At 71.6% G+C, this 113195-nt stretch carries 106 protein-coding genes, 3 tRNA genes and 1 pseudogene (2 of these 110 cut by a window edge); 75 read left to right on the top strand and 35 right to left on the bottom strand.

Annotated elements, in window-relative coordinates:
* From mrdA to P3T35_RS03525, 3 genes are all read left to right on the top strand, one after another.
* A protein-coding gene (gene mrdA, locus P3T35_RS03515; protein ID WP_101380295.1) for a penicillin-binding protein 2 crosses the window boundary here: on the top strand, positions 1–1524 show its 3' portion. It extends 711 nt beyond the left edge of the window; 1524 of the gene's 2235 nt are visible here — the last part of the coding sequence; the start codon falls outside the window, past its left edge; the stop codon is at positions 1522–1524.
* Between the two features lie 26 nt (positions 1525–1550).
* A complete protein-coding gene (rodA, locus tag P3T35_RS03520; protein WP_280704454.1) occupies positions 1551–2723 on the top strand; it encodes a rod shape-determining protein RodA in 1173 nt (390 codons plus the stop codon).
* Positions 2724–2788: 65 nt separating this feature from the next.
* Entirely contained in the window at positions 2789–4732 is a 1944-nt protein-coding gene (locus tag P3T35_RS03525; protein ID WP_101380293.1) for a TIGR03960 family B12-binding radical SAM protein, read from the top strand.
* A gap of 80 nt (positions 4733–4812) precedes the next feature.
* Here the strand turns inward: P3T35_RS03525 and P3T35_RS03530 are convergent, their stop codons facing one another.
* Positions 4813–5262, bottom strand: coding sequence for a serine/threonine protein kinase (locus P3T35_RS03530; RefSeq protein WP_101380292.1), 450 nt, complete (start codon positions 5260–5262; stop codon positions 4813–4815).
* A gap of 220 nt (positions 5263–5482) precedes the next feature.
* Between P3T35_RS03530 and P3T35_RS03535 the strand changes: the two genes are divergently transcribed.
* The 10 genes from P3T35_RS03535 (at position 5483) to P3T35_RS03580 (ending at position 17481) form a co-directional block, all read left to right on the top strand.
* Positions 5483–6286, top strand: coding sequence for a TIGR03936 family radical SAM-associated protein (locus tag P3T35_RS03535; RefSeq protein WP_101380291.1), 804 nt, complete (start codon positions 5483–5485; stop codon positions 6284–6286).
* Between the two features lie 420 nt (positions 6287–6706).
* Positions 6707–10177 (top strand): Rne/Rng family ribonuclease, encoded by a 3471-nt coding sequence (locus tag P3T35_RS03540; protein ID WP_101380290.1) that lies wholly within the window; start codon positions 6707–6709, stop codon positions 10175–10177.
* Between the two features lie 231 nt (positions 10178–10408).
* Entirely contained in the window at positions 10409–10723 is a 315-nt protein-coding gene (rplU, locus tag P3T35_RS03545) for a 50S ribosomal protein L21 (protein WP_101380289.1), read from the top strand.
* Positions 10724–10739: 16 nt separating this feature from the next.
* Complete coding sequence (rpmA, locus tag P3T35_RS03550; protein WP_030058248.1) at positions 10740–10997, top strand: 50S ribosomal protein L27; 258 nt, start codon at positions 10740–10742, stop codon at positions 10995–10997.
* Between the two features lie 114 nt (positions 10998–11111).
* Positions 11112–12584 carry a GTPase ObgE gene (gene obgE / locus P3T35_RS03555; RefSeq protein WP_101380288.1) on the top strand — a complete coding sequence of 491 codons (1473 nt, stop codon included), beginning with the start codon at positions 11112–11114 and terminating at the stop codon, positions 12582–12584.
* A 96-nt stretch (positions 12585–12680) separates the two neighbouring features.
* Positions 12681–13817 (top strand): glutamate 5-kinase, encoded by a 1137-nt coding sequence (proB, locus tag P3T35_RS03560; RefSeq protein WP_101380287.1) that lies wholly within the window; start codon positions 12681–12683, stop codon positions 13815–13817.
* 118 nt (positions 13818–13935) lie between these two features.
* Complete coding sequence (locus P3T35_RS03565) at positions 13936–14325, top strand: hypothetical protein (RefSeq protein ID WP_280704456.1); 390 nt, start codon at positions 13936–13938, stop codon at positions 14323–14325.
* 63 nt (positions 14326–14388) lie between these two features.
* On the top strand, positions 14389–15681 hold the full coding sequence (locus P3T35_RS03570; protein WP_101380285.1) for a glutamate-5-semialdehyde dehydrogenase: 1293 nt from the start codon (positions 14389–14391) through the stop codon (positions 15679–15681).
* A 72-nt stretch (positions 15682–15753) separates the two neighbouring features.
* Positions 15754–16335: a hypothetical protein gene (locus tag P3T35_RS03575; RefSeq protein WP_101380284.1), complete on the top strand. Its 582-nt coding sequence runs from the start codon at positions 15754–15756 to the stop codon at positions 16333–16335.
* 72 nt (positions 16336–16407) lie between these two features.
* Positions 16408–17481, top strand: a complete 1074-nt coding sequence (locus P3T35_RS03580) for a hypothetical protein (RefSeq protein WP_101380283.1) — start codon at positions 16408–16410, stop codon at positions 17479–17481.
* Between the two features lie 131 nt (positions 17482–17612).
* Here the strand turns inward: P3T35_RS03580 and P3T35_RS03585 are convergent, their stop codons facing one another.
* Positions 17613–18680 carry a M48 family metallopeptidase gene (locus P3T35_RS03585; RefSeq protein ID WP_101380282.1) on the bottom strand — a complete coding sequence of 356 codons (1068 nt, stop codon included), beginning with the start codon at positions 18678–18680 and terminating at the stop codon, positions 17613–17615.
* Positions 18681–18826: 146 nt separating this feature from the next.
* On the opposite strand from P3T35_RS03585, the gene P3T35_RS03590 reads away from it, so the two are divergent.
* The 8 genes from P3T35_RS03590 to P3T35_RS03625 all read left to right on the top strand — a co-directional run bounded on the left by P3T35_RS03590 (position 18827) and on the right by P3T35_RS03625 (position 23322).
* Positions 18827–18973, top strand: a complete 147-nt coding sequence (locus tag P3T35_RS03590) for a hypothetical protein (RefSeq protein WP_180356443.1) — start codon at positions 18827–18829, stop codon at positions 18971–18973.
* Between the two features lie 135 nt (positions 18974–19108).
* Complete coding sequence (locus P3T35_RS03595) at positions 19109–19255, top strand: hypothetical protein (protein ID WP_180356442.1); 147 nt, start codon at positions 19109–19111, stop codon at positions 19253–19255.
* An 89-nt stretch (positions 19256–19344) separates the two neighbouring features.
* On the top strand, positions 19345–19962 hold the full coding sequence (gene nadD / locus P3T35_RS03600; protein WP_101380281.1) for a nicotinate-nucleotide adenylyltransferase: 618 nt from the start codon (positions 19345–19347) through the stop codon (positions 19960–19962).
* Positions 19963–20011: 49 nt separating this feature from the next.
* Entirely contained in the window at positions 20012–21823 is a 1812-nt protein-coding gene (locus P3T35_RS03605) for an LCP family protein (protein ID WP_101380280.1), read from the top strand.
* A gap of 112 nt (positions 21824–21935) precedes the next feature.
* Positions 21936–22379, top strand: coding sequence for a ribosome silencing factor (gene rsfS / locus P3T35_RS03610; protein ID WP_101380279.1), 444 nt, complete (start codon positions 21936–21938; stop codon positions 22377–22379).
* Positions 22376–23026, top strand: a complete 651-nt coding sequence (locus tag P3T35_RS03615) for a histidine phosphatase family protein (protein ID WP_101380278.1) — start codon at positions 22376–22378, stop codon at positions 23024–23026. The genes rsfS and P3T35_RS03615 overlap by 4 nt, the downstream gene beginning before the upstream one ends.
* A 112-nt stretch (positions 23027–23138) precedes the next feature.
* Positions 23139–23211: transfer RNA gene (locus P3T35_RS03620), tRNA-Ala, on the top strand.
* Between the two features lie 38 nt (positions 23212–23249).
* Positions 23250–23322 (top strand) — tRNA-Ala (locus tag P3T35_RS03625).
* Positions 23323–23369: 47 nt separating this feature from the next.
* Here P3T35_RS03625 and P3T35_RS03630 read toward each other — a convergent pair.
* A complete protein-coding gene (locus P3T35_RS03630; protein ID WP_101380277.1) occupies positions 23370–24275 on the bottom strand; it encodes a helix-turn-helix transcriptional regulator in 906 nt (301 codons plus the stop codon).
* 102 nt (positions 24276–24377) lie between these two features.
* Between P3T35_RS03630 and P3T35_RS03635 the strand changes: the two genes are divergently transcribed.
* Complete coding sequence (locus P3T35_RS03635; protein ID WP_101380276.1) at positions 24378–25838, top strand: MFS transporter; 1461 nt, start codon at positions 24378–24380, stop codon at positions 25836–25838.
* Between the two features lie 146 nt (positions 25839–25984).
* A tRNA-Ala gene (locus tag P3T35_RS03640) sits at positions 25985–26057 on the top strand.
* A gap of 58 nt (positions 26058–26115) precedes the next feature.
* On the opposite strand, the gene P3T35_RS03645 is transcribed toward P3T35_RS03640, so the two are convergent.
* Complete coding sequence (locus P3T35_RS03645; RefSeq protein ID WP_180356441.1) at positions 26116–27393, bottom strand: MFS transporter; 1278 nt, start codon at positions 27391–27393, stop codon at positions 26116–26118.
* A 210-nt stretch (positions 27394–27603) separates the two neighbouring features.
* Here P3T35_RS03645 and P3T35_RS03650 point away from each other — a divergent pair, with 210 nt between their 5' ends.
* The 9 genes from P3T35_RS03650 (at position 27604) to P3T35_RS03690 (ending at position 41695) form a co-directional block, all read left to right on the top strand.
* Complete coding sequence (locus P3T35_RS03650; RefSeq protein ID WP_101380274.1) at positions 27604–28896, top strand: hypothetical protein; 1293 nt, start codon at positions 27604–27606, stop codon at positions 28894–28896.
* Positions 28897–29237: 341 nt separating this feature from the next.
* The gene (locus P3T35_RS03655) at positions 29238–29387 is read left to right on the top strand and encodes a hypothetical protein (protein ID WP_180356440.1); all 150 of its coding nucleotides are present in this window, start codon (positions 29238–29240) and stop codon (positions 29385–29387) included.
* Between the two features lie 43 nt (positions 29388–29430).
* Complete coding sequence (locus P3T35_RS03660; RefSeq protein ID WP_101380273.1) at positions 29431–30153, top strand: hypothetical protein; 723 nt, start codon at positions 29431–29433, stop codon at positions 30151–30153.
* A 38-nt stretch (positions 30154–30191) separates the two neighbouring features.
* A complete protein-coding gene (gene galE, locus P3T35_RS03665; RefSeq protein WP_101380272.1) occupies positions 30192–31181 on the top strand; it encodes a UDP-glucose 4-epimerase GalE in 990 nt (329 codons plus the stop codon).
* A gap of 266 nt (positions 31182–31447) precedes the next feature.
* Positions 31448–34354: a leucine--tRNA ligase gene (leuS, locus tag P3T35_RS03670; RefSeq protein ID WP_101380271.1), complete on the top strand. Its 2907-nt coding sequence runs from the start codon at positions 31448–31450 to the stop codon at positions 34352–34354.
* A 263-nt stretch (positions 34355–34617) separates the two neighbouring features.
* Complete coding sequence (locus tag P3T35_RS03675) at positions 34618–35433, top strand: hypothetical protein (RefSeq protein WP_101380270.1); 816 nt, start codon at positions 34618–34620, stop codon at positions 35431–35433.
* Positions 35434–35523: 90 nt separating this feature from the next.
* Complete coding sequence (locus tag P3T35_RS03680) at positions 35524–36369, top strand: DegV family protein (protein WP_101380269.1); 846 nt, start codon at positions 35524–35526, stop codon at positions 36367–36369.
* 1444 nt (positions 36370–37813) lie between these two features.
* Positions 37814–38452: a ComEA family DNA-binding protein gene (locus tag P3T35_RS03685; RefSeq protein WP_280704178.1), complete on the top strand. Its 639-nt coding sequence runs from the start codon at positions 37814–37816 to the stop codon at positions 38450–38452.
* A gap of 438 nt (positions 38453–38890) precedes the next feature.
* Positions 38891–41695: a ComEC/Rec2 family competence protein gene (locus P3T35_RS03690; protein WP_280704180.1), complete on the top strand. Its 2805-nt coding sequence runs from the start codon at positions 38891–38893 to the stop codon at positions 41693–41695.
* Between the two features lie 44 nt (positions 41696–41739).
* Here P3T35_RS03690 and P3T35_RS03695 read toward each other — a convergent pair whose 3' ends face one another.
* Positions 41740–42024, bottom strand: a complete 285-nt coding sequence (locus P3T35_RS03695; protein WP_101380267.1) for a DUF2087 domain-containing protein — start codon at positions 42022–42024, stop codon at positions 41740–41742.
* A 211-nt stretch (positions 42025–42235) separates the two neighbouring features.
* Here P3T35_RS03695 and P3T35_RS03700 point away from each other — a divergent pair, with 211 nt between their 5' ends.
* Positions 42236–43957 (top strand): NAD(P)/FAD-dependent oxidoreductase, encoded by a 1722-nt coding sequence (locus tag P3T35_RS03700; protein ID WP_101380266.1) that lies wholly within the window; start codon positions 42236–42238, stop codon positions 43955–43957.
* A gap of 104 nt (positions 43958–44061) precedes the next feature.
* Here the strand turns inward: P3T35_RS03700 and P3T35_RS03705 are convergent, their stop codons facing one another.
* Positions 44062–44331, bottom strand: coding sequence for a hypothetical protein (locus tag P3T35_RS03705; RefSeq protein ID WP_101380265.1), 270 nt, complete (start codon positions 44329–44331; stop codon positions 44062–44064).
* A gap of 62 nt (positions 44332–44393) precedes the next feature.
* Between P3T35_RS03705 and holA the strand changes: the two genes are divergently transcribed.
* The gene (gene holA / locus P3T35_RS03710; RefSeq protein ID WP_101380264.1) at positions 44394–45389 is read left to right on the top strand and encodes a DNA polymerase III subunit delta; all 996 of its coding nucleotides are present in this window, start codon (positions 44394–44396) and stop codon (positions 45387–45389) included.
* 407 nt (positions 45390–45796) lie between these two features.
* Here holA and rpsT read toward each other — a convergent pair whose 3' ends face one another.
* The gene (gene rpsT, locus P3T35_RS03715; protein WP_101380263.1) at positions 45797–46054 is read right to left on the bottom strand and encodes a 30S ribosomal protein S20; all 258 of its coding nucleotides are present in this window, start codon (positions 46052–46054) and stop codon (positions 45797–45799) included.
* Between the two features lie 249 nt (positions 46055–46303).
* Here rpsT and lepA point away from each other — a divergent pair, with 249 nt between their 5' ends.
* Complete coding sequence (lepA, locus tag P3T35_RS03720) at positions 46304–48175, top strand: translation elongation factor 4 (protein WP_101380262.1); 1872 nt, start codon at positions 46304–46306, stop codon at positions 48173–48175.
* Positions 48176–48254: 79 nt separating this feature from the next.
* On the opposite strand, the gene P3T35_RS03725 is transcribed toward lepA, so the two are convergent.
* Together P3T35_RS03725 and P3T35_RS03730 are read right to left on the bottom strand one after the other, a co-directional pair.
* Positions 48255–50132: an ABC transporter ATP-binding protein gene (locus tag P3T35_RS03725; RefSeq protein WP_101384995.1), complete on the bottom strand. Its 1878-nt coding sequence runs from the start codon at positions 50130–50132 to the stop codon at positions 48255–48257.
* 71 nt (positions 50133–50203) lie between these two features.
* Positions 50204–51937, bottom strand: a complete 1734-nt coding sequence (locus tag P3T35_RS03730) for an ABC transporter ATP-binding protein (protein WP_101380261.1) — start codon at positions 51935–51937, stop codon at positions 50204–50206.
* A gap of 306 nt (positions 51938–52243) precedes the next feature.
* On the opposite strand from P3T35_RS03730, the gene P3T35_RS03735 reads away from it, so the two are divergent.
* From P3T35_RS03735 to P3T35_RS03745, 3 genes are all read left to right on the top strand, one after another.
* The gene (locus P3T35_RS03735; RefSeq protein ID WP_101380260.1) at positions 52244–54157 is read left to right on the top strand and encodes a long-chain fatty acid--CoA ligase; all 1914 of its coding nucleotides are present in this window, start codon (positions 52244–52246) and stop codon (positions 54155–54157) included.
* Positions 54158–54224: 67 nt separating this feature from the next.
* The gene (gene hemW / locus P3T35_RS03740; RefSeq protein ID WP_101380259.1) at positions 54225–55454 is read left to right on the top strand and encodes a radical SAM family heme chaperone HemW; all 1230 of its coding nucleotides are present in this window, start codon (positions 54225–54227) and stop codon (positions 55452–55454) included.
* 17 nt (positions 55455–55471) lie between these two features.
* On the top strand, positions 55472–56020 hold the full coding sequence (locus P3T35_RS03745) for a Uma2 family endonuclease (RefSeq protein WP_101380258.1): 549 nt from the start codon (positions 55472–55474) through the stop codon (positions 56018–56020).
* A gap of 7 nt (positions 56021–56027) precedes the next feature.
* Here the strand turns inward: P3T35_RS03745 and P3T35_RS03750 are convergent, their stop codons facing one another.
* From P3T35_RS03750 to htpX, 3 genes are read right to left on the bottom strand one after another with little or no spacing between them, the layout of a single operon-like run.
* Positions 56028–56852 carry a DUF3097 domain-containing protein gene (locus P3T35_RS03750; protein ID WP_101380257.1) on the bottom strand — a complete coding sequence of 275 codons (825 nt, stop codon included), beginning with the start codon at positions 56850–56852 and terminating at the stop codon, positions 56028–56030.
* 35 nt (positions 56853–56887) lie between these two features.
* Positions 56888–57472 (bottom strand): hypothetical protein, encoded by a 585-nt coding sequence (locus P3T35_RS03755; protein ID WP_101380256.1) that lies wholly within the window; start codon positions 57470–57472, stop codon positions 56888–56890.
* A gap of 46 nt (positions 57473–57518) precedes the next feature.
* Entirely contained in the window at positions 57519–58448 is a 930-nt protein-coding gene (htpX, locus tag P3T35_RS03760) for a zinc metalloprotease HtpX (RefSeq protein WP_101380255.1), read from the bottom strand.
* 250 nt (positions 58449–58698) lie between these two features.
* Here htpX and hrcA point away from each other — a divergent pair, with 250 nt between their 5' ends.
* The 9 genes from hrcA (at position 58699) to P3T35_RS03805 (ending at position 69746) form a co-directional block, all read left to right on the top strand.
* Positions 58699–59886: a heat-inducible transcriptional repressor HrcA gene (hrcA, locus tag P3T35_RS03765; protein WP_101380254.1), complete on the top strand. Its 1188-nt coding sequence runs from the start codon at positions 58699–58701 to the stop codon at positions 59884–59886.
* Between the two features lie 64 nt (positions 59887–59950).
* Complete coding sequence (gene dnaJ, locus P3T35_RS03770) at positions 59951–61090, top strand: molecular chaperone DnaJ (protein ID WP_101380253.1); 1140 nt, start codon at positions 59951–59953, stop codon at positions 61088–61090.
* A gap of 79 nt (positions 61091–61169) precedes the next feature.
* Entirely contained in the window at positions 61170–61919 is a 750-nt protein-coding gene (locus P3T35_RS03775; protein ID WP_101380252.1) for a 16S rRNA (uracil(1498)-N(3))-methyltransferase, read from the top strand.
* Positions 61920–61993: 74 nt separating this feature from the next.
* A complete protein-coding gene (locus P3T35_RS03780; protein ID WP_101380251.1) occupies positions 61994–65266 on the top strand; it encodes a S41 family peptidase in 3273 nt (1090 codons plus the stop codon).
* Between the two features lie 69 nt (positions 65267–65335).
* Positions 65336–65695, top strand: a complete 360-nt coding sequence (locus P3T35_RS03785) for a histidine triad nucleotide-binding protein (RefSeq protein ID WP_101380250.1) — start codon at positions 65336–65338, stop codon at positions 65693–65695.
* 2 nt (positions 65696–65697) lie between these two features.
* Entirely contained in the window at positions 65698–66618 is a 921-nt protein-coding gene (locus P3T35_RS03790; protein ID WP_101380249.1) for a ribonuclease Z, read from the top strand.
* A 193-nt stretch (positions 66619–66811) separates the two neighbouring features.
* The gene (locus P3T35_RS03795) at positions 66812–67909 is read left to right on the top strand and encodes a PhoH family protein (protein ID WP_101380248.1); all 1098 of its coding nucleotides are present in this window, start codon (positions 66812–66814) and stop codon (positions 67907–67909) included.
* 13 nt (positions 67910–67922) lie between these two features.
* Positions 67923–68417 (top strand): rRNA maturation RNase YbeY, encoded by a 495-nt coding sequence (gene ybeY / locus P3T35_RS03800; protein ID WP_101380247.1) that lies wholly within the window; start codon positions 67923–67925, stop codon positions 68415–68417.
* 6 nt (positions 68418–68423) lie between these two features.
* On the top strand, positions 68424–69746 hold the full coding sequence (locus P3T35_RS03805) for a hemolysin family protein (RefSeq protein WP_101380246.1): 1323 nt from the start codon (positions 68424–68426) through the stop codon (positions 69744–69746).
* A 7-nt stretch (positions 69747–69753) separates the two neighbouring features.
* On the opposite strand, the gene P3T35_RS03810 is transcribed toward P3T35_RS03805, so the two are convergent.
* Complete coding sequence (locus P3T35_RS03810; protein WP_101380245.1) at positions 69754–70014, bottom strand: hypothetical protein; 261 nt, start codon at positions 70012–70014, stop codon at positions 69754–69756.
* Between the two features lie 26 nt (positions 70015–70040).
* On the opposite strand from P3T35_RS03810, the gene P3T35_RS03815 reads away from it, so the two are divergent.
* Genes P3T35_RS03815 through era form a run of 3 tightly spaced genes read left to right on the top strand, consistent with a single transcriptional unit; the run spans position 70041 to position 71595 of the window.
* The gene (locus P3T35_RS03815; RefSeq protein ID WP_101380244.1) at positions 70041–70394 is read left to right on the top strand and encodes a cytidine deaminase; all 354 of its coding nucleotides are present in this window, start codon (positions 70041–70043) and stop codon (positions 70392–70394) included.
* Between the two features lie 54 nt (positions 70395–70448).
* Positions 70449–70595, top strand: coding sequence for a hypothetical protein (locus P3T35_RS03820; protein WP_180356439.1), 147 nt, complete (start codon positions 70449–70451; stop codon positions 70593–70595).
* Positions 70596–70653: 58 nt separating this feature from the next.
* Positions 70654–71595 carry a GTPase Era gene (era, locus tag P3T35_RS03825; protein WP_101380243.1) on the top strand — a complete coding sequence of 314 codons (942 nt, stop codon included), beginning with the start codon at positions 70654–70656 and terminating at the stop codon, positions 71593–71595.
* Positions 71596–71614: 19 nt separating this feature from the next.
* On the opposite strand, the gene P3T35_RS03830 is transcribed toward era, so the two are convergent.
* Both P3T35_RS03830 and P3T35_RS03835 read right to left on the bottom strand, forming a co-directional pair.
* The gene (locus P3T35_RS03830; RefSeq protein WP_101380242.1) at positions 71615–71893 is read right to left on the bottom strand and encodes a protealysin inhibitor emfourin; all 279 of its coding nucleotides are present in this window, start codon (positions 71891–71893) and stop codon (positions 71615–71617) included.
* Between the two features lie 76 nt (positions 71894–71969).
* The gene (locus P3T35_RS03835; RefSeq protein WP_101380241.1) at positions 71970–72977 is read right to left on the bottom strand and encodes a M4 family metallopeptidase; all 1008 of its coding nucleotides are present in this window, start codon (positions 72975–72977) and stop codon (positions 71970–71972) included.
* Between the two features lie 302 nt (positions 72978–73279).
* On the opposite strand from P3T35_RS03835, the gene leuA reads away from it, so the two are divergent.
* The 8 genes from leuA to P3T35_RS03875 all read left to right on the top strand — a co-directional run bounded on the left by leuA (position 73280) and on the right by P3T35_RS03875 (position 80252).
* On the top strand, positions 73280–75061 hold the full coding sequence (gene leuA, locus P3T35_RS03840) for a 2-isopropylmalate synthase (protein ID WP_101380240.1): 1782 nt from the start codon (positions 73280–73282) through the stop codon (positions 75059–75061).
* 225 nt (positions 75062–75286) lie between these two features.
* A complete protein-coding gene (locus tag P3T35_RS03845; protein WP_101380239.1) occupies positions 75287–75958 on the top strand; it encodes a TerB family tellurite resistance protein in 672 nt (223 codons plus the stop codon).
* Positions 75959–76038: 80 nt separating this feature from the next.
* On the top strand, positions 76039–76785 hold the full coding sequence (gene recO, locus P3T35_RS03850; protein WP_101380238.1) for a DNA repair protein RecO: 747 nt from the start codon (positions 76039–76041) through the stop codon (positions 76783–76785).
* A 2-nt stretch (positions 76786–76787) separates the two neighbouring features.
* On the top strand, positions 76788–77633 hold the full coding sequence (locus P3T35_RS03855; protein ID WP_101380237.1) for an isoprenyl transferase: 846 nt from the start codon (positions 76788–76790) through the stop codon (positions 77631–77633).
* Between the two features lie 115 nt (positions 77634–77748).
* Positions 77749–78060, top strand: a complete 312-nt coding sequence (locus P3T35_RS03860) for a type VII secretion target (protein WP_101380236.1) — start codon at positions 77749–77751, stop codon at positions 78058–78060.
* A 2-nt stretch (positions 78061–78062) separates the two neighbouring features.
* A complete protein-coding gene (locus tag P3T35_RS03865; RefSeq protein ID WP_101380235.1) occupies positions 78063–79226 on the top strand; it encodes a WXG100 family type VII secretion target in 1164 nt (387 codons plus the stop codon).
* A 60-nt stretch (positions 79227–79286) separates the two neighbouring features.
* Entirely contained in the window at positions 79287–79907 is a 621-nt protein-coding gene (locus tag P3T35_RS03870) for a hypothetical protein (RefSeq protein ID WP_101380234.1), read from the top strand.
* Between the two features lie 150 nt (positions 79908–80057).
* The gene (locus tag P3T35_RS03875; RefSeq protein ID WP_101380233.1) at positions 80058–80252 is read left to right on the top strand and encodes a hypothetical protein; all 195 of its coding nucleotides are present in this window, start codon (positions 80058–80060) and stop codon (positions 80250–80252) included.
* 3 nt (positions 80253–80255) lie between these two features.
* On the opposite strand, the gene P3T35_RS03880 is transcribed toward P3T35_RS03875, so the two are convergent.
* Genes P3T35_RS03880 through P3T35_RS03895 form a run of 4 tightly spaced genes read right to left on the bottom strand, consistent with a single transcriptional unit; the run spans position 80256 to position 83358 of the window.
* The gene (locus P3T35_RS03880; protein ID WP_101380232.1) at positions 80256–80681 is read right to left on the bottom strand and encodes a Fur family transcriptional regulator; all 426 of its coding nucleotides are present in this window, start codon (positions 80679–80681) and stop codon (positions 80256–80258) included.
* Between the two features lie 35 nt (positions 80682–80716).
* Positions 80717–81619, bottom strand: a complete 903-nt coding sequence (locus P3T35_RS03885; protein ID WP_101380231.1) for a metal ABC transporter permease — start codon at positions 81617–81619, stop codon at positions 80717–80719.
* Complete coding sequence (locus P3T35_RS03890) at positions 81616–82386, bottom strand: ATP-binding cassette domain-containing protein (RefSeq protein ID WP_101380230.1); 771 nt, start codon at positions 82384–82386, stop codon at positions 81616–81618. The genes P3T35_RS03885 and P3T35_RS03890 overlap by 4 nt, the downstream gene beginning before the upstream one ends.
* Before the next feature lie 12 nt (positions 82387–82398).
* On the bottom strand, positions 82399–83358 hold the full coding sequence (locus P3T35_RS03895; RefSeq protein WP_348533394.1) for a zinc ABC transporter substrate-binding protein: 960 nt from the start codon (positions 83356–83358) through the stop codon (positions 82399–82401).
* 197 nt (positions 83359–83555) lie between these two features.
* On the opposite strand from P3T35_RS03895, the gene P3T35_RS03900 reads away from it, so the two are divergent.
* Entirely contained in the window at positions 83556–84938 is a 1383-nt protein-coding gene (locus P3T35_RS03900) for a glycine--tRNA ligase (RefSeq protein ID WP_101380228.1), read from the top strand.
* A 63-nt stretch (positions 84939–85001) separates the two neighbouring features.
* On the opposite strand, the gene P3T35_RS03905 is transcribed toward P3T35_RS03900, so the two are convergent.
* Both P3T35_RS03905 and P3T35_RS03910 read right to left on the bottom strand, forming a co-directional pair.
* Positions 85002–85427: an ATP-binding protein gene (locus tag P3T35_RS03905; RefSeq protein ID WP_143676796.1), complete on the bottom strand. Its 426-nt coding sequence runs from the start codon at positions 85425–85427 to the stop codon at positions 85002–85004.
* Positions 85428–85606: 179 nt separating this feature from the next.
* Complete coding sequence (locus tag P3T35_RS03910; protein WP_101380226.1) at positions 85607–85798, bottom strand: hypothetical protein; 192 nt, start codon at positions 85796–85798, stop codon at positions 85607–85609.
* Between the two features lie 303 nt (positions 85799–86101).
* Between P3T35_RS03910 and P3T35_RS03915 the strand changes: the two genes are divergently transcribed.
* The 3 genes from P3T35_RS03915 to P3T35_RS03925 all read left to right on the top strand — a co-directional run bounded on the left by P3T35_RS03915 (position 86102) and on the right by P3T35_RS03925 (position 87681).
* Positions 86102–86929: a helix-turn-helix transcriptional regulator gene (locus tag P3T35_RS03915; RefSeq protein WP_101380225.1), complete on the top strand. Its 828-nt coding sequence runs from the start codon at positions 86102–86104 to the stop codon at positions 86927–86929.
* Positions 86930–86937: 8 nt separating this feature from the next.
* A complete protein-coding gene (locus tag P3T35_RS03920) occupies positions 86938–87132 on the top strand; it encodes a DUF397 domain-containing protein (protein ID WP_280704204.1) in 195 nt (64 codons plus the stop codon).
* 171 nt (positions 87133–87303) lie between these two features.
* Complete coding sequence (locus P3T35_RS03925; RefSeq protein WP_143676795.1) at positions 87304–87681, top strand: DUF6087 family protein; 378 nt, start codon at positions 87304–87306, stop codon at positions 87679–87681.
* Between the two features lie 309 nt (positions 87682–87990).
* Here the strand turns inward: P3T35_RS03925 and P3T35_RS03930 are convergent, their stop codons facing one another.
* On the bottom strand, positions 87991–88890 hold the full coding sequence (locus P3T35_RS03930) for a hypothetical protein (protein WP_101380222.1): 900 nt from the start codon (positions 88888–88890) through the stop codon (positions 87991–87993).
* A gap of 443 nt (positions 88891–89333) precedes the next feature.
* Between P3T35_RS03930 and P3T35_RS03935 the strand changes: the two genes are divergently transcribed.
* The 3 genes from P3T35_RS03935 (at position 89334) to P3T35_RS03945 (ending at position 91478) form a co-directional block, all read left to right on the top strand.
* Entirely contained in the window at positions 89334–90314 is a 981-nt protein-coding gene (locus P3T35_RS03935) for a helix-turn-helix domain-containing protein (protein WP_280704205.1), read from the top strand.
* A gap of 184 nt (positions 90315–90498) precedes the next feature.
* Positions 90499–90984, top strand: a complete 486-nt coding sequence (locus P3T35_RS03940; RefSeq protein ID WP_101380220.1) for a rhodanese-like domain-containing protein — start codon at positions 90499–90501, stop codon at positions 90982–90984.
* Complete coding sequence (locus P3T35_RS03945) at positions 90978–91478, top strand: GNAT family N-acetyltransferase (protein ID WP_101380219.1); 501 nt, start codon at positions 90978–90980, stop codon at positions 91476–91478. Before P3T35_RS03940 ends, P3T35_RS03945 begins: the two co-directional genes overlap by 7 nt.
* 119 nt (positions 91479–91597) lie before the next feature.
* Here the strand turns inward: P3T35_RS03945 and P3T35_RS03950 are convergent, their stop codons facing one another.
* On the bottom strand, positions 91598–92158 hold the full coding sequence (locus P3T35_RS03950; protein ID WP_101380218.1) for an NADAR family protein: 561 nt from the start codon (positions 92156–92158) through the stop codon (positions 91598–91600).
* 229 nt (positions 92159–92387) lie between these two features.
* Between P3T35_RS03950 and P3T35_RS03955 the strand changes: the two genes are divergently transcribed.
* On the top strand, positions 92388–93593 hold the full coding sequence (locus P3T35_RS03955) for a glycosyltransferase (protein WP_101380217.1): 1206 nt from the start codon (positions 92388–92390) through the stop codon (positions 93591–93593).
* A 79-nt stretch (positions 93594–93672) separates the two neighbouring features.
* Here P3T35_RS03955 and P3T35_RS03960 read toward each other — a convergent pair whose 3' ends face one another.
* A complete protein-coding gene (locus P3T35_RS03960; RefSeq protein ID WP_101380216.1) occupies positions 93673–95286 on the bottom strand; it encodes an MFS transporter in 1614 nt (537 codons plus the stop codon).
* Between P3T35_RS03960 and P3T35_RS03965 the strand changes: the two genes are divergently transcribed.
* Positions 95285–96334 carry a helix-turn-helix transcriptional regulator gene (locus P3T35_RS03965; protein ID WP_101380215.1) on the top strand — a complete coding sequence of 350 codons (1050 nt, stop codon included), beginning with the start codon at positions 95285–95287 and terminating at the stop codon, positions 96332–96334. The two genes, P3T35_RS03960 and P3T35_RS03965, sit on opposite strands and share 2 nt — an antisense overlap.
* 225 nt (positions 96335–96559) lie before the next feature.
* Positions 96560–97609 (top strand): asparaginase, encoded by a 1050-nt coding sequence (locus tag P3T35_RS03970; RefSeq protein ID WP_101380214.1) that lies wholly within the window; start codon positions 96560–96562, stop codon positions 97607–97609.
* Between the two features lie 126 nt (positions 97610–97735).
* Here P3T35_RS03970 and P3T35_RS03975 read toward each other — a convergent pair.
* A pseudogene (locus P3T35_RS03975) lies at positions 97736–98956 on the bottom strand (MATE family efflux transporter); the annotation flags it as partial.
* Positions 98957–99092: 136 nt separating this feature from the next.
* Between P3T35_RS03975 and P3T35_RS03980 the strand changes: the two are divergent.
* Positions 99093–99626 carry a hypothetical protein gene (locus P3T35_RS03980; RefSeq protein WP_101380213.1) on the top strand — a complete coding sequence of 178 codons (534 nt, stop codon included), beginning with the start codon at positions 99093–99095 and terminating at the stop codon, positions 99624–99626.
* A 23-nt stretch (positions 99627–99649) separates the two neighbouring features.
* Positions 99650–100186, top strand: coding sequence for a GNAT family N-acetyltransferase (locus P3T35_RS03985; protein ID WP_101380212.1), 537 nt, complete (start codon positions 99650–99652; stop codon positions 100184–100186).
* On the opposite strand, the gene P3T35_RS03990 is transcribed toward P3T35_RS03985, so the two are convergent.
* The gene (locus P3T35_RS03990; protein ID WP_101380211.1) at positions 100119–100865 is read right to left on the bottom strand and encodes a maleylpyruvate isomerase family mycothiol-dependent enzyme; all 747 of its coding nucleotides are present in this window, start codon (positions 100863–100865) and stop codon (positions 100119–100121) included. The two genes, P3T35_RS03985 and P3T35_RS03990, sit on opposite strands and share 68 nt — an antisense overlap.
* Positions 100866–100993: 128 nt before the next feature.
* Between P3T35_RS03990 and P3T35_RS03995 the strand changes: the two genes are divergently transcribed.
* Positions 100994–101509 (top strand): hypothetical protein, encoded by a 516-nt coding sequence (locus tag P3T35_RS03995; RefSeq protein ID WP_101380210.1) that lies wholly within the window; start codon positions 100994–100996, stop codon positions 101507–101509.
* On the opposite strand, the gene P3T35_RS04000 is transcribed toward P3T35_RS03995, so the two are convergent.
* The 4 genes from P3T35_RS04000 to P3T35_RS04015 form a co-directional block, all read right to left on the bottom strand.
* Positions 101479–104268 carry a tetratricopeptide repeat protein gene (locus P3T35_RS04000; RefSeq protein ID WP_101380209.1) on the bottom strand — a complete coding sequence of 930 codons (2790 nt, stop codon included), beginning with the start codon at positions 104266–104268 and terminating at the stop codon, positions 101479–101481. The genes P3T35_RS03995 and P3T35_RS04000 overlap by 31 nt on opposite strands.
* A complete protein-coding gene (locus tag P3T35_RS04005) occupies positions 104265–104684 on the bottom strand; it encodes a hypothetical protein (RefSeq protein ID WP_101380208.1) in 420 nt (139 codons plus the stop codon). Before P3T35_RS04005 ends, P3T35_RS04000 begins: the two co-directional genes overlap by 4 nt.
* Before the next feature lie 108 nt (positions 104685–104792).
* Entirely contained in the window at positions 104793–105437 is a 645-nt protein-coding gene (locus P3T35_RS04010; protein WP_101380207.1) for a response regulator transcription factor, read from the bottom strand.
* Positions 105425–106579 carry a sensor histidine kinase gene (locus P3T35_RS04015; RefSeq protein ID WP_101380206.1) on the bottom strand — a complete coding sequence of 385 codons (1155 nt, stop codon included), beginning with the start codon at positions 106577–106579 and terminating at the stop codon, positions 105425–105427. The genes P3T35_RS04010 and P3T35_RS04015 overlap by 13 nt, the downstream gene beginning before the upstream one ends.
* Before the next feature lie 188 nt (positions 106580–106767).
* Here P3T35_RS04015 and P3T35_RS04020 point away from each other — a divergent pair, with 188 nt between their 5' ends.
* Positions 106768–107919, top strand: coding sequence for a serine hydrolase domain-containing protein (locus tag P3T35_RS04020; RefSeq protein WP_218976673.1), 1152 nt, complete (start codon positions 106768–106770; stop codon positions 107917–107919).
* A gap of 100 nt (positions 107920–108019) precedes the next feature.
* On the opposite strand, the gene P3T35_RS04025 is transcribed toward P3T35_RS04020, so the two are convergent.
* Both P3T35_RS04025 and P3T35_RS04030 read right to left on the bottom strand, forming a co-directional pair.
* Entirely contained in the window at positions 108020–108226 is a 207-nt protein-coding gene (locus P3T35_RS04025; RefSeq protein ID WP_101380204.1) for a hypothetical protein, read from the bottom strand.
* A gap of 185 nt (positions 108227–108411) precedes the next feature.
* Positions 108412–108855, bottom strand: a complete 444-nt coding sequence (locus tag P3T35_RS04030; protein WP_218976672.1) for a GNAT family N-acetyltransferase — start codon at positions 108853–108855, stop codon at positions 108412–108414.
* 313 nt (positions 108856–109168) lie between these two features.
* Between P3T35_RS04030 and P3T35_RS04035 the strand changes: the two genes are divergently transcribed.
* Positions 109169–110080, top strand: coding sequence for a C1 family peptidase (locus P3T35_RS04035; protein WP_180356437.1), 912 nt, complete (start codon positions 109169–109171; stop codon positions 110078–110080).
* A gap of 178 nt (positions 110081–110258) precedes the next feature.
* Here the strand turns inward: P3T35_RS04035 and P3T35_RS04040 are convergent, their stop codons facing one another.
* The gene (locus P3T35_RS04040; protein ID WP_101380203.1) at positions 110259–110723 is read right to left on the bottom strand and encodes a MarR family transcriptional regulator; all 465 of its coding nucleotides are present in this window, start codon (positions 110721–110723) and stop codon (positions 110259–110261) included.
* Positions 110724–110784: 61 nt separating this feature from the next.
* Here P3T35_RS04040 and P3T35_RS04045 point away from each other — a divergent pair, with 61 nt between their 5' ends.
* Positions 110785–111141 carry a hypothetical protein gene (locus P3T35_RS04045; protein ID WP_101380202.1) on the top strand — a complete coding sequence of 119 codons (357 nt, stop codon included), beginning with the start codon at positions 110785–110787 and terminating at the stop codon, positions 111139–111141.
* A 48-nt stretch (positions 111142–111189) separates the two neighbouring features.
* Entirely contained in the window at positions 111190–111831 is a 642-nt protein-coding gene (locus tag P3T35_RS04050; protein WP_101380201.1) for a hypothetical protein, read from the top strand.
* Here the strand turns inward: P3T35_RS04050 and P3T35_RS04055 are convergent.
* Positions 111812–112522 carry a response regulator transcription factor gene (locus P3T35_RS04055; RefSeq protein WP_280704217.1) on the bottom strand — a complete coding sequence of 237 codons (711 nt, stop codon included), beginning with the start codon at positions 112520–112522 and terminating at the stop codon, positions 111812–111814. The genes P3T35_RS04050 and P3T35_RS04055 overlap by 20 nt on opposite strands.
* Positions 112519–113195: the 3' portion of a histidine kinase gene (locus P3T35_RS04060; protein WP_218976671.1), read on the bottom strand. 175 nt of this gene lie beyond the right edge of the window; the window shows 677 of its 852 coding nt (coding positions 176–852); its start codon lies beyond the right edge, outside the window; it ends in the stop codon at positions 112519–112521. Before P3T35_RS04060 ends, P3T35_RS04055 begins: the two co-directional genes overlap by 4 nt.

The raw sequence follows: 113195 nt of genomic DNA on the forward strand, positions 1-113195 counted from the left end.
CAGGTGGACAACCTCGGCCGGGTGATCGGCAGTGCCGGCACCACCCCGGCCCAGCCCGGCAACAACGTGGTCACCTCGATCGACTCCCGGGTGCAGAAGGTCGTCGAGGACAACCTGGTGCAGGCCATGAACGACGCCCGCAAGCAGTTCGACACCGAGACCAACAAGAACTTCGAGGCCGACTCCGGCGCGGCCCTGGTGATGGACGTGCACACCGGCCGGATCATCGCGATGGCCAGCGCGCCGACCTACGACCCCAACATCTGGGTCGGCGGCATCTCGGCCAAGGACTACGCCAACCTGACCAGCCAGGACTCCAACTACCCGCTGCTGAACCGGGCCATACAGGGTCAGTGGGCACCCGGCTCCACCTTCAAGGTGGTCTCCACCTCGGCCGCCGTCGCGGCCGGCTACTCGCTCGACGGGCACTACGGCTGCCCGCCGAGCATGACCATCGGCGGTCGCGAGTTCAAGAACTTCGAGGGCGAGAGCTTCGGTGACATCTCGCTGGAGAAGGCGCTGGAGATCTCCTGCGACACCGTCTTCTACGGCCTGTCCTACGACCAGTGGATGAAGGACGGCGGGATCCACCCGAAGAACCCCGCCGACTGGTTCTACAAGACCGCGCACCAGTTCGGCCTGGGTGCCAAGACCGGCATCGACCTGCCCGCCGAGGTGCCCGGCCGGGTGCCGGACCGCCAGTGGAAGCAGGACTTCTACGACGCCAACAAGGACGCCTGGTGCAAGCAGGCGCAGAGCGGCGCGACCGACTTCGCCACCCAGATCGCCAGGGAGAACTGCGTCGACGGCAACGTGATGCGCGCCGGTGACTCGGTCAACTACGCGATCGGCCAGGGCGACACCCTGGTCACCCCGCTGCAGATGGCCCGGATCTACTCGGCGCTCTCCAACGGCGGCACGCTCTACCAGCCGTCGGTGGCCAAGGCGATCGTGACCCCGAGCGGCCAGCTGGTCCGCAACATCGCTCCGGTGGTGTCCGGCAAGCTGCCGGACGACCAGAAGACCCTGCAGTACATCAACCAGGCCACCGCCGGCGTCATCACCGAGGGCACCGCGGCCTGGAAGTTCGCCGGCTGGCCGCAGGACAAGATCCAGCTGCACGCCAAGACCGGTACCGCCGAGGTCTACGGCAAGCAGACCACCTCCTGGCTGGCCACCTACAGCAACGACTACGCCGTGGTGATGACGATCAGTCAGGCCGGTACCGGTTCCGGCGGTGCCGGTGACGCGGTCCGCAAGATCTACCAGGCGCTCTACGGCGTGGACGACAAGGGCGGCATCGACAACACCAAGGCGCTGCTGCCGACCCCGCAGACCCAGCTGCCCAAGTTCAACCCGGACGGCACCGCGATCCTCAACCAGGCCGCGTACGCCACCGGTTCCTTCGACTACCCGCCGCTGCCGCAGCCCGCCCAGCCGGCGTTCGCCGCCGACCTGGCCGCCACCGAGCCCACCGGCAACGGCTACGGCAACGGCAACGGCTACGGAAGGAGCCGGGCGTGACCTCCTCCTACAGCTCCTACCGCCCGCTGCGGTTCAGCCCCCAGCGCGGCCGACTGGGCCGGGCGCTGGCCAAGGACGCCCCGCTGCGGCGGATCGACTGGATCATAGTGCTGGCCGCGCTGGCGCTGTCGCTGGGCAGCTCGCTGCTGGTCTGGTCGGCCACCCGGGGACGCGACTCGCTGACCCACGGCGACCCGCAGTACTTCCTCTACCGCCACCTGACCAACCTGCTGATCGGCCTGGTGCTCTTCGGTGCCGTGGTCGCGATAGGGCACCACCGGATCCGCGCCGCCGTGCCGATCCTGTACCTGTCCACCATCGTCCTGCTGCTCGCCACCCTCAGCCCGCTCGGCTCCACCGTCAACGGCGCGCACTCCTGGATCCAGTTCGGCGGCGGCTTCTCCGTCCAGCCCGCCGAGTTCGCCAAGCTCGGCATCGTGCTCGGGATGGCGATGATCCTCTCCTCCCGGATCGACTCCGGCGAGCGTGAACTGCCCAACGACAAGAGCGTGCTGCAGGCACTGGTGCTGGCCGGAGTGCCGATGGGCATCGTGCTGCTCTACCCCGACCTGGGGTCCGTGATGGTGATGGTGGTGACCATCCTGGGCATCCTGCTGGCCGCCGGCGTGCCCAACCGCTGGCTCTTCGGGCTGCTCGCCGCGGGTGGCCTCGGGGCGACCGCGGTCTGGAAGCTCGGGATCCTGAGCAAGTACCAGATCGACCGGTTCGCCGCCTTCGCCAACCCCAAGCTGGACCCGGCCGGCGTCGGCTACAACACCGCCCAGGCCCGGATCGCGATCGGCTCCGGCGGTCTGACCGGCAAGGGCTTGTTCCACGGCAGCCAGACCATAGGGCAGTTCGTCCCCGAGCAGCAGACCGACTTCGTCTTCACGGTGGTCGGCGAGGAGCTCGGTTTCGTCGGCGGCCTGGCGCTGGTCCTGCTGATCGGGGTGATCCTCTGGCGCGGCTGCCGGATCGCCCGGCAGGCCACCGACGTCTTCAGCACCGTGGTGGCCTGCGGCGTGATCACCTGGTTCGCCTTCCAGTCCTTCGAGAACATCGGCATGACGCTCGGCATCATGCCGGTCGCCGGCGTCCCACTACCGTTCGTCAGCTACGGCGGTTCGTCGATGTTCGCCGGCTGGATCGCGATCGGGCTGCTCCAGGCCGTCCGCACCCAGCGGCCGATCGCGGGCTGATCGGTTCGGCCGAGCCGGTACCCTTGAGGGTCATCCCCTGCTCCTCTCACTTAAGGGTTCACCGCATGCCAGTCGAATCGGTCTTCCCACGCCTGGAGGCCCTCCTCCCGCACGTTCAGAAGCCGATCCAGTACGTCGGCGGCGAGCTGAACTCGACCGTCAAGGAGTGGGACGCCTGCGACGTGCACTGGGCACTGATGTACCCGGACGCGTACGAGGTCGGGCTGCCCAACCAGGGCGTCATGATCCTGTACGAGGTGCTGAACGAGCAGGACGGGGTGCTCGCCGAGCGGACCTACAGCGTCTGGCCGGACCTGGAGGCGCTGATGCGCGAGCACGGCGTGCCCCAGTTCACGGTGGACGCGCACCGCCCGGTGAAGGCCTTCGACGTCTTCGGGCTCTCCTTCTCCACCGAGCTCGGCTACACCAACATGCTGACCGCGCTCGACCTGGCCGGCATCCCGCTGAACGCCGCCGACCGGACCGACGAGGACCCGATCGTGCTGGCCGGCGGCCACGCCGCGTTCAACCCCGAGCCGATCGCCGACTTCCTGGATGCCGCCGTGGTCGGCGACGGCGAGCAGGCCGTGCTCGACATCACGAGGATCATCAAGGCCTGGAAGGCCGAGGGCCGCCCCGGCGGCCGCGACGAGCTGCTGCTCCGGCTGGCCCGCACCGGCGGCGTCTACGTGCCGAAGTTCTACGACGTCGAGTACCTGTCGGACGGTCGGATCGGCCGCGTGGTGCCCAACGCCCCCGGCGTGCCGTGGCGGGTCTCCAAGCACACCGTGATGGACCTCGACGAGTGGCCCTACCCCAAGCAGCCGCTGGTCCCGCTCGCCGAGACCGTGCACGAGCGGATGTCCGTGGAGATCTTCCGAGGTTGCACCCGCGGCTGCCGGTTCTGCCAGGCCGGCATGATCACCCGCCCGGTCCGGGAGCGCAGCATCACCGGCATCGGCGAGATGGTCGAGCGCGGCCTCAAGGCCACCGGCTTCGAGGAGGTGGGCCTGCTCTCGCTCTCCAGCGCCGACCACACCGAGATCGGCGACATCGCCAAGGGCCTGGCCGACCGCTACACCGAGGACAAGATCGGCCTCTCGCTGCCCTCCACCCGGGTCGACGCGTTCAACATCGACCTGGCCAACGAGCTGAGCCGCAACGGCCGCCGGTCCGGCCTCACCTTCGCCCCCGAGGGCGGCTCGGAGCGGATTCGCAAGGTGATCAACAAGATGGTGTCCGAGGAGGACCTCATCAACACCGTCGCCACCGCCTACGGCAACGGCTGGCGCCAGGTGAAGCTCTACTTCATGTGCGGTCTGCCCACCGAGACCGACGACGACGTGCTGCAGATCGCCGAGATGGCCAAGAACGTGATCCAGAAGGGTCGCGAGGTCACCGGCCAGAACGACATCCGCTGCACCGTCTCCATCGGCGGTTTCGTCCCCAAGCCGCACACCCCGTTCCAGTGGGCCCCCCAGCTCGGCGCCGCGGAGACCGACGCCCGCCTGGCCAAGCTGCGCGAGGCGATCCGCGGCGACCGCAAGTACGGCAAGAACATCGGCTTCCGCTACCACGACGGCAAGCCCGGCATCGTCGAGGGCCTGCTCTCCCGCGGCGACCGCCGGCTCGGCGCCGTGATCCGCGCCGTCTACGAGGACGGCGGCCGCTTCGACGGCTGGCGCGAGCACTTCTCCTACGACCGCTGGATGGCCTGCGCCGACAAGGCCCTCGCCCCCACCGGCGTCGACGTCGCCTGGTACACCACCCGCGAGCGCTCCTACGAGGAGGTCCTCCCCTGGGACCACCTGGACAGCGGCCTCGACAAGGACTGGCTCTGGGAGGACTGGCAGGACGCCCTCGAGGAGGTCGAGGTCGACGACTGCCGCTGGACGCCCTGCTTCGACTGCGGGGTGTGCCCGCAGATGGACACGAGCATTCAGATCGGCCCCACCGGCAAGAAGCTGCTGCCGCTGACCGTGGTCAACGGGAGCACCGGCCAGGCGTAGCCGACTGGGGGGAATAGAGAAGCGAAACGGCCCGTCGGAGATGGCGAATTCGACGGGCCGGTTCGGTGGGGTGAGGAGGCTCAGCCGCAGTGGTTCGGGCCCTCGCTGTAGTGGCCCCAGTAGTCGCCGCCACCCCAGTAGATGCACTGCCCCGGGGCGTACACCTTGACCGGGCCGGCGTAGTACGAGTAGTCGCCAGAGTCCGACTGCGAGGCCGGCGGGTTGGGCGTGGTGTCCACCCAGGCGCTGGTCTCGGGGGTCGGGTCGCCCCAGGTGCCGCTGTTGTGCATGGTGACCACGCAGTCCCAGGCGCCGTTGTACGAGAGGTAGACGGTCGACGAGTTGAGGACGGTGATCGCGTCGAGCGGCTGGTAGCCGGAGCCGCAGAGCGCGGCGGCGCCGTACTTGTCGTCGGACACGGCGTTGGCGGGGGTGGTGAGGAACGCGGCCGTGACCAGCGAGGTGGCACCGAGCGTGACGGCCGCCCGCTTGATGATGGACTTGCCCTTGAGTATGAGTCTCTCCCACATAAGTTCTGTGTAAAGCCAGGGAGAGGAGACCAAGCCGCCGTATCGCCGCCGTATCGCCGGGGCTTTAGGTGGGCAGACCAGTAGCGCGTACCCTGTGACATTGACGTACGTTCCGAGCGGCCGCGGCAACCGTGCCCAGCTGGTCGGGACCAGGCTTCTCACGAAGGACTGAACGACCCTGGCACGCCGCACCCCAGACGGTCCGCCGCCCGCGCCGACGGTGCAGCGCATCCGTCTGCGCTACACGAAGCGGGGCCGTCTGCGCTTCACAAGCCACCGTGACTTCCAGCGCGCGTTCGAGCGGGCGCTGCGCCGCTCGGCCGTGCCCATGGCGTATTCGGCAGGCTTCACTCCGCACCCCAAGGTCTCCTACGCCAACGCCGCGCCGACCGGGGTGGCCAGCGAGGCCGAGTACCTGGAGATCGGCCTGGCCGAGGTCCGGGACCCGGAGGCGCTCCGGGCGCAGCTGGACGATTCGCTGCCGATCGGCCTGGACATCGTGGACGCGGTCGAGGTCCGCACCCCGAACTTCGCGGAGCGGCTGGAGGCCTCACTCTGGGAGCTGCGGCTGCCGGAGGTCTCCGAGGAGGCGGCCGGGCGGGCGATCGAGCTGTTCCTGGGCGCGGAGAGCGTCGAGGTCGAACGGAAGACCAAGAACGGTGTGCGGGTTTTCGACGCGCGCGGTGCCGTGGCCGGGCTGGAACTGGTCCCGGCGCAGGTCGGACTTGGTCCGGCCGGGGAATCCGCAGTCACCTCCGATGTTCGTACCGGCCGACCCTGTGCGATACTGCGCCTGGTAGTACGACACGCCACACCCGCCGTACGACCAGACGACGTCTTGTCCGGTCTCCGTGCGACGGCCGACCTGGCGCTGCCGGTCCCCGCTGAGGTGACCAGGCTGGCGCAGGGGCCGCTCGATGAGGAGACCGGCACGGTGACCGACCCGCTGGCGCTCGACCGCGCTGCGGCCCCGGCCGTCCCATCGGAGGCGGCCGTCGAGCCGCAGGCCGCAGCGTCCGCCTAGCGGGCGGAGCCGGGGGCCGGAGTAACCAACCGGCCCCGCGCGCTCCGGGCCCCCGCGGCTCCCCAGGGGAGCGAGCGTCGTCGCGCACTGGCCGCTCCTGCGGTGGCCGCTCGACCCAACCACCGGGTCGGAGGCCCCAGGAGAACCACGCCGCCCTCGGGCCGGCGAGGCCCGCCCCGGGAGCCACCCTGGGTTGTGGGGCCGCGCAGCTTGGGAAAACCTGAGAACGCTGGTCGGACCAGAAGACTTTCGACACCCCGCATCGTGCGGGGCGCCGAGCGAGACTACGAGCCCCTGTGCGGCTTCGCGTCCGCATGTCGGCGCCGTGGAGAGTCGGCCCGGGCGCCGAGCGCCCGCGGCCGGCCACCGGTGCCCGTGCCCGGATGTGGAGCCCGGGGGCCTGACGGGAGATCCACCCGCATGCCTGAGAACGAGAACACTGACGCGCAGACTCCGACCGGTGAACCGGTCGGCGATGCCGCTCCGCCGCGCCGGCGCCGCCGCGCGGTGTCCCGCCCGGCCGGCGCCCCGCAGGGCGCGGCCGAGACCGCCGAGACCGTGATTCCGGTCGAGGCTGCCGCCCCGGCCGAGCGCCCCCAGCCTGACGGCCGGGAGGTGCCCCCGGTGGCCGAGGAGAAGCCGGTCCGGGCGCGCCGCACCCGCAAGCGTGCCGAGGCGCCCACCGGTGCTCCGGCTGCCGCTGAGGTTGTCGCCGAGCCCGCTGCCGAGCGCCCCCAGCCTGACGGCCGGGAGGTGCCCCCGGTGGCCGAGGAGAAGCCGGTCCGGGCGCGCCGCACCCGCAAGCGTGCCGAGGCGCCCACCGGTGCTCCGGCTGCCGCTGAGGTTGTCGCCGAGCCCGCCGCCGAGCCCGTTGCCGAGCGCCCCCAGCCTGACGACCGGGAGGTGCCCCCGGTGGCCGAGGAGAAGCCGGTCCGGGCGCGCCGCACCCGCAAGCGTGCCGAGGCACCGCAGACCGCCACCGCGCCGGTCGTGGAGGTCGTCGTCGAGGAGCCCGAGACCGAGGAGCCCGAGGAGGCCGCCGCCGAGGAGGCCGCGCCGGCACCCGCCGCCGAGGCCGCCCCGGCGCAGCCCGCCGCCGAGCCCGAGCAGCCTGCCGCCGAGCCCCACCGCACCCGCCGCCGCGCCGTCCGCCCGGCCACCGCGATCTTCCAGGCCCCGGTCTTCCAGGAGCCCGCCGCCGCCCCCGCCGAGCCGAAGGCCGCTGCCGAGGAGGCCCCGGCCCCGAAGAAGCGCGCCGCCGAGCCGAAGGCCGCCCGCTCGGAGGAGGACGAGTACGAGTACAGCGGTGTCGGCCGCCGTCGCCGGGTCCGCTCCGCGGTCCGGGTGAGCCGTGGGGCCGCTGCCCCGGCGGCCCCGGCCCCGGCCCCGGCGGCCCCGGCCCCGGCCCCGGTCGTCGAAGCGCCGGCCGCCGAGGCGCCCGCCGCTGTCGAGGAGGCGCCCGCCGCCGGCCCCGAGCAGGAGGCCGGCTGGGAGGAGGACCGTCCGTCCTCCCGCCGTCGTCGTCGTGGTGGCCGCCGCCGTCGCCGTGGCGAGGCCGAGGAGATCGAGGCCGAGGCCCCGGTGAGCGAGTCCGCCGAAGCCGAGGCCGAGGCCGAGGAGCTGGCGGAGGACGAGGAGGGCGACGACCTGGCCGGTGGCCTGGCCTCGTCGCGCCGCCGTCGCCGCCGTCGCCGCCGCAGTGGTGAGGCCGTCGCCGAGCCGGCGGAGGGCAGCGAGGACGGTGTCCGCACGGTCGTGAAGGTGCGCGAGCCGCGCCGCCGCTCCACCGAGCCGGCCTTCGACCCGGACGAGGTGCAGTCGATCAAGGGCTCGACCCGCCTGGAGGCCAAGAAGCAGCGCCGCCGCGAGGGCCGCGAGTTGGGCCGCCGCCGGGTGCCGATCATCACCGAGGCTGAGTTCCTGGCCCGCCGGGAGTCGGTCGAGCGGGTCATGGTGGTCCGTCAGAACGGCCAGCGCACCCAGATCGGTGTGCTGGAGGACGGCGTGCTGGTCGAGCACTACGTCAACAAGGAGCAGGCCACCTCGTACGTCGGCAACGTCTACCTGGGCAAGGTCCAGAACGTGCTGCCGTCGATGGAGGCCGCCTTCGTCGACATCGGCAAGGGCCGCAACGCGGTGCTCTACGCCGGTGAGGTGAACTTCGGTCAGCTCGGGCACAGCGGTCCGCGCCGGATCGAGTCGGTGCTGAAGTCGGGCCAGTCCGTGCTGGTGCAGGTCTCCAAGGACCCGATCGGCCACAAGGGCGCTCGCCTGACCAGCCAGATCTCGCTGCCCGGCCGCTACCTGGTCTACGTGCCCGAGGGCTCGATGACCGGCATCAGCCGCAAGCTGCCCGAGAACGAGCGGGCCCGGCTGAAGCAGATCCTCAAGAAGATCGTGCCGGATGACGCGGGCGTGATCGTGCGCACCGCCGCCGAGGGCGCCAGCGAGGAGGAGCTCACCCGCGACGTGCAGCGGCTGCAGTCGCAGTGGGAGGAGATCCAGAAGAAGGCGGCCTCCGGCAACGCGCCGACCCTGCTGTACGGCGAGCCGGACATGACCGTCCGGGTGGTCCGCGACATCTTCAACGAGGACTTCACCAAGGTCATCGTCTCCGGTGCCGAGGCGTGGAACACCATCCACGAGTACGTCAGCTCGGTGGCGCCGGACCTGGCCGAGCGGCTGCAGCGCTGGACCAGCGACGTGGACGTGTTCGCCACCTACCGGATCGACGAGCAGCTGATGAAGGCGCTGGACCGCAAGGTCTGGCTGCCCAGCGGCGGTTCGCTGGTGATCGACCGGACCGAGGCGATGGTCGTCGTCGACGTGAACACCGGCAAGTTCGTCGGCCAGGGCGGCAACCTCGAGGAGACCGTCACCCGCAACAACATCGAGGCGGCCGAGGAGATCGTCCGCCAGCTGCGGCTGCGCGACCTCGGCGGCATCATCGTGATCGACTTCATCGACATGGTGCTGGAGTCCAACCGCGACCTGGTGCTGCGCCGGCTCCTCGAGTGCCTGGGCCGGGACCGCACCAAGCACCAGGTGGCCGAGGTCACCTCGCTGGGCCTGGTGCAGATGACCCGCAAGCGGGTCGGCCAGGGCCTGCTGGAGTCGTTCTCCGAGGCGTGCGTGCACTGCAACGGTCGCGGTGTGATCGTGCACATGGAGCAGCCGACCTCGGTCGGCGGCGGTGGCGGTGCGGTCGGCACCGCGGGCGAGGCCGGTTCCGGCAAGCGCCGCCGCCGTGGCAAGGGCGGGGCCGCCCACGAGGAGGCCGCTGCCGCGGTCGAGCCGATGGTCGAGCACGAGCACGAGGAGCTGGAGATCGTCACCCGCGAGGAGGCTCCGCAGGAGCAGCCCGAGGCCGAGGCCGAGGCGCCCGTGGTCGAGGCGCCCGCCGCAGAGCAGGCCCAGGAGCCCGAGGCCGCCGAGCAGCCCAGCCTGGTCGAGATCGCGCCGGCCCCGGCACCGGCCGGCCGCACCCGCCGCCGCGCGGTGCGCAAGGCCACCGCGCCGGCCGGGGCGCCGTCCAGCGGCGAGATCGTGGTGCTGCAGTCGCGGGCCGAGGCCGTGGTGGAGGCAGCCCTGGCCGCCGCCGCCCCGGTGGTGACCGAGGAGCTGGAGCAGGCCGCCGAGGCCGTCTCCGCCGAGGCTCAGGCTGCCGAGGCTCCGGCCGAGGAGGCCGCTGCCGAGGAGGCTCCGGCCCCGAAGAAGCGCGCCGCCCGCAAGACGGCTGCCAAGAAGACGGTCGCCAAGAAGACCACCGCCGCCAAGAAGACGACGGCAGCGGCGACGAAGAAGACCACCGCCCGCAAGACCGCCACCAAGCGGACCAGCGCGGCGGCCAAGAAGGCGGCCGCCGCCGAAGGTGAGTCGGCGGCCGAGTGACGCCCGTGACCGGGGCGGGCCCGCTGCCCGCCCCGGTTCGCGGACGGTCCGGCGCCCGGTTTGCCCCGGGGGCGGCTGGTCCGTATTCTTGACCCTCGGCGTGTCTACGCCACGCTCCCGAGCATCTCACCTCCCGTTCGTCCGATCGGAAGTGCGGGGGAGGCCCCTGTGTCCGTACCCAGGCGGCTGGCATCGGAGAGTTCCGAACCGAGTATGGAAAGCAGGTACCGCATGTACGCGATCGTTCGCGCCGGCGGCCGCCAGCACAAGGTCGCCGTGGGCGACGTGCTGGAGATCGACCGTGTTGACGTCAAGCCGGGTGACTCGGTGGAGCTCTCGACCATCCTGATCGTGGACGGTGAGGCCGTCACCTCCGACCCGTGGGTCCTCGCCGGCATCAAGGTCCACGCCGAGGTCGTCGACCACACCAAGGGCGAGAAGATCACGATCCTCCGCTACAAGAACAAGACCGGCTACCGTCGGCGCCAGGGTCACCGCCAGCGCCACACCGCCGTCCGCATCACGAGCATCGACTCCGCGAAGTAAGTAAGGGGATAGCGAGATGGCACACAAGAAGGGCGCAAGCTCTACCCGTAACGGCCGCGACTCGAACGCCCAGCGCCTCGGCGTCAAGCGTTTCGGCGGCCAGGTCGTCAGCGCCGGCGAGATCCTGGTCCGCCAGCGTGGCACCCACTTCCACCCGGGCGCGGGCGTCGGTCGCGGTGGCGACGACACCCTGTTCGCGCTGACCGCCGGCGCGGTTCAGTTCGGCAACCGTCGCGGCCGCAAGGTCGTCAACATCGTGGCCGTCGAGGCCTGATCCAGCTCTTCCGCTGGATCCCATGCAGGGTGGATCGGGTTCTCCGGTCCACCCTGCGTGCTTTTTCTCCCACAGTCTGTTCCACAGCCTGTTCGTCAACTGGAGGCACCGCTCATGACCACCTTCGTGGACCGCGTCGAACTGCACGTCGCCGCGGGTAACGGAGGCCACGGCTGCGCCTCCGTGCACCGGGAGAAGTTCAAGCCGCTCGGCGGACCGGACGGCGGCAACGGCGGTGAGGGCGGCAGCGTCACCCTGGTGGTGGACTCCCAGATCACCACGCTGCTGGACTACCACCACTCGCGTTCCCGCAAGGCCGGCAACGGCAAGCCGGGCGCGGGCGCCAACCGGGCCGGCGCCAACGGCGAGGACCTGGTGCTGCCGGTGCCGGACGGCACGGTGGTGCTGGACCGCAAGGGCAACGTGCTGGCCGACCTGGTCGGCCACGGCACCTCCTTCGTCGCCGCGGCGGGCGGCCGCGGCGGCCTGGGCAACGCGGCGCTGGCCTCGGCCCGCCGCAAGGCCCCCGGCTTCGCGCTGCTCGGCGAGCCGGGCGAGGTCAGCGACATCGTCATGGAGCTCAAGTCGGTCGCCGACGTGGCCCTGGTGGGCTACCCCAGCGCCGGCAAGTCCTCGCTGATCTCGGTGCTCTCGGCCGCCAAGCCGAAGATCGCCGACTACCCGTTCACCACCCTGGTCCCGAACCTGGGCGTGGTCACCGCCGGCGAGACCGTCTACACCGTCGCCGACGTGCCGGGCCTGATCCCGGGCGCCAGCCAGGGCAAGGGCCTGGGCCTGGAGTTCCTGCGCCACGTGGAGCGCTGCAGCGTGCTGGTGCACGTGCTGGACTGCGCCACCCTGGAGCCGGGCCGCGACCCGCTCTCCGACCTGGAGACCATCGAGGCCGAGCTGGCCCAGTACGGCGGCCTGGAGGACCGGCCGCGGCTGGTCGCGCTCAACAAGGTGGACGTGCCGGACGGCCAGGACATCGCCGATCTGACCCGAGCCTCGCTGGAGGAGCGCGGCTACCGGGTGTTCGAGGTCTCCGCCGCCTCCCGCAAGGGCCTGCGCGAGCTGAGCTTCGCGATGGCCGGGATCGTCGCCGAGGCGCGCGCCGCCAAGCCGGTGCAGGAGTCCACCCGGATCGTGCTGCGTCCGGTGGCGGTGGACGACGCGGGCTTCACCGTCACCGAGGAGGACGGCGCCTACCGGGTGCGCGGTGTCAAGCCGGAGCGCTGGGTGCGGCAGACCGACTTCAGCAACGACGAGGCGGTCGGCTACCTCGCCGACCGGCTGGCCCGGCTCGGTGTCGAAGAGGGCCTGTGGAAGGTCGGCGCCCACGAGGGTGACACGGTCATCATCGGCCCCGACGAGAGTGCCGTGGTCTTCGACTGGGAGCCGACCATGGCCGCCGGTGCCGAGATGCTCGGCCGCCGCGGCGAGGACCACCGCCTCGAGAGCCAGCGTCCGGCTGTGGACCGCCGCCGCGACCGGCAGAAGGGCCGGGACGCCGCCGAGGCCGAGTACCTCGCCTTCGAGGCGCTCTCCTCCGGCCGCCCGGCCGAGCTCGACGACGACGAGGACTGAAAGTCCCACCCGCTGAAACGCTGTACGGCTCCGCTGGGGTTTTCGCGTAGATTGCCCGCAAACAGCGGAGCCGATCAGTAGCAGCGAGGTAGGGCGATGAGCGAGCAGACACTGCGTCAAGACGTGCTGACGGCCCGTCGGATCGTGGTCAAGGTCGGCTCCTCCTCGCTCACCACCGCGGCCGGCGGCCTGGACGCCGACCGGGTCGACGCGCTGGTCGACGCGCTGGCCCGGCGCCTCGGCGAGCCGGACGCCCCGGAGATCGTGCTGGTCTCCTCCGGGGCGATCGCGGCCGGCCTGGCACCGCTCGGCCTGGCCAAGCGCCCCTCGGACCTGGCCCGCCAGCAGGCCGCCGCCAGCGTCGGCCAGGGCCTGCTGGTGGCCCGCTACACCGCCTCGTTCGCCCGCTACGGCCGCCGGGTCGGCCAGGTGCTGCTGACCGCCGAGGACGCCAGCCGCCGCGCGCACTACCGCAACGCCTACCGCACCCTGGACCAGCTGCTCGCGATGGGCGCGGTGCCGATCGTCAACGAGAACGACACGGTGGCCACCGCCGAGATCAAGTTCGGCGACAACGACCGGCTCGCCGCGCTGGTCGCCCACCTGGTCCGGGCCGACCTGCTGATCCTGCTCTCCGACGTGGACGGCCTCTACGACGGCGACCCGAGCCGCCCCGGCACCCGGCGGCTCGCCGAGGTGCACGGCCCGCAGGACCTGGCGGGCATCGAGATCGGCAGCGCCGGCAAGGCGGGAGTCGGCACCGGCGGCATGGTGACCAAGGTGGAGGCGGCCCGGATCGCCACCGGCGCGGGCATCCCGGTGGTGCTCACCGCCGCCCGGCACGCCGCCGACGCGCTGGTCGGCCGCCCCACCGGGACCCTGTTCACCCGCACCGGCTCGCGCAGTGCCGACCGGCTGCTCTGGCTGGCCCACGCCAGCACCCCGCGCGGCGCGCTGCACCTGGACGAGGGCGCGGTGCGGGCCGTGGTGGAGGGTGGCAAGTCGCTGCTGCCGGCCGGGGTGACCAAGGTGGACGGAGACTTCGCCGCCGGGGATCCGGTGGACCTTCTTGCCGAAAACGGCCACATCGTGGCCCGTGGCCTGGTCAACTTTGATGCGAGGGAGCTGCCGCGCCTGCTCGGACGGTCGACCCGGGACCTGGCTCAGGAGTTGGGCGCCGCCTATGAGCGCGAGGTCATCCACCGGGACGACTTGGTGGTGCTGCGCGGCTGACGGTCCGTCGGCTGACGGCCCGTCCGGGCCGCCGCCGGTCCGGTCCCGGACCAGCGTCGAACAGGAGGCCGCGGTGAGACTCAGGCGCGACCAGGCGCGTGCGCAGGTGCCGGGCGGCATCGTCCGGCAACTGCACCCGCACCACGAGGTGCCGGACCAACCGGAGGCCGGGCGGCTGTGGCACGTGGTGCTGAGTCTTGCCGGTGCCGTGACCCCGCTGACGGAGCTGAAGGCCGGGCTGGAACGGTTGGCGCACGACCACTCGTTCTTCCTGACGGCCCGTTACGCGGCCGACCACGCGGAGATCCGCTACTGGGAGGAGGCCCGCGACCTGCATGACGCGGCGGCCATCGCGCTGCGGCTGTGGGGCGAGCACCGGACCAGTGCCAGGCTGCCGGCCTGGGAGATCGTCGGCCTGGAGGTGGTCGACCGGGCCACCTACCACCAGCGGATCGCCGAGGGCTTCGGTGAGCCCATGCCGCAGCTCGGCGGGGTGCACCCGTACTGACCGGTCGTCTCAACGAGTGGAAAGGCTCCCGGGCGGCCGCGCGGCAGTCGTTAGGCTTCGGGCATGAGCATCGACAGCCCCGTCCTCGCCGCCGCGCGCCGCGCCCGGACCGCCGCGGCCGCACTCGCCCCGCTGCCGCGTTCGGCCAAGGACGCCGCGCTGCTGGCGGTCGCCGAGGCACTCCAGGCGCGCGGCGCGGAGATCACCGCCGCCAACGCCGAGGACGTCGCCCGGGCCCGGGAGGCCGGCACCGCCGAGTCGGTGGTCGACCGGCTCACCCTGACCGAGGAGCGGATCGCCGCGATCGCCGCCGATGTGCGCAGGGTCGCCGGGCTGCCCGATCCGGTCGGCGAGGTGGTGCGCGGCTACACCCTGCCGAACGGGCTGGACGTGCGCCAGGTCCGGGTGCCGCTGGGCGTGGTCGGCATCATCTACGAGGCCCGGCCCAATGTCACCGTGGACGCGGCCGCGCTCTGCCTGAAGTCGGGCAACGCGGTGCTGCTGCGCGGCTCGGCCTCCGCCTACCGCTCCAACACCGCCCTGGTCGCCGTGGTCCGCGAGGCCGTCGAGGCGGCCGGGCTGCCGGCCGACGCGGTGCAGCTGGTGCCGGGGGAGAGCCGGGACTCGGTGACCGAGCTGATGCGGGCCCGCGGCCTGGTGGACGTGCTGATCCCGCGCGGCGGCGCCTCGCTGATCAGGACGGTGGTGGAGGGCTCCACCGTGCCGGTGATCGAGACCGGCACCGGCAACTGCCACGTCTACGTGGACGCGCGGACCGACCTGGCGATGGCGGTCGGCATCCTGCTCAACTCCAAGGCGCAGCGGGTGAGCGTCTGCAACGCCGCCGAGACGCTGCTGGTGCACCAGGACGTGGCCCAGGAGTTCCTGCCGCTCGCGCTGGCCGCGCTGGCCGAGGCCGGGGTGACGGTGCACGGCGACGACGCGGTGCTCAAGCTGGCCGCCGGCTCGCCCGCCACCGTGGTGCCGGCCACCGACGAGGACTGGGGCGCCGAGTACCTCTCCCTGGACCTGGCCGCTGCCGTGGTGCCCTCGCTGGAGGCCGCGGTGGAGCACATCCGCCGGTGGTCCTCCGGGCACACCGAGGCGATCGTCACCACCTCGCAGGCGGCCGCCCGCCGCTTCACCCAGCTGGTGGACTCGACCACCGTCGCGGTCAACGCCTCCACCCGGTTCACCGACGGGGGTGAGTTCGGCTTCGGCGCGGAGATCGGCATCTCCACCCAGAAGCTGCACGCCCGCGGCCCGATGGGGCTGCCGGAGCTGACCTCGACCAAGTACATCGTCACTGGTGACGGACACGTCCGCGGCGAGGCCCGGCAGACCGTCGGCGGCTGACCGGCGGTCCTTGACGAAGCCCAAGTGCCGGGAGCCACAGACAAATCACGCGCCCGGTAATACGCTGAGTCCGTGGCTGAGGACTTGGGGGGCTCGCCGTACTCCGACGGCGCTGACCACGGTGACGCGGACGACGAGTTCGCCACCGTGGTCCTTGACGAGGCTTTCATCCGTTCCGCCGCCGTGCACGAGCCGAGTGCCAGAGAGCGGCAGCTGGCCGCCGCCGAGACCCGCAACGAGGAGCCCGCGGGTGCCGGCCGGGTCCGCGAGCCGGGCGGCGAGCTCTTCGACGGCATGCCGCTGGAGCTGCGCCCGCACCCCGGCAGCGAGGACGACCGGATCTACACCGATCCCTGGGTCGGTTCCGGCCTGCGCCTGGGCCGCCGCCGAGCGGTCCGCTGGCCCGGCTACGGGGCGCGTTCGGCCAGCCGCGGCCAGATAGCCCAGCAGCGCTGGCACCGCCCGCTGGCCTGGGTGCTGGTGATCGTCATGGGGGTCAGCCTGGTGGCGGTCGCGGTGGCCGCCGTGTACCGCGGCGCCGGCAACTCCCCGGGGCGCAGGCCGCTGATCGGCACCAGCGGCCCGGCCACGCCGGCACCGACCGCGGCCCGGGCCGACCCGGTCGGCTCGGCCGCTCCGCAGCCGGCCGGGTGACCAGGCCGATCGACTGCGAAAGGTGCCGCCGGGGCCTCGTTCCGGGGCCGTCGCGCGCTCTACCCTGGATTCATGGGTGACCCGGGTGAGCCTCCGGAGGGTGTGCCCGAGGGCGGTTCCGGAAGCGATGACGAATACCGATCCGTCGTCTTCGACGAGTCGTTCGTCCGGGCTGCCCGGATCACCGAGCTGTCCGCCATGGAGCGCCTGGGCGGCGCCCCGCGCGGGATCCGGCACAAGACGGGATTCGGGCGGCTCGGTTCGCTGCCCCGGCAGGCGCTGATCCTGCTGCTGCTCATCGTGGTGGCCTTCGGAGCGGCCGTGTACTTCGGGCTCACCGCCCCGCACCGCGACACCGCCGGCGCCGGCGGCAGCCAGCTCACCAATCAGCTGACCGCGCTCACCCCGGCCTCCGGCGGCGTGCCGACCGTCGACCCGAGCAGCCCGTTCGCCAACCTCGCGGCCGCGGCGGGCTACGCGGACGGCAGCGCGGGCTTCGGCCTGCCTGCCGCCCGCACCAGCACGGCGGACTTCACCCAGGCCCAGGTGGGCACCGCGGTGGACACCGTGCGCCGCTACCTGGTGGCCTCCGAGCTCTCCCCGGCGGTGCTGGCCCAGGGCGCGACGGCGCCGGTGCGGGCCCTGGTGGCGCCGGGTGAGCAGAGCCAGTTCGACCAGAGCACCGCGAACCCCGGCGACGACCAGCACCACACGCTGACCGGTTGGATGGTCCGGTTCGACCCGATGAAGGTGTCGCTGGCCAGCGACACGGTCAAGGTGGCCGGTACCGTGACGGTGCGTGAGCTGGACGCCTCGACCCTGGAGCTGACCGCCGACCACACCCTGGTCTACGCGCTCCGCCCGGCCGGGGTGACGGTGAACGGCCCGGTGACCCTCTACTCGATCCGCCGCGAGGTCCGCTTCGACCTGGCCCGCACCGATCTGGTGAACGGCCAGCTGCGGGTGGTCGACACGGTCCAGCAGGCCGGCCCGAGTGCCTGCGACGCCGCGCAGTTCGAGTACTTCCAGCCGCTGGCCGCCGGCGGCACCGGCCCGCTCACCGCCCACCCCGGCACGATCGATCCGGGCGACCGCTCGCATCCCGCCTGGCAGAGCTGCGCGGTCATGGGCGGCCCGCTGGGTTGATGCCGGAACCACCCGAATACCGGCTCGCCGTGCGGCCGGGGTGATTCGTCAACGATCTTCGGGCGCGAAGAACGCCGGTTCCGCCGCCTGAAGGAATTGATCCGCAAGGGGCGGAACCGGCATCGGCGCGGCTAGGACTCGTCGGACTTCTGGCCGTTGCCCTTGGCGCCGGTGAAGGTGTCCTTCAGCTTGCTGCCCACCGAGCCCGCGCCGTCGGCGAAGTCGCGGATCAGGGTGAAGAGCGGGTCCTTGCTGTCCTTGAGGGACTTGCCGTAGGAGTCGGCCGCGGCCTTCCACTGGTCGCTGACCTTGGCCTGCGGGTCGTCGGTGCGGCGCGGGTAGGCGCCGGCGAGTATCGAGCGGTACTCGTCGCTGTCCGACCACTGCTTCAGCTTGGCCACCCGGACCACCGCGAACGGGTGGGACTGCGGCAGCACCTGGAGCAGCTTCAGCACGCCGTCGCGCAGGTCGCCGGCCTTCTCGTACTCCTCGGCCTGCTCCAGGAAGGCGTCCACGTTCATCTCGCCCAGGTTGTGGCCGCCGGCCAGCTTCATCAGCCCGCGCATCGAGGCCTGCGGGTCCTGGCCGGCTAGCAAACCGGCCCGGTCGCAAGAGAGTTCGGCCTTGCGGAACCACTCCTTGAGGGCCGTCACCAGGGCCATGATCGCCAGGTTGCCGAGCGGGACCCAGCCGACCCGGGTGGCCAGGTTGGTGAGGATCAGCAGCATGGTCCGGTAGACCGCGTGGCCGGACATCGCGTGCCCGACCTCGTGGCCGATCACGGCCCGCAGCTCCTCCTCGTCCAGCAGCTCCACCAGGCCGGTGGTCACCACGATCACCGGGGCGTCCATCCCGATGCACATCGCGTTGACCTTGGGGTCCTGGGTCACGTAGAGCTCGGGGACCTGCTCCAGGTCCAGCACGTAGGCCGCGTCCCGGACCATGTTGTACAGCTCGGGGTACTGCCGCTCGGAGGTCTTCACCGCGGTGGCCAGGAACATCAGCCGCACGCTGCGCTCGGAGACCAGGCCGGCCAGCTTCTTCAGCACATCGTCGAACCCGGTCAGCTTGCGCAGCGCGACCAGTGCGGACCGGTCGGCGGGGTGTTCCCAGGCGCGGGTGGAGATGCCGGCGAACCGCTGGCGGCGGCGCCCCGGCACGTTGTCGGCCGGGCCCGCGGTTCGGGTGGAATCGGTCATGACTGCTGTGTCCCTCTCGACTCGACTGTGACAACTCTCAACGTCCGACCGTCCGCACTCGTCCCCCATGGGGGTGGTGCGGGCCGCTGGGCGTAAGGCGGCCTAAGCTGGCTTACGAGTCACCATCGTCTCCAAGGAGCCCGCCGATGTCCCCCGCAGCCCTGGCCCACCTGGCCGCGCCGATCTCCAGCGGCCCCGGTCCGGGCCTCTTCCTGCGCCTGATCGTGATCGGCTCGATCGTCGGCGTGCTGGCGCTGGTCTGGATCCTGGCCCGAGCCAACAGCAACAACTGACAGCTCACCTGTAGTCAGACGCGGGGAGGCGCCGCGCGGTTGCGCGAGCACGCCCCGTACGATGAGCGCGCGGGCCGCCCCGGTTGCCGGGACCCGCGTCCTGGCCCCCACCGAGTCGAGAAGGCCCTGCCGATCATGACCTCCAGCGCCCTGCCCGCCCTGACAGCCCTGGCCGAGGGCAGCAACCACAGCACCCTGAACCCGCTGCTGACCGGTGGCAGCGCGCTGTTCATCCTGCTGCTGCTGCTCTTCATCACCACCCGGTTCAACCGGGACCGCTGAGCCGCCGGCCCGCTCGGGAGCACTCCGGCACTCGGGGTGTCCCCGAGCGGTCAGGTGTTCGTTCCACACGTCGCGTAAGGTGTGGCGGCATGACGGGAGAGAGCACGCCGATGCGGCGCAGGCGGCTCGGGGTGATGGGCGGCACTTTCGACCCGATCCACCACGGCCACCTGGTCGCGGCCAGCGAGGTCGCCAGCGCCTTCCACCTGGACGAGGTGATCTTCGTCCCGACCGGGCAGCCCTGGCAGAAGACCGGGCGGCGGTCGGTGTCCGCCGCCGAGGACCGCTACCTGATGACGGTGATCGCCACCGCCGAGAACCCGCAGTTCTCGGTCAGCCGGATCGACATCGACCGCAGTGGCCCCACCTACACCGTCGACACGCTCCGCGAGCTCAGAGAGCTGAACCCGGACGCCGACCTGTTCTTCATCACCGGCGCGGACGCGCTCGCCCAGATCATCTCCTGGCAGGACGCCGAGGAACTCTTCGCGCTGGCCCACTTCATCGGCTGCACCCGCCCGGGCCACACACTCACCGACCCGGGTCTGCCGGTCGGCGGTGTCTCGCTGGTCGAGGTGCCGGCTCTGGCGATCTCCTCCACCGACTGCCGGATGCGGGTGGCCAAGGGCCAGCCGATCTGGTATCTCGTCCCGGACGGGGTGGTGCGCTACATCGACAAGCGCGCGCTCTACCTGGACGCCGGCTGAGCCGGCCGACCGGCTGATCAGGACACCACGGAAGAGCTTGAGGTACGGCGTGACCGGAACGGCAGACCGCACTGGGCCCGAGAACGGCGACTGGAACACGGGGGCTTACCCGCACGGCTACCAGGAGCAGCAGCCCTACGGGCAGCAGTACGAGCAGCCGTACCAGGGTTACCAGGAGCAACTGCCGTACCAGGAACAGCAGTACGCCCAGTACGAGCAGCAGCCCTACCAGGGTTACCAGGAGCAGCAGCCGTACCAGCAGCAGCCGTACGGCTACCAGGAGCAGCAGCCGTACGGGCAGCAGTACGCGCAGCAGCCGTACCAGGGCTACCAGGAGCAGCAGCCCTACCAGCCGCACTACGGGCAGCCCTACCAGCAGCAGCCCTACTACCCGGCCGAGCCCGCCGTCCCGCAGGCGCCCGTGGCCGCAGCGCCCGTCGTCCCGCAGCCGGCGCCGGTCGCCCCGCAGCCGGCGCCCGTCGCCCGTCCCGCGCCCCCGGTGCCGCCGCGCCCGCGCACCGCGCCCGACGAGCCGGCCGGCGCGGTCGGCGAGCCCTCCGAGCAGGTCGGCGGCCGGCGCGCCGTGCCCAAGCCGCGCAGCGACCAGGACCCTTATCCGACCGACGAGTTCACCTTCGTCGACGAGGAGTCGGAGCAGTCCGAGGACGTCATCGACTGGCTGAAGTTCGCCGAGTCGCGCACCGAGCGCCGTGACGAGCGCCGCCGCCGGCTGCGCACCCGGCTGATCGCCGGCGCGGTGGCGCTGCTGCTGGCGGGCGGCGGCACGGTCGGCTACCTCTGGGCCACCGGTGCCCTCGGCGGCACCACCTCGGCGGCCGCGGCCACCGGCGGGCGCAATGTGGTCGTGGTCCACATGCGCGACCTCAACGGCAAGGTGAGCAGCGCGCTGCTGGTCAACGACACCGGCGGCCACAAGGCCTCGGTGTTCCTGCTGCCGGGCACCCTGCAGCTCCCGGCGGCCGGCGACTCCGGCATGACGCAGCTGAGCGGCGCGATGGACTCGATGGGCCCGGCCGCCACCCGGGACGCGCTGGGCACCATGCTCGGCGCCCCGGTGGCCGGCACCTGGCGGTTGGACACCCCCTACCTGCGGCTGCTGGTCTCCCAGATCGGCGGGATCAAGGTCGACACCGACAGCCAGATCACCGGTCCGGACGGCAAGGTGCTGGTGGAGAAGGGCAGCGGGCGGACGCTGATCGGCGACGCGGCCGTCGCCTACGCCACCTACCAGGCGCCGGGCGAGAGCCCGGACGCCCAGCTGCACCGGTTCGGCCAGGTGATGGCCGCGCTGATCACCGCCATGCCCACCACCCTCTCCGACGCCACCGACGACGTGCACCGGATGGGCGCGGTGCTGGACCCCTCGCTGCCCGAGCAGGCGCTGGCCGGCCTGCTGGCGCAGCTCAGCGGGCAGGCCGGGGCCGGGCACCTGCAGACCAGCGAGCTGCCGGTCGCCGCCGACGGCACGGTGGACCAGGCCAAGGCCGCCCCGGTGGTCAAGGACGTGCTCGGCGGCACCCTGCACAGCGCGGCGGCCACCGGCGGCCCGGCCCGGGTCAGTGTGGTCGACGCCACCGGCAGCAGCAGCGACACCACGGCCCAGGCTGCCCAGGCCCAGGTGATCAACTCCGGCCTGACCTTCGTGCCGGGCGGCGGCAAGGCCGCGGCGCAGCCGACCACCGTGATCCGCTACACCGACGACTCCCGGGCCCAGGCCGCCAAGTCGCTGGCCACCAGCCTGGGCCTGCCGGACGGTGCGGCGCAGAAGAGCACCGATGCGCAGACCGCCGACCTGGTGGTGGTGCTGGGCAAGGACTACCAGGCTCCCAAGGGGCAGTAAGGGGCGATAAGCGGCGGTGGGGCGACGCGGCGGCGTGAGATCCTGGAGGCGAAACCCCTCTCCGAGCCTGACGGCCGGGAGGCGCCCCCAGCCGCAGAGCCGAAAGAGCATCGTGACCGCAACCGAATACTCGCAGGAACTCATCACCGTCGCCGCCCAGGCGGCGGCCGACAAGCTGGCGCACAACGTCGTCGCCTTCGACGTCAGCGATGTGCTGTCGATCACCGACGCCTTCCTGATCGCCTCGGCGGCCAACGACCGCCAGGTGAAGTCGATCGCGGAGGAGATCGAGGACCAGCTGCGCGAGAAGCTGGACGTCAAGCCGGTGCGCCGGGAGGGCGAGCGCGAGGGTCGCTGGATCCTGCTCGACTACCTGGACATCGTGGTGCACATCCAGCACTCCGAGGAGCGCTCCTTCTACTCGCTGGACCGGCTCTGGAAGGACTGCCCGGAGCTGCCGCTGCCCGAGGACGCGATGGCCACCCGCAACCGTCCCGAGGACGCCGTCGTGGACGACGCAGGCAATGCCGTCGGCTATCTGCAGGACCTCAGCTGAACGGCCGCGCGGGGGGACCGCGGATCGTCTTCTGGCGGCACGGCCAGACCTCCTGGAACCTGGAATCCCGGTTCCAGGGCACCACGGACATCCCGCTGACCGCCGCCGGCCTGGAGCAGGCCCGGCGGGCCGCCCGGCTGCTCGCGGGGCTGAAGCCCGACCTGCTGATCTCGTCGGACCTGGAACGGGCCGCCGACACCGCCGCCCAGCTGGCCCGGCTGACCGGCCTGGACGTGCAGCACCACGCCGGCCTGCGGGAGACCTACGCGGGCAGCTGGCAGGGCCTGACCCACGCCGAGATCCGCGAGCGCCACCCCGAGGACTACGCGGCCTTCGGGCGCGGTGAGCCGGTCCGGCGCGGCGGCGGCGAGTTGGCCGGCGAGGTGGCCGACCGCGCCGTCCCGGTGGTGCTGGAGGCCGTCGAGAAGCTCCCCGAGGACGGCACCCTGGTGGTGGTCAGCCACGGCGGCACCATCCGCACCGTGCTCGGCCGGATGCTCGGCCTGGCCCCCGAGGTGTGGGAGTGCCTCGGCGGGCTCTCCAACTGCTGCTGGTCGGTGCTCGGCCCGCGGCGGTCCCACGGTTGGCGGCTGCTGGAGCACAACGCGGGCACCCTGCCCGAGCCGGTGATCGGCGACGAGTCCTGAGTTCGCGGGGCCCCGGTTGCCCGGATTTCGTCATTCGGGGCCTGACCAGCTAGAGTCTTCCTCGTTCGCAGGAAAGAACGCGGCCCGCCAGGGCGGCGGATTCCTCGGCCGCGGGGCTATAGCTCAGTTGGTAGAGCGCTTGCATGGCATGCAAGAGGTCTGGGGTTCAATTCCCCATAGCTCCACTCCGCACCAGCGGTTCTCTCGGAGCCGCGCGGTCTGCGGGGCTATAGCTCAGTTGGTAGAGCGCTTGCATGGCATGCAAGAGGTCTGGGGTTCAATTCCCCATAGCTCCACCGAAGGTCGAAGGGCCGCCTCCCAATCGGGGGGCGGCCCTTCGGCGTTACCGGTGCGTGTGGTCGACGACCGGGGCCTGGGGGTTCGCGGTGATCCACTCCAGCCGCTCCCGGTCCTGCTGGGCCGTCGGCGTGTAGACCACCATGTAGAGCTCGGGCCAGCCGGACATGGTCAGGTAGGACGCCTGGCACTGGATCGCGCCCACCGCGGCGTGCCGGAACACCTTGCGGACCGTCACCGACGGCGCCACCAGCTGGCTCTCCCAGAGCTCCCGGAACCGGTCGCTGACCGCGCACAGCGCCCGCACGTACTCCTCCCAGGCCGGCTCGCCGACGTGCGAGGCGTAGGAGGCGCGCAGCACCCCGACCATCCGCGGCAGCTCCTCCTCGCGGTTGACGAACGGGTTGCAGCAGTCCGGCACGGTCACGGCGCACCAGAGCGAGTTGCGCCGGCCGTTGGGGGCGGTGGCGCGGGTGGCACCGGGGAAGAGCGCGTCATAGGCCGCGTTGAAGCCCAGCACGTCGTAGCGGCGGTTGCAGATGGCGGCGGGCAGCGGGGCCAGGCCGTCCAGGATCACCTGCATCACCGGGTCCACGGTGGGGCAGAGCAGGTCGCCCGCTTCGACGGCGGGCAGGCCGGCCAGCCGGAACAGATGGGCCCGCTCGACCTCGTCCAGCAGCAGCGCCCGGGCCACCGCCGCCATCACCTGGTCGCTGGCGTTGATCGGGCGGCCCTGCTCCAGCCAGGTGTACCAGGTGACCCCGACCCCGGCGAGCTGCGCCACCTCCTCGCGGCGCAGCCCCGGGGTGCGCCGGCGCAGGCCGGGCGGCAGGCCCACGTCCTGCGGGGTGACCCGGGCCCGGCAGGCTTTGAGGAAGGCGGCCAGCTCGGTGCGGCGGGTGGGCTCCGGGCCCTTGGCGGGTGCGGTGGCGCGGGACTCCAGCAGGGTCATGCGACCATCCTGACGCACGGCCGCCACGGCTGACAGGTAGTGCCGGTACCAGGATCAGCAGGCTCTAACCACCAGTATCGAAGTCACGGCAGATTGACTGCCATGACGGACCTTCAGATTCGCCGGCCGCACTCGGTGGCCGACTCCAGCGCGGCGGCGCGGCCCGCTCGCACCGGCCGCTCCGGCCTGGTGCTCGGGGTGATCCTGACCGGCCAGTTCATGGCCATCCTGGACGTCGCCGTGGTCAATGTCGCGGCGCCGACCATCCGCACCGACCTGCACGCCGACGGCGCCGGCCTGCAGCTGGTGATCGCCGGCTACACCATCGCCTACGCGGTGCTGCTGATCACAGGGGCCCGGTTGGGCGCCCGGTTCGGCCACCGCCCGCTCTTCCAGTTCGGCCTGGCCGCCTTCACCGCCGCCTCGCTGGCCTGCGGCCTGGCTCCGACCACCGGCAGCCTGATCGGCTTCCGGCTGCTGCAGGGGGTCGCCTCGGCGCTGATGGTGCCGCAGGTGATGAGCCTGATCCAGAAGACCTTCACCGGCGCCTCCCGGGCCAAGGCGCTGGGCACCTACACGGCGGTGCTGGCCGGCGGCAGCGTGGCCGGGCAGGTGCTCGGCGGGGTGCTGGTCAGCGCCGACCTGTTCGGCAGCGGATGGCGTCCGGTCTTCCTGATCAACGTGCCGATCGGGGTGCTGCTGCTGGCGGCGGGGCACCGGGTGCTGCCGCACCTGCCGGTGGACCGGGAACGCCGCTTCGACCTGGTCGGGCTGCTGGTGCTGGCGCTGGCGATCGGCCTGCTGGTGGTGCCGCTGGTGCTCGGGCACGACCTGCACTGGCCGGTCTGGGGCTGGGTGATGCTGGCCGGCTCGGTGCTGGCCTTCGCGGTCTTCGTGGTGGTGGAGCGGCGGATCGCCGAGCGCGGCGGGCAGCCGCTGATCCACGTCCGGGTGCTGCGCTCCCCGGGCCTGCTGCCGGGGGCGGTCGCGCTCTTCCTGGTGATGCTGGCCTTCTCCGGCTTCCTGTTCGCCTTCGCGCTGCACCTGCAGGCGGGGCTGGGCGAATCGCCGCTCTGGGCCGGCCTGAGCTTCGCGCCGATGGCGGTCGGCTTCGGGCTCTCCGGCCTGCACTGGCAGCGGCTGCCGAAGCGGCTGCACCTGCCGCTGCCGATGGTCGCGCTGGCGGTGGCCGGCGCCGGCTACCTGGTGCTCGGCCAGCTGATGCGCGGCGGTGAGCGGCTGAGCGTGGGCACCGAGGCGCTGCTGCTGGTGATCGGGGCGGCCTCCGGCTCCGCCTACAGCCCGCTGTTCGCCCGGGCGCTGAGCCGGGTCGCCCCGGCCGACGCGGCGGACGCCAGCGGGGTGACGGTGACCATGGTGCAGCTCGGCCAGGTGGTCGGGGTCTCGCTGCTCGGCACCGTGTTCCTCAGCTCGGTGAGCTATCCGGCGGGCCCGGCCGCCTCCGGCCACGCGGTCGAGGTGACCTCGTTCTGCCTGCTGGCCGCCGCCTTGCTGGCCGCCGTCTTCGCGTTCCGCACCCGGCACGCGGCGCGGCTCACCTGATCGCCCGAGGTCCGCAGGGCCCGGTGCCGCCGGATCGAAGGGCGGCACCGGGAACGGATTCGTGAACCACCTCCAGGACCGTGTAAAGTAAGACGTGTCGCCGAGGGAAACCACAAGGCGGCAAAAAAATGCACTCGGTGCGATGCGGGGCTATAGCTCAGTTGGTAGAGCGCTTGCATGGCATGCAAGAGGTCTGGGGTTCAATTCCCCATAGCTCCACCGGAAGTGCTCGGGCCGCCTCCCAACAGGGAGGCGGCCCGGCTGCGTTGGCGCCCCGTCAGGCCGGCTGCGACTGCGGCCGCTCGGCCAGCCGGGGCAGCAGTGCCGCCGCCAGCGTGATCGCGCCCAGCTCCAGGAAGGCCGCCGAGTAGGAGTGGTGGGCCGCCACCTGGGAGATCGTCAGCGGCCCGAGCAGCCCGGCCATGCCCCAGCCGATTAGCATCAGCCCGTAGACCGCCCCGGCGTGGGCCGCCCCGAAGAACTCCGACACCACCGCCGGCATGGTGGCGAAACCGCCGCCGAAGCAGAGGCAGACCAGCGCCGCCAGCGGCAGGAAGAGCCCGGCCGAGCTGGTCTGGGAGAGCGCCACCAGGCCGAGGCCCTGCACCAGCAGCATCACCACGAAGGCCCGCAGCAGCCCGGTGCGGCCGGACAGCCAGCCCCAGAGCGGACGGCCCACCGTGTTGAACACCCCGAGCACCCCGGTGAGCACGGCGGCCAGGGCCGGGCTCAGCCCGGTGAGGCTGGTGGCGGCCGGGGCCACCACGGCGAGCATGCTGATCCCGGCCAGGGTGTTGTAGAAGAGCACCAGGGTCAGCAGGTACCACTGCCGGCTGCGCAGCGCCTGCCTCGGCCGGTGGCCGGCGCCGGTGGCGGGCTGCGCGGGGCGGACCGGCGGGTTGTCGAAGAAGGCGGCACCGGTCAGCGTGGTGGCCAGGAAGAGGGTGCCGAGCACCAGCAGCGCCCGGGCCGGGTCGACGCTGAAGTGCGCCACCAGCAGCCGGCAGAGCGGTGCGCTGAGCACCGAGCCGAGGCCGAAGCCCCCGGTGGCGGCGCCGGCGGCCAGTGCCCGGTGCCCGGGGAACCAGCGCTGCAGCATGGTGGTCGGCACGATGTAGCCCAGGCCCAGGCCGATTCCGCTGATCCCGCCGTAGCCGAGCAGCACCAGCCAGAAGTCCTGGCGCCCGTGCGCGCAGCCGGCCACCAGGTAGCCGCCCGCGTAGAGCAGCCCGGCCAGCAGCGCGATGACCCGCGGCGAGCGCCGGGACATCAGCAGGCCGCCGAGCACGGTGCCGAGGAAGACCACGGAGTGCGCGGCGGCGAACGGCAGCCCGGCCTGGTCGCGGCCGAGCGCGAAGGCGCTGTGCGGCGACTGCAGCCCGGCGGAGACGATGCTCCAGGAGTAGATCGCGCCGTAGGCCAGCTGGTTGAGCACCACCGCGGTGAGCAGCACGGCGCGGCGGTGGCCGATCCGCCGGGCCAGTCGGCGGCGCGGGGTTGGCAGCGGCCCGGTGCGGGGTAGGACGGGACGGGGGAGCAGAGCAGTTAGGGACACGGAGGTGACCGCTTTCGGACGGGGGATGGCTCCCTGTCTGACGTTCAGTGAACGCGCTGGTTACGCCGGCGGGCCGTTGCGCGTCAGACCGGGTGAAACCGCTGGTCCGTCCGGGGGTATCGGGAGCTTTTCGCGCCCTGATGCGTGATATGCGGTGTGACTTCGCGTCGAGCGGTCCCGGAACCGGCCGGCGCCAGCTACGGTCGGGCCATGGCCGATCTCGCGCGCATCCGCAACGAAGAGCTCGCCCGGATCCTGCACCAGCTCGCCTGGAGCCCGGAACGGTTGGCCCGCGAGGTCAATCTGGTGCTGGCCCCCGGGCTGGCGATCAGTCAGACCGCGCCGTACAAGTGGCGCGACCGCGGCATGGTGCCCAGGTCTCCGCACGACCAGGCGGTCTGCGAGGTGCTCAGCCGCGCGGTGGGCATCGCCGTCACCTATGAGCAGCTGTGGGGCCGGATGGGCAGCCACCGCGGTGCCAAGGCGCTGTCGGCCCGGCTGCTGACCGACCCGTGGACCGCCGACACCGCGCAGATCGCGCTGCACGAGGCCGGCCTCCAGGTGGCCCCGGTGCGGCTGACCGACCTGTTCCGCGGCGACGAACTGGCCCGCGCCGCCCAGCACTGGTCCGCCCCGCCGCCCCCGCTGACCGGTGGCAGCGGCGCGCTGCTGGTGACGGCGGACCAGCTGAACGACCTGCAGGCCAGCTGTGTCGGCAAGCGGCGGCTCGGGCGGGCCTGCGGCGGCGGTCTGGTGCTGGAGTCGGCCCGCGCCGAACTGGCCATGGTGGGCAAGCTGTTGGAGCTGGGCGGCTATGCCGAGGACGAGCCGCTGGGCCGGGCGCTCTACGGCGCGGCCGGGCGGCTGGCCCGGCTGGTCGGCTGGGCGGGTGCCGATCTGGGCCAGGAGGCGGCGGCCCAGCGCGCCTACGTGGCGGCGCTGCGGGCCGCGCACGTGGCGGGGGAGCCGCAGCTGGCGGTCAGCGTGGTGGGCAGCCTGGCGGTGCAGCTCACCTACTACGGCGCCGGCCGCGGCCTGGACCCGGCCCAGCTGCTGGGCTCGGCGCTGGCCGCCGCCGGGGCGACCCTGGCACCGCAGCAACGGGCGCGCCAGCTGGGCCGGTTGGCGCTGGCGCACGGTCGCAACGGTGATCGGGAGGCTGCCGAGGCGACCGCCGACCAGGCCTGGACGGTGCTGCCCCGGGACGCCGCCCGAGCCGAACTGGCCGGCCTGGTCGGCTGCGCCTACCTGTTCCTGGACGACCACAAGCGGGCCCGACCGCTGCTCACCGACGCGGTGGCCGGGCTGACCGCGGCCCGGGCCCGGGCGCTGCTGCTGGTCCGGCTGGCCGACTCCTACCGCCGCACCGGCGACACCGGGCGGGCCGCCGCCGCGGCCGACCAGGCGCGCGGGCTCGCCGCGGGGATGCAGTCGGGCCTGGTCGCCCGGGTGCTGCGGGAGTTCGACGGGCCGCGGACCGGGGGCGGAATGCAGGATTCCTGATCGTCATACCGTGTGCGAAACACGGTATGACGATCATGCAGGAGTGCGGAGGGTGGGCGTGGACTCCAAGTGGGTCAAGATCGCCGACCAGATACCCGGCCTGGACGTGCTGGCCGCGACGGTCGGCACCTACGCCCAGGCCAAGTACGACCACGACCGCGGCTGGGGCTGGACCCACGCCGTGGTCGCCGACGGCGGTGCCAACGTGGCGGGCATCGGCGTCGAGGTGCTGACCACCGAGACCAGGCCGTTCGCACCGGTGCTCGGCTACGCTGCCTCCTCGCTGGTCAACGAGTACACGCACAACGTGCACTGGTCGCAGAAACATCCACAACGACGGAGTGATCCTCGGCGTCGGCAAGAGCGTCTTCGTGGACGGTCCGGAGGACCGCTGGAAGAACGACATCAAGGGCATGGCCGACAAGGGCGTGCAGGCCGCCGAGCATCCGGTGACCACCGCCAAGAAGCTGTGGCACGGGATCTTCGGCTGACCGGCCGCCCCGGCGACAGCCACCCGCAGGAAAGCACGGAACGATGATCAGACACACCACTCCCAGCCTCACCCACCCGGAGCCGCTGCCGGTCGCTCCGTACGACAGCAGCGAGCCGTTCGGCTGGCGGGACCGCTGGGAGTGGCTGCTCTTCGAGCTGCGCGGGGGCGGGCAGCAGGTCCGCTACCGGGAGGCGGTGCGGGCCCGGGCCGTGCGGCTCCAGGCGGGCGACTTCGGGCTGGCGGCCGGTGGCAGGGGCTGGCGGAGCCGCGGGCCGAAGTACTGGTTCGGGCGGCTGTGCTGGATACCGTTCCAGTTCATCCCGTTCGGCGCGCTGGCCGTCTTCTTCGGTTTCGCGCTGGTCGCCCCGTTCGCCTTCCACTGGCCGGTGGCGGTCGGCGTGCTCAATGCGGTGCTCCAACTGGCCGCTGCCGCACCGCCGTTCGTGGTGATGTGGCGGCGGCTGGAGTGGGCCGAGGTGCGGATCGAGCGGTACCAGAGCAACGGCTCGTTCTCGCTGATGGCCTGGCTGGGCCCGCTGGTGGTGCCGCTGGCCGCGGCGATCGCCTTCGGCGCCCAGGCCGCGGTGTTCCTGTCGTTCTTCCGCCGGTACCTGCCGGCCGAGCGGGCCGCCCGCGACGCGCTGCGCGAGTACCGGGCGGCGGCCGCGCAATCCAAGAACAGCGCCGCGCGGCCGAAGAGCAGCAAGGCCGCGCAACCGAAGACCGGCGAGAAGGCGTCCGGAAAGGCGGGCCGTCGGCGTTAGGCTGCCCGGCACAACGAACGGAAGGCTCATCGCAGCTCATGAAGGTTCTGATCTCCGGCGGCGCCGGCTACATCGGCAGCACCGTCGCCTCCGCCTGCCTCGAGGCCGGGCACATCCCCGTGATCCTGGACAGCCTGGTCACCGGCCGGCGCGAGTTCACCGAGGGCCGGGAGTTCTACCAGGGCGACATCGCCGACGGCGCGCTGGTGGACCGGATCTTCGCCGAGCACCCGGAGATCGAGGCCGTGGTGCACTGCGCCGCGCTGATCGTGGTGCCGGACTCGGTGGCCGACCCGGTCGGCTACTACCGGGCCAACGTCGCCAAGGGCCTGGACTTCGTGGGCCACCTGCTGCGCAACGGCTGCGAGAAGATGATCTTCTCCTCCTCGGCCTCGATCTACCAGGCCAGCGAGGACTTCAGCGTCGACGAGCACGCCGGCCTCGACCCGCAGAGCCCGTACGCCCGCACCAAGGCGGTCTGCGAGGGCATGTTCGCCGACATCGCCGCGACCCAGCCGATCCGGATCCTGTCGCTGCGCTACTTCAACCCGATCGGCGCCGACCCCGAGCTGCGCACCGGCCTGCAGGTGCGTCACCCGAGCCATGCGCTCGGCAAGCTGATCGAGGCTCACGAGGCCGGCCGGCCGTTCATGATCACCGGCACCCACTGGCCGACCCGGGACGGCTCCGGCATCCGCGACTACATCCACGTGTGGGACCTGGCCGCCGCGCACGTGGCCGCGCTGGAGAACTTCGACCAGGCAGTGGAGGGCGGCCGGGCCTCGGCGATCAACATCGGCACCGGCACCGGCACCACGGTGCGCGAGCTGGTCGAGGCCTTCAACGGCGTGGTCGACGAGCCGGTCGCCGTGGTCGAGACCGAGACCCGCCCGGGCGACGTGGCCGGCGCCTACACCCGCAGCGACCGCGCCGAGCGGCTCCTCCACTGGGCGCCCAAGCACGGCATCGCCGACGGCATCCGGGACTCGCTGCGCTGGGCCGAGGTCCGGGACTCCCGGCTGAGCTGAGGCAGCCGCTGCGGGGCGTGGCGACCGGTCGCCACGCCCCGCAGCCTCCTGCGGTACCCTGAGCCCATGCGAACCGTGCGCCTGCTCCTTAGCCGGCCGCGCTGACCAGGACCGGCCACCCCGAGCGGGGGTAGCGCCGGAGTCAGCGTGGCGTCCCCTCCTGCGAGGGGCTTTTTTGTTTCCGGAGCTCTTCTTCGGGACCCAAGCCCCGCGTCCGGCCGCTCAGCTGACGATTCGCAATCTGACCCGATGGAGCTTGAAGGACCATGAGCGAGACGACCCCTGCCTCCGGCGCGGCCGAGGCCACCACCGAGCCGTTCCGGTACACGGCAGCCCTGGCCGCCGACATCGAGTCCCGCTGGCAGGACACCTGGGAGAAGGAGGGCACCTTCAACGCCCCCAACCCGGTCGGTCCTCTGGCTCCGCACACCGCCGCCGGCGACACGGTCACCGAGAAGCCGCACAGCTTCATCATGGACATGTTCCCCTACCCGTCCGGCGTCGGCCTGCACGTCGGCCACCCGCTGGGGTACATCGCCACCGACGTCTACGCCCGCTACCAGCGGATGACCGGCCACAACGTGCTGCACACCCTGGGCTACGACGCCTTCGGCCTGCCGGCCGAGCAGCACGCGGTGGCCACCGGCGTGCACCCCCGGGTCTCCACCGAGGCCGCCATCGCCAACATGCGCGGCCAGCTGCGCCGCCTGGGCCTGGGCCACGACTCCCGCCGGTCGATCTCCACCATCGACCCGGAGTACTACCGCTGGACCCAGTGGATCTTCCTGCAGATCTTCAACTCCTGGTACGACACCGAGGCCGACAAGGCCCGCCCGATCGCCGAGCTGGTCGCGCAGTTCGCCGCCGGCGAGCGGGCCGTCCCGGGCGGCCGCGCCTGGTCCGAGCTGTCCGCCGCCGAGCGCGAGGAGGTGCTGGGCGAGTACCGGCTGGCCTACAGCAAGGAGGTGCCGGTCAACTGGTGCCCCGGCCTGGGCACCGTGCTGTCCAACGAGGAGGTCACCGCCGACGGCCGCTCCGAGCGCGGCAACTTCCCGGTCTTCAAGTCCAAGCTGCGCCAGTGGATGATGCGGATCACCGCCTACGGCGACCGGCTGATCAGCGACCTGGACCTGCTGGACTGGCCCGAGGCGATCAAGCTGCAGCAGCGCAACTGGATCGGCCGCTCCGAGGGCGCCCGCGTCGCCTTCCCGGTCGATGTGAGCAGCAAGGTCGGCTCGGACGACACCATCACCGTCTTCACCACCCGCCCGGACACCCTGTTCGGCGCCACCTACATGGTGCTGGCCCCCGAGCACGAGCTGGTCGACGCCATCGTCCCGGCCGCCTGGCCGAGCGAGACCCTGAACGACTGGAAGGGCGAGGCACACACCCCCGCCGAGGCCGTCGCCGCCTACCGCGCCGCCGCTGCCGCCAAGTCGGACGTCGAGCGCCAGATGGACGCCAAGGTCAAGACCGGCGTCTTCACCGGCGCCTACGCGACCAACCCGGTCACCGGCAAGCCGGTCCCGGTCTTCATCGCCGACTACGTGCTGATGGGCTACGGCACCGGCGCGATCATGGCCGTGCCGGCGCACGACCACCGCGACTTCGCCTTCGCCCGGGCCTTCAACCTGCCGATGCAGTGCGTGGTCGAGCCCACCGACGGCCGCGGCACCGACCCGCACGAGTGGGACGACGCCTTCGACACCTACGACTCGGTGCTGGTCAACTCGGTGGGCGAGGGGATCTCACTGGACGGCCTGACCGTCCCCGACGCCAAGCGCGCCGTCACCGAGTGGCTGACCGGCCGCGGCATCGGCGAAGGCACCGTCAACTACCGCCTGCGCGACTGGCTGTTCAGCCGCCAGCGGTACTGGGGCGAGCCGTTCCCGATCGTCTACGACGAGGACGGCGTGATGCACGCGCTGCCCGAGTCGATGCTGCCGGTCGAGGTCCCCGAGGTGGACGACTACTCGCCGATCACCTTCGACGCGCACGACGCCGCCAGCAGCCCGCGCACCCCGCTGTCCCGCAACGAGGACTGGGTCAACGTCGAGCTGGACCTGGGCGACGGCGTCAAGGCGTACCGCCGCGAGACCAACACCATGCCCAACTGGGCCGGTTCCTGCTGGTACGAGCTGCGCTACGTCGACCCGGACAACCGCGCCGAGCTGGTCGACCCGGCCAACGAGGCCTACTGGCTGGGCCCCAACGCCGAGAAGAAGGCCGGCGGCGTCGACCTGTACGTCGGCGGCCAGGAGCACGCGGTGCTGCACCTGCTGTACGCCCGCTTCTGGCACAAGGTGCTGCACGACCTGGGCCACGTCTCCTCGGTCGAGCCGTTCCACCGGCTGTTCAACCAGGGCATGATCACCGCCTACGTCTACCGCGACGAGCGCGGCTTCCCGGTCCCGGCCGCCGAGGTCGAGGAGGTCGACGGCGGCTACGTCTGGCAGGGGCAGCCGGTCACCCGCGAGGCGGGCAAGATGGGCAAGTCGCTGAAGAACGCGGTCTCGCCCGACAGCATCTGCGAGGAGTACGGCGCGGACACCCTGCGCCTGTACGAGATGTCGATGGGTCCGCTGGATGTCTCCCGTCCCTGGGAGCCGCGCGCCGTGGTCGGCTCGTTCCGCTTCCTGCAGCGGCTGTGGCGCAACATCGTCTCGGAGGAGACCGGCGAGGTCGTCGTCACCGACGAGCCGGCCGACGAGCCGACCCTGCGGGCGCTGCACAAGGCGATCGACGGGATCCGCGGCGACCTGGCCGGGCTGCGCTTCAACACCGCGGTGGCCAAGGCGATCGAGCTGAACAACCACCTGGTCAAGCGCGGCAGCACGCCCCGCGAGGTGGCCGAGCCGCTGGTGCTGATGGTCGCGCCGCTGGCTCCGCACGTCGCCGAGGAGCTGTGGCGCAAGCTGGGCCACACCGACTCGCTGACCTACGCCGACTTCCCGGTCGCCGACCCGGCGCTGGTCGTTGACGAGGCCGTCACCTGCGTCGTCCAGATCAAGGGCAAGGTCAAGGCCCGCCTGGAGGTGCCGCCGACCATCAGCGACGCGGAGCTGGAGCAGCTGGCGCTGGCCGACCCGGCGGTGGTCGCGGCGATCGGCGACGCTCCGGTGCGCAAGGTGATCGTGCGGGCGCCGAAGCTGGTGAACATCGTCACCGGCTGACGGGCCGGGTTGGTTCGGGCGGTGGCCCGGTCGCGGTGGCGGCCGGGCTGCCGGCGTTTCGGGGGGATGCGCTGGGGCGCTGGGGGGTGCTCTCCGGGTGCGTTCTCGGGGCTGCTTCTCGGGGTATCCCTGAGCGGTCCCTGATCCGTCCCGTGAATGCCCCTGGGGCGCTCCTCTGCCGGGTGGCAAACGGGCTACGGTGTGGGGGAAGCCCGGGGACTCCCACGGGCGGAACTCGGTGAGGGCGGGAAGGCGGCTGTCTGATGTTCCACGGGATCGGGATCCTGATCGGGGTGGTGGCGCTCATCGCGCTGGCACTGACCGTCCTGGTGGTGGTCGGCGTCGTCAAGGCGGCCAAGGCCGTGGCCCGCAAGGTCGACCAGACCGAGGCGCAGGCCCGGCGGGCCGTGGAGAACGTCACGCTGAAGGCCAAGACCTTTGCGAAGCCCGGGGCGCACGGCGAGGTCGCGGCCGTGCGGCTGGCACTGCGCACCTCGCTGAGCCGCACCCGAGAGGTGCTGGAGGGCGGCCTGGCCGGCGACGGCCAGCTCACCGAGGCACTCGGCCTGCTGGCCCGGCTGGACGGCCACGGCGCCGAGCTGGACGCCGAGCTACGGCTGCTGGAGCGCGAGCCGGACGCCTCACGGGTGGCGGCCAAGCTGTCGGAACTGCGGGTGCGGGCCGACCAGATCACGCAGTCCGCCGAGTCGCTGCGGTGGGCGGCGCAGGACCGGATGCACCGGTTCGCGGCCGACGACCTGGGGCGGCTGAGCGAGGAGATCGCGAGCGAGGCGGGGGCGCTGCGGCACTGGGAGACGGGGGCGGCGGGCTCTGGGGGTGCTGCAGGTGCGGCGGGGGCGGCTGCGGGGGGTGGCGCCGGGGCTGGTGGCGCTGCTGCGGCTGGTAGTGCGGGTAGTGCTGGTGGTGCTGGTGGTGCTGGTGGGGCGGGGGCGTCGGGCCGGCTGGGGTTGGGGAGCGGTAAGTGGCCTTCGGCGGAGGAGATGCTTGGGCTGGGGGAGCAGGTCATGAACGCCGCGCAGCGGCTGCGGAAGTCGGCACCCGGGTCCTCGGGGAACTGACGGCCGGGCGGGACGGCCGGGCGGAGGCGCCCTCACCTGGTGATCGGCTCGGATGTGCCGGTCGACCACGGGAGGAGTAACCTCCGGCTCATGTCCGCCCAGCTCGCCATCGTCACCGACTCCACGGCCTATCTGCCCCAGCAGGCCGTTGACGCGCACCAGGTCTCGGTGGTCCCGCTGAGCGTCGTGGTCGGGAACACCGCGTTCACGGAGGGCGTGGAGATCGCGCCCAAGGACGTCGCCGAGGCCCTGCGGGCCAAGCAGCGGCTCACCACCTCGCGCCCCAACCCGGAGACCTTCGCCGCCGCCTACCGCGCCGCCGCCGAGGCCGGCGCCACCGGCGTGGTCTCGATCCACCTCTCCACCGAGCTCTCCGGCACCGGCGACGCCGCCCGCCTGGCGGCCGCCGAAGCCCCGATACCCGTGCGGGTGGTGGACAGCCGGCTGGTCGGCATGGCGCTCGGCTACGCGGTGCTGGCGGCGGCCGACGCCCGGGACGCGGGGCTCGACCTGGACGGTGTGGCGGCGGCGGCCGAACGGCGTGCCGCGGACACCCGCGGCTTCTTCTACGTGGACACCCTGGAACACCTTCGCCGAGGCGGCCGGATCGGCACCGCCAGGGCGCTGCTCGGCTCCGCCCTGGCCGTCAAGCCGCTGCTCCACCTCGACGCGGGCCGGATCGAGCCCCTGGAGAAGGTGCGCACCGCCTCCCGCGCCATCGCCCGCCTTGAGGAGATCGCCGTGGAGTACGCGGGCGAGCGGGAGGTGGACATCACCGTGCACCACCTCGCCGCCGAGGACCGCGCCGAGCCGCTCGCCGCCCGCCTGCGCGAGCGGGTGCCGGGCCTGCGCGAGCTGTACCTCGGGGAGGTCGGCGCGGTGATCGGCGCCCATGTGGGGCCGGGCCTGCTGGCGGTGGTGGTCGCGCCGGTGTGACGGTGCGACAGTGTGATGGTGGTGCTGATGCTGCGTCAGTTATCCACAGGGGCAGGGTTGTCCACAGGTTTGCGGGCGTTCCTGGTGGGGGGTAGGGGCCCGGCCTAGCGTCGGCGCCATGACCGTTCTCCGCGCCCTTCGCACTCCAGCCGCCCGCCGCCGGGACACCGCCGCCCTCACCCGCGCCCGCCTGGCCCACCTGCTGCCTGCCCTTGGCACTGCGTCAGCGGAGGCGCCTGCCCTCGGCGAGGCGGGCGGCTCCGGCCTCGGCTTGGTGGGTGCGGCTGAGCCGTCGGACTCGGTGGCTGGCCGTTCTGTTGGTCGGGAGCCGCACGATCCGGCGCATCGGGCTGCGGGCTTCCCGCTCTCGGGCGCGCCCATGCGTGGCGGCTCCGGAGTCGCCTTGGCGGATTTGGTCGATTCGTCAGGGCCTGAGCCTGGCCGCTCCGCTGCTCCCGGCTCGCGTGACTCGGGGCCTCCTCGGGTTGAGGGGCTCTCGGTCTCGGGCGCTCCTGGTTATGGCGGCTCCGGAGTCGCCCTGCGGGACGCGGTCGATCTGTCAGGGCCTGAGCCTGGTCGTTCGGCTGCTTCTGGCTCGCGTGATTCGGCGCCTCCCCGGGCCGCAGGTTCCCCGGTCTCGGGTGCTCCCGCACATGGCAGCCCCAGCTCTGCCGTGACGGACGCGATCGACCAGCTCGACTCGGAGCCCATCTGGGCCCGTACTCCTGACGCCGGCTCCATTTCCCCTGCCGCCCCTGCTTCGCCCGCTCGCAGGACCGGAAGCGTCCCCGTGCTCCCGGACGACTGGCCCTACGGCTATGGCAAGCGCAGGGGATCCCGGCGCGGTCCGCGGTCCCGCCCTCGCCCGCTGGACACCGGACTGGTCCCGTCGGCCGCGACCAGTGCAGCTCCGCCTGTCGCAGGTCCTGCGGGAGCCCCCGCATCCGCTGCCCCGCTGTCCGCGCCCACGTCGTCGGCTGGCCCGCCCCCGCCCTCTGCCCCGCCCACACTGACCTCCGCCGTCTCGTCCGCCACCAGCAGTGTGCCCGCGTCGCCCGCGCTCCTCACCGCCTCGCTGCCCCCGCCTCCGTCCGGTGCCCTGCCTTTTGCGTCCCCCGGCCTCTCGGGCGCCTTCGCCCGGCTCGCTTCCGTCGCTTCGCCCGCTTCCTCCGCGCTCCCCGCCGCCTCGCTGCCCGCGTCCGTGTTCCCTGTCGACTCGCCGCCGTCCTGTGCCCTGCCTTCCGCATCCTCGGCCTCCTCGGGTGCCTCCGCCCGGTCCGCTTCCGCCGCCTCGCCCGCCACCTCAGCCCTGAGTACCCCGTCTTCCCTCGCGTCCCCGCCCTTGTCCAGGGCAGTCCCGGCTCCCGCCCCGTCCCACCCGCCCAGGCGGCGGCTGTGCCTGCCGAGTGCGCTCCACCCGTTGTTGTGGGCGGACCGAAAAGCGGTGCTCGGTCTCGGAGTTCTGCTTCTGCTCGCCGTCGCCTACGCCATCCAGCACTTCTGGCTAGGCCGACCGCAGCCCGTAGCCGTTCCCACCGCCACGGCCAAGGCTGCACCCAGCGCCACCGCAGCCGCCGGCGACACCGAGGGCCCAGCCCAGCCCGTCGCTCCAGGGGGCGAATCGGCGGACACCGGGGCAGGTCCCGAACCCTCCGGCAGTGCTCAACTCCCGCTGGTCATCGATGTGGCGGGCCGAGTCGTGCACCCAGGTGTCCTCAGTCTGCCGGCGGGATCCAGAGTCGCCGACGCGCTGCGGGCGGCCGGTGGCGCGCAGCCGGGCGTGGAGACGGACGGCCTCAACCTCGCCCGGGTGCTGGTTGACGGCGAGCAGGTGCTGGTCGGCTCGCCCGCCCCGGCCGCCGGGAACGCCGTCGAACCCGCAGCGCCCAAGGCGCCGGTGAGCATCAACAGAGCCACCCAGGAGCAGCTCGATGCGCTCCCCGGCATCGGTCCCGCTCTGGCCCGTCGCATCCTCGACTTCCGCACCCAGCACGGCCCGTTCCGCTCGCTGGAGCAGCTCCGCCAGATCAGCGGGATCGGCGGCCGCAAGTTCGCCGAGCTGAGACCGCTGCTGGTTCTCTGACCTGACATCACCTATCTGCCGCCTGCTGGAGGCGCTTCCGCCACCACCGCACAGTCCCCGTTCCAACCCGCCCCATCGCTCCCACGTCAACTGCCCGTCCTCCCGCGCCGGTCCGCTGGATCACGGCCAATCGCCCGCAACCGTCGGCTCGTTCGCGTCAGCGCCTCATTCCCACCGCGATCCCTCCCGGTTGCTTCCAGGTTCGCCGCCTATCACCACAAGTCCGTTCGCTCTTGCGTCAACTGCCCACTACCAACCGCGCGTCCCTTGCGCACCCACTGCCCACTGCCCGCTCACCCGCCTGCTTTCGCGTCAACCACCCACGATCACCCGCCCGTTCGCCCGTAGTGCCAAGCGCTCGTTCCCCATGCGCCCGCCACCCACTGCCAAACCACCTCCTCCCACCCCGACCGTCCACCACCACCCCAGCCACAGCCCATGCCATCTCCGCGTACAACCACCAATCACGCCGAACCCTCGCAGGCACCCGATCTGCGGCTCGTGCTGCCGACCGTCGCCGCCTGGGGTGTCACGGTGCTGTTGCTCAGCAGCGACTTGCGTGCCACCACACCGCTGTTCTGCGGGGCCGCGGTGTCCGCCGTTGCGGCGGTGGCCCTGCTGCTGCTCTCGCGTGGCGGCGATCGGTCACGCCGAGCTACCGCGCTCGGAGCCGCTGTCCTGCTCACTGCAGCAGCGGCTACCACCTGCACCGTGCTGCGGACCGCCGACCTGTATCGCGGGCCGATTCCCGCCCTTGCCCGAGCCGCGGCTGCGGCCAGCGACGCACCACCGAGCGGCACCGACACCGCCACCGACACCCGCACCGACACCGGCAACGACCCCGCCATCCCGACCACGGCCACAGCCACCCCCGACGCCCACCCTGGGCCCGTCGCCAAGCCACCGCCTGACACTGTGGTCACCGTCGAGCTGACCATCACCGGTGACCCGCGCCCCCGTACCTCGCGCGCCCATGGGGCTGACGCCGGCCGCCAACTCCTGCTTGTGGACGCCACCGTGGATCGCGTCACCACGGGGACCGGAACCGGCACCGGAACCGGCGCGAACACCATGCGGACCAGCACCCCGATCACGCTGATCGTCCAGGAGCGTGACGCGGCCTCCTGGCAGGGGCTGCTGCCGTCCGCCCGGGTGGTGGCGCTTGCGCGGGTGCTGCCGGCGAGCGACGAAGGCGCCGGTGACACGGCGGCCGCCCTGGTGGCCAAGGGGCCGCCCCGGCTGCTGGCGCCGCCGAACTGGACGCAGCGCCTGGCGGGTCGGCTGCGCGCGGGGCTGCGGCGGGCGTGTGCGGAGCTGGCGCCGGATGCTCGCACCCTGCTGCCGGGCTTGGTGGTGGGCGACACCGAGGCGATGCCGGCCGACCTCGCCCAGGCGTTCCAGAGCACCGACCTGGTCCACATCACCGCGGTAAGCGGCGCCAACCTCTCCATCGTGCTTGCTCTGCTGCTGGGCGCACCGACACGGTCGGGCACGACGGAGCGCGGCGGGTTGGCCGCCTTCCTGGGGATTCCGCTCCGGGTGGCCGCCCTGGTCGGGGTGGGCCTCACCGTTGCCTTCGTCATCCTCTGCCGACCGGAGCCGAGTGTTCTGCGCGCGGCGGCGACGGGACTGCTGAGCTTGCTCGCACTGGCGTTGGGCCGGCCGCGCCAGGCGCTCTCCGCACTCGCCGCGGGCGTACTCACGCTGCTGCTGGTCGACCCGTTCCTGGCCCGGTCGTACGGGTTCCTGCTCTCGGTGCTCGCCACCGCCGGGCTGCTCACCCTCGGGCGCCGCTGGGCGAAGGCCCTGCACCAGCGCGGCTGGCCGCACGGCGTGGCGGAGGCGGTGGCCTGTACGGCGTCGGCGCAGGCGCTCTGCGCGCCGGCTGCCGTGCTGCTCGCACCGCGGATCAGCCTGGTCGGGATCCCCTGCAACCTGCTTGCCGAACTGGCGGTGATGCCGGCCACGTTGCTGGGCTTCGCGGCTCTCGCGGTGGCACCGCTGTCCGGCGGGGTGGCCGCCTTCCTGGCGGGCATGGCCGGCTATCCGACGCAGTGGCTGGCCGCCGTCGCACGGGCCGGTGCGGCGCTACCGGGGGCCGAGCTCGCCTGGACGCCGGGCTGGCGAGGCACGGTCACCCTGGCCCTGGGCGTCCTCGCGGCTTGCTACGCGGGCCGGTTGTTCTTCTCAGCGGACCCCGACCCTGGTACCACCGCACCCATCACCACCGCACCCATCACCACTGCACCCATCACCACCGCACCCATCACCCCCGCCCCCGCCCCCGGCGAACCCCCGCGCGCCCTCCCACCTCCGCGCTCCCTCCTCTCGCCGCCCACCGCCCCGCGTCCGCGTCGCAGGCTCCGCCTGGCGGTGGCCGTCGTGCTGACGCTCGGTCTGGTGGTCCTGCTGCTGCGGCCGCCCGTGCTGGTGCGGATCGCGACGGGCTGGCCGCCGACGGGGGCCCGGCTGGTGATGTGCTCGGTGGGGCAAGGGGACCTGCTGGTGCTGCCGTTGGTCGGTCAGCCCGACACCGCCGTGGTGGTGGACGCGGGGCCGGATCCGACCGCCGCGGACGACTGCCTGCGGGACCTCGGAGTCACCCGGATCCCGCTGGTCCTGCTCACCCACTTCCACGCCGACCACAGCGCCGGCCTGCCCGGGGTGCTGCGCGGTCGTGCGGTCGGCGCGATCGAGACCACCACCCTGGCCGCGCCCGCCGCCGAGGCGGCCAAGGTCACCGCGCTGGCCGCGAGTGCCAACGTCCCGTTGCTGCGGGCGGCGTCGGGGGAGCGGCGCACGGCCGCGCCCGAGCTCTCCTGGCAGGTGCTGTGGCCCAACGCCGCCTTCGATCCGGCGAGTTCGGGGCCCAATGACGCCAGCGTCAGCCTGCTGGTCACCGCCGGCGGGCTGCGGTTCGCCCTGCTCGGCGACCTCGAACCCACCGCCCAGGCGGAGCTGCTGCGCACCGCTCGCCCGGGGCCGGTGGACGTCCTGAAGGTGGCCCACCACGGCTCAGCCCACCAGGATTGGGCGCTCGCCAGGGCCCTGCACCCCCGCCTCGCCCTGATCAGTGTGGGCGCCGGCAATTCCTATGGCCATCCGTCACCGCGCACGGTCGACCGCCTGCGCGCCCTGGGGGCCACCGTGCTGCGCACCGACCGCACCGGCGACATCGCCGTGCTGGGCAGCACCCCGGCGACCCTGCACGCGGTGATCCATCCGCGCCTGACGGGAGAGTAGCCCCCGCCGCTACCCGCTACCCGCTACCCGCTACCCGCTACCCGTTACCCGATCGCCGCTCGCTGGTAGCTGCTGCCGTCCCTGTCCCGGGTCAGCAGCTTGGCCTCCACCAGGTAGCGGCGCAGCGCGGAGTAGTCGTCGTGCACCGTCAGCAGTGCCTCGTTGACTTCGCGTTCGCTGTAGGGGCGGTCGGCGTCGAAGAGGGTCCGGGCCAGGTGGCGCAGCAACTGCTCGCGTCGGGCGGGCTTGCGCGGCACGGTGGTGAGTCGCCCGTCGGTGAAGAACGCGGTCAGACCGGCGGCCGGGTCGGTGGAATCGTCGATGGACATGCTCGGCAGCGTCCCCCGCCAACCGGCTCACCGGCAAAGGGTTTTCCATGCCGTGATCGACTCGGCGCCGGGCACCTCGGCACTCCGACACACAGTCAACTTCGGACCCGCCCACCCGACACCCTGCCCCTCCCCGTAGCCGCCCGCACCCCCGCACACTGGCCGGGCCGCGCGCCCTCCACGCAACCCGACCTGCCGAAGGGACCCCGCCATGGCCCGTTCCCCCCTCGCCCGCCGCCTGCGCGAGCTGGCCGCCGATCACGCAACCGCCGCCCGACTCGGGCTGCCCGCCGACGAGTACACCGAGCTGCGCGACGAGGCGGCGGCCGACCTTGACGGTCCCTCGCGGCGCCAACTGCTCGGCCGGGCCGCCGCGCTCGGTCTGGCCGTGGCCGCCGGGGGCTTGGCCGCCGCCCGTCCGGCCCGGGCGGCCGACCCGCGGGCCACCGCCCTGCCGAGCCCGCGGCCCACCGCGCGGGCGACCGGCGAGGCGCCGCGGATCGCCGTCATCGGCGCCGGCATCTCCGGTCTGAACGCCGCACTCACCCTGGCCGACAAGGGTGTTGCCGCCACCGTCTACGAGGCCAACCCGTCCCGGATCGGGGGCCGGATGTTCTCCGGTGGCAGCCCCTGGCACCCGGGCCTGTGGGAGCAGGGCCAGGTCTCCGAGTACGGCGGCGAGTTGCTCGACACCGGCCACCACACGATGCTCCAGCTGTGCCAGCGGTTCGGCCTCGGCACCACCTCGGTGCGCCATGTCTACGGCGCCCAGGCGGACCAGGTCCTCTGGTTCCAGGGCGGCTACTACCCGCGCGCCCAGGCCGACCTCGACTTCAAGCCGGTCTGGCAGGCGATCCGGTCGGACATCCAGGCCGGCGGGTCGGCGCCCACCTGGGACAGCCACAACGCCGCCGCCGTCGCGCTGGACGGCATGACCGTCCGGGACTGGATCAACTCCCGTGTCCCGGGCGGCTGTGCGAGCCTGCTCGGGGCGTTCCTGGACGTGGCGTACAACGTGGAGTACGGCGCCGACACCACCGCGCAGTCCAGCTACGACCTGCTCACGCTGCTGAGCTCGCAGGCCAACCCGGGCAGCTTCAACATCTGGGGCGGCAGCGACGAGCGCTACCACATCACCGGCGGCAACGACCAGGTGCCGCACGCCATCGCCGCCGCGCTGCCGGCCGGCACGGTGCAGCAGGGCTGGACCCTGACCGCCGTCACCCGCAACGCCGACGGCACCCAGACCCTGGCGTTCGACCTGGACGGCGGCGGCACCCGCACCGTCACCGCCGACCACACCATCCTGGCCGTGCCGCTGCCCGTCCTGCAGCAGGACATCGACCTCTCCGGCGCCGGCCTGGACGCCATGATGCGCGGGGTGCTGACCCATATGACGATGGGCGCCTGCACCAAGCTCAACATGCAGTTCGGCTCGCGCCCGTGGGCTGGCAGCGGCCCCTGGCCGGGGATCTCCAACGGCGAGTGCTTCAGCGACCAGGACTTCCAGCAGGCCTGGGACGTCACCCGCGGCCAGGCCGGCAGCGACGGCATCCTGGTGCAGTACGGCGGTGGCAGCCTGGCACGGTCACTGACCCCGCCGACGGCCTTCACCGACGCGAGCACCCCGTACACGGCCGCCCTGGTGACCCGCTATCTCGCCCAGATCGAGCGGCTCTTCCCCGGCACCGGCGCCGCCTGGAACGGCCGGGCCACGCTCTCCGCCTGGCATCTGAACCCGTACTCCCACGGCGCCTACTCGTACTGGCCGACCGGCTATCTGACCAGCTACGCCGGCTACGAGGGCACCGCCCAGGGCAATCTGCACTTCGCGGGCGAGCACACCTCGTACAACTTCCAGGGGTACATGGAGGGAGGAGCCCAGGAGGGAGCCAGGGCGGCCCAGGAGGTGCTCACGGCGATCGGTGCCTGACCCGCACCCTCAGCACCGCGCACCCCACCGCCCCCTCAGCACCGCGCCCCCTCAGCACCGCACACCCCCTCAGCACCGCGAACCCCACCCGGGCGCGAGGCGGCTCAGCCGTCCTCGCGCCAGCCCTCGTGCTCGCCCGCCAACGCGTCCACGGCCGCCACGGTCGCCGCGTCCCAGCCCTCGGCGGGTTCCTCCAGCACCACCAGCCACTGGGCGTCCTCGGCGTCGTCCTCGCCGGCCAGCGCGTCGCGGACCAGCTCGAACGGGCCGAGCGCCGGCCACCGCTCGGCCAGCGCCTCGGCCGCGTCGCGGTCGGCGAGCACCAGCAGCTGGCGGCCGGCGGGAGTGGTGGTTCGGTCATCGCGCGAGCTCATGGGGCCATTCTGGCGTCCGGACGCGCCAGGGCTGTCGGCGGCCCGTGGGATGCTGGTAGGCGATGGCCAGGAAGAGTGCACCCGATGACCTGCTCGCCCCGCTGACCCTCGCGGTCGGTCAGGAGGAACTGCTGCTCGACCGCGCGGTCGCCCAGGTGGTGGCGGCGGCCAGGGCCGCCGACCCGGACACGGACGTGCGGGATCTCGCCCCCGGGGCCCTGCAACCGGGCAGCCTGGCCGAGTTGACGACCCCGTCGCTGTTCGCCGAGCGCAAGGTGATCGTGGTCCGGGCCGCGCAGGATCTGGCGGCCGACTCGGTCAAGGAGCTCAAGGCCTACCTCGCGGCGCCGGCCGACGAGGTGATCGTGGTGCTGGTGCACGCCGGCGGCGCCAAGGGCAAGGGCCTGCTGGACGCGGCGCGCAAGGCGGGGGCCCGCGAGGCGCAGTGCGCCAAGCTGACCAAGGCGGGGGAGCGGGTCGCGTTCGTGCGCGGCGAGTTCAAGGCGCTCGGCCGCTCGGCCAGCCCGGAGGCCTGCCAGGCGCTGCTGGACGCGCTCGGTGGCGACCTGCGTGAGCTGGCGGCCGCCGCCAGCCAGTTGACCTCCGATGTCGAGGGTCCGATCGACGAGCGGGTGGTGGCCCGCTACTACAGCGGCCGGGCCGAGGCGACCGGCTTCGAGGTGGCCGACCTGGCGGTCACGGGCCGCGCGGCGGACGCACTGGAGCGGCTGCGCTGGGCGCTGGCGGTCGGCCAGCCGCCGACCGGCATCACCTACGCGCTGGCCTCGGGGGTGCGCAGCATCGGCCGGCTGGCCACCGCGGACCGCTCGATGCGCGCGGGCGACCTGGCCCGCGAGCTCGGCATGCCGCCGTGGAAGGTGGACCGGGTCCGCCAGCAGATGCGCGGCTGGACGGGCGACGGGGTGGCCGTCGCGCTGACCGCCATCGCCGAGGCCGACGCAGCCGTCAAGGGCGGTTCGGACGACCCCGCCTACGCCCTGGAGCGGGCCGTGGTCACCGTGGCCCGAGCCGCCCGCTCGGGCGCCCGCCCGTACTGACCGCGCCGGGAACCGTACCGGACCGACCGCGCCGAGATCCGTACTGAGCGCACTGACCGCGCCGAGAACCGTACCGGACCGACCGCGCCGAGATCCGTACTGAGCGCACTGACCGCGCCGAGATCCGTACTGAGCGCACTGACCGCGCCGAGAACCGTACTGAGCGCACTGACCGCGCCGGGAACACCTCGGAACGCCGAGAGGCGCCGCGGTCCGTCCCGGGGAAGGGAGCGAACCGCGGCGCCTCTCGCTGAAGCATGTGCACCGCACCCGCGTGGCGAACGCAGGCCGCGTGCGGTGCGTGGTCGTGCGCGTCTCGGGAGCCCGGGTAGAGGGCCGGAGTCATCCCGCGACGGGGGTACCGAGAACGGTACTCAGCAGTCGTGCTGCTGCCGGGAGCGCGAAGCTCAGGCGGCGACCTGCTTGGTGATGGCCGACTTCTTGTTGGCGGCCTGGTTCTTGTGGATGACGCCCTTGCTCACGGCCTTGTCGAGCTTCTTCGAGGCGACGCGAGCGAGCTCAGCGGCCTTCTCGGTCTCGCCGGCGACAGAGGCCTCGCGGGCCTTGCGGAGCGCGGTCTTCAGCTCCGACTTGACGGCCTTGTTGCGCAGGCGCGCCTTCTCGTTGGTCTTGTTGCGCTTGATCTGGGACTTGATGTTCGCCACGAAAGTGCCTCAGTCTTGTCAGTCATCAGTGGAACAGGGTGTGCACCATCGCAGCGGGTCAGCTGAGAGGGCATGCCGAAGCGCGGTGCAGCCGCCAACGCTACCAGGGCCCACCCACGGCCCCCAAACCGGCACCGAGTGCCGCCCGCGTGGGAAGATGGAGCAAGCCCTGGTTTCCTCATTGCCCAACAGGGCCCCTCGGGCAGGCGACAAAGTCGGCCCCGGACGACCACGGAGAATCGGACCAAGGTGCCCGCGACCCCTACCAACGTGCCAGAGCCCAGCCGTACCGACCCGGCGCTGATCCGCAACTTCTGCATCATCGCCCACATCGACCACGGCAAGTCGACGCTCGCCGACCGGATGCTGCAGATCACCGGCGTCGTCGACCCGCGGCAGATGCGTGCCCAGTACCTCGACCGCATGGACATCGAGCGTGAGCGCGGTATCACCATCAAGTCGCAGGCAGTCCGGTTGCCCTGGGCGCCGAACACCGGTGAGCACGCGGGTACCACGCACATCCTGAACATGATCGACACCCCCGGGCACGTCGACTTCACCTACGAGGTGTCCCGCTCCCTGGCGGCCTGCGAGGGCACCGTCCTGGTGGTCGACGCGGCCCAGGGCATCGAGGCGCAGACCCTGGCCAACCTCTACCTGGCCCTGGAGAACGACCTCACGATCATCCCGGTGCTCAACAAGATCGACCTGCCGGCCGCCCAGCCCGAGAAGTACGCGGCCGAGATCGCGCACATCATCGGCTGCGACCCGGATGACGTGCTCAAGGTCAGCGCCAAGACCGGCCTGGGCGTCGAGGACCTGCTGGACCACATCGTCCACAACATCCCGGCCCCGGTCGGCGTCAAGGACGCCCCGGCCCGCGCGATGATCTTCGACTCGGTCTACGACTCCTACCGCGGCGTGGTCACCTACGTCCGTGTCGTCGACGGTCAGCTGACCAAGCGCGAGCGGATCGCCATGATGTCCACCGGCGCGACCCACGAGCTGCTGGAGATCGGCGTCATCTCGCCCGAGCCCAAGGTGGCCGAGGGCCTGGGCGTCGGCGAGGTCGGCTACATCATCACCGGTGTGAAGGACGTCCGGCAGTCCAAGGTCGGTGACACCATCACCTCGATGCACAAGGGTGCGACCGAGGCGCTGGGCGGCTACAAGGACCCGCGCCCGATGGTCTTCTCCGGCCTCTACCCGCTGGACGGCTCGGACTACCCGCTGCTCCGCGACGCGCTGGACAAGCTGCGGCTGAACGACGCCGCGCTGGTCTACGAGCCGGAGACCTCGGTGGCGCTGGGCTTCGGCTACCGCTGCGGCTTCCTCGGCCTGCTCCACCTGGAGATCATCCGGGAGCGCCTGGAGCGCGAGTTCAACCTGGACCTGATCTCCACCGCGCCGAACGTGATCTACCGGGTGGTGATGGAGGACGGCACCGAGCACACCGTCACCAACCCGAGCGAGTTCCCGACCGGCAAGATCGCCGAGGTCTTCGAGCCCGTGGTGCGCGGCACCATCCTGGCGCCCAACGAGTTCGTCGGCGCGATCATGGAGCTCTGCCAGTCCCGCCGCGGCGCCCTGCAGGGCATGGACTACCTCTCCGAGGACCGGGTGGAGCTGCGCTACACCCTGCCGCTGGCCGAGATCGTCTTCGACTTCTTCGACCAGCTGAAGTCCAAGACCCGCGGCTACGCCTCGCTGGACTACGAGCCCATCGGCGAGCAGAGCGCCCAACTGGTCAAGGTGGACATCCTGCTGCACGGTGACGCGGTGGACGCCTTCTCCGCCATCGTGCACAAGGACAAGGCTTACAACTACGGCGTCATGATGGCCGGCAAGCTGCAGAAGCTGATCCCGCGCCAGCAGTTCGAGGTGCCGATCCAGGCGGCCATCGGCTCCCGGGTGATCGCCCGTGAGACGGTCCGCGCGATCCGCAAGGACGTCCTCGCCAAGTGCTACGGCGGTGACATCTCGCGTAAGCGCAAGCTGCTGGAGAAGCAGAAGGAAGGCAAGAAGCGGATGAAGATGGTCGGCCGGGTGGAGGTCCCGCAGGAGGCCTTCATCGCCGCGCTGTCGACGGACGCCGAGGCTCCCAAGGACGCCAAGAAGTAACGCCGGCACGTAGCGCCGGCAGCAAACCAGCGGGGCCGTCGACCACCACCGTGGTCGACGGCCCCGCTGGCATGGGGAGTTACTCGGTCTCCGCCACCGCGTGCGCGAACTGCGCCTGGTAGAGCCGGGCGTAGGCGCCGCCCGCCTCGATCAGCTCGTCGTGCGAGCCCTGCTCGACGATCGAGCCGTTCTCCATCACCAGGATCACGTCGGCGTCGCGGATCGTGGAGAGCCGGTGCGCGATCACGAAGCTGGTGCGGCCGCTGCGCAGCCGGGCCATGGCGCGCTGGATCAGCACCTCGGTGCGGGTGTCCACCGAACTGGTCGCCTCGTCCAGCACCAGGATCGACGGCTGGGCCAGGAACGCCCGGGCGATGGTGATCAGCTGCTTCTCGCCGGCGCTGACCCCGGTGCCGTCGTCGATCACGGTGTCGTAGCCGTCCGGCAGGGTCCGCACGAAGCGGTCCACGTGCGCGGCCCTGGCCGCCTCGATCACCTGCTCGCGGCCGGCGCCGGTGGAGCCGTAGGCGATGTTCTCGGCGATGGTGCCGCCGAACAGCCAGGTGTCCTGCAGCACCATGCCGATGCCGGAGCGCAGTTCCTCGCGGGACATCGCGGCGATGTCCACCCCGTCCAGGGTGATCCGGCCGCCGCTCACCTCGTAGAACCGCATCAGCAGGTTGACCATGGTGGTCTTGCCGGCGCCGGTCGGGCCGACGATGGCCACCGTCTGGCCCGGCTCCACCTTCAGGGTGAGCCCCTCGATCAGCGGCTTGTCCACCTCGTAGCGGAACGCGACGTCCTCGAAGGAGACCAGGCCGCGCAGCTCCTCGGGCCGCTCGGGCCGCTGCGGGTCGGCGGACTGCTCCTCGGCGTCCAGCAGTTCGAAGACCCGCTCGGCCGAGGCGACGCCGGACTGCACCAGGTTCGCCATGCTGGCCACCTGGGTGAGCGGCTGGCTGAACTGCCGCGAGTACTGGATGAAGGCCTGCACGTCACCGATGGAGAGCGCGCCGCTGGCCACCCGCAGCCCGCCGACCACCGCGACCAGCACGTAGTTGAGGTTGCCGATGAAGAACATCGCGGGCTGGATGATCGAGGAGATGAACTGGGCCTTGAAGCTGGAGGCGTAGAGCGCCTCGTTCTCCCGTTCGAAGACCTCGGCGGCCTCCTTCTGCCGGCCGAAGACCTTGACCAGGGTGTGGCCGGAGTACATCTCCTCGATGTGCGCGTTCAGCTTGCCGGTGGTCGCCCACTGGGCGACGAACTGCGGCTGCGCCTTCTTGCCGACCCGGGCCGCGACGACCACCGAGAGCGGCACCGAGATCAGCGCGATCAGCGCCAGCAGCCAGGAGATCCAGAGCATCATCGCCAGCACACCGACCACGGTGAGCAGCGAGTTCACCAGCTGGCCCATGCTCTGCTGCATGGACTGGCCGATGTTGTCGATGTCGTTGGTGACCCGGCTGAGCACCTCGCCGCGCGGCTGCTTGTCGAAGTAGCTGAGCGGCAGCCGGGTGAGCTTGGCGTCCACCTCGGTGCGCAGCCGGTTGACGGTGCGGTTGATCACGCGGGCGGCGATCCGGCCCTGCACGATGCCGAAGACGGCGGAGGCGACGTAGATCAGCAGCACCCAGAGCAGCACGGTGCCGAGCGCGTTGTAGTCCATGCCCTGGCCGGGCGTCAGGTGCAGGGTGCGGAGCAGCGCGGCGGTCTTGGAGTTGCTGTGGGTCGCCTCGTCCAGCGCCTGCTGGGTGGGGAAGTGCGGGCCGAGCGCACCCTTGAGGATCAGGTTGGTGGCGTTGCCGAGCAGCTTGGGAGCGGCCACCGCGCAGGCCACGCTGAGCGCGCCGAGCAGCAGCATGCCGTAGATCGACACCCGCTCGGGGCGGAGCATGCCGAGCACCCGCTTGCTGCTGTTCTTGAAGTCGAGGGACTTCTCGGTGCCGGCGTTCATGAAGCGGCCGGGGCCGGGGCCGCCGCGCCGGGCCGCGGCCTCCTGGGAGCCGCTGGGCTTCTGCGTGGTGGTCACGCCGCCTCCTGCTCGGTGAGCTGGGAGAGCACGATCTCCCGGTACGTCGGATTGTCGGCCATCAGTTCGTGATGGGTACCGGTGCCGACCACGGCACCCTCGTCCAGCACGATGATCCGGTCGGCGTCACGGATGGTGCTCACCCGCTGCGCCACGATCACCACGGTGGCCTCGGCCGTCTCCAGGCTGAGCGCGGCGCGCAGCCGGGCGTCGGTGGCGTAGTCGAGGGCCGAGAAGGAATCGTCGAAGAGGTAGATCTCCGGCCTGCGGACCAGGGTGCGGGCGATCGCCAGGCGCTGCCGCTGGCCGCCGGAGAAGTTGCTGCCGCCCTGGGCGACGGACGCCTCCAGCCCGTCGTCCAGCTTCTCGACGAAGTCCTTGGCCTGTGCCGTCTCCAGTGCGGCCCAGAGCTCCTCGTCGGTGGCGTCGGGGCGGCCGTAGCGCAGGTTGCTGGCCACGGTGCCGCTGAACAGGTACGGCTTCTGCGGCACCAGTCCGACGGTGCGAGCGAGCAACTCGGGGGCGACCTCGCGGACGTCCACGCCGTTGACCAGCACCTGACCGCCGGTGGCGTCGAAGAGCCGGGGGACCAGGCCGAGCAGGGTGGTCTTGCCGCTGCCGGTGGATCCGATCACCGCGGTGGTCTCACCGGGGCGGGCGACCAGGTCGATGCCGTGCAGCACCGAGGCTTCGGCACCGGGGTAGCGGAAGTCGGCGGCGCGCAGCTCCAGATGGCCGTGCGAGCGCAGCTCGGTGACGGGCGCGGTCGGCGGGACCACGCTGGATTCGGTGTCCAGCACCTCGACGACGCGCTCGGCGCAGACCTCGGCACGCGGCACCATCATGAACATGAAGGTGGCCATCATGACGCTCATCAGGATCTGCATCAGATACGACTGAAACGCCATCAGAGCGCCGATCTGCATGTGGTTGCCGGCGATCCGCTGCGCGCCGAACCAGGAGACGGCGATCATCGACACGTTCACCACCAGCATCACGCTGGGGAACATGAAGGCGAGGATCCGGCCGGTGCGCAGCGAGACCGAGGTCAGGTCGTCGTTGGCGACGCCGAACCGCTCCTGCTCGTGGTCGTCCTTGACGAAGGCCCGGATCACCCGGATACCGGTGATCTGCTCGCGCAGGACCCGGTTCACCTTGTCGATCTTCTCCTGCATGCTGCGGAAGGCAGGACGCAGCATCCGGACCAGCAGGGTGACGATGGCGCCCAGCAGCGGCACCAGGATCACCAGCAGGCTGGAGAGCGGCACGTCCTGGTTGAGCGCCATGATGATGCCGCCCACGCACATGATCGGCGCCGCCACCACCAGGGTGAAGCCCATCAGCAGCACCGTCTGGACCTGCTGGACGTCGTTGGTGGTGCGGGTGATCAGCGAGGGGGCGCCGAACTGGCCCAGCTCCCGCGCGGAGAACCGCTGCACCTGGTCGAAGACCGAGGCGCGGATGTCGCGGCCGACCGCCATCGCGGTGCGGGCGCCGTAGTAGATCGCGCCGATGGAGCAGACGGCCTGGGCGACGGTGACGGCGAGCATGACGCCGCCGGTCTGCATGATGTAGCCGGTGTCCCCCTTCACCACGCCGTAGTTGATGATGTCGGCGTTGAGAGTGGGCAGATAGAGCGCGGCTATCGTGGAGGTCAGCTGGAGTAGCACCAGCAAGAGGACGGGTTGTTTGTAGGGCCCGAGATGGGCCTTTAGGAGTCGGATCAGCACTCGGACACTCTCGTTGTCGGCAGGAGGATTCGCACCCTCATTTTCGTATTTTTCTGGACCAGCTGGTGGGGCGTCTGTGCGATCCGCTGACAGCGCACGGCGGCTTCGGGTAATGCCGACTGCACTGCGTCCGCGCCGGAGTGCAAGACGGCTTGCCCTCTTAACAGCAGGGCAAGTTGGGCCTAGGCTGTCCGCAACCTTGTTACCCGCCAGTCAACTACTCGCCGGTTAACAAGCTGCCGGGCCGCCCACCCCCACCAGCGCCCGGCATCCCACCCTCGGCCACCAGGTCCCCCGGAGGTCTCGTTGAGTACCGCGCAGTCCGTCATCGGCTCCGACACGATCGCCGGGCGCCCAGCCTCAGTGGCCCATGTGTTCTTCAGTAGGGTAGAGGCCACTCCCAACGCCGAGGCATACCGCTACCCAGCTCCAGTTGACGATCATGCGGCGGATGGCGCACCGGGCGCCGAGCAGTGGCGCACCCTCACCTGGAAGCAGACCGCCGAGCGGGTGTTCGACATCGCCGCCGGCCTGCTGGACCTCGGGATCCAGGCCGAGGAGCGGGTGGCGCTGGCCTCCTCCACCCGGATCGAGTGGATCCTCGCCGACATGGGAGCGATGTGCGCCGGGGCCGCCGTCACCACCGTCTACCCGAGCACCAACGCCGACGAGACCGGCTACATCCTGGCAGACTCCGGCAGCCGGCTGCTGTTCGCCGAGAACGGCAAGCAGATGGACAAGGCGCTGGAGGAGCGGGCCAAGCTGCCCGACCTGGCCACCGTGGTCGTCTTCGACCTGCCGGACGAGCCGCCGGTTGTCGAGGGGCTGACCGTCATCTCGCTGGCCGAACTGGAGCAGCGCGGCGCGGCCCTGCGCAAGGGCGACCCGGAGGTGGTGCGGCGGGCGGTCGAGGCCATCACGCCGCAGCAGCTCGCCACCCTGGTCTACACCTCGGGCACCACCGGCCGCCCCAAGGGCGTCCGGCTGTCCCACGACACCTGGTCCTACCAGGCCGTCGCCCAGGCCGACAGCGGCCTGCTGCGCTCCGACGACGTGCAGTACATGTGGCTGCCGCTGGCCCACGTGTTCGGCAAGTCGCTGATCTCCGGCCAGATCCACACCGGCCATGTGATGGCGGTGGACGGCCGGGTGGACCGGATCATCCACAACCTGCCGGCGATCAGGCCGACCACCATGGCCTCGGTGCCGCGGATCTTCGAGAAGGTCTACAACGGCATCGCCGGGCGGGCCCGGGCCGAGGGCGGCGCCAAGTACAAGATCTTCATGTGGGCGGCCAAGACGGCCCGGCAGTACGCCCACGCCGTCCAGGACAGCCGGGTCGCCACCGGCCGGGAGAGCGCGCCGCTCGGCCTGCGGCTCCAGCACGCCCTGGCCGACAAGCTGGTCTACGCCAAGATCCGGGCCGCGTTCGGCGGCCGGCTGCGCGGCTCGGTCTCCGGCAGCGCCGCGCTGGCCCCCGAGATCGCCTACTTCTTCGCCGGCGTCGGGGTGCCGATCCTGGAGGGCTACGGCCTCACCGAAACCAGCGCCGGCATCACGGTCAACCACGAGGAGGACTTCCGGGTCGGCACCGTCGGCGTGCCGCTGCCCGGCAGCGAGGTGCGGATCGCCGAGGACGGCGAGATCCTGCTGCGCGGCCCCGGCGTGATGATCGGCTACCACAACCTGCCCGAGCAGACCGCCGAGGTGCTGGAGGCGGACGGCTGGTTCCACACCGGCGACATCGGCGAGCTGGCCCAGGGCGGCTACCTGCGGATCACCGACCGCAAGAAGGACATGTTCAAGACCTCGGGCGGCAAGTACGTCGCGCCCAGCGAGATCGAGGGCAAGTTCAAGGCGGTCTGCCCGTTCGTCAGCAACATCCTGGTGATCGGCAACGGCCGCAACTTCTGCACCGCGCTGATCACGCTCGACGAGACGGTGATCATGCCCTGGGCCGCCGAGCACGGCATGAAGGGCCGCGGCTACGCCGAGGTGGTCACCTCCGCTGAGGTGCACACCCTGATCGAGGGCTTCGTGAAGCGCCTCAACGGCGACGTGCAGCGCTGGCAGACGCTCAAGAAGTTCACCATCCTGCCGCGCGACCTGGACATCGAGCACGGCGAGCTCACCCCGAGCCTGAAGATCAAGCGCCCGGTGGTCGAGAAGGCCTACGCCGACGCGGTGAGCGAGATGTACGCGGGCGCCAACGAGGCCTGAGCCCCGGCGCCGGCGCGGATCCGGTACGGCTGTCGGGGTTCCGACGGCCGTACCGGACAATGGAGGCATGCCCTCCGCACTTCCCGACGGCGAACCCGTGCCGTCCGACGGTTCGCTGCCCGCCCACGCCCTCACCGGCCTGGGAGAGCGGCCGTTCGGCTTCTACCTGCACGTGCCGTACTGCGCCAGCCGCTGCGGCTACTGTGATTTCAACACCTACACCGCCACCGAGCTCCACGCCTCGGGCACGGTCGCCTCGCAGGAGACCTACGCGGCCAACCTGGTCGGCGAGGTCCGCCAGGCCCGCACCGTGCTCGGCGAGGTCGAGCTGCCGGTGCAGACCGTCTTCCTGGGCGGTGGCACCCCGACCCTGCTGCCCGCCCGCGACCTGGTCGCCATGCTGGCCGCGATCCGCGAGGAGTTCGGCCTGGCCCCGGGCGCCGAGGTGACCACCGAGGCCAACCCGGAGTCCGTCACCCCGGCCTACCTGGCCGAGCTGCGCGAGGGCGGCTTCAACCGGATCTCCTTCGGCATGCAGAGCGCCCGTCCGCACGTGCTCAAGGTGCTCGACCGCCACCACACCCCGGGCCGCCCCGAGGCCTGCGTCGCCGAGGCCCGCGCGGCCGGCTTCGAGCACGTCAACCTGGACCTGATCTACGGCACCCCGGGGGAGTCCGACGACGACTGGCGGGCCTCCCTGGACGCCGCCATCGGCGCCGGCCCCGACCACGTCTCCGCCTACTCGCTGATCGTCGAGGCGGGCACCCGGCTGGCCGGCCGGATCAAGCGCGGCGAACTGCCGATGGTGGACGACGACGTGCACGCCGACCGCTACCTGATCGCCGAGCAGGCGCTCAGCGCGGCCGGCTACTCCTGGTACGAGGTCTCCAACTGGGCCACCACCGAGGCCGCCCGCTGCCGCCACAACGAGCTCTACTGGACCGGCGCCGACTGGTGGGGCGCCGGCCCCGGCGCGCACAGCCACGTCGGCGGGGTGCGCTGGTGGAACGCCAAGCACCCGGCCGCCTACGCCCAGGCCATCGCCGAGGGCCGCACCCCCGGCCAGGGCCGCGAACTCCTGGCCGCCGAGGACCGCCGCGTGGAGCGGATCCTGCTGGAGCTGCGCCTGGTCGACGGCTGCCCGCTCGACCTGCTCACGGCCACTGGCCTGAAGGCCGCCGAACAGGCACTGGCCGACGGCCTGCTGGACCCCGGGCCGTTCGCGGCGGGCCGGGCGGCGCTGACCCTGCGCGGGCGGCTGCTGGCGGACGCGGTGGTGCGTGACCTGGTGGACTGATAGTCGTTGGGCCCATCATGGAAGACCGTGCGGTGAGGATCTTCGAAGGCTGGGAGCCTCCTGAGGGGTACAGGGCCGAGCTTCTTCGCGGGGAGGTACTGCTGACGCCTGGGCCTGACATCGTCCACAACCTCTTGGTCGCGTCCGTGAGAGATCAGGTCCCCTACGCCCGGTGGCATCGCTTGCACACCCAGGACGTGTCCATCCCCAGCGACGGCAGCGAGCCTCAGCCGGATCTGGTGGTGTTCGAGCGTGGGTCCGTCGAGGAGAACGGGCGTCTACTTGCAGCAGCGGATGTGACCCTGGTCGTCGAGGTGGTCTCCAAGACCAGCATCGACCGCGACTACCGCACCAAGCGCTACCTGTACGCGGAGGGGACGATCCCCGCTTACCTGATCGTCGACCCGATCAAGGGGGTCTGTGTCCTGCTCACCGAGCCGACTGCGGATGCGCCCGGGGGGACACCCGACTACCTCGCCAAGCGAATCGGCAAGTTCGGTGACTCCATGCCCGTTGACGTCCTCGACCTCACCCTCGACACCAGCGAGTTCCGGACCTACTTCTGACCCGTCCTCACCCCGCCGTCACGAAGTCGATCAGCTCCTCCACCTTGCCCAGGAGCGCCGGCTCCAGGTCCTTGTAGGAGTTGACCGAGGCCAGGATCCGCTTCCAGGCCGCTGGGGTGTCCACCGGCCAGCCCAGGCGGCGGCAGATGCCCTGCTTCCACTCCTCCTCGTACGGCACGTCGGGCCAGCCCGGGATCCCCACGCTGGACGGCTTGACGGCCTGCCAGATGTCGATGAACGGGTGGCCGACCACCAGGACGTCGGCACCCGTCACCCGCTGGGCGATCCGGTGCTCCTTGGTGCCCGGCAGCAGGTGGTCCACCAGCACGCCGAGGCGCCGGCCGGCGCCGGGGGCGAACTCGGCCACGATCGCGGGCAGGTCGTCGATGCCCTCCAGGTACTCGACGACCACGCCCTCGATCCGCAGGTCATCGCCCCAGACCCGCTCGACCAGCTCGGCGTCGTGCCGGCCCTCCACGTAGATCCTCGACTCCCGCGCGACCCGGGCCCGGGCGCCGGGCACGGAGATCGAGCCGGAGGCGGTCCGGCCCGGCCCCTTCGCCGGGGCCGGGCCGGCCGGGCGGACCAGGGTCACCGCCTTGCCGTCCAGCAGGAAGCCGCGCGGGACCATCGGGAAGACCCGGCGCTTGCCGAACCGGTCCTCCAGGGTGACGGTCAGCCCCTCGGCGGTCTTCTCGCAGCGCACCACCGCACCGCAGAAGCCGGTCGCGGCCTCCTCCACCACCAGGTCCCGCTCGGCGGCCACCTCGGGCGCGGGTGCCTGCTTCTTCCATGGCGGGGTCAGATCAGGTCCGTAGTGCTTGCTGCGCATGCCGGAACTAAACCAGACGGCCCGTCAGCGCGCGGTCACAGCCCCGGCGCGCCCCAGACCGGGAACCAGCGGCTGAGGTCCTGCTCCACCCGCAGGTCGTTGGCCAGCATCCCCTTCATCTGCAGCTCCAGCGGGCTGTTGCGCCGCTCCCCGCCGCCGGGCATCGGCGCGAACGGGTAGAAGGTGCCCCGCTTGTAGAGGTAGACCAGGCCCAGCGACTGGCCCTCGTCGTTCTTGAAGGTCACGATCGAGCAGAGCAGCTGCGGCCCGAAGCCGTTGGCCTCCAGCTCGCTGTTGACCGCGTGCAGGTCGTTGACCAGCTCGGGCAGCTCCTCCGGGAGGTGCCGGGCGAGCAGCCAGGAGTAGCCGTACTCGTCCCGGCTGGCCTCCACCGGCACACCGCCATTGGACGTGTCGGCGTCCAGCAGGGCCCGCACCTGCGCCTCCACCTCATGGAAGGCGCCGCCCTCCACGGCGGCGAAGCAGACCGAGCCCAACCCGGTGGGGATGAACCCGGCGGCGGCCTCCAGGGTGAGCGCCGCGGACGGGATGCCGAAGAGCTGGTCGAGGTCCGGCTTGACCGGCTTGCTGCGGCCCAGCAGGGCGTCCAGGAATCCCACGGATCGTTGCCTTCCGTTCGTGCGGTGAGTTCGTGCGGGGAGGGGCTCAGCGCCCCAGCTCGCCGGAGATCTTCTCCAGCTGCGCCAGCCGCTGCTCCAGGCTCGGGTGGGTGGACAGCAGCTGGCTCGCCACCTCCTTGGTGCTCAGCGCGGGGGCGAAGAAGAAGGCGTTGTACGGCTGGGCCTTGCGCAGGTCCTGGGTCGGGATCGCGCCGATCTGCCCGGTCACCTTGGTCAGCGCCGAGGCCAGCGCGCTGGGCCGGCCGGTGAGCTGGGCGGCGGCCCGGTCGGCGGCCAGCTCCCGGTAGCGGGAGAGCAGCCGGGTGAGCAGGAAGCTGATCGCGTAGACCACCATGCTGACCAGCGAGACCAGCACGATCGCGATGGCGGCGTTGTCATTGTTGTTGTTGTTCCGGTTGCCGCCGCCGCCCCACATCCCGGTGTAGAGCGCGATCCGGGTGATCGCGCCGGCCAGCACGCCGAGGAACCCGGCGATGGTCATCACCGCGACGTCCCGGTGGGCGACGTGCGACAGCTCGTGCGCCAGCACGCCCTCCAGCTCCTCCGGCTCCAGCCGGCGCAGCAGGCCGGTGGTGACGCAGACCACCGCGTTGTTCGGGTTGCGGCCGGTGGCGAAGGCGTTGGGCATGTCGTTGTCGGCCACCGCGACCCGGGGCTTGGGCATGTCGGCCAGCGCGCAGAGCCGGTCAATGGTGCCGTGCAGCTGCGGGTACTGCTCGGGGGTGACCTCGTGGGCGCCCATCGCCCGCTGGGTGATCTTGTCGCTGAACCAGAACTGCGCGATGAACAGGCCGCCGGAGAGCAGCACGATCAGCGGCCACGCGCCCTTCAGCAGCACGATCAGGATTCCGGTGAAACCGACGTACAGCAGCCCGATGAAGAACATCGTGGTGACCATCCGACCGGTCAGACCCCGATCGGGAGCAAAGCGGGTGTGGGTGCCGGACGCCGACATTTCTGCTCCTAGGGTCCATCCGTCGTGACTGATATCGATGCTGCCACTTCGGGCGGCGGCGGGCACCCACCTGGCGGGACTTCCACACGTGATCCGTGCTTCATCCCCGCCACAGGGCGTTCCTGCCGTCGGACCCGGGCCTTACACTGGCAGGTACGGTTCTGGCACTCTTCAATGCAGAGTGCCAGCCGACCTACGGAGAGTGCAGGGCCTGGCACCAGGACAACGTGCGAAGAGGGAGGTGCGTGCCATGTTCGACGAACCGGAATCCGATCCGCGCGCAACCGGCGGCGAGCCGGTCGTTGGCAGCTCGTCGTCGTCCACCTCGTCCCGAGCCGCCAGGGCCAAGGCGCCGAACCGGCGTCCGGCCCGCACCCCGGCGACCCGCCCCGCCGCACCCGTCGAGCACCCCGGCACCCTGCCGCTGGACGACCGCAAGCTGGCCGTGCTGCGCGCCATCGTGCAGGACTACGTCGGCACCGAGGAGCCGGTCGGCTCCAAGGCCCTGGTCGAGCGCCACAACCTGGGCGTCTCCCCGGCGACCGTGCGCAACGACATGGCCACGCTGGAGGACGACGGCTACATCCAGCAGCCGCACACCAGCGCCGGCCGGATCCCGACCGACAAGGGCTACCGGCTGTTCGTCGACCGGCTGGCCGAGATCAAGCCGATGAGCGCGCCCGAGCGCCGTGCGATCCGCCATTTCCTGGACGGCGCGGTCGACCTGGACGACGTGGTGGCCCGCACCGTGCGGCTGCTGGCCCAGCTGACCAGGCAGGTCGCGGTGGTGCAGTACCCGTCGCTGATCCGCTCCTCGGTCCGTCACGTCGAGCTGGTGATGCTGGCCCCCACCAAGGTGCTGCTGGTCCTGATCACCAACACCGGCCGGGTCGAGCAGCGTATGGTGGACTGCCCCGCGCCGATCGGCGAGAACACGCTGGCCGAGCTGCGGGCCCGGTTGAACGCCAGGGCGGGCGGCTGCCGGTTCCCGGAGGTGCCGGCCCTGGTCGAGGACCTGCCGCTGTCCTTCGAGCCGGCCGAGCGCCCGATCGTCTCCACGGTGCTCTCCACCTTCTTCGAGTCCCTGGTCGAACAGAGCGAGGAGCGGATCATGCTGGCCGGCACCGCCAACCTCACCCGGTTCGGCCACGACTTCCCGCTCACCATCCAGCCGGTGCTGGAGGCGTTGGAGGAGCAGGTGGTCCTGCTCCGCCTGCTCGGCGAGACCAATGACGGCGGCATGACCGTCCGGATCGGACGTGAGAACGACTACGAGGGCCTGAATTCCACGTCGGTCGTCTCGGTCGGTTACGGTTCGGGCGATGAGAGCGTGGCCAAACTCGGAGTCATCGGGCCGACCCGGATGGACTACCCCGGCACCATGGGGGCGGTCCGGGCGGTGGCCCGGTACGTGGGGCAGATCCTCGCCGAGTCATAGCAACAACCCATAGCAGCCCAACCCTTAGCAATACTGTCTAGAGGCGGAACAAGCGGAGTCATTGGTGGCCACGGACTACTACGCGGTACTCGGCGTCCGACGCGACGCGGGGCAGGACGAGATCAAGAAGGCGTTCCGGCGCCTGGCACGTGAACTGCACCCGGACGTCAACCCGGACCCGAAGACGCAGGAGCGGTTCAAGGAGATCAACGCCGCCTACGAGGTGCTCTCCGACCCGCAGAAGCGCCAGGTCTACGACCTCGGCGGCGATCCGCTGTCGCCCAACGGCGGCGGCGCGGGCGGCTTCGGCGCCGGTGCGGCGGGCTTCGGCTTCTCCGACATCATGGACGCCTTCTTCGGCGCGGCGGCCGGCCAGCGCGGGCCCCGCTCGCGCACCCGGCGCGGCCAGGACGCGATGATCCGCCTGGAGATCACCCTGGAGGAGGCCGCCTTCGGCACCACCAAGGAACTCCAGGTCGACACCGCCGTCACCTGCACCACCTGCAGCGGCGAGGGCGCGGCCCCCGGCACCACCGCGCAGACCTGTGACATGTGCCGCGGCAAGGGCGAGGTCTCCCAGGTCACCCGGTCCTTCCTGGGCCAGGTCATGACCTCCCGCCCGTGCCCGCAGTGCCAGGGCTTCGGCACCGTGGTGCCGACCCCGTGCCCCGAGTGCGCCGGCGACGGCCGGGTCCGGGCCCGCCGCACCCTCACCGTCAAGATCCCTGCCGGTGTCGACAACGGCACCCGGATCCAGCTGGCCGGCGAGGGCGAGGTCGGCCCCGGCGGCGGCCCGGCCGGCGACCTCTACGTGGAGATCGCCGAGACCAGCCACCCCACCTTCCAGCGCCGCGGCGACGACCTGCACTGCACCGTCACCATCCCGATGACGGCGGCGGCGCTCGGCACCCAGGTGCCGCTGCAGACCCTGGACGGCCCGGAGGAGGTCGACATCCGGCCCGGCACCCAGTCCGGCCAGTCGATCCCGCTGCACGGCCGCGGTGTCACCCACCTGCGCGGGGGCGGCCGAGGCGACCTGATAGTGCATGTCGAGGTGCAGACGCCCACCAAGCTCGACCCCGAGCAGGAGGAGCTGCTGCGCCGGCTCTCGGCGCTGCGCGGCGAGGAGCGGCCGTCCGGCCATTTCGCGCCCGGTCAGCAGGGGCTGTTCTCGCGCCTGAAGGACGCCTTCAACGGCCGCTGAGCCGTCGTTACCCAGCACGTACCGCCGCAGCCCCGGGTCGTTTGACCCGGGGCTGCGCCCACCCCAGAAGGCTCCACTGATGACCGCACCCGTCTTCATCGTCGACACCGCCCGACTGGCCGCCGCCGCACCCGGCGCCGTGGTCCGGCTGGACGGCGCCGAGGGGCGGCACGCCGTCGCCGTGAAGCGGCTGGAGGCGGGCGAGGCGGTCACCCTGACCGACGGCCTGGGCCTGGGAGCCTTCGGCACCGTCGCCGCGGTGCACGGCAAGGACGCGCTCGACGTCACCGTGGCCGAGCTGCGCGCCGAGCCCGAGCCGAGCCCCCGGATCACCGTGGTGCAGGCGCTCCCCAAGGGCGACCGCGGCGAGCTCGCCGTGGAGACCATGACCGAGGTCGGGGTGGACGCGGTGATCCCCTGGTCGGCGTCCCGCTGCATCACCCAGTGGAAGGGCGATCGCGGCGCCAAGGCGCTGGCCAAGTGGCGGGCCACCGCCCGGGAGGCCGGCAAGCAGTCCCGCCGGCTGCGCTTCCCCGAGGTGGGCGAGCCGATGACGACCCGTCAACTGGCGCCGCTGCTGGCCCGGGCGGCGTTCGCGGCGGTGCTGCACGAGGAGGGCGCCGAGCCGCTGGCCGCCGCCGAGCTGCCGACCGCCGGGGAGATCGTGCTGGTGGTCGGCCCGGAGGGCGGGGTGAGCCCGGAGGAGCTCGCCGCCTTCGCCGAGGCCGGCGCCAAGCCGTACCGGTTGGGCCCCTCGGTGCTGCGCACCTCCACCGCCGGGGTGGCCGCCGGGGCGCTGCTGCTCGGGCGGACCGGCCGCTGGGCCTGACCGTTCGCCGACCGCCTGGACCGGCTCCCGGGAATCGGTGGTCCCGGGCCCCACGGGGTGCATAACCTGACCGGGTGACGGACACCGAGAGCACCTCCACCGGCGGCGCCTACCTGCGCCATCCCCATCTGCACGGCGACCTGGTGACCTTCGTCGCCGAGGACGACGTCTGGCTCGCACCGCTCGACGGCGGCCGCGCCTGGCGGCTGACCGCCGACCGCTCACCGGTCTCCCACCCGCGCTTCTCGCCCGACGGCCGCACCATCGCCTGGACCGCCAGCCGGGACGGCTCCGCCGAGATCCACGCGGCCTCGGTGGACGGCGGCGAGGCCCGCCGCCTGACCCACTGGGGCAGCACCAGCCGCACCCTGCTGCGCGGCTGGACCAAGGACGGCGAACCGGTCGCGATCACCTCCGCCGGCCAGCCGACCAGCCGTCAGGCCTGGGCCTTCGCCGTGCCGCTGGACGGCGGCAGCCCGCGCAAGCTGCCCTACGGCCCGATCGGCAACCTGGCCTTCGCCCCCGACTCGGACGGCGTCCTGCTGCTCTCCGCCTACTCGCTGGAGCCGGCCCGCTGGAAGCGCTACCGGGGCGGCACCGCGGGCAAGTTGTGGATCGGCAGCACTGGGGGCACCTCCCGGCCGGAGGCTGGGGGAGGAGAGTTCCACCGGATCCACCAGGAGCTGGACGGCAACATCGAGTCCCCGCTCTGGGTAGGCGACCGCATCGCCTTCCTCAGCGACCACGAGGGCTGCGGCCACCTCTACTCCAGCCGCCCCGACGGCACCGACCTGCGCCGCCACACCCCGGACGGCGACTTCTACGCCCGGGGTGCCGGCACCGACGGCACCCGGGTGGTCTGGCACAGCGCCGGCGACCTGTGGCTGCTGGACAGCCTGGACGCGGACGCCGCTCCGCGCCGGCTGGAGGTCACCCCGGCCGGCCCGCGCAGTGGCCGCCGCCGCTACCCGCTGTCCGCCGCCGGCCGGGTGGAGACCGCCGCCCCGGACGCCACCGCCAGGGCCGCCGCCGTGGTGGTGCGCGGCGGCGTGCACTGGCTGACCCACCGGGAGGGGCCGGCCCGGGTGCTGTCCGAGACGCCCGGCGTGCGGGCCCGGCTGGCCCGGGTGGTCCCGCCCGTCGACGAGGACGGCCCGCAGGGCGCGCTCTGGGTGACCGACGCGGAGGGTGACGACGCCCTGGAGTACGCCCCGGAGGTGCTCGGAGCGGAGCGCCGCCGACTGGCCGCAGGCCGGCTCGGCCGGGTGCTCTCCCTGGTGATCGCCCCGGACGGCCGTCGGGCTGCGGTGGCCGCGCACGACGGCCGGGTGCTGCTGGTGGGCCTGGGCGACGACACGGTGCGCGAGCTGGCGCACAGCCGGGACGGCGAGGTCAGCGGCCTGGTCTTCGCCCCGGAGTCGGACTGGCTGGCCTGGTCGCAGCCGGGCCTGGGCGGGTCGGTGCGGCAGATCATGCTCGCCGAGATCGCCACCGGCACCGTCGCCGAGGCCACTCCGCAGCGCTTCGTCGACACCTCCCCGGCCTTCACCGCGGACGGCAGGCACCTGGCCTTCCTGTCGGTGCGCAACTTCGACCCGGTCTACGACGCGCACAGCTTCGACCTGGGGTTCCCGACCGGCGCCCGCCCCTACCTGCTGACCCTGGCGGCCGACACGCCGTCGCCGTTCGGTCCGCAGCGGCTGGGCCGCCCGGTCGACGGTGAGGACGACAAGCCCGCTGCCAAGCCGGAGAAGGCCGGGGGCGACTCGACCGAGGAGGCCGCGGCGGAGCCCGCCGGCACCGTGGTCGACCTGGACGGGCTGGCCGACCGGATCGTGGCGTTCCCGGTCGAGGGCGGCCGGTTCGGCACCCTGCGGGCCGCCAAGGACGGCCTGCTGTGGACCAGGTACCCGGTGGTCGGCATGCTCGGCGACGACGCCGCCACCCCCGAGGACGAGCGCCCCGGCCCGGTGCTGGAGCGCTTCGACCTGCGCAAGCTGCGGGCCGAGCAGCTGGTGGACAGCCTGGACACCTTCCAGGTGAGCGGCGACGGCAGCCGGCTGGCGGTGCTGGACGGCGGCGAGCTGCGGATCGTCCCCGCCGACCGCAAGGCCGGCGAGGACGACGAGGCCGGGGTCGACCTGGCCCGGTTGCGGATCACCGTGGACCCGGCGGCCGAGTGGCGGCAGATGTTCGACGAGAACGGCCGCCTGATGCGCGACAACTACTGGCGGGCCGACCTGGGCGGCTTCGACTGGGCGGGCGCGCTGGCCAGGTACCGCCCGCTGGTGGAGCGGCTCGGTTCGCACGACGACCTGGTCGACCTGCTCTGGGAGGTGGTCGGCGAGCTGGGCACCTCGCACTCCTACGTCTCGCCGCCCGGCCGCGGCGGTTTCGGCTCGCGTCCGCAGGGCCTGCTCGGCGCCGACCTGGAGCGCGACGGCGACGTCTGGCGGATCGCCCGGATCCTGCCCGGGGAGTCCTCCGACCCGCGGGCCCGCTCCCCGCTGGCCCAGCCCGGGGTGGCGATCCGCCCGGGCGACGCGCTGCTCGCGGTGGACGGCCGACCGGTCGACCCGGTGACCGGACCGGCTCCGCTGCTGGCCGGAACGGCAGGCCAGCCGGTCGAGTTGACGGTCCGTCAGAAAGACGGCACGGTGCGCCACCCGGTGGCCGTGCCGGTCGCCAGTGACGAGGCGCTGCGCTACCACGACTGGGTGGCCGGGCGGCGGGCCGCGGTCCGTGAACTCTCCGGTGGCCGGCTCGGCTACCTGCACGTGCCGGACATGATGAGCGCCGGCTGGGCCCAACTCCACCGCGACCTGCGGGTGGAGGTGGCCAGGGAGGGCCTGCTGGTGGACCTGCGCGGCAACAGCGGCGGGCACACCTCGCAGCTGATCATCGAGAAGCTCGCCCGGCGGATCGTCGGCTGGGGGGTGGCCCGCGACATGGCCACCGCGGAGAGCTACCCGAACGACGCCCCGCGCGGCCCGGTGGTGGCGCTGGCCGACGAGCACTCCGGCTCGGACGGCGACATCGTCAACGCGGCGATCCAGGCGCTCGGCATCGGTCCGGTGGTCGGCACCCGCACCTGGGGCGGCGTGATCGGCATCGACAGCCGCTACAGCCTGGTCGACGGCACCGGGGTCACCCAGCCCAAGTACGCGATCTGGATCGAGGGTTACGGCTGGGGCCTGGAGAACCGCGGGGTCACCCCGGACGTCGAGGTGGAGATCGCCCCGCACCAGTGGGCGGCCGGCGAGGACCCGCAGCTGGCCGAGGCGGTGCGGATCGCGCTCGCCGGGCTCGCCGAGCAGCCGGCCAGGACCCCGCCGGCGCTGCCCTGATCGAAAGGTGCTTCCGGTAGGTTGGCGGATCGTCAGCAACCCATCGCCGACCTACCGGGAGCCCTCCCCATGGCCGACCAGCTCGACCCCGACTGCATCTTCTGCAAGATCGTCGCCGGTGCCATCCCGGCCAGCGTGGTCCGCGAGACCGAGCGCACCCTCGCCTTCCGGGACATCAACCCGCAGGCGCCCACCCATGTGCTGGTCGTCCCCAAGGACCACTACCCGAACGCCGCCACGCTGGCCGCCGGCGACCCGGAGCTCGCCGCCGCCCTGCTGACCGAGGCCGCCGGGGTGGCCGCCGACGAGAAGATCGCCGACCACGGCTACCGGATGATCTTCAACACCGGTGCGGGCGCCGGCCAGACCGTCTTCCACGCCCATGTGCACGTGCTCGGTGGCGCCGCATTCCACGAGGGCATGGTCTGACGGTGTCCAACCGCGAACTCGTCGTCCTCGGCACGGCCAGCCAGGTGCCCACCCGGCACCGCAACCACAACGGCTACCTGCTGCGCTGGGACGGCGAGGGCCTGCTCTTCGACCCGGGCGAGGGCACCCAGCGGCAGATGCTGCACGCCGGGGTCTCGGCCACCGACCTGACCCGGATCTGCGTCACGCACTTCCACGGCGACCACAGCCTTGGCCTGGCCGGGGTGATCCAGCGGATCAACCTGGACAAGGTGCCGCACCCGGTGCACGCCTACTACCCGGCGAGCGGCCAGGTCTACTTCGACCGGCTGCGGCAGGCCACCGCCTACCACCAGACCGCGGAGGTGCCCGAGCACCCGATCCGGTCGTCCGGCCCGGTCCCGGTGCCCGACGCCCCGTTCGTCATGGAGGCGGTGGCGCTCTCCCACCCGGTGGACTCGTACGGCTACCGGCTGATCGAGCCGGGCGGTCGGCGGCTGCTGCCCGAGAAGCTGGCCGAGTTCGGCCTGCGCGGCCCGATCGTCGGGAAGCTGCAGCGGCAGGCCGCCGTCGAGCTGGACGGTCGCACGATCACCCTGGACGAGGTCAGCGAGGTGTACCAGGGGCAGCGGTTCGCCTTCGTGATGGACACCCGGATGTGCGAGGGGGTCGAGCGGCTCGCCGACGGCGCCGACCTGCTGGTGATCGAAGCGACCTTCCTGAACGCCGACGCGCACCTCGCCGAGGAGCACGGCCACCTCACCGCCGCCCAGGCGGCCCGGGTGGCGGCCGCAGCCGGGGTCCGCACCCTGGTGCTCACCCACTTCTCGCAGCGCTACCCCGACCTGGCCGGCCATCTGGCCGAGGCCCGGGAGCACTTCGGCGGCGAGCTGGTGATCGCCGAGGACCTCGCCAGGGTGCCGGTGCCGCGCCGCCGCCGGTGACTGCGAGCGATCGGGGTGCGGCGCGGAAACGGGAAAACGACTGGCATCACTGCGGGCAGTGCCGCACCATCGATCGGGCCGTGCCACAACGAACACCTGCGCGGCGTACCCTGGTGACCCCGGAAGACCGAGCGGCACCCCGAGACCACGGATGGGATGAGGCAGGCCTCAGGGCCGACGTATGAGCGAACCGATGAGTGACACCGCACAGACCAGCGCCCAGGGCGGCGACGGCTTCAGCGCCCGGATCGTGATCCCCGAGAAGCACCCGATGGTCACCCTGCTCGGTGCCACCGACTCCCTCCTGCGGGTGATCGAGCGCTCCTTCCCCGACACCGACATCCACGTCCGCGGCAACGAGGTCACCGCCACCGGTGAGCGGGCCGACATCGCGCTGGTCAAGCAGCTGTTCAACGAGATGATGCTGGTGCTGCGCACCGGCCAGCCGCTGACCGAGGACTCGGTGGAGCGGTCCATCGCGATGCTCAAGAGCGGCGCGGCGGACCCGGGCGGCGCGGTCAGCCCGTCCGCCGTCTTCACCCAGAGCATCCTCTCCAACCGGGGCCGGACCATCCGTCCGAAGACCCTGAACCAGAAGTCCTACGTCGACGCGATCGACAAGCACACCATCACCTTCGGGATCGGCCCGGCCGGCACCGGCAAGACCTACCTGGCGATGGCCAAGGCCGTGCAGGCGCTGCAGGCCAAGGAGGTCAACCGGATCATCCTGACCCGCCCGGCGGTGGAGGCCGGCGAGCGGCTCGGGTTCCTGCCCGGCACCCTCTACGAGAAGATCGACCCGTATCTGCGCCCGCTCTACGACGCGCTGCACGACATGATGGACCCGGACTCGATCCCCCGGCTGATGGCCGCCGGGACCATCGAGGTGGCCCCGCTCGCCTACATGCGCGGCCGCACCCTGAACGACGCCTTCATCATCCTGGACGAGGCGCAGAACACCTCGCCCGAGCAGATCAAGATGTTCCTGACCCGCCTGGGCTTCAACTCCAAGGTCGTGGTCACCGGTGACACCACCCAGATCGACCTGCCGAGCGGCACCCGCAGCGGCCTCAAGGTGGTCCAGGAGATCCTCATGGACATCCCGGACATCCACTTCTCGATCCTGACCAGCACGGATGTGGTCCGCCACAAGCTGGTCGGCCGGATCGTCGACGCCTATGAGCGCTGGGATGCCCAGAACTCCGACGAGGCCGGCCCCGCGCCCCGCAAGGCCGCACCGCGCGGTCCGCGCAGTCGCACCCCCCGACAGCCCCATCGCACCGAAAGCTGAGCCACCCTCCGTCATGTCCATCGACATCGCCAACGAGTCGGGTTGGGAGGCCGACGAAGAGGCCATCCTCGACGTCGCCCGCTACGCCCTCGACAAGATGCGGATCCACCCGCTGTCCGAACTGTCCGTGATCCTGGTGGATGCCGAGGCGATGGAGCAGCTGCACATCCAGTGGATGGACCTGCCCGGTCCGACCGATGTGATGTCGTTCCCGATGGACGAGCTGCGTCCGGGCAAGGAGGACGAGGAGCTGCCGCAGGGCCTGCTCGGCGACATCGTGCTCTGCCCGGAGGTGGCCAAGGCCCAGGGTCTGGCCGCGCCCTCCAAGCACTCCATGGACGAGGAGCTGCAGCTGCTCACCGTCCACGGGGTGCTGCACGTGCTCGGCTACGACCATGAGGAGCCGGAGGAGGAACAGGTGATGTTCGGCCTCCAGAAGCGGATCCTCGACGACTGGCGGGCCGGTCGCGGGCTGTCGGGGATCTCCCCGGCCCCCACCACCCATTGATCTCTGATGAGTGGCGATAGTACGAGTTTTCTGGTCGGCGCGTTCCTGCTGGTCATGCTCGGCTGGCTGGCCGCCTGCGCGGAGGCCGGGATCTCCCGGGTCTCCCGCTTCCGGGCCGAGGAGGCGGTGCGCAGCGGCCGGCGCGGCGCGCAGCGGCTGCTCACCCTGGCCTCGGACCAGGTCCGCTACCTGAACCTGGCCACCCTGATCCGGGTGGCCAGCGAGGTGGCGGCGGCCGTGCTGGTCACCGTGGTCTGCGTGCGCAGCTTCAACGAGACCTGGCAGGGCGTGCTGGTGGCCTTCGGGGTGATGGTGCTGGTCTCCTTCGTGGCGGTCGGCGTCTCCCCGCGCACCATCGGCCGGCAGCACCCGCTGACCACCGCCACCGCGTCCTCCTACGTGCTGCTGCCGCTGGCCCGGATCCTCGGCCCGATCCCGCGGCTGCTGATCCTGCTGGGCAACGCGCTCACCCCGGGCAAGGGCTACCGCGAGGGCCCGTTCGCCTCCGAGGCGGAACTGCGGGCGCTGGTTGACCTGGCCGAGCAGGACGACCTGATCGAGGACGACGAGCGCCGGATGGTGCACTCGGTCTTCGAGCTGGGCGACACCATCGTGCGCGAGGTGATGGTGCCGCGCACCGACCTGGTGATGATCGAACGGCACAAGACGGTCCGTCAGGCGCTCACCCTGGCCCTGCGCTCCGGCTTCTCCCGGATACCGGTGGTCGGGGACAACGAGGACGACGTGGTCGGCATGGTCTACCTCAAGGACCTGGTCCGGCTCACCCACGTCAGCCGGGACGCCGAGGCGGACCTGGTGGACACCGTGATGCGCCCGGCGGTCTTCATCCCGGACAGCAAGCCGGCCGGCGACCTGCTGCGGGAGATGCAGCAGATGCGCTCGCACGTGGCGATCGTGATCGACGAGTACGGCGGCACCGCCGGCCTGGTCACCATCGAGGACATCCTGGAGGAGATCGTCGGGGAGATCACCGACGAGTACGACCGGGAGATCGCGCCGGTGGAGGAACTCGGCGACGGCACCTTCCGGATCACCGCCCGGCTGACGGTCGAGGACCTGGGCGAGCTGTTCGAGATCGGGCTGGAGGACGAGGACGTCGAGACCGTCGGCGGCCTGCTGGCCAAGCACCTGGGCCGGGTGCCGATCCCGGGCTCGTCCTGCGAGATCCCGGTGCCGGAGGACAACCCGGGCCACCTCGTGGCCATCGCCCTGACCGCCGAGAGCTCGGCCGGCCGCCGCAACCGGATCGGCACCGTGGTGGCCGCCCCGGTGCGGCGGGCGGCCGAGGTGGCGGACCCGGAGGACTGACGGACGGTCAGTTCCCCCGCCGCCAGGCGCGCAGCCCGAGGCCGACCGGCACGGCGGTGACCGCCACCACCGCGGCGTCGGCGGCCACGCCCAGCCGCACCCCGGCCAGGGTGGCGGCCGCGAAGGTGTGGCCGGCCGACTCCAGGCTGTCGATCCGGGCTGCGGCCAGGGCGCTGAGCAGCGGGATGCCGACGGTCAGGCCGATCTGCTGGGTGCTGGTGACCAGGCCGGTGGCCAGGCCCTGCTGCCCGGAGGGGCGCCGGATCACGCTGCGCCGGGTGCCGACGGCCGCCTATGCTCGGCCCCATGACTGAGCTTGATCCGGAAGACCAGAAGATCATCACGCTGGCTCGTTCGATCCGGGCCCGCAACGCGGTCGCGGAGGGCGCGGCGGTGCGCGACGAGACCGGGCGCACCTATGTGGCGGGCGCGGTGGTGCTGCCGTCGCTCACGCTGACCGCGGTGCAGACGGCGGTGGCGATGGCCAAGGCGAGCGGCGCCACCGGGCTGGAGGCGGCGGCCGTGGTGACCGAGGCGGGCGAGCCCAACCCGGTCGACCTCGCGGTGGTGCGGGACCTGGGCGGCAGCGGGACCCCGCTGCTGCTGGCCGGGCTGGACGGGGCGCTGCGGTCCCGGGTCGAGGCCTGACACGTGGTGGGGGAGCCCTCCTGTCGGTGAGATCGTCGGATAATCTCACTAGTCATGGGGGCTCTCTCGTTCTTCGCCGCGCTGCTGGCCTTCTTCATGGCCATGGGCCGCTGGCACGAGACCCACTCGGTGCTCTGGGCCAGCGTGTCCGGCGGCATCGCGCTGCTCACCCTGGTCGGCGTGCTGCTGCGCGGCAAGTGACCCGGCACCCGAGCGGCGGCGGTCGGCCGGCCGCGGCCGATCAGGGAGAATGGTGTCCATGAGCGACTCCTCCTTGACCCCGGCAACCCCGTACCGATCAGGCTTCGCGTGCTTCGTCGGCCGCCCCAACGCCGGCAAGTCGACCCTGACCAACGCCCTGGTCGGGACCAAGGTCGCGATCACCTCCGACCGCCCGCAGACCACCCGGCACACCGTGCGCGGCATCGTGCACCGCCCCGACTCCCAGCTCGTCCTGGTCGACACGCCCGGTCTGCACAAGCCCCGCACCCTGCTCGGCGAGCGGCTCAACGACCTGGTCCGCAGCACCTGGGCCGAGGTCGACGTGATCGGTTTCTGCCTCCCCGCCGACCAGAAGCTCGGCCCCGGCGACCGCTTCATCGCCAAGGAACTGGCCGAGATCAAGAAGACCCCCAAGGTCGCCATCGTCACCAAGACCGACCTGGTGGACTCCAAGCGGCTGGCCGAGCAGCTGATCGCGATCCAGCAGCTCGGCACCGACCTGGGCATCGAGTGGGCCGAGATCATCCCGGTGTCGGCCGTCGGTGACAAGCAGGTGGAGCTGGTCGCCGACCTGATCACCAAGCTGCTCCCCAAGGGCCAGCCGCTCTACCCGGACGGCGACCTGACCGACGAGCCCGAGCAGATCATGGTGGCCGAGCTGATCCGCGAGGCCGCGCTCGAAGGCGTCCGGGACGAGCTGCCGCACTCGCTGGCCGTGGTGGTCGAGGAGATGCTGCCGCGCGAGGACCGCCCCGCCGACCGTCCGCTGCTGGACATCCACGCCAACGTCTACATCGAGCGGCAGAGCCAGAAGGCCATCGTGATCGGGGCCAAGGGCGCCCGGCTGAAGCACGTCGGCACCACCGCCCGGAAGCACATCGAGGCCCTGCTCGGCACCCCGGTCTACCTCGATCTGCACGTCAAGGTCGCCAAGGACTGGCAGCGGGACCCCAAGCAGCTGCGCAAGCTGGGGTTCTGAGTCCGTTCCTGAACGCCCGTCAGCCCGCCAGCTCGACGCCCTGGTGCAGCACCAGCGAGATCAGCTCGCGCTGGGAGTCCGTCAGGTTCGGGTCGGCGCAGTACACCGTGCGGCTGTCCACCGTGATCATGTAGTGGTAGCCGTCCGGCACGCCGAAGCCGCGCAACCGTGAGGTGCCGACCACCGCCTCACGGGCCAGCGCGTGCACATGAGGGGCGTCGATCCGGGCCGCCGTGTCCAGCTCGGCCCGGGTGGTGCGTCCGGCGAACCCGCCGCTCCTGGTGACCGCAATGCGCATGGTTGCCAGTCTGCTACGGACAGCGGCGGCTTGCTGGATTTCTCCTGAGTGAACGTCAGGACTTTTCCGAGTGCGTTCACAGGGGCAGGCCGACCTCCTTCCAGGCGCCGGCGACGGCCTCCACCACCGGTCCGTCGCCGAACCGGGCCCGGGCCGCGGCGGCCGTCGCCCGGGCGAACTCGGCGAAGGAGGCGTCCGGGTGCAGCGAGCCGTTGGTGAGGGCGTCGTACCAGACCCGGCCGGCCCGCTCCCAGGCCGCGCCGCCCAGTGCCGCCGCGAGCAGGTGGAAGGCCCGGTTGGGGATGCCGGAGTTGATGTGCACGCCGCCGTCGTCCTCGGTGGTGTGCACGTAGTCGTCCATCGAGCCGGGCTGCGGGTCGCGGCCCAGCCGGGGGTCGTCATAGGCGGTGCCCGGCGCCTTCAGCGAGCGCAGCGCCCGGCCCCGCACGCCCGGCCCGAACAGCCCGGCGCCGATCAGCCAGTCCGCGTCCTCGGCCTGCTGGCCCAGCGCGTGCTGCTTGACCAGGCTGCCGAAGACGTCCGCCACCGATTCGTTGAGCGCCCCGGACTGGCCGTGGTACGCCAGGGCGGCGCTGTACTGCACCACGCCGTGCGTCAGTTCGTGGCCGATCACGTCCACGCAGCCGGTGAAGTCGCCGAACAGCACGCCGTCCCCGTCGCCGATGACCATCCGGGCGCCGTCCCAGAAGGCGTTGTCGTACTTCTCGCCGTAGTGCACGGTCGCCTGCAGCGGCAGCCCCGCGCCGTCCACCGAACGCCGCCCGTAGACCTCCAGCAGCAGGGCCAGGGTCGCGCCCAGGCCGTCGTAGGCCCGGTTGACCGCCGGGTCCGAGGTCGGCGGGCCGCCCTCGGTGCGCACCGTGTGGCCGGGCAGCCGCTCGGCGCGGCCCGCGTCGGCGATGGTGCGCCCGGGGCGGGCGGCGGGGGCGGCCGCGGCCAGGCCGCGGGCCCGGGCGGTGCGCAGGGTGGCGTCGAGGGCGCGGGAGCGCCGGGCGGCCTCGTCACCGAGGTCGGCCAGCCGGTCCAGCAGGTACGGCGGGATGATGGTGCAGAGCTGCGTCATGGCGCACAGCGTCACCGATCACTGACCTGCTGTCACGCACCCGGCCGTCTCAAGGAGTGGAAATGTCGCGGTCTCGGCTTCGGCCTCGCGAAGGGCTGGGTTAGTCTGGCGCCATCATGCACTACCGGCTGCTTCTTCTTAGCTGCCGCGGCGAGGGCCTGTAGGACCGTTCGGAGGCCGGCTCCCTCGCCGCGGGGTTCGTGCATGCGCACTTCGGTGACGTGTTGCGCTCGCACCAGTCGGCCCGTCGGGTGAGGTGTCCCCGACCAGCCAGCATCCGAAGAGAAGCCGAGAGTTCTTCCATGACCGATCAGTTCTCCGTGGCCCGCGCCTTCGTCGACCGTCCGACCCCGATCACCGCGGCCTCCGTGCGCCAGCGGCCCTCCGGGATGCCGTTCCAGCGCTACCTGCCGTTCGGCACCGTCGAGCTGCCGGATCGCACCTGGCCCGGCCAGGTGATCACGAAGGCGCCGCGCTGGCTCTCCACCGACCTGCGGGACGGCAACCAGGCGCTGATCGACCCGATGTCGCCGGCCCGCAAGCGCAAGATGTTCGACCTGCTGGTGTCGATGGGCTACAAGGAGATCGAGGTCGGCTTCCCGGCCTCCGGGGCCACCGACTTCGAGTTCGTCCGGTCGCTGATCGAGCAGGACGCGATCCCCGAGGACGTCACCATCTCGGTGCTGACCCAGGCCCGCGAGGACCTGATCGAGCGCACCGTCGCGTCGCTGGCCGGCGCCCCGCGCGCCACCGTGCACCTCTACAACGCGACCTCGCCGATCTTCCGCCGGGTGGTGTTCAAGGGCAGCCGCCAGGACGTCAAGGCGATCGCGGTGGACGGCACCCGGCTGGTGATGGAGTACGCCGAGAAGCTGCTGGGCGACGAGACCGTCTTCGGCTACCAGTACTCGCCGGAGATCTTCATCGACACCGAGCTGGACTTCGCGCTGGAGGTCTGCGAGGCGGTGATGGACGTCTGGCAGCCCGCCGAGGACCGCGAGATCATCCTCAACCTGCCCACCACGGTGGAGCGTTGCACCCCGAACGTGTACGCGGACATGATCGAGTGGATGTCCCGAAACCTGACCCGCCGTCAGTTCATCGCGCTGTCCACCCACCCGCACAACGACCGCGGCACCGGCGTGGCCTCCGCCGAGCTGGCCGTGATGGCCGGCGCCGACCGGGTCGAGGGCTGCCTGTTCGGACAGGGCGAGCGGACCGGCAACCTGGACCTGGTGAACGTCGGGATGAACCTGTTCTCGCAGGGCGTCGACCCGATGATCGACTTCTCCGACATCGACGAGATCCGGCGTACCTACGAGTACTGCAACCAGATGAACGTCCCGGAGCGCCACCCCTACGCCGGCGACCTGGTCTACACCTCGTTCTCCGGCTCGCACCAGGACGCCATCAAGAAGGGCTTCGACGCCCTGGAGGCGGACGCGGCGGCGGCCGGCGTGCCGGTCGGCGAGTACACCTGGGGCGTGCCCTACCTGCCGATCGACCCCAAGGACGTGGGCCGCAGCTACGAGGCGGTCATCCGGGTCAACTCGCAGTCCGGCAAGGGCGGCATCGCCTACGTGCTGAAGAACGACCACAAGCTGGACCTGCCGCGCCGGATGCAGATCGAGTTCTCGAAGATCATCCAGGCCAAGACCGACGCCGAGGGCGGCGAGGTCACGCCGGCCGACATCTGGGCGGTCTTCCAGGACGAGTACCTGCCCACCCCCGAGAACCCGTGGGGCCGGATCGCACTGCGCGAGCAGCAGGCGCTGACCACCGACGACGGGCGCGACGCGCTGACCGTGGCGGCGCTGGTGGACGGCGTGCAGACCGAGCTGACCGGTTCCGGCAACGGCCCGGTCTCCGCCTTCACCGACGCGCTGGCCGGGATCGGCGTGGACGTGCGAGTACTGGACTACGCCGAGCACGCGCTGAGCGAGGGCGGCGACGCCCAGGCCGCCGCGTACGTGGAGTGCGCGGTGGACGGGCGGGTGCTGTGGGGCGTGGGCATCGACGGCAACACCGTGCGCGCGTCGCTGAAGGCCATCATCAGCGCCGTCAACCGCACCGCGCGCCGGTGACTCGGCTGGGCCCGCTTCACAGGTAGGGCCCAGCTGTGGCCCAGGAAGTGTGTCCTGGGCCACACTTTTTTGCTTCGGCACCCGTTAGGGGTGCTGACACCCGCAGGCAACCGTGGCACCATCGGTGAACCGGAATCGGGGGTTGGTGGGACGGACCCCGGGGCCGGTCGCGAGACCTGCCCGTCGTCGTGCAGGCCGCCTGCCAAGTCTTGGGGAGTTGGCGCCGTGACACGGTTGTGGGGTGTTCGCCCGAAGTGGCGCACGGATGTGCTCGGTGACTTCTTCTGCCCAGGCTGTGGTGGAGACCGCAACTACCGTCGGCAGCACGGCCGGCGGTGGCTGCGGTTGCTGGAGCTCCCGGTGCTGCCGCTCGGCGGTGTGCTGGCCACCGTGCAGTGCGTCAACTGCCAAGGCAGGTACGGGCTGGAGAGCCTGGAGCAGCCCACCAGCGGGCGGCTGACCGGGATGCTCAGGGACGCCCAGTACACCATCGCGCTGGCCATGCTGGCGGCCGGCGGGGCCGGTTCGGCGGCGGCCCGCACCGAGGCCTGCGAACTGGTCCGGCTGGCGGGTTTCGAGGACTGCGGCGAGGCCCAGGTGCTGGCCGCGCTGGCGGCGCTCTCCGGGTACGGCGAGCCGGGCTTCTCGGCGGCGTCCGGGGCCGGGCTGGGCAGCGGGCTGGACGTCGAGCTGCATGCCGCGCTGGAGGCGCTGGCCCCGCACCTGGCCGAGCAGGGCCGGGAGCGGCTGGTGCTGCAGGGTGCCTGGATCGCGCTGGCCGACGGCCGCTACCAGCCCGCCGAGCGGGCCGTGCTGGCCGCCGTGGGCAGCTGCCTGCGGATTCCCGAGGACGTCGTCACCCAGCTGCTGGAGGCGGCCACCAGCACGCCGCACTGACGCCCGGCCGCTCGCGCACCCGCTGCCCCGCGCCCCCGCCGTGCGCCCGAGAGCCGCGCGCGGTGGGGGAGAATGGGCGCATGAGTCTGATCCGCGACGACGGCGTCGTGCTCCGCGCCCAGAAGCTCGGCGAGGCCGACCGGATCATCACGCTGCTGACCCGCCAGCACGGCAAGGTCCGGGCGGTGGCCCGCGGCGTCCGCAAGACCAAGTCCAAGTTCGGGGCCCGGCTGGAGCCGTTCTCCCATGTGGACGTGCAGTTCTTCAGCCGCGGCAGCGAACTGGTCGGCCGCTCGCTGCCGCTCTGCACCCAGGTGGAGACCATCGCCCCGTACGGCGGCGGGATCGTCGGCGACTACGGCCGCTACACCGCCGGCACCGCCATGCTGGAGACGGCGGAACGTTTCGCCGAGAACGAGGGCGAGCCCGCCGTCCAGCAGTACCTGCTGCTGGTCGGCGCCCTGCGCACGCTGGCCGCCGGCACCCATCAGTCGCACCTGGTGCTGGACGCCTTCCTGCTGCGGTCGCTCGCGGTCAACGGCTACGGCGCCAGCTTCACCGACTGCGCCAAATGCGGCATCGAAGGGCCGAACCGGTTCTTCTCGCTGCCGGCCGGCGGCGTGCTGTGTGCGGACTGCCGGGTACCGGGATGTGCCGTACCCTCCCCTGAGACACTGGTTCTGCTCGGCGCCCTGCTGTCCGGAGACTGGCAGACCGCGGACGCCTGCGAGCCGCGGTACTGGCGGGAGGGAAGCGGCCTGGTCGCCGCCTACCTCCAGTGGCACCTGGAGCGGGGTATCCGCTCGATGAGATACGTGGAGAAGTGAGCATGGCAGCGCGACGGCTCTTCGGCGCCAACAAGCAGCGCGAGTACCGCGCCCCGGACCCGCACCCGAGCGGTGCACAGCCGCCGAAGCTCCCCGGAGAGCTGATCCCCAAGCACGTCGCCATCGTGATGGACGGCAACGGCCGCTGGGCCAAGGAGCGCGGCCTGCCCCGCACCGAGGGCCACAAGGTCGGCGAGAGCGTGGTGCTCGACGTCATGAAGGGCGCCATCGAGCTGGGCGTCAAGAACATCTCGCTCTACGCCTTCTCCACCGAGAACTGGAAGCGCTCCCCTGACGAGGTGAAGTTCCTGATGAACTTCAACCGGGACGTGATCCGCCGCCGCCGCGACGAGCTGGACGCCATGGGCGTGCGGATCCGCTGGGCCGGCCGGATGCCCAAGCTCTGGAAGAGCGTGGTCCAGGAGCTCCAGGTGGCCGAGGAGCAGACCAAGGGCAACGACCTGGTCACCATGTACATGTGCGTCAACTACGGCGGCCGCGCCGAGGTCGCCGACGCCGCCGCCGCGATCGCCGCCGACGTGGCGGCCGGCAAGCTCGACCCGCGGAAGGTCAACGAGAAGACCATCGGCAAGTACATGTACCACCCGGACATGCCGGACGTGGACCTGTTCCTGCGCCCCAGCGGCGAGCAGCGCACCTCCAACTTCTGGCTCTGGCAGTCCGCTTACGCCGAGTTCGTGTTCCAGGACGTGCTCTGGCCGGACTTCGACCGCCGCGACCTCTGGCGCGCCTGCGAGCAGTACGCGAGGCGCGACCGCCGCTTCGGCGGCGCCCTCCCCAACGAGGTCGCCGCCCCCGCCGCTGCCGAGGTCCCCGCACAGCGCTGACGTTTTCTTCACACTCGGCCCGGAACTGACCTGGTTCCGGGCCGAGTTGTCGTTGTGACGGCTCGTAGGGGTACGGTTTTCCGCTATAACCGTACGCAACAACGGGGGAGCGGCAATGGTTGCTGACCATTTCCACATAGAGCCGGCCAAGGTCACCGCGGTGAGCGCCGACTTCAGCAGTAGCTCGAAGGGCATGGACGGGCAGCTGAGCACCTTCGCGACCAAGGCGGAGAACGTCAACGACGCCTTCGGGGTGCTGGCCGAGTCCACCGAGGCGCTGGGGAAGTACGTCCAGATGACCCAGGCCACGGTGACCAGCCTGCGCCAGCTGCAGAGCCAACTGGAGGGCTACTCCCTCGGGTTGGCGGCGGTGGTGAAGGCCTACAAGGCCACCGACCACGACAACGCCCAGAACCTGGCGGTCTGACGATGGCTCAGAACCCGGACAGCGGACAGACCCAGACACCGCCGCCGCCGAAGATCGAGCAGAGCTTCGACATCTTCAGCCCGGGCGGCGACCCGTCCGTGCTGCGCGACTGCGCCCTCGCCTGGCGCGGCATGGCCGCCGACCTCAAGACCACCAGGGACAGCCTGGACAAGGAGGTCAGCGGTCTCGGCGACGCCTGGACCGGCGCCGCGGCCACCGCCTTCCACCAGCACTGGCAGGGCACCCGCGGCCAGATCGACGGCGCGCTGCCCAACTTCGAGGCCGTCGCCAAGCAACTGGACGCCGCCGCCGACTCGATCGAGGAGGTCAACAAGCAGATCCAGGAGATCGTCGCGGAGATCGCGGCCACCGCCGCGATCGGCATCGGCCTCTCCATCGTCACCGCCGGCTTCTCCGACGCGGCCGCCGCGGCCTCGGCCTCCGTCGAGGCGGGCGAGGCGAGCGCGGCGGTGGCCCGGCTGGCCAAGATCCTCAAGGACATCGCCGACGTCCTCGAGGGCATCAAGAAGGCGATGGACACCAACAAGTTCCTGAAGTTCGGCGTCAAGTTCGCCGGCAACTTCGGGGCCAACCTCGGTGGCAACGTGCTCGGTCAGGCGCTGTCCGGCCAGCAGATCACCTGGGGCACCGACATCCAGAACGCGGGGGTGTCGGCGGTCGTGGGGACGGGGCTGGGCGAGCTCGGCTCGGCAGCCGCGCCCAAGGTCGCCCAGGCGCTCACCAGCTCCGGGGCACACGCGACCCAGTGGGCCGGCAAGGACGTGATCGACGGGATGCTCAAGGGGGACGGCCTGCTCGGCGGGGCGGTCAACAACTCCGTCACCAGCGCGGCCGGCACCGCGGCGGCGGACGGCGTGAACGAGGTGGAGAACCCCGGCAGCGTCAGCAGCTTCTGGGAGGACGTGGCCTTCTCGGGTCTGGGCGGTGCGGCAGGCGGCGCCGCGGTGCACAACGGTCGGAAGATCTACGCCCCCGGCAAGCACCGGGCGGGAGGCGACCCGATCCTGGGCGACGCCCTCAGCAACGCGGGTGCCTACGGCCTGGCCGGCGCCAGCGAGAACGACGACACCGGTGAGCCCGCACCGCAGGTGCCGTTCGACAAGGGCTCGCCACTGATCGACCCCAAGGGCGCGTACCACCAGTGACCTAGGCTGACGCGGGGCCGCGCACCACCGGCGGCCCCGCCGGCCGAAGGAGCAGCAGCAGTGTTCGAAGTCCGCAAGAGCATCAAGCGGTTCCGCGCGGATCCGGCGTGGGAGTACCACCGGCACCCGGATGACGCGTGGATCCCGTTCGACCGGCACGGCTACCCGTTCACGCTGGAGAGCGGGCGCAGTCATGTGCTCGATCTGCTGTGTGGGACGGCTGCCGGGTATCCGGTGGCCCTCATGCACATGGTCGTGCCGCCGCCCGGGGCGAACCGCGGCGGCACGCTCTACGACTTCTCACTGGCGGTGCTGGAGCTGCCGTTCGCTCTTCCCGACACCGTGCTGACCCCTCGTCGGCTGGCGGGCATGTGGCGCATCCACCTCCGGGACCCGTACTCCCGCGGTGCCGGTTCCGTCGACCCGCTACCCGGCAGCGGCCCGAACCCCGAGGTCCGCAGGGCCAGCGCCGTCCCGGAGTTCGGCATGGCGCTCATCACCGACGAGCTGCTGCGGCTGACGCTGGAGGCCGACTGCGGCTGGCGTCTGGCTGGCCGGCACCTGATCGGCTGGACCGACAAGCGCCGCACCTACGAGTACCTGATCACCATGGCCGAGCGGCTGGCCGGCATCGTCGCGGCGTTCCCGCCGGGCGTCCAGGAGTGGCGCGGCCGGCGCTGACGGGGCCGCGGTGACGGCCCGTCGGCTGGCGATCACCTACCGCACCCAGGAGCGGCCCCCGTACTTCCGGGGGCCGGGCGGTTCGACCCGCTGCCCGGTAGCTACCCGAGGTCCGCAGCGCACCAGGTCAGCGCCATCCCGGAGTTCGGCATGGCGTTGATCGCCGATGAGGTCGTGCGCCTGACGGTGGAGGCGGACTGCGGATGGCGGCTGGCGGGTCGTCATCTGATCGGTTGGACGGATGAACACCACACGTACGACCACCTGGTCGCACTGGCCGAGCGGCTGGCCGGGATCGTCGCGGCGTTCCCGCCCGCCGCCCGGGCGTGGGCCGCGCCGCTGTAGGGCCTACCCCTGCTGGGCCCGCTGCTTCGCCGCGCAGTCCGCGCAGGTGCCGAAGATCTCCAGGGTGTGCGCGATGTCGCTGAAGCCGTGCTCGGCGGCGACGGAGGTGGCCCAGCGCTCCACGGCGGGGCCCTCGACCTCGACGGTGCTGCCGCAGTGGCGGCAGACCAGGTGGTGGTGGTGACCGCTGCTGCAGCGGCGGTAGACCGCCTCGCCGTCGGCCGTGCGCAGCACGTCGACCTCACCGGCGTCGGCGAGCGACTGCAGGGTGCGGTAGACGGTGGTCAGGCCGACCGATTCGCCCCGGTGCTTGAGCAGATCGTGCAGTTCCTGCGCGCTGCGGAAGTCCTCGAGCTCATCCAGCGCGGCGGAGACCGCGGTGCGCTGACGAGTGGAACGGGCGCGTGGCGACGGGCCTGCGGTGGTCACCGGTGCTCCTCCTGGGCTTCGGGGCGGGTCACACCTCATTGTGCCAGCCCCGCGCCCTCGGTCGGCTGCTCCGCAGCCTTGCTGCCCTCCCGCTGCCCGGGCAGCCCGCGCTGCCGGTGCCGTCGCCTGGCCAGCGGCGCGGCCAGCGCGCTGAACACCGCGAAGCAGGCGATGGCGAGTAGCACGATCGCGGAGCCCGGCGGCACGTCAGCCTGGTAGGAGGTCACCACGCCGCCGAGCGAGACCAGCACCCCGATGACGATGGAGAGCGCCTGGGTGGCCCGGAACGAGCGGGTGAGCAACTGGGCCGCCGCCACCGGCACCACCATCAGCGCGCTCACCAGCAGCAGCCCGACCACCCGCATCGCGACGGTCACGGTGACCGCGGCCATCACCGCGAGCAGCAGGTTGAGCAGCCGCACCGGCACCCCGGTGACCTTGGCGAACTCCTCGTCCTGGCAGACCGCGAAGAGCTGGCGCCGCAGGCCGAGCGTGACCGCGATGACCACCGCGCCGAGCACGGCGATGGTGACCAGGTCGCCGGCGTCCACGGCCAGGATCGAGCCCCAGAGGTAGCTGTCCAGGCTGCCGCCGGTGCCGCTGGCGGCCGGCGACTTGCTGATCAGCAGCCGCCCGCAGGCCATGCCGCCGTAGAAGAGCATCGCCAGGGCGATGTCGCCGCGCTGGTTGCCGCGCGAGCGGACCAGCTCCATGATCACCGCGGCCAGTACGCAGACCAGCACGGCCATCCAGACCGGGCTGGTCTGGAACACCAGGCCGAGGCCGACACCGGTGAGCGCGACGTGGCCGATGCCGTCGCCCATCAGCGCCTGGCGCCGCTGCACCAGGTAGATGCCGACGGCGGGGGCGGTGATGCCGACCAGCAGGGCGGCGAGCAGTGCCCGCTGCATGAAGTCGTAGGAGAGCAGGTCGCTCATGTCAGCAGCCCCTGACGGATCTCGGTGTGGTGGTGGTCCTGGTGGTGGTCGCCGTCGTGTCCGTGGCCGGTGCCGGCCGGCGGGCCGTCCTGCACCACCAGGCCGTCGCGCAGCAGCACCGCGCGGTCGATCAGCGGCGCCAGCGGCCCGAGTTCGTGCAGCACCAGCAGCACCGCGGCGCCCCGCTCGACCTGCTCGCGCAGGGTATCGGCGAGCACCTGCTGGCTGGCAAGGTCGACCCCGGCCATCGGCTCGTCCATGATCAGCAGCTCGGGCGAGCCGACCAGCGCGCGGGCGATCAGCACCCGCTGCTGCTGGCCGCCGGAGAGGTCCGCGACCCCGTCGCCGGCGCGCTCCAGCATGCCGACTGCGGCCAGCGCGGCGTCCACCGCGACCCGGTCCTTGCGGCGGAACGGCAGCAGCCGGTGCTGCGCCAGCCGCCCGGTGGCGACCACCTCGCGCACCGTCGCGGGGACTCCGCCGGCCGCGGTGGTGCGCTGCGGCACGTAGCCGATCCGGTGCCAGTCGCGGAACCGCCGGCCCGGCACGCCGAAGAGCTCCCACTCACCGCCGGTCAGCGGGACGCTGCCGATCACCGTCTTGATGGTGGTGGACTTGCCGGAGCCGTTGGCGCCGAGCAGCGCGACCACCTCGCCGGGGGCGACGGTCAGGTCGATGCCGCGCAGCACCGGGCGGCCGCCCTGGGCGGCCTGGGCACAGCGGAGCCGGACGGCGGCCGGTATCGAGTCGTGGGGCGCGGAGTCCATGGTGGGGTCCCGTCAGCTCGCGCAGCCGAGAGCATCCCGCAGGTTGCTCAGGTTCTGCTGCATGATCGTGAGGTAGGTGTCCGGGGAGCCGGCCATGACGCCCTCGATGGGGTCGAGCACGGCCGTCTTCAGGTTGAGGTCCTTGGCGACGGTGTCGGCGAGCTTCGGGCTGACCAGGGCCTCGAAGAAGACGGTGGTCACGCCGCTGTCCTTGGCGGCCTGCTGGATCTGCGCGAGCCGGGCCGGGGTGGGCTCGGACTCCGGGTCGACGCCGTTGATGGCGATCTGCTGCAGGCCGTAGGTGTCGGCGAGGTAGCCGAAGGCGGCGTGGCTGGTCACGAAGGACTTGCGGGTGCAGCTCTTCAGGCCGGCCTGGAAGCTCTGGTTCAGGGTGCCGAGCTTGGCGACCAGGGCGTCCGTGTTCTTCTGGTACTCGGCGGCGTTCGCGGGGTCGGCCTTGGCCAGTTCCGCGCCGACGCCCTTGGCGACGGTGGCGTAGCGGGTCGGGTCGAGCCAGATGTGCGGGTCGCCGGTGTTGCCCTTGGCCGGGGTGCCGCCGTCGGTGCCCTCGTCCAGGTGGTGGTCGAGCAGCGGGGAGAGCGCGGCGGCGTCCACGACGTACTTGCTCTTGGACTGCGCGACGGCCTTGTCCACGGTGGGCTGCAGGCCCTTGAGGTAGAGCACGGCGCCGGCGTCCTGCACGGCGCCGACCTGCTTGGCGGTCAGCTCCAGGTCGTGCGGCTCGGTGCCGGGGGCGGTGAGGTCGGTGACCTTGACGTGGTCGCCGCCGATCTGCTCCGCCAGGTACTGCAGCGGGTAGAACGCCGCGACCACGTTGACCTTGCCGTCGGCGGTCTTGGCACCGGTGGTGCCGCTGCCGCAGGCGGAGAGCGCCAGCGCGCCGGTGAGGGCGAGCGCGGTCAGGGCGATCGGGGCGGTGGATATGCGGCGACGGAACATCATGACAATCATTCTCATATTATCTGGAAATGATAGTCAACTCGCGCAGATGTGACATCGGGCGCTCACGGCTCCCCATGCGCGCCGGGTAATCGATTTGAGCCCCCCACCCGCGCGCCCGGTAACCTGAGGTATTCGGGTGCGTGCAACCAGCCGCGCCTTGACCGGGCCGTCGCGCGCGAGCGCGGCGACGTATTGAAGAGAGCACTGTGGCCGCCGACAAGATCGACACGATCGTCAGCCTGAGCAAGCGCCGTGGCTTCGTCTACCCCTGCAGCGAGATCTACGGCGGTACCCGCGCCGCCTGGGACTACGGGCCGCTGGGCGTCGAGCTCAAGGAGAACATCAAGCGCCAGTGGTGGCGTGCGATGGTCACCGCTCGCGAGGACGTGGTCGGACTCGACTCGTCGGTGATCCTGGCCCGCGAGGTCTGGGAGGCCTCGGGCCACGTGCAGACCTTCACCGACCCGCTGACCGAGTGCACCTCCTGCCACAAGCGGTTCCGCGCGGACCACCTGGAGGAGGCCTACGAGGCCAAGCACGGCAAGGCGCCCGCCAACGGCCTGGCCGACCTCAACTGCCCCAACTGCGGCACCAAGGGCGCCTTCACGGCGCCCAAGGAGTTCTCGGGCATGCTGAAGACCCACCTCGGCCCGGTCGAGGACGGCTCCGGCCTGGCCTACCTGCGCCCCGAGACCGCGCAGGGCATCTTCACCAACTTCAAGGCCGTGCAGACCACCTCGCGCAAGAAGCCGCCGTTCGGCATCGCCCAGGTCGGCAAGAGCTTCCGCAACGAGATCACGCCCGGCAACTTCATCTTCCGCACCCGCGAGTTCGAGCAGATGGAGATGGAGTTCTTCGTCAAGCCCGGCGAGGACGAGAAGTGGCACGAGTACTGGCTCGAGCAGCGCTACAACTGGTACCGCGACCTCGGCCTGCGCGAGGAGAACATGCGGTTCTTCGAGCACCCCAAGGAGAAGCTCTCCCACTACGCCAAGCGCACGGTGGACATCGAGTACCGCTTCAACTTCGGTGGTAGCGAGTTCTCGGAGCTGGAGGGCGTCGCCAACCGCACGGACTACGACCTGACCGTGCACAGCGAGCACTCCGGCGTCGACCTCAAGTACTTCGACCAGGAGTCCGGCGAGCGGTACTTCCCGTTCGTCATCGAGCCGGCAGCCGGTCTCAACCGCGCCATGCTGGCCTTCCTGCTCGACGCCTACTTCGAGGACGAGGCGCCCAACGCCAAGGGCAACATGGAGAAGCGCGTCGGCATGCGGCTCGACCCGCGGCTGGCCCCGGTCAAGGTCGCGGTGCTGCCGCTGTCCCGCAACGCCGACCTCTCGCCGAAGGCCCGCGGCCTGGCCGACGACCTGCGCAAGGCCTGGAACGTGGAGTTCGACGACGCCGGCGCGATCGGCAAGCGCTACCGCCGCCAGGACGAGATCGGCACCCCGTTCTGCGTCACCGTCGACTTCGACACCCTGGACGACAACGCGGTCACCATCCGCGAGCGCGACACCATGGCCCAGGAGCGCGTGTCGCTGGACCAGGTCAAGTCGTACCTCGGCGCGCGCCTGATCGGCTGCTGACCTTCGTACGGTGATCGGGCCCTTCCTCCGCCTTCACGGTGGGGGAAGGGCCCGTTTGTTCGTTCAGGCCGCTGTGAGTCGCACGGTGCACCATGTCTCCTTGCCGAGGGTGCCGAGCGGTCGCACGCCCCACTCGTCGGTGAGCTGCTCGACCAGGAGCAGGCCGCGGCCGCCCTCGCGAGCGCAACCGCCCTGGAGGAACGGGAGACTTGGGGCGGCGCTGTCGGCGACGGTGAGGTGGAGGAGCTCACCGACCAGGTGCCAGGCCACGGCGGCGGTCTCGCCGGCGTGCAGGAGTGAGTTGCCGGCGAGTTCGGAGAGGACGAGGCAGGCGTCCTCGGGGTCCAGGCCGTGGGCGGTGAGGTGGTCGCGGAGGCGGTGGCGCGCCGAGCGGAGCGTGGCGCGGGCGACCAGGGTGAGGCGGATGCCGTCGATTGGAATGCTTGACGGATCGTCAAGGTGTGGGACTGGCAAGGGAACAAGGCTCATCTGGGTCTCCCTGTGCGGGTTGGTGCTCCCCCCTGGGGTGAGGCCCGTCCTGGTCGGTCGCCGGGGTGTTCGCGGTGGCCGACCAGGACGGGCGGGCCCGCGCGGCGGCTTCCCCTGCTCGGCCGTGCGGGTGTCCGCGCCGGGCAACGCCCGTGTGCCGGCGCGGAGTTCGGGTTTGTCTAGGTGGTGTGGTGGAGGCCGGTGACGATGCCGGTGTGGACCTGCTTCATCCGGCGCAGCACGGTGTCGATCTCGTGGTCGGTGGCGCCGGCGCGGTGGGCGACCTGGCGGTCCAGCTGACGCCCGAGGGTGCGCAGCTCGTTCAGGGCGGCGGCTTGTGCGGGCGGGAGGGGTGGGGGCGGGGTGCTCATGGGGTGCTCCCTTCGGGGCGGGGATCAACTCGGGTGGCTGGAGCGTCTGTTGGGGTTTGCGGTCAACGTCGGTGCTCACACGTTCGGGTGAAGTGGTGCGCTTCCGAGGTGGGGCTGCGGGCGGGGCATGGTGCGCCAAGTCCCCGGTCAGGGCAGCGACTTAGCGGATGTAAGGGCGCCTGGAGGGGCGATCTCCGATGTCACGGCGACTCCTCTCCGTAGTTGACTCACTACCAGGAGAGCCAACTGTTGCGTACTCTTGGGACGCCTTCAACCGAGCCAAACCAGAAGGGATGGGCTGCCTTGAACCGTCGCGAGCTGCACCCGGACGAGTCTCCGCAGGCGCGCTTCGGTGCCGAACTCCGCAGGATGCGCGAGGAGATGGGCTGGACGCAGGAGCATCTCGCAGAGCTCACGGGGTACTCCTCGGTGCACATCTCGGCAGTGGAAACTGGTCGGAAACCTCCAACCGAGCGTTTTGCGGGAAGAGCTGACGTCGCCTTCGGCACCGGCAAAAAGTTCCTGGGAATGTGCCGCGATGTCCGAGGCAATTCCATGATCGACGGGTATGACGACTACCTGGTGCAGGAAGCGAAGGCTGGGGAGATCCGGGTGTTCGAGATCGGAGTGATACCCGGTCTACTTCAGACGCCGGAGTACACCGAGGCGCTGGTGGAAGCCGGGGTTAGGCGAGGGCTCGCAACTCGGGAGAAGCTTGACGAATGGGCAGCGCAGATGCTGGCCCGGCAGCAGCGCCTCAGAGCGTTCCCCTCGCCGCTGCTTCATGCCGTTCTCGATGAGAGTTGCCTCCGTCGCCCCGTGGGTGGCAGGAAGGTGATGGCCAACCAGCTCGCCAAACTGGAGGAGTGTGCCCACAGTCCGGGGACGATCATCCAGGTGGCCCCGTACTCGCTAGGGGAAGATCGACCCCTCTCGCGCGCTGTGCATCTGCTGACGCTCCCGGAGCGGCGCTTGATCGGCTACTCGGAGTCCCAAGCTCAGGGGCATATGCAGCGCGATCCAGACATCCTTGCAGATTGGGACAGGGAGTACCATCGCCTCCAGGTGAGCGCGCTCTCCGAAGTCGCGTCCGTTGAGTTCGTTCGCGCTGTTCGAAAGGAACTTGAGTGAGAGTGGCCGTGACCCGAACACTCTGGCGGAAGTCGACCTACAGCGAGCAATTGGGCTCGTGTGTCGAGGTGGCCGACGGCCTCACCGGCGTCATCCCGGTCCGCGACTCCAAGGACCCCGAGGGCCCCGCCCTCACCTTCACCCCCGCCGGCTTCGCCGCCTTCGTCGCGCGCGTCAAGTCCGGCAAGCTCACTGAAGCCTGACAATCACTCATTACCGAGCCCCTTTGTGTCCCCCGTCCATCGCCCCACAGGGGCTTCGCGTTGCCCGGCGGGGGCGAAGGCGGAGCACCGTCCTTCGCATCGTGGACTCGGTCTCGGCCGGCCCGTGGACCCGCCATGCTGGTGCCTCACCACACTGAGAGGTTGACTGCCATGCGCGAGTTCGCCTTTATCGGCACCACCTCCGAGCGCGACGGCCATCCCAGAGGAGAGGAGCACCCCGTGGACGGCGAACACGACGAACCTCTGGATCAGTGGGCGGCCAAGCGTGCCAAGCGCCTGCGGCCGATCGGCCAGCTCAAGGCCGTCATCATCGGCCACGAGGACGCCGCCGCCCACTGTCACCCGGGGCTTCGCCGCATGATCCTCAGGTGGGACGGTTACAGCTGGGTGCCGGAGACCATCGCCGACGACTACGCAGCCGCTCAACGCATCCTCCACGGGATCGAGGGCGACGGGATCATTCCCATGCCGCCACCGGAGCCGCGCAAGCCTGCCGGCCGTCACCGGAAACCTGAGGGTTCGGCCTGACGATCACCCTGATGGGGTAGACCGCCTGGCTCGACTCCCCGGACAACTCGGTGCTCTGCGAAGGGCCAACAGGCTGTGGTCAAGAAGGCTCGATGCCGCCGGCCCGGAGGAAACGTCGTCCAGGTCGTCCAGCGGAACGCCGTCGACGAAGCGCTGCCGCTCGACGTGGGCGAGCGACGCGACCAGTTCTGAGTGGTGCGTTCCGCGTGAAATCCCGCACCGGCGTCACGCGGACGGGTGCCTTGGCGAGCAACTTCAGGTCGGCCGACGGCCGTTCGTGGCGGTGGCGGCGATCACGCCAGCGGGGTCCTAGCCCGTCGCCACCGCGCTCCGCAGGAGGCTCCGCGCCAGCGCCGCGCCCCGGCGGTTCCGCTCCACGACCGCCGCGACCGCCTCCCCCACTGTCACCGGCTCAACTCCCGCGCAGTGGCGGCAGATCACCCCGCCGCCCGGCACCGGAGCCGCGCAGTGCCCGCACTCGCCCAGGGCGGGCGCGACCGGGGCACCGCCCACCGGCGGCATCTTGCGCTCCAGGCGCGAGCGCAGCAGTCTGACTGGCGCGTGGACCGGCGTCGGCAGATCCGAGAGCAGCGCAACCCGCAACCGTCGCTCGTCCGGGTCCCGCGAGAGCCAGTCGGCCACCAGCGGGGCGAGTTCCAGGGCTTCGACCACGCCCAGGCGGATTTGAGTGTGACTGGCCGTCAGGCGCGTCAGGAGTTTGGCTGCGGCGGCCATGGCGTCGGCGTCGGGCTCATCAGGAGGTTCAGGTAGCTCCTGCGGCGTTGGGATAGGGAGGGAGGTTTTCTCCTCAGTCTTCAAAACCTGGGGGGAAGTGCCGACAGCCCGACTCGCCTCCTCGCCGAGTGCCGGGTTCTGGCCGAAACTTCGCCAGGCGGCGTCGATCGCCTGAGGCTCCGTCAGCGGCGCGCTGCTGACCAGGACTCGGGTGGACCAGGTGCCCTCGATCGGGTCCTGGGAGCGCCGCACGTGGAGGTAGCCCTCCTCGATCAGTTGCGAGCGGGCACGGGAGACGGCGGCGCGTCCCTCGGGCATGCGCTTGCCGATGGTGAGGATGGTGTCGCGACTGCCGGGCGGGAGCGAGAGCGCCCACAGCAGCAAGGTCTTCGCGGTGGCCCGCAGACGCGGGTGGCGGATGATGTCGTGGGACGCCCGGACATAGCGGTCGGGCGCGATAAAGTGAACGTGCATGAGGAGCTGATTTCTCCCGTGCCGGACCCCGGGGTGTTGGTAGCACCGCCGGGGTCAACTATCGCTAGGTAGTCGCACGGTAGCACGTGGTGACGCCCCTCAGTGCCAAACCCGTCAAATGGTGCCGTTCACCGGCCAACCCTGCCGGCGGTTCCTCTTCGCCCGCGCGAGGTGCCGCCAGGACTTCGGCAACCGTCTGACGGGCGATCACGAACCGTTCCCACGCGGCTTCCGCCTCTCGCAGCTCGGCCTGCAGGACCTCCACCCGCCGCCGAGCAGCACGCTCGCGCTCCCCCGGCGGCCCCATCACCGACGGCATCCAGCACCTCCACCGAAAAGACGACACGACGCCCCGTCTCTGCCACCGAGGCGCCAGCACTATGCCTGACCAGCGGAAACGCACCCGTGACTATCGGAAAGACAACGGCTTCTAAGATCCAGCCGTGACGAAGACGCATGTGGTGGCCGTACTGGCCTTCGATGGAATGGCGCCCTTCGAGCTGGGCGTGGTGGTGGAGGTCTTCGGCCTGTCCCGGCCCGAGCTGGGTGACCTGCCCTGGTACGAGCTGCGGGTGTGCGCCGAGGAGCCCGGCCGGGATCTGCGGGCGATCGGCGGGTTCACGCTGCGCGCCGAGCATGGGCTCGATGCGCTGGCCGCGGCGGACACGGTGATCGTGCCGGGGGTGGCCAAGGCCGGGGCGGAGGTCTCGCCCGCGCTGGTGGAGGCGCTGCTGCGGGCCCATGCGCGGGGGGCGCGTCTGGTGTCGATCTGCTCGGGGGCGTTCGCGCTGGCCGCGACCGGCCTGCTGGACGGCCGGCGCGCCACCACCCACTGGCGCTACGCCCGCGCGCTTGCCGAGCGGCATCCCGCGATCGAGGTCGACCCCGACGTGCTGTACGTCGACAACGGGGACGTCCTCACCAGCGCGGGCAGCGCGGCCGGTATCGACCTGTGCCTCTACCTGGTCCGGGCCGATCACGGTGCGGCCGTCGCCAACACGGTGGCGCGCCGCTTCGTCGTTCCGCCGCACCGCGAGGGCGGGCAGGCCCAGTTCATCGAGGCGGCGGTGGGAGAGATCGGTCCCGAGGACGACGGCGTCACGCAGAGCATGAACTGGGCGCTGCGCCACCTGCACACACCACTGTCCGTGCCTGCCCTGGCTCGGGCCGCGTGCATGTCGGAGCGCTCGTACCTGAGGCACTTCACCCGCCGCAACGGCGTGAGCCCGATGCGCTGGGTCATCGCCCAGCGGGTGGCCGCCAGCCTGCCGCTGCTCGAGTCCGGCGAGGGTGGCGTGGACGAGGTGGCCGCCGCGGTCGGCTTCGACAGCACCGCGACGTACCGGCACCACTTCACCCGCCAGATGCGTACGACGCCGACGGCCTACCGCAGGACGTTCACCCGCGTCCCCGCGCACTCATAAGGGTCGCTCCGTACGGCTGGCGGAGGGTCACTCCGTATGGCTGGCGGAATCTTGGCGGCCTATGGCGTTCACGCCACTCGTAGGGCGGGCCCGGGGATCAGAGGATGGAGTCATCGCCGGCCGGGGAAACCCGGTTCGGCCCACCGGACCCCGTCCCGACCAGCAAGAACACGAGGTGCCCCGCATGTCTGCCACCGCTTCCGCCGAGATCACCAGCGCCGTCCTGAGCGTGCCCGCCGCAGCCCCGGCCGAGGCCGCCGCCCACTACGCCGCCCGTCTCGCCTTCGAGGCGGATGTCTCCGACGTCCACGCCGATCTGGCGTCCGGCGCACCCGGCATCGTGGTGGTCGACACCCGCAGCGATGCCGCCTGGAACCAGGGCCGCATCCCCGGCGCCATCCACATCCCCACCGCACGGATCGCCGACCTGGCGCCGCAGCTGATCGACCCGGCCCAGACCGTGGTCACCTACTGCTGGGGCCCCGGCTGCAACGGCGCGACCCGCGCGGCGCTGGCCTTCGCCCGCCTCGGCTACCAGGTCAAGGAAATGCTCGGCGGCTTCGAGTACTGGGCACGCGAGGGCTTCGCATACGACTCCGCCACCGGTGTCGAGCAGCGCCCGATCGACGACCTGACCGCCCCGCGCTCGGGCATCTCCTGCGCATGCTGAGGGACACCGCGCGGCCCGGTGGCGTGACCGGTGGCGTGATCCGTCCGGCCACCCCGGCCGACCTGCCGGCGATAGCCCGCCTGTGCGCCGCCCACGCCGCCTTCGAGCGCGCCGAACCCGTGCCCGCTGATCTCGCCACCCGCCTGGAGCCCGCACTGTTCTCGGCGCATCCGAGAGCGTGGTGCCTCGTGGTCGACCAGGGAGGCGAACTGATCGGTTACGCCACCTACTCCCGGGAGTTCTCCACCTGGCAGGCGGCTGACCACGTCCACCTGGACTGCCTGTTCGTCACCGAACCGCACCGAGGGGAGGGCTGGGGGCACGCCCTGCTCAACGCCGTGAAGGACGCGGCAGCGGCCCGCGGCGCCGCACACATGCAGTGGCAGACGCCCGACTGGAACACCGACGCCATCCGCTTCTACCACCGTGCGGGGGCCCAGGCCCGGCCCAAGGTCAGGTTCTCACTCCCCGTCCGGCCGGCAGCAGAGGGGTGACCGCGCACGGGGGTGGTCACCCCTCCGCTGCCGGCCGGACGCTCCGCTGGACGCTCCGCTGGCCGCTCCGCTGGCCGCTCCGCTGGGCGCCCTGCCGGCTGCCCGGCGCGAGGGAGCGCTCAGGCCAGCTGCTCCCGGGCCGCCATCAGCGCGAACCCGAGCAGGTTGAGTCCGCGCCAGCGCGCCGGATCGGCCGCCCGCTCGTCATCGGCCGCCAGCCCGATGCCCCACACCCGGTCCAGCGGGCTGGCCTCCACCAGCACCCGGTTCCCGGTGCCCAGCAGGTACTCGCGCAGCGCCGGATCCTGCTCGAACTTGGCCACGTTGCCGGCCGTCACCAGCCCGAACCGCGCCTCGGCCCACCGCTCCTCGCGGAACCCGCGCACCATCTGCCCCAGCTTCTTCGCCTCGGCCGGCGACCGGGCCGCCAGAATCCGCGGCACCGCCTCCTCGTCCCCGAACAGCCGCGCCTTGCTCGCCATCATCCAGTGCTCCGCCGTGGCGTACCGCACCCCGTCGATCTCGAACGCCGACGGCCACCACTGGCTCAGCGACCCGGCGCCGATGCTGCCGTCGCGCTGCGGGCGGTGACCCCAGAAGAACAGGTACTTGGGCCGCACACCGGCGGCGGTGAAGGTGAGGAGGTCGGCGGCGGAACGGGACTGCGCAGGGTGGTTCATGGGGCGATCGTCGCAGGCGGGGGTGACAACGGGCGAGGGCCTTTCGGATGAGCGGGGCGGAGAGCAGGTCGAGGGCCAAGCCCAGCTCGGTGCACCGCCCAGTGGCTGCGCGACATGGGAGTCCACGTCCCCGACGTGGCCGGCACCATCCGCGCGGGCCTCGCCCGGGTGCCGCGTAAGGAGGCGTAGGTTCTCTCCCAGTAGGCACGTTGGCCCGTTCGGGGAGCCCATGGACATCATGATCCTCGCCGCCGGTTCGACCGGCGACGTCATCCCGTTCACCGGGCTCGGTGCTCGGCTCGTTCGCGCCGGGCACGAGGTGGCCATCGCCACCCAGCCGCGGTTCGAAACCCTGGTCACCGCGAGCGGGTTGGGCTTCCGGCCGCTGCCCGGGGAGCTGCGGCGCGAGTTGAAGCCCATGCAGCAGGCGGCCGCGTTCATCCGGGAGATGGGCAGCGGGGCGCCGGCGCTGGCCGAGCCCAAGGTCGACGTGCTGCTGGTCAACGCGACCACCGCGCAGCTTGGTTGGCAGCTGGCCGAGGCCACCGGGGCCGCCTGCTTCGGGGCGCTGCTGCAACCGGTGCACCCCACCGGGGAGTTCTCCTCCGTCGTCGGGGGCGGCCGCTCGCTGGGGCGCTGGGGGAACCGCGCGGCGGGGCGGCTGGCGCTGCGCATCATGGACCGGATGTACGATCCGACAGTTCGTCAGCTGCGCGCCGAGTTCGGGCTGCCGCCGCTGCGTGCCGCTGTCGTCCGGGCCCGTGCGGAGCGGGCCGGTTGGCCGGTGCTGTACGGCTACAGCACCGCTCTGCTGCCCCGCCCGGCGGACTGGCGCGCCGGGCTGGAGGTGGTCGGCAACTGGTGGCCCGAGGTGCCGGCCGATGCCCAACTCCCGTCCGGGCTGGTGGATTTCCTCCATGATGGTCCGCCGCCGGTGCTCATCGGCTTCGGCAGCATGGGCAGCGGCGAGGGCGAGCGCCTCAGCGAGCTGGCCGTCGCCGCCCTCCGCAAGGCGGGCCTGCGCGGCATCCTGCAAGCCGGCTGGGCGGGCCTGGCCAGCGGGGACGCCCACCCGGACATCCGTACCGTCGGCGAACTGCCCCACGCCCTGCTCTTCCCCCAGCTGGCCGCCGTCGTCCACCACGGCGGCGCGGGCACCACCGCGGCCGCCCTGCGTGCCGGAGTCCCGTCCCTCGCCGTCCCCATCCTCGGCGACCAGCCCTTCTTCGGCCGCCGCATCGCCACCCTGGGCGCCGGCCCCGCCCCGATTCCCTTCAAGCGCCTGACCGTTGACCGCCTGGCCACCGCCCTCACCGACGCCGTGAGCACCAGCTCGTACCGCGCCCGCGCCGCCGCGATCGCGGAGCGGATGGCGAGCGAGGACGGCGCGGGGCGGGCGGTGCAACTCATCGAGGAGTGGACCAGGCCGCACTGACCGGACCACGGCAAGCCGAAGGGCGGCTGGTGACCACCAGCCGCCCTTCCGCAACCAACGCCCAACTGCCCTCCCGGGCTCACCCCATGGACCGCGGCAGGCGGGTCGACAGGAAGGTGACCACGGCGGCGCCGGCCAGCTCGATCACCAGCACCAGGGCCAGTGCGTGCGCCATGCCCATCGTGGGCACCAGGGAGAGGAACAGCGTGCCCAGGGTGGCCACGCCCAGCGCGAGGCTGGACTGCTGCGTGGTGGCGAGGACGCCGCTGCCGACGCCCGCCCGCTCCAGCGGGACGGTGGACAGCACGACCCGGAAGAGCGGGGTGCCGACCAGGCCGTTGCCGCTGCCGATCAGGAACATGGCGGGCAGCAGCGAGAAGATGCCCAGGTGCTTGAAGTCGGTCAGGACCGTCACCATCAGCACGATCAGACCGACCGGCATGATCAGCGAGCCCGCCGTGATCACCCGGCTGCCGAACCGGCCGATCAGGCGCGGGCCGGCCAGGGAGGTCGAGAAGTAGCCGACGGCGAGCGGGACCAGGGCCCAGCCGGAGTCGACGGGGCTCAGGTGCAGGCCCTGCTGCAGGGTGATCGCCAGGATGAACATGAAGGCGCCGAAGTTGCCGAAGTAGGGGAGCGCGATGCCGAGTCCGCGGCGCATCTCGGGGATCCGCAGCAGCGACAGCGGCACCAGCGGCGTCTGCCCGGCGGCCTCCGAGCGGCGCTCGACGGCGATGAACGCCCAAGCGATGAACGGGAAGAGGCCCAGCGAGACCCAGGTCCACACCGGCCAGCCGACCGCGCGGCCCTCCATCAGCGGCACGAACAGGCTGAGCAGCGCGGCGCAGAGCAGCAGGGTGCCGGGCAGGTCCACGCGGCTGGGTGCGTCGGAGCGGCTCTCGGGCACGGCGCGCAGCGCCAGCACGCCGGCGGCCAGCGCGAACGGCACGTTGAGCAGGAAGACCGCGCGCCAGCTGCTGCCGAACAGGTCGGCCTGCACCAGCATGCCGCCGAGCACCTGGCCGATCACCACGGCGATGCCGCCGGCCGCACCGTAGATGCTGAGCGCACGGGCCCGGTGCGGGCCGCTGGTGGAGGCGGTGATGGTGGCGAGCACCTGCGGGATCAGCAGCGCGGCCGCGGCGCCCTGGGCGACCCGGGCGCCGACCAGGGTCCAGGCGGTGGGGGCCAGGCCGCAGGCCAGCGAGGTGAGGGCGAAGAGGGCCGCGCCGGCGATGAACAGCTTGCGGCGGCCGAGGCTGTCGCCGAGCCGTCCGCCCAGCACCAGCAGGACGGCGAAGGCGATGCCGTAGCCGGCGGCGACCAGTTCCAGCACGGCCGGGCCGGCGGCCAGGTCGTGGTCGATGGTGGGCAGCGCGACATTGACGATGAAGAAGTCGAGCATCGGCAGGAAGGCGCCGAGCAGGACGGTGATCAGGCCGAGGGCCGAGAGGGAGCGGTGCTCGCCGGAGGCGGAGGCGGAGGCGGGGACGGCGGCGGGGGCGGGGGTGGTCGGGAGGGGGAGGCGGTCGGTGAGGGCTTGGGGGCGGTCCAGTTGCTGTTCCAGTTGCTTGGTCACGACGACTACGATCCCGTCCGCAATAGCCTGGTACCAGAGTCTCGTTATCCTGGTACCAGAACTACCCGGCACCAGGGTCGCGTTCGGAGTGCCAGGGGCGCATCCTAGGGGCATGTCCACCGTCAACATCCCTGTCGACACGGCCAGTCGACCGCTGCCCGACGCCCTCGCGCCGCACACGGACACCCTCGCGCCGTCCGCGCCGAGCGAGCGTTCCGCGCCGTCCGCGCCTTCCGCGCCGAGCGAGCGTTCCGCGCCGTCCGCGCCTTCCGCGCCGAGCGAGCGTTCCGCGCCGTCCGCGCCGATTGAGCGTTCCGCGTCGCCCGCGCACACCGCCAGCCCCGAGCTGCGCCGCCAGGAGCTGGCCGCGTTCCTGCGCAGTCGCCGGGAGCGCATCACCCCGGAGCAGGTCGGCCTGCCGTCCACCGGACGCCGGCGCACGCCGGGGCTGCGCCGCGAGGAGGTGGCGCAGCTCGCCTCGGTGGGGGTCACCTGGTACACGTGGCTGGAGCAGGGCCGGGACATCCAGGTGTCGGGCCAGGTGCTGGCCGCCGTCTCCCGGGCGCTGTTGCTGGATCCCAATGAGCGGACCCACCTCTACACGCTGGCCGGCGCGGCCGATCCGATGCCGAGCAAGGACTGCCCGATCGTCACCCCCGTGGTGCAGCGGGTGCTGGACCAGCTCTCCCCGCTGCCCGCCTGCGTGCTGAACGCCCGGTACGACGTGCTGGCGTACAACGACATGTACGTCAAGCTGCTGGGCGAGCTGGACGATCTGCCCTTCGAGCAGCGCAACCTGATCTGGCTGCTCTTCACCGACCCCGAGTACCGCGCCCGCTACCTCGACCCGGACGCCGCCAGCCGGACCGTGGTCGCCCGGCTGCGCACGGGGCTGGCCGAGCATGTGGGCGATCCGGCCTGGAAGGCGCTGCTGAACCGGCTGCGCCAGGCCTCCCCGGAGTTCGAGGAGGCCTGGGCGCGGTATGACGTCGCGGCCCAGGTGGCGGGCGGCATCAAGGGCTTCGTGCACCCGGTGGTGGGTTCGCTGCGGATGAACTACACCTCCATGTGGCTGGGCCCGCGCCAGGGCGCCCGGGTGACCGTCTACACCCCCATCGACGAGGACTCGGAAGCTCGGCTGCAGCAGCTCGCCCGGCTCTGAGCCCACTCTGAGCCTGCTTCGAACCCGCTCCGAACCCGCTCTGCACCTGTGCTGAGCTGGACCGCTCGGATCATCAGCGCAAGAAACCAGCGCCGAACAGCCACCAGGCGCTGGTTTCCACCACGATCGGTCCGGCTCGTGCTGAAACTAGCGATCGCCTTGCGCGCTCACTTCCCTACCATTGCGATCGTCTACACGTACGACCATCGAATGGGGTGACGAGCCATGGGGCGGATCGTCGTCATCAGCACCGGCGGAACCATCGCCAGCCGCTGGCAGGGAACCGGCTTCGCCGCCGACGCCCGCGGCGACGAGGTGATGGCCACCGCCGCCGTGCCCACCGGCATCGAGGTCGAGGTGGTGGACCTGTTCAGCGTGAACAGCCCGCGCCTCACCACCGTCCACCAGCTCACCCTGCTGGAGACCGTGCACCAGGTGCTCGCCGACCCGGCGGTGGACGGCATCGTGGTCACCCACGGCACCGACACCCTGGAGGAGACTGCCTTCCTGGTCGACCTCCACCACCACGACCCGCGCCCGGTCGTCTTCACCGGCGCCCAGCTGCCGATGGACGCCGCCGACGGCGACGGCCCCGGCAACCTGCACGACGCCCTGGTCACCGCGGCCACCGTGCGCGACCTCGGCGTGCTGATCGTCTTCGACGGCAAGGTGCATGCCGCGCGCGGCACCGTGAAGACCCAGACCGTGGCCGCCGACGCCTTCGCGGACCCGTCCGGCAGCCGGGTCGGGGACGTCGGCTTCGGCCGGGTCTGCGTGCTGCAGACCCCTGAGCGTCCGGCCCCGCTCCCGCTGCCCGTCCAGCCGGCCGTCGCTCCCCGGGTCGATGTGGTGGTGCACCACAGCGACGGCGACCCGGTGCTGTTCAACGCCGCGATCGACGCCGGCGCGCAGGGCGTGGTGCTGGTCGCCACCGGCGCCGGCAACGCCACCCCGGAGTTCGTGGACGCGGTGGCCGCCGCCCGCGCCCAGGGGGTGCTGGTCGCCTTGACCACCCGGGTCTCAGCCGGTGCGGTCACTGAGATCTACACCCACGGCGGCGCGGTCGACCTGGTCGCCGCCGGAGCCGTCCCCACCGGGACGCTGCGCGTCGGCCAGGCCCGGATCGCCGTGCTCGCGGCGCTGCTGGCCGAGACGGCCGGCGAGCGCCGAACCGCGGTGCTGCGCGCGCTCCTCGGGCAGCCCGACGGGGAGGCCGCCGCTGCGGTTCTGCCCGCCGCGGAGCCGACCGCCGCGGACCTGCCCGACGCGGCCTGACCGGCGGGACCACCCGGCCGGCCCGGCCGGCCCGGCCGGCCCGGTCAGCCGGGCCAGCCCGAACAGTCCGGACAGCAGCAGCAACTGAGCGCCGGTGCCCAGGCTCATCGACAGCCAGACGCCCCGCACCCCGAGGGCGGGCACCGCGCTCAGCCCGTAGGCGAGCGGCAGTTGGACCACGGCGCCGAGCAGCGTCACCCCGAACACCGTCCGGCTGCGCCCGCCGCCCAGGAACACCCCGCCGAGTGCCACCACCCCCGCCAGCAGCACCAGATACGGCACCAGGTAGCGCAGCAGTACCGCTCCCGCGCTCAACACGCCTGGTGCGTCGGTGAATCCGGCCAGCACCCAGCGCCCGCACAGGGCGAGCGCCAGCCCGCCGGCGGCAGCAACGGCCATCGCCACCAGCACTGCCTGACGGGCGATCAGATCCCTTGCTGCTTCCGCATTATGGGCTTCGGAATGGCGGGCGGTGAGGATGCTGGCCGCCTGGCGAACGGCATAGCAGGCCATGGTGATAAAGAGGATCACCTTGGTCCCGATCCCGTAGGCCGCCAACTGGCCCTCGCCGAACCGGGCGACGATGCCGACCAGGCTCATGGCGATGCCCATCCGCACTACGAAGTCCCCCGACGCCGGCAGCCCGACCGCCAGCAGCCGACGCATCACCGGGGCCAACTCCCGCACGGGGGAAGGCTTCGGTCGTAGCGGCAGGCGCGTCAGGCTGCGGACCAGCGCGATCGCCCGCCCGAGCACCAGGGCCAACGCGGCACCCCGGACCCCGAGATGGGCGCCGTAGATGAGTAGCGGATCGAGCACCAGGACGCACCCGTTGGCCAGCAGCGCGGTCCGCATCGGAGTCCGGGTGTCGCCCATCCCCTTGAAGATGCCGTCCACCACGTTCTGGGCGAAGAAGACCGCGATGCCGGGAAACGCGATGGCGTAGAACTCTCCGGTGAGCCGGGCGGTTTCGGCGTCGGCCCCCACCAGTAGCCCCGCCAGCTGGTGGCGCAGCAGAAAGCCGCCGACCGCGACGAGCGGCGTGATCGCCAGCCAGAGGATGGCGGCCGCCCGTGCGATCAGGGGCGGGGCGTCGCGCCGGCCGCGCGCCTGCGCCTCGGCAAGCAGCACGGTGGTGCCCACGTTGGCCATCAGGATGACGCCGAGCAGGACGTTCTCCGTGGTGGTGGCCACGGCGGCGGCGCCCACGGCCGAAGCGCCCAGGCGGGCCAGCCAGGCGGTGTCGATGACGCCGGCGACGACGCCGGAGAGCAACTCCCCGTAGACCGGCAGGCCGAGCGTCAGCAGGGCACGGCGGGTCTGGCGGGGCGACGGCAATGGTGTCATGAGCACACTCCTCTGCTGGCGGCACCTCTGCTGGCAGCGCCTCTTCTGACGGCACCTCTTCTGGCGACCCGTCGAACCTTACCTCGAATCGAGTGTCTCTAGTAGAGGTATACCCAGCCTCTCGTAGAGTGGGCCCATGACCTACTCGCCCGTCCCGCCGTTCGCCGCCGAGCTGGCCGCCCTCGCGGCGACCGGGCGGTTCGGCGCACTTCAATACGGTGCCCTGCTAGGGGAGTTGGCCGAGCAGTACGGTCCACCGAGGGCCTGGGGACGGGTGTTCCATCAGGACCGGTGGCCGCGCTGGTACAGCTACGGCAGCCTGCAGCTGATCTTCTGCGAGTGCCGGCGGCTCAAGTCGATCAGCATTCCCGTCTGGAACGGGGAACTGAACCTCCCCGGCCCTGGAGTGGGAGAGCTGCGCACCGTCGACTCCCGGATCACCGAGTCCCAGGTGACGGCAGCGCTGGCCGACGCGGACGTGAAATGGACGGTCCTGACCTACCCCAACCTGCACGACCAGCGCACGCTGCAGGTCGAACTCGACGAGGACGTGCGGGTGGACTTCGTGCTCGTCGACCGGGAGGCCTATGACGAACCGGTGCTGGACGACTGGCTGCTGTGCAAGGCGGGCCTCTGGGGCCAGCCGCACGACTGCCCGCAAACGGATTGACCTGCATACCTAGGCTGGCGGGCATGATGATCAACCCGGAGTTGCACGAGCTCACCCCCGCCAATCTGGACGCCGCCTGCGCCATCGCGGTCCGCCCCGACCAGCAGCACTTGGTCGACCCCGTGGTGAAGTCCCTGGCCGAGGCCTACGTGCATCCCGCCGGAGTCGCCTGGCCCCGGCTGATCGTCGACGACGGTCGGCCCGTCGGCTTCCTGATGGCCTTCCTGGACATCGACTTCGCCGGCGACGGCACCGGCCGCGACATCCGCTCCGGCCTGTGGCGCCTCAACATCGCCGCCGACCAACAGGGCCGTGGCTACGGGCGGTTCGCCGTCGAGGCCGTCGCCACTGAGATCCGCAGGCGCGGTGGCAGCAGGCTCGTCGTCACCTGGCACCCCGGCGACGACGGCCCCGAGGGCTTCTACCTGGGCCTGGGCTTCCGCAAGACGGGGGAGATGAGCGGCGAAGAAGCCGTGGGGGAGCTTGAGTTGGTCAGTTCCAGCCTGGGGTCGGCGGAAGCGGCCAGCTCGGCGGCTCGGGAAGCGGTCCGTCGGCAGTGAGGGCGCCGGTAGTGAGGGCGCCGGTAGTGAGGGCGTCGGCAGGCTCCCGGCCCGCGAGCCAGGCGAGCAGCGCGTGGCCGTCCCCGTGCACCGTTACGCCGCCGCCGGAGCCCTCCCAACTGCGGCCCAGGTCTGCGGCGGTGACGCGGCCGAGCGGGAACTCCCGGGCGCGCAGGGCGGTCAGCGTCTCGTCCAGCGCCCAGGTCACGTAGTCGGCGGGCCAGTCGGCCGGGCGGTAGCCGACGGCCAGGTCCACATGGTGCGTCTCGATCTCGCGCCGGGCTCGGAGCAGCGTGTACCAGGCGGGGTGCCGCCACCCGGCCAACGCGCTCACCAGGTACTCCCAGCGATCCTCGGGCATCGCCTCGGCAGCCGCCAGCAGTACGGCCACCCGGTCCGCCAGATCCGCCGCCAGCTCGGCAGCCGGCCGCGCGGCCCACTCCTCCACGGCCTGCCCGATCTGCGCCCCGGTCTGCCGGGGGCCCGGCTCAACCCCGGTGCGCGCCAACGCCAGCAGCCACAGGTACGCGTCGATGCTGCGTGCGATGTGGGCGATGGCGTGTGCCCTGGTCCACCCCGGCAGTGCGGCGGGCTCCCGTACCTCGGCGTCGGTGAGCCGGTCGACGGCGTCGGTGAGGCGGGCGGCGGAGGCGGCGAGGCCCTTGATCGTCTCGTGCACGCGTGAACTGTATCCGAGGGGTGTTCACTCGACCGGGGGAATTCCAAGGGGAGTAGGGATGGTTGGGGCGTACCTGGTCAAAGGGTCCCGGCATGACCGATCAGTCGAGTCGACGTCAGGTGATTGGGGTGGCAGCGGCCTCGGCCGCCGGCAGTCCCGCCTTCCTCGCAGCGGGCACCGGTCGGGCGGCCGCCGTGCCCACCCGCCGCACGGGCCCCGTGTACACCATCGCCAAACCACGCGAGCAGCTCCTCACCCTGGAGCGCTGGGATGGCCCGGCCGTCCTCCTGCGGGCTGCGGGTGAGCCCGGGCAGCAGCAGTGGGAGCTGCTGCCCGCCCCGAACGGCACAGCCCCGAACGGCACCGTCTTCCTGCGCAACGTCGGCGAGGGAACCTACCTCGGCTACGAGGGCGCCCCGCACATCAACAAGCTGGTCGCCGGCCGGCCGTACTCGGTCCGCTGGGAACTGCGAGACGACGCCGAACCGGACACCTACCACCTGGTGGCGCCCGGCGGCCCGGTCGACGGCGTCGAACTGGCGCTGGACCTAGGCCTGTTGCTGGTCTACCCGCCGCGCACGACGTTGCGCCCGCTTCGGCTCGATGACGAGCGTCAGGCCTGGCGGTTCACGCTGGAGGAGTAGCGCAGCTGCGGGATGTCGGACTGCCGCCAGTGCTCGTTGTGCGCGATGGCCGCGCCGAGGCGGGCGCCGGCGGCGGCTTCGTGGTCGGCGAGTTCGGTGAAGAGGGCCAGGGCGCGGGCGTGGGAGCCCTGCGCTTCGGTGAACTTGCTCAGATAGCACTGCACGTGGCCCAGTGCGTGCCAGGCGCGGGCCTCCTGCAGGTGGTCGTTGGTGCTCTGGAAGAGGGCGATCGCGCGGGTTTGGGCCTCGATCGCCTCGGCAGGTCGGTCGGCCAGCAGCAGCGCCAGGCCGAGGCTGTGGAACGCACAGCCTTCGTCATGCGGGGCAGTCAGGCTGCGGTAGCCGACGACAGCACCCTGGAGTGCGTCGACGGCCTCGGCTACGCGGTTCAGGGCCAGCAATGCCAGGCCAAGGTGGCAACGCGCAGGGGTGGCGGGGTAAGGGGCATCCAGTTCTTCGAACAGGAGGACGGCCTGGCGGTGCGCTTCCGCGGCCTCCTCGAAGTGCCCACCGCCGCGCAGCACCGAGCCGAGTTTGTCGCACACGTCGGCCTCGGCATGGGCGTCGTCGAGGTCGCGGGCGAGTGCGGTGGCTTGACCAAGGGTGTCGACTGCCTCGGCGAAGCGCTCAGCCGAGCCCAGTGCCAGACCGAGGTTGGCCAGGTCATTGACCTCCAGGTGACGGTCTCCGAACTCCTTGGAGATGGCCAGGCTCTCGGAAAATGCGTCGACGGCCTCCTCGAACCGGCGCAGTTCGGCCAGCGTCATGCCCAACTTGGTCAGGGCATCGCCCTCCTGACCGCGGTCTCCGAATTCCCGGAAGACGGCGATGGCTTGGGAAAGCACCTGATGGGCTTCATGGAAGCGACCCAACCCCTGCAAGGCCAGGCCGGCGTTGGTCGAGGCGACGGCCTCCAAGACTCGCATGCCCAACGCCCGGTAGCAGTCGACAGCCGATGCATTGGCGGCGACTGCCTCCTCCAGACGCTGAGCTTGGTACAGCGCCATCCCGAGGCTGACCAGTGCGGTGGCTTCTCCAAGCACATCGCCCAACTCCTGGAACGTGGTGACAGCCGCCTTGCCGGCATCCGCAGCCTCCTCGTACCGGTTCAAGCCGATCAGGACCGAACTGAGCCTGCTCAACTCGGCCGTTGCCCGGCGATCGTCACCGAGTCGGTGGCAGATGGCGAGGGCTCGGGTGTGCATGGCCAGGGCCTCATCGAAGCGGTATGCCGCGGACAGGACTATGGCCAGGCCGCTCAGTACCTCACGCTCCCGTTGCAGGTCATCACTGGACTGGCAGACCTCCAGCGCGGCAGTGAACATCCGGATGCCGTCGTCGTAGCGACGGCGGAGGTTGCAGAAGGGCATGAGGCCGGCAGCAAGGTCGACCACTCTGCCGACACCGCCCTGCGGCGAAGCGGCGATTGCGAGGGCGAGTGCGACCACGTTGGCGTACTCACCGTCCAACCAGGCCAGGGCGCTGGAGCGGTCGGGGAATCGCGGGGCGCCCTCCGATTCGAGCTCGACCAGATATGCGCCGGCCGCATCGGTACCGAGCAAGTAGTACTGGCACAGCCGCTCTTGGGCGTCCTCCCGCTCGTCCTCCTCCGCATGCTCGCCCCCGAGCCGGTCCGCGTACAGCCGCACCAGGTCGTGCAGCCGCCACCGTCCCCAGGCCTGCCCCGGCTCGATCAGGTGCGCCCGGGCCAGGTCCTGGAGCAGCGAATCGGACTCGTAGGGATCCTCGCCCAGCAGTTCGGCAGCGGCCTCGGTACCGACGTCCGGCCCGGGGTTGAGCGGGAGCAGTCGGAACAACCGCGCGTGCGCGGGCGCCAGTTGATGGTAGGACAGGTCGAACGCGGCCCGCACCGCGCGGTCTTCGCGGCGCAGCCGGTCCAGCCGGGTGTGCGCGGTGGCCAGCGCCTGGGCGAGGGAGGCGACCGGGCGGGTCGGGTGGTCGGCCAGCAGGGCGGCGGCGATCCGCAGGGCGAGGGGGAGTCCGGCGCACAGCGCGGCGATGGTGGCGGCGGCCTCGGGGTCGGCGGCCATGCGGGTGTCGTCGGCGCCGCGCGCCTCGTGGATCGCGCGGGCCAGCAGGTCGACGGCGGCGTCCGGGGCGAGGGTGTCCAGGTCGTGGAGGCGGGCGCCGATGTCCAGGGTGTGGCGCGAGGTGACAAGGGCGGCGGTGCGGCCGTCGGCGGGCAGCAGCGGCTCGACCTGTGCAGCGGTGGCGGCGTTGTCGAGAACGAGGAGGACGCGGCGGCCGGCAGCGGCCAGGGCATCAAGGGCGCTGCGGTAGAGGCGGGCGCGGTCCTGGAGGCCGGGCGGGATGTGCTCGGCCGGTATGCCCAGGGCGCGGAGCAGGCCGTCCAGGGCGCGCTCGGGGGTGAGCCGGCGGTCGGGGTCGTAGCCGAACAAGTCGATGAAGAGGACCCCGCCCGGGAACCACCCCCGCTCGCGCACCGCCCGGACGGCGGCCTGAACCGCCAGCTCGGTCTTGCCGATCCCGGCCAGCCCGGATAACGCCGATACCAGCACCGGTGGTTGGTGGTCGGTGCCGGCGTCCTCCGGGGCCAGCGCCTGGAGGATGGCCCCGATCTCGCGGTCACGGCCGGTGAACGAGCCGGTGGCGGGCGGCAGTCCGGAGAGCGCGGGCGCGATGGTGGGCGGCAGCTGGAGGTTGACCACCTGGCCCTGGATCACCGGGGCGAAGAAGACGCCGCCGGTGATCTCGTTGTGGACGGAGTTTGGGGTCACGGACGGTCGGTCGGCCGCACGTTCTGGTTGAGCTGTTCGACGTTGCCTACCTGGATGACGAACCCGTCGAAGCGACCGTCCTTGATCTCGTTGTGCACGTTGCGAACACGAGGCTGCTCCAACACCGGGCGGGCCTCGGTGTGCCAGGTGTCTAGCTCAGCGCGGAACTCGCTGTCGAGGGCCGCGCGGACCGCCAGCGCAGTGCTCAGCGCCTGGGCGCGCGCCGTGTCGTCGGGTGCCTGGTTCAGCAGGGCCAGCTCGCCCTCGCCCGAACTGAACTGGTCATCGGCCGAGTTGTCGCCGCGTCGGAACGGCTTGCGGACCAGCGCGGACAGCCCCGACCACGCCGACTTGCCCATCTCCCCGCCGGCGCCCCCCGCCAACGCGACCAGCAGCCCCACCGATACCGGATCCATGCCGTGCCCTCCCTGGGTTCGTACCTGCGGCAAGAGTAGGGCCAAGCCCGGCGTGTGACGACGTAACGCGCGTGGCGGGCGGCCCTGGTGTCAGCCGGCTCCCCTTGGTCAGTGGCGGCTGAGATAGGTGAGGACTGCGAGGACGCGGCGGTGGCCGCTGTCGGCCGGCGAGAGGCCGAGCTTGGCGAAGATGTTGCCGATGTGCTTGTGGACGGCGTTGTCGGTGATGACGAGCCGGGCCGCGATCGCGGCGTTGTCCTTTCCTTCGGCCATCAGGGCGAGAACCTCGCGTTCGCGTGGCGTGAGGGCGGCAATCGGGTCGTGGGTGGGACGGGTGAGGAGCTGCCCGATCACCTCCGGGTCCATGACGGTTCCGCCGGCGGCGACCCGCCGCAGCGCGTCGGTGAACTCGCTCACCCGGCTCACCCGGTCCTTGAGGAGGTAGCCGACGCCGCCGCGCCCATCGGAGATCAGCTCACCGGCGTACTGCTGCTCGACGTATTGGGAGAGGACGAGCACGGGCAGCCCGGGGTGTCGGCGGCGGGCCTGTATGGCGGCGTGGATGCCCTCGTCACGGAAGGTCGGCGGCAGCCGTACGTCGACGATGGTGACGTCCGGCCGGTGTTCGGTGACGGCGGCGACGAAGCCGGGGGCGTCCTGGGTGATCGCGGCGACGTGAAAGCCCTTGGCGGTCAGCAGGAGTTCCAGTCCGTTGGACAGCAGGACGTTGTCCTCGGCGATCACGACCCGCACGTCAGGCTCACAGTGATCGTGGTCGGGCCGCCGCTGGGGCTGTGGAGGTGGACGGTGCCATCGAGTGCCAGGACACGGCGGCGGATTCCGGCGATCCCGGTACCCAGCGTCTCATCGGCGCCGCCGACCCCGTCGTCACTGACCTCGATCGACAGCCGGTCTCCGCGGCGTGCGACGCGGACGGTGGCCCGGGTGGCCTGGCTGTGCTTGGCGGCATTGGTGAGCGCCTCGGCGATCGTGAAGTAGGCCACGGCCTCGACCGCGGCGGGGATCGTGCCGAGGTCGCCGACATCGAGAGTGGTGTCGATCGCCGATCGGGTGCCCAACGCGGCCAACGCCCCGACGAGGCCGCGATCGGCGAGGATCGGCGGGTAGATCGTCCGTAGTACCGCACGAAGCTCCGCCATCGCCTCCTCGGTGTTCTCATGTGCTTCCGCCAAGAGCCTGACCACCGTCTGGGGGTCCTCGCTCAGCAACTCACGGGCCACGCCCAGCCGCATCGCGATGGCCACCAGCCGGGCCTGGGTGCCGTCGTGCAGGTCACGTTCGATCCGGCGGAGTTCCGCGCCGTGCGCGTTCATGGCGTCGGCTCGGGTCTCGGTCAGCGTCTCCACTCGCTGCGCCAGACTTTCGGCGGCCGAGGGGGACAGCAACGCACCACAGATCCGGGCGTGTAGGCGGGCCAGCGGTGGAACCAGCCAGTAGGTCAGGGCCGCGAAGATGACGAACTGTGCGGTCCCCAGGGTCAACGCCGTGCCCCACCCGGAGAGTGGGACACCGGCGCCGAAACCGCCCGCGCGGGTGCCGGCGGGCAACGCCCACCACAGGGGCACCGTGATGGCCGTGGCCACCGCGTTGCCTGCGCACAGCACCGCGACGAGCCCGAACGCCAGACTGCTCACGATGCATGCGCACAGCCACCCGAGAACACGCCACGTACCGGCACGGACGGGACCTGAACGCGGAGAACGCAGTAGCCGGTCGGCGCGGCGACGATGCCAGGACGCCCACGCGCGAGCCACCGCCGGGACGATGAGTACCGGCAGCGCGAGCATGGCGACCGCACTGGTGAGCAGGCTTCCCAGGAGATAGCCCAGACCTCGCCACATCGCTGAAAACCGACTGGTCCCTTGGTTGTTCATTCGCACAAGTCTGAGCCATGGCGACCGAGCCTGGCACTACAGCCCACTACCCCTTTTTCCCACTGGCCAGGGGTACCGTCTGCTCACCTCAGCCAGACCTAGTGTCAACGCCCATGAAGAGTTCACCGATTCGTTCACCACGGCGGCGCGGCCGGCCCAGCCGACGGAACCTGGCGCTGGTCACCATCGTGACCGGAATCCTTTCCACCTGTGTGCCCGGCGCGATGGCCGCCCAACAGCACGATGGCCGAACCCAGTTGCAGCGTGACACCGATGCGATCACCGCAGTCGGCGTGACGGGAGTGCAGGCTCGCCTGGTCACCTCCGGCGGGCGGAACATGACCGCCACCAGCGGCATCGCTGATCTGATGGACCATCAGACAGTCTCTCAGGATGGCTACTTCCGGATAGCCAGCATCACCAAGACGTTCGTGGCCACCGTGATCCTGCAACTCGCGGGCGACGGCAGGCTCTCCCTGGACGACTCGGTCGCGCGATGGCTGCCGGGCGTGGTGTCAGGAAACGGCAATGACGGTCGCGCGATCACCGTTCGCCAACTGCTGCAGCACACCAGCGGCATCCACGACGACTACCCGGACTACACCTCGGCGGAGGACTTCTACCAGCACCGGTACGACACCTACACACCCGAGCAGACCGTCGCCCGGGCGATGAGCCACCACCCGGACTTCCAGCCCGGCAAGGACTGGAGCTACGACAACACGGGTTACGTCCTGCTCGGCATGATCATCGACCGGGTCACCGGGCACCCCTGGCACGAGGAGGTGAGGGATCGGATCGTCCGGCCGCTCGGCCTCGATCACACCTTCTGGCCGGGTAGTTCACCCACGCTGCCCCAGCCGCATGCCGAGACCTACCAGAGGTTCAAGGCCGGCGAGCCGCTCGTGGACGTCACCGAACAGATCGGCCAGGGCACCAACGGAGAGGCCGGGCTCGTCTCCACCACCGCCGATCTCGACCGGTTCTTCCGCGCCCTGCTCGGCGGCCGGCTCCTACCACCGGCGCAGCTGGCGCAGATGAAGCAGACCACCCCGGTCAACGAGGACTTCGAGCAGCTCCTGCCGGGCGCCCGCGACGGGCTGGGACTCTTCTCACGCCCGCTGTCCTGCGGCGGCGTGTACTGGGGCCACGAGGGCGGCGATTCCGGCTGGATCAGCGCCGCCGGCGTCACCGCCGACGGCCGGCGCAGCGTCACGGTCTCGCTGTCGGGCGTCCTCGCCGTTTCCGCGGACGATGTCCAGCACGTGGAACAGGCCGAGAGCAAGCTGGTCGACGACGCCCTGTGCGCGAACCCGAACGCCGAGCATCAGGGGCGTTGAGGTCCAAGGAATGGTCGTCCGACATCAACCCTGCTGGCCCCTTCCCCGTGGCCCACTCAACGGGCCGGCGGAGAAGGGAGAGGGCCGCCACCCAGTCCTGTCAGTTCCTCTTGGCCGGCTTGCGGCGGCGGCAGCGGCGGCAGCGGCAGTCCGGCCCGCGGCTGTCGATCTCGATCGAGTACGGCCAGGTCGGCGAGACGGTCGTGTAGGAGATGTCGATGCACCTGCCGGTGCTGGTGACGTCGAAGACGTGCATGGTCATCTGGTGCCGCTGACGCTTGCGCGGCTCTGGGAGCGGGGAGGTCATGGTGCACCTCGCCGTGCAGAAGGGGCAGTTCGGCCAGCCGAGCGGGCACGGCTGCGGGCGGGTGGTGGTGAGGCGGCGATGGAGGCGCTTGATCGGCACAGTCAGTGACGGTTGGCCTCGGCGCCCGCAAGTACGGCTTCGGCGAACTTACTACGCTCGCTGACGGCGATCCGCAGGCGCCGCTATCAGGCCGGACGGGCGAGGTATGCCGTCTTGGCGTCGGGCGAGAACCCGCATGCGCGGTAGAAGGCGTGCGTCGCGGGGGTGCGCGAGCCGGTCATCAGCATCGCTTTGTAGCAGCCCGCGTCCCATGCCGCCTGCAACGTCCCCGCCATGATCTGCTTGCCCAGGCCGGTGCCCCGCAGGGTCGCGTCGACGACGACGTTCTCGATGACCGCGTACGGCGCGGCGGACCGGGTGAGGTTCGGGATCACGTTCAGGTACGTGGTGGCGACGACGGCTCCGTCTCGCTCAAGTACGAACAGGCGCAGGCCCGGTGACTCCAGGATCCGCGCATAGGTCATCGCAGCCACCCCGTTCGCCAACTCAGGGTCGTTCGGATGGAGTTGACCGTAGAGGCGCAGCACGTCCGTCAAGTCCTGCGGCCCGGCCTCGCGGAAGATGATCACGCAGTGCAGGCTAGCGCGCCGGAGGAGCGGCCTGTCACCCGGGGCCCCTGGCAGGGCAGTTGCAATGGGACCCCCTCCGACCCACCCCAAGCGCCAGTACCCCGTCTCACTTTGGCGGCATCCCGTCATTGGCATGTTTTAACCCTGGCATGTTCATGAGAATTTCATCTAAGGTGATCGCCAGTGCACGTGACCCCACGTCATCTGTGCTACCCCCACGTTCACTTCTCCGTGTCGTCCCACCTGCACGTGTGGCGACCCGGCGTGCCGGTTGCACCCCAATCAACTGGCGACCCCCACAAGGAGCTCACGCATGCGCATGCGTCAAGCCATCGGCGTCGGCACCGCTCTGGTGCTGTCCTGCCTGACCGTCGCGTCCACGGCGACCGCCGCTACCGCGGTGACCCCGGACGCCCGCCCGGCGGCCCATCACACCCACCACCACTACGCGACGGGCCTCGACCTGGCGGCTCTCAAGGCCCACCCGCACGCGATGCGTGCCGCCGCCACGGCCGACCTCAGCGCGATCGCCCCGTTCGCGCGCGCCGGTGCGGCGCCGGCCAGCGCGGATCTGAGCCAGTACGCCCTGGCGCCGGGTGACCAGGGCCAGGTCGGCGCCTGCGTCACCTGGGCCACGGGCTACACCGGCTACGGCATCCTGATGAACGAGCAGGGCCTCAGCGGTGCGCCGATGGCGCCGATGTTCATCTACTCGCAGATCGCCCAGGGCAACGACACGGGCACCTATGCGAGCGTCGCGCTGCCGATGGAGCAGCAGCAGGGCATCGACACCAAGTCCGACTACTGGCAGGGCGACTTCGACTACACCACCCAGCCGGACGACAACGAGCGTTCCAGCGCCGCCGGTTACAAGCTCTCGGGCTTCACCGAGCTGCCCACCAGCGGCCCGGCTGCCCGGTCGGCCATCGAGGACGCGATATCCAAGGGCATGCCGGTGCCGATCGGCTTCCAGGTGCACCAGTCCTTCATGGACCTCAACGCCCAGACCGCCTCGGACTACAGCTACACGCCCGGGGACTCCGGCAGTGACCCGATCGTCGGCGGCCACGAGGTGACCATCGTCGGCTACAACGACCAGGGTGTCCGGATCGAGAACAGCTGGGGCAACAGCTGGGGCGACGGCGGCTTCGTCAATGTGCCGTGGAGCTTCTTCGACACCGGCGACGTCCAGGAGATCCACGCCATGGGCAAGTTGGCCTCCTGATCCGATAGCGGACCAGTAGACCGGTAGTTCCTTCGCGGTCCCGTCCGGGACCGAACCTTGCGCCGCCGCCTCACGATCGAGCCTCTGAAGGGAGCTCGAACCGTGGGTGCGGCGGCGCAAGTGCGTTCAGCGGCAGGTAGTTCACCCCTGAGGGTAGGTAAATCGCTCACCCTGCCCGTCAGTTCGTTGGCAGGCCCGCCTCCGCCGCCAGGATGGCGAGCGCCTCCTGAAGCGCCGCGCGCTGTTTCGCCGAAAGCACGGCGGTGAACCGCTCGTCCAACTCCCTTGCGGTGGCCGTGCATTGAGCCAGCAATGCGCGGCCCTGGTCGGTGAGGGTGAGGATCTGGCGTCGGCGGTCGCCGGGGTCGCGGACTCGCTGCACGGCGCCGAGGCGTTCGAGATGGTCGGCCAGCGAGACCACCAGGCTGGGGACCACGCCGAGTCGGCCGGCCAGTTCCTGCTGTGACGCCGACGCTTCCCCATGGGCCAGTGAGGCCATCAGGCCGACGTGCTTGGGCTTGAGGTCCAGCGGCTCGATGGCGGCCGCGAACCGGTCGGCCGCGACCGTCCCCAGGGTGCCGAGTCGGAACACGACCGTGCTGGGGATCCCGGCGTCCCCTGTGCTGCCCTTGACTTCGTCCATGTCTCGAAGCATACAATCAAACCAATGATTCAGAGTTCGAATGATTTGAAGTGAGAAGAGCATGCAGATCGTGCTGGTCGCCGTCAATGCCGCGGTGGCTCTGCTGTCAGGGGGCTCCTCGCTGGTCGGGCTGGTCCGGCCGTCCGTCGCGCTGGCCGAGGGCGAGCAACTCGGCGCCGGGGGAGCGTTCTTCCTCGGCGCCTACGCCGCCCGGGCGCTGCCGCTGAGCCTGGTCACCCTGGTGGTGCTGCTCGCCGGCTCGGCCGCGGCGCAGGCGCCCGTGCTGGTGGTCGCCGGGCTGGCCCAGGTCGGGGATGCCATGGTCGGCGCCCAGCGCGGCAACCGCCCGATGGCCGCCAGCTGCGTCGGCCTCGCCCTGATCCACCTGGCCTCGGCCACCTGGCTGTTCACCTGCTGACCGTAACGTCCCTGCCGCTGACGTCAACGCCCCTGAAGGAGAAGCATCATGACCAGTCACGCCGTCACCGCCCCGGCCACCCGCACTCGCAGCGCCGCCGTCCGTGCCGCCGTCCGCATCGCCGGGATCACCTACCTCGTCGCCTGGGTGACCGGCCTGTCCGTCTGGCCGACCAACCCGTCCGTCGCCGCGACCGGCCCCGAGGTGCTGGCCGGCCTCGCCGGGCACACCTCAGTGGCGATCACCCAGTACGTCGCCACCCAGGGCATCGCCGGGCTCGCCCTGGCGGCGGTGGTGGCCGGCAGACTACGGCGGCCCGCACGGTTCACCGGCTATGCGGCGGTCGCGGTCTCCCTGGTGCAGTGCGCGCTCGGCGTGCACCTGGCCGCGTACCTCGCCCCCGAGCATCAAGGGGCCGCCGCCCACACCGCGTTCGCCCTGCTCAACCGGCTGGACGGCGTGAAGATGCTGCTGCTGGCGGCGACCGCGCTCCTCGCCTCCGGGCCCGCCGTGCGGTCCCGGTCGGCCGACTGGATCGACTGGACGGGTCTGGCCCTGGCCGTGGCGATCACGGTCTCCGGAGTCGGCTATCTGCTGCTCAGCACGGCACTTGCCCCGGCGGCGTACGTCTCCGGTGTGCTGCTCCTGCTCTGGGTGACGGCCACCGCCGTTACGTCGCGCCGGGTGTGACCAGGCCGGTCTCATAGGCGAGGACCACCGCCTGGGCCCGGTCGCGCAGCCCCAGCTTGGAGAAGATCCGTGCCACATGGGTCTTCACGGTCGCCTCGCTGAGCGTCAGGCGCTCTGCCAGCTCGCTGTTGGACAGGCCGCGGGCGACCAGGCTCATCACCTCGCGCTCGCGGGCCGTGAGCGGCGCCAACCGCGTTGGTGTGGCGCTCTGTTGTGGCTTTGCCGAGGTCGGCCCGGTGAAGCGCTCCACCAGGCGGCGGGTGATGGACGGCGCGAGCAGGGCGTCCCCGGTGCCGACCAGGCGCACGGCGGCGGCGAGATGGGCCGAGGTGACGTCCTTGAGCAGGAAGCCGCTGGCCCCGGCCTGAAGGGCGGCGTAGACGTACTGGTCGAGATCGAAGGTGGTCAGCATGATCACCTTGCAGGACGGCGCCTGGGCGATGATCCGCCGGGCCGCCTCCAAGCCGTCCAGCACGGGCATCCGGATGTCCAACAGGGCGACGTCGGGCTGGAGTCGGAGGACGGCCGCCACCGCCTCCGCGCCGTCGGCAGCCTCGCCGACCACGTCGATGCCCCGGGCAGTGAGGATCATGCGGAAGCCGGTGCGGACCAGCTCCTGGTCGTCGGCGATCACCACGCGGGGGCGACGCTGCTCGGTGGCCGCGAGCTCGGCGGCCGGGGCGCCGGTCACTGCCCGTCCAACGGGAGCCGGGCCCGGACCCGGTAGCCGCCGCCGAGGCGCCGCCGGGCGTCCAGGTCGCCGCCGTAGACACCGACCCGCTCGCGCAGGCCGATCAGCCCGCGCCCCGCGCCGTCCGCTCGCTTCGCCGTCGGCCGGGAATCGGTGGCCGCCGACCCGCCCAGCACGGTCGGACCGGTGTTCAGCACCTCGACCCGCAGATTGCGGTGGTCATAGCTGACCATCACCGTTGCCTTCGCCCCCTCGGTGTGTTTGAGCACATTGGTCAGCGCCTCCTGGATGATCCGGTAGGCCGTGACGTCGATCCCGGGCGGCAGCGGGCGCGGCTCGCCGGAGACCCGCACCTCCACGGGCAGCCCGGCGAAGGCGAACCGGTCGATCAGCCGGCTGAGTCCGCTCATGCTCGGCTGCGGCGCCAACTGCGCGGTCTCGCGCGGCTCGTCGACATCGTCGGCGCCGTCCGCACGCGGCGCGAGCAGGCCGAGCAACTGGCGCAGCTCGGTCATCGCATCGCGGCCGGCGCTCTCCACGGCGCTCATCGCGGTGGCCGCCTCGTCCGGCATCGTCGCCAGCACCTCGCGGGCGGCCCCGGCCTGAACCACCATCAGGCTGACGTTGTGGCTGACGATGTCGTGCAGCTCGGCTGCGATCCGGGCCCGCTCGG

The sequence above is a fragment of the Kitasatospora sp. GP30 genome, from assembly GCF_029892145.1.
Lineage (GTDB): Bacteria > Actinomycetota > Actinomycetes > Streptomycetales > Streptomycetaceae > Kitasatospora > Kitasatospora acidiphila.

Excerpts from the sequence above, each read along its gene's own strand:
- P3T35_RS03855 (WP_101380237.1), top strand. The coding sequence starts at position 76,788 with ATGGCAGCGCGACGGCTCTTCGGCGCCAACAAGCAGCGCGAGTACCGC.
- P3T35_RS04015 (WP_101380206.1), bottom strand. The coding sequence starts at position 106,579 with ATGAACAACCAAGGGACCAGTCGGTTTTCAGCGATGTGGCGAGGTCTG.
- holA (WP_101380264.1), top strand. The coding sequence starts at position 44,394 with ATGGCCAGGAAGAGTGCACCCGATGACCTGCTCGCCCCGCTGACCCTC.
- P3T35_RS03945 (WP_101380219.1), top strand. The coding sequence starts at position 90,978 with ATGCTGAGGGACACCGCGCGGCCCGGTGGCGTGACCGGTGGCGTGATC.
- P3T35_RS03540 (WP_101380290.1), top strand. The coding sequence starts at position 6,707 with ATGCCTGAGAACGAGAACACTGACGCGCAGACTCCGACCGGTGAACCG.
- P3T35_RS03725 (WP_101384995.1), bottom strand. The coding sequence starts at position 50,132 with ATGAACGCCGGCACCGAGAAGTCCCTCGACTTCAAGAACAGCAGCAAG.
- P3T35_RS03890 (WP_101380230.1), bottom strand. The coding sequence starts at position 82,386 with ATGGACTCCGCGCCCCACGACTCGATACCGGCCGCCGTCCGGCTCCGC.
- P3T35_RS03630 (WP_101380277.1), bottom strand. The coding sequence starts at position 24,275 with ATGACCCTGCTGGAGTCCCGCGCCACCGCACCCGCCAAGGGCCCGGAG.
- P3T35_RS03635 (WP_101380276.1), top strand. The coding sequence starts at position 24,378 with ATGACGGACCTTCAGATTCGCCGGCCGCACTCGGTGGCCGACTCCAGC.
- P3T35_RS03925 (WP_143676795.1), top strand. The coding sequence starts at position 87,304 with ATGCGCGAGTTCGCCTTTATCGGCACCACCTCCGAGCGCGACGGCCAT.
- P3T35_RS03875 (WP_101380233.1), top strand. The coding sequence starts at position 80,058 with ATGGCGTTGATCGCCGATGAGGTCGTGCGCCTGACGGTGGAGGCGGAC.
- P3T35_RS03695 (WP_101380267.1), bottom strand. The coding sequence starts at position 42,024 with ATGTCCATCGACGATTCCACCGACCCGGCCGCCGGTCTGACCGCGTTC.
- recO (WP_101380238.1), top strand. The coding sequence starts at position 76,039 with ATGAGTCTGATCCGCGACGACGGCGTCGTGCTCCGCGCCCAGAAGCTC.
- P3T35_RS03700 (WP_101380266.1), top strand. The coding sequence starts at position 42,236 with ATGGCCCGTTCCCCCCTCGCCCGCCGCCTGCGCGAGCTGGCCGCCGAT.
- P3T35_RS04005 (WP_101380208.1), bottom strand. The coding sequence starts at position 104,684 with ATGGATCCGGTATCGGTGGGGCTGCTGGTCGCGTTGGCGGGGGGCGCC.
- P3T35_RS03910 (WP_101380226.1), bottom strand. The coding sequence starts at position 85,798 with ATGAGCACCCCGCCCCCACCCCTCCCGCCCGCACAAGCCGCCGCCCTG.
- P3T35_RS04050 (WP_101380201.1), top strand. The coding sequence starts at position 111,190 with ATGACCAGTCACGCCGTCACCGCCCCGGCCACCCGCACTCGCAGCGCC.
- leuS (WP_101380271.1), top strand. The coding sequence starts at position 31,448 with ATGAGCGAGACGACCCCTGCCTCCGGCGCGGCCGAGGCCACCACCGAG.
- P3T35_RS03980 (WP_101380213.1), top strand. The coding sequence starts at position 99,093 with ATGACCTACTCGCCCGTCCCGCCGTTCGCCGCCGAGCTGGCCGCCCTC.
- P3T35_RS03580 (WP_101380283.1), top strand. The coding sequence starts at position 16,408 with ATGGGTGACCCGGGTGAGCCTCCGGAGGGTGTGCCCGAGGGCGGTTCC.
- P3T35_RS03675 (WP_101380270.1), top strand. The coding sequence starts at position 34,618 with ATGTTCCACGGGATCGGGATCCTGATCGGGGTGGTGGCGCTCATCGCG.
- P3T35_RS03895 (WP_348533394.1), bottom strand. The coding sequence starts at position 83,358 with ATGATTGTCATGATGTTCCGTCGCCGCATATCCACCGCCCCGATCGCC.
- P3T35_RS03775 (WP_101380252.1), top strand. The coding sequence starts at position 61,170 with ATGACCGCACCCGTCTTCATCGTCGACACCGCCCGACTGGCCGCCGCC.
- P3T35_RS03955 (WP_101380217.1), top strand. The coding sequence starts at position 92,388 with ATGGACATCATGATCCTCGCCGCCGGTTCGACCGGCGACGTCATCCCG.
- P3T35_RS03860 (WP_101380236.1), top strand. The coding sequence starts at position 77,749 with ATGGTTGCTGACCATTTCCACATAGAGCCGGCCAAGGTCACCGCGGTG.
- P3T35_RS03815 (WP_101380244.1), top strand. The coding sequence starts at position 70,041 with ATGCTCGGCCCCATGACTGAGCTTGATCCGGAAGACCAGAAGATCATC.
- P3T35_RS03865 (WP_101380235.1), top strand. The coding sequence starts at position 78,063 with ATGGCTCAGAACCCGGACAGCGGACAGACCCAGACACCGCCGCCGCCG.
- rpmA (WP_030058248.1), top strand. The coding sequence starts at position 10,740 with ATGGCACACAAGAAGGGCGCAAGCTCTACCCGTAACGGCCGCGACTCG.
- rplU (WP_101380289.1), top strand. The coding sequence starts at position 10,409 with ATGTACGCGATCGTTCGCGCCGGCGGCCGCCAGCACAAGGTCGCCGTG.
- hemW (WP_101380259.1), top strand. The coding sequence starts at position 54,225 with ATGCCCTCCGCACTTCCCGACGGCGAACCCGTGCCGTCCGACGGTTCG.
- leuA (WP_101380240.1), top strand. The coding sequence starts at position 73,280 with ATGACCGATCAGTTCTCCGTGGCCCGCGCCTTCGTCGACCGTCCGACC.
- P3T35_RS03705 (WP_101380265.1), bottom strand. The coding sequence starts at position 44,331 with ATGAGCTCGCGCGATGACCGAACCACCACTCCCGCCGGCCGCCAGCTG.
- P3T35_RS03905 (WP_143676796.1), bottom strand. The coding sequence starts at position 85,427 with ATGAGCCTTGTTCCCTTGCCAGTCCCACACCTTGACGATCCGTCAAGC.
- P3T35_RS03885 (WP_101380231.1), bottom strand. The coding sequence starts at position 81,619 with ATGAGCGACCTGCTCTCCTACGACTTCATGCAGCGGGCACTGCTCGCC.
- era (WP_101380243.1), top strand. The coding sequence starts at position 70,654 with ATGAGCGACTCCTCCTTGACCCCGGCAACCCCGTACCGATCAGGCTTC.
- obgE (WP_101380288.1), top strand. The coding sequence starts at position 11,112 with ATGACCACCTTCGTGGACCGCGTCGAACTGCACGTCGCCGCGGGTAAC.
- P3T35_RS04025 (WP_101380204.1), bottom strand. The coding sequence starts at position 108,226 with ATGACCTCCCCGCTCCCAGAGCCGCGCAAGCGTCAGCGGCACCAGATG.
- P3T35_RS03745 (WP_101380258.1), top strand. The coding sequence starts at position 55,472 with ATGGAAGACCGTGCGGTGAGGATCTTCGAAGGCTGGGAGCCTCCTGAG.
- P3T35_RS04040 (WP_101380203.1), bottom strand. The coding sequence starts at position 110,723 with ATGGACGAAGTCAAGGGCAGCACAGGGGACGCCGGGATCCCCAGCACG.
- proB (WP_101380287.1), top strand. The coding sequence starts at position 12,681 with ATGAGCGAGCAGACACTGCGTCAAGACGTGCTGACGGCCCGTCGGATC.
- P3T35_RS03805 (WP_101380246.1), top strand. The coding sequence starts at position 68,424 with ATGAGTGGCGATAGTACGAGTTTTCTGGTCGGCGCGTTCCTGCTGGTC.
- P3T35_RS03525 (WP_101380293.1), top strand. The coding sequence starts at position 2,789 with ATGCCAGTCGAATCGGTCTTCCCACGCCTGGAGGCCCTCCTCCCGCAC.
- P3T35_RS03960 (WP_101380216.1), bottom strand. The coding sequence starts at position 95,286 with ATGCCCCTAGGATGCGCCCCTGGCACTCCGAACGCGACCCTGGTGCCG.
- P3T35_RS03950 (WP_101380218.1), bottom strand. The coding sequence starts at position 92,158 with ATGAACCACCCTGCGCAGTCCCGTTCCGCCGCCGACCTCCTCACCTTC.
- P3T35_RS03970 (WP_101380214.1), top strand. The coding sequence starts at position 96,560 with ATGGGGCGGATCGTCGTCATCAGCACCGGCGGAACCATCGCCAGCCGC.
- htpX (WP_101380255.1), bottom strand. The coding sequence starts at position 58,448 with ATGTCGGCGTCCGGCACCCACACCCGCTTTGCTCCCGATCGGGGTCTG.
- P3T35_RS03595 (WP_180356442.1), top strand. The coding sequence starts at position 19,109 with ATGACCTCCAGCGCCCTGCCCGCCCTGACAGCCCTGGCCGAGGGCAGC.
- P3T35_RS03795 (WP_101380248.1), top strand. The coding sequence starts at position 66,812 with ATGAGTGACACCGCACAGACCAGCGCCCAGGGCGGCGACGGCTTCAGC.
- P3T35_RS03650 (WP_101380274.1), top strand. The coding sequence starts at position 27,604 with ATGGCCGATCTCGCGCGCATCCGCAACGAAGAGCTCGCCCGGATCCTG.
- P3T35_RS03660 (WP_101380273.1), top strand. The coding sequence starts at position 29,431 with ATGATCAGACACACCACTCCCAGCCTCACCCACCCGGAGCCGCTGCCG.
- P3T35_RS03820 (WP_180356439.1), top strand. The coding sequence starts at position 70,449 with ATGGGGGCTCTCTCGTTCTTCGCCGCGCTGCTGGCCTTCTTCATGGCC.
- P3T35_RS03965 (WP_101380215.1), top strand. The coding sequence starts at position 95,285 with ATGTCCACCGTCAACATCCCTGTCGACACGGCCAGTCGACCGCTGCCC.
- P3T35_RS04045 (WP_101380202.1), top strand. The coding sequence starts at position 110,785 with ATGCAGATCGTGCTGGTCGCCGTCAATGCCGCGGTGGCTCTGCTGTCA.
- P3T35_RS03830 (WP_101380242.1), bottom strand. The coding sequence starts at position 71,893 with ATGCGCATTGCGGTCACCAGGAGCGGCGGGTTCGCCGGACGCACCACC.
- P3T35_RS03940 (WP_101380220.1), top strand. The coding sequence starts at position 90,499 with ATGTCTGCCACCGCTTCCGCCGAGATCACCAGCGCCGTCCTGAGCGTG.
- P3T35_RS03785 (WP_101380250.1), top strand. The coding sequence starts at position 65,336 with ATGGCCGACCAGCTCGACCCCGACTGCATCTTCTGCAAGATCGTCGCC.
- P3T35_RS03530 (WP_101380292.1), bottom strand. The coding sequence starts at position 5,262 with ATGTGGGAGAGACTCATACTCAAGGGCAAGTCCATCATCAAGCGGGCG.
- nadD (WP_101380281.1), top strand. The coding sequence starts at position 19,345 with ATGACGGGAGAGAGCACGCCGATGCGGCGCAGGCGGCTCGGGGTGATG.
- hrcA (WP_101380254.1), top strand. The coding sequence starts at position 58,699 with ATGTTCGACGAACCGGAATCCGATCCGCGCGCAACCGGCGGCGAGCCG.
- P3T35_RS03835 (WP_101380241.1), bottom strand. The coding sequence starts at position 72,977 with ATGACGCAGCTCTGCACCATCATCCCGCCGTACCTGCTGGACCGGCTG.
- P3T35_RS03680 (WP_101380269.1), top strand. The coding sequence starts at position 35,524 with ATGTCCGCCCAGCTCGCCATCGTCACCGACTCCACGGCCTATCTGCCC.
- P3T35_RS03750 (WP_101380257.1), bottom strand. The coding sequence starts at position 56,852 with ATGCGCAGCAAGCACTACGGACCTGATCTGACCCCGCCATGGAAGAAG.
- P3T35_RS03690 (WP_280704180.1), top strand. The coding sequence starts at position 38,891 with ATGCCATCTCCGCGTACAACCACCAATCACGCCGAACCCTCGCAGGCA.
- P3T35_RS03930 (WP_101380222.1), bottom strand. The coding sequence starts at position 88,890 with ATGCACGTTCACTTTATCGCGCCCGACCGCTATGTCCGGGCGTCCCAC.
- P3T35_RS03590 (WP_180356443.1), top strand. The coding sequence starts at position 18,827 with ATGTCCCCCGCAGCCCTGGCCCACCTGGCCGCGCCGATCTCCAGCGGC.
- P3T35_RS03585 (WP_101380282.1), bottom strand. The coding sequence starts at position 18,680 with ATGACCGATTCCACCCGAACCGCGGGCCCGGCCGACAACGTGCCGGGG.
- galE (WP_101380272.1), top strand. The coding sequence starts at position 30,192 with ATGAAGGTTCTGATCTCCGGCGGCGCCGGCTACATCGGCAGCACCGTC.
- P3T35_RS03570 (WP_101380285.1), top strand. The coding sequence starts at position 14,389 with ATGAGCATCGACAGCCCCGTCCTCGCCGCCGCGCGCCGCGCCCGGACC.
- ybeY (WP_101380247.1), top strand. The coding sequence starts at position 67,923 with ATGTCCATCGACATCGCCAACGAGTCGGGTTGGGAGGCCGACGAAGAG.
- P3T35_RS03985 (WP_101380212.1), top strand. The coding sequence starts at position 99,650 with ATGATGATCAACCCGGAGTTGCACGAGCTCACCCCCGCCAATCTGGAC.
- P3T35_RS04035 (WP_180356437.1), top strand. The coding sequence starts at position 109,169 with ATGCGCATGCGTCAAGCCATCGGCGTCGGCACCGCTCTGGTGCTGTCC.